The 114,422-nt window shown below is 72.4% G+C and carries 101 protein-coding genes and 4 pseudogenes (2 of these 105 cut by a window edge); 47 read left to right on the plus strand and 58 right to left on the minus strand.

The genetic code is table 11. The features are described 5' to 3' along the window. The 6 genes in view from NOCA_RS26185 to NOCA_RS26195 are tightly spaced (at most 17 nt apart) and all read right to left on the minus strand, a layout consistent with a single transcriptional unit that may run on beyond the window. A protein-coding gene (locus tag NOCA_RS26185; RefSeq protein WP_011758003.1) for a hypothetical protein crosses the window boundary here: on the minus strand, positions 1-1,285 show its 5' portion. It extends 5 nt beyond the left edge of the window; 1,285 of the gene's 1,290 nt are visible here — the first part of the coding sequence; the start codon lies at positions 1,283-1,285; its stop codon lies off the left edge, out of view. A 17-nt stretch (positions 1,286-1,302) separates the two neighbouring features. Further along, complete coding sequence (locus NOCA_RS24650) at positions 1,303-2,232, minus strand: hypothetical protein (RefSeq protein ID WP_011758004.1); 930 nt, start codon at positions 2,230-2,232, stop codon at positions 1,303-1,305. Between the two features lie 4 nt (positions 2,233-2,236). Continuing rightward, positions 2,237-3,325 (minus strand): sulfotransferase family protein, encoded by a 1,089-nt coding sequence (locus NOCA_RS24655; RefSeq protein WP_011758005.1) that lies wholly within the window; start codon positions 3,323-3,325, stop codon positions 2,237-2,239. Positions 3,326-3,335: 10 nt separating this feature from the next. After that, positions 3,336-4,979, minus strand: a complete 1,644-nt coding sequence (locus NOCA_RS24660; RefSeq protein ID WP_011758006.1) for a glycosyltransferase — start codon at positions 4,977-4,979, stop codon at positions 3,336-3,338. Between the two features lie 7 nt (positions 4,980-4,986). Continuing rightward, positions 4,987-6,627 carry a hypothetical protein gene (locus tag NOCA_RS26190; protein ID WP_011758007.1) on the minus strand — a complete coding sequence of 547 codons (1,641 nt, stop codon included), beginning with the start codon at positions 6,625-6,627 and terminating at the stop codon, positions 4,987-4,989. Next, positions 6,627-7,619, minus strand: a complete 993-nt coding sequence (locus tag NOCA_RS26195; protein ID WP_011758008.1) for a class I SAM-dependent methyltransferase — start codon at positions 7,617-7,619, stop codon at positions 6,627-6,629. Before NOCA_RS26195 ends, NOCA_RS26190 begins: the two co-directional genes overlap by 1 nt. A 24-nt stretch (positions 7,620-7,643) precedes the next feature. On the opposite strand from NOCA_RS26195, the gene NOCA_RS24675 reads away from it, so the two are divergent. Next, positions 7,644-8,297, plus strand: a complete 654-nt coding sequence (locus NOCA_RS24675) for a sulfotransferase (protein WP_049774493.1) — start codon at positions 7,644-7,646, stop codon at positions 8,295-8,297. A 27-nt stretch (positions 8,298-8,324) separates the two neighbouring features. Here NOCA_RS24675 and NOCA_RS24680 read toward each other — a convergent pair whose 3' ends face one another. Then, positions 8,325-9,722: a GH1 family beta-glucosidase gene (locus NOCA_RS24680; protein WP_011758010.1), complete on the minus strand. Its 1,398-nt coding sequence runs from the start codon at positions 9,720-9,722 to the stop codon at positions 8,325-8,327. 15 nt (positions 9,723-9,737) lie between these two features. Here NOCA_RS24680 and NOCA_RS24685 point away from each other — a divergent pair, with 15 nt between their 5' ends. Next, entirely contained in the window at positions 9,738-10,400 is a 663-nt protein-coding gene (locus tag NOCA_RS24685) for a pirin family protein (protein ID WP_049774494.1), read from the plus strand. A gap of 108 nt (positions 10,401-10,508) precedes the next feature. On the opposite strand, the gene NOCA_RS24690 is transcribed toward NOCA_RS24685, so the two are convergent. Further along, positions 10,509-11,432: a diacylglycerol/lipid kinase family protein gene (locus NOCA_RS24690; RefSeq protein WP_011758012.1), complete on the minus strand. Its 924-nt coding sequence runs from the start codon at positions 11,430-11,432 to the stop codon at positions 10,509-10,511. Beyond that, the gene (locus NOCA_RS24695; RefSeq protein ID WP_238383396.1) at positions 11,429-13,006 is read right to left on the minus strand and encodes an FAD-binding oxidoreductase; all 1,578 of its coding nucleotides are present in this window, start codon (positions 13,004-13,006) and stop codon (positions 11,429-11,431) included. Before NOCA_RS24695 ends, NOCA_RS24690 begins: the two co-directional genes overlap by 4 nt. A gap of 17 nt (positions 13,007-13,023) precedes the next feature. Here NOCA_RS24695 and NOCA_RS24700 point away from each other — a divergent pair, with 17 nt between their 5' ends. The 5 genes from NOCA_RS24700 to NOCA_RS24720 all read left to right on the plus strand — a co-directional run bounded on the left by NOCA_RS24700 (position 13,024) and on the right by NOCA_RS24720 (position 17,999). Further along, positions 13,024-13,626, plus strand: a complete 603-nt coding sequence (locus tag NOCA_RS24700) for a TetR/AcrR family transcriptional regulator (RefSeq protein WP_011758014.1) — start codon at positions 13,024-13,026, stop codon at positions 13,624-13,626. Continuing rightward, entirely contained in the window at positions 13,623-15,194 is a 1,572-nt protein-coding gene (locus NOCA_RS24705; RefSeq protein ID WP_011758015.1) for a glycerol-3-phosphate dehydrogenase/oxidase, read from the plus strand. The genes NOCA_RS24700 and NOCA_RS24705 overlap by 4 nt, the downstream gene beginning before the upstream one ends. Positions 15,195-15,256: 62 nt before the next feature. Continuing rightward, a complete protein-coding gene (locus NOCA_RS24710; RefSeq protein ID WP_011758016.1) occupies positions 15,257-16,354 on the plus strand; it encodes a sigma-70 family RNA polymerase sigma factor in 1,098 nt (365 codons plus the stop codon). 1 nt (position 16,355) lies between these two features. Beyond that, positions 16,356-16,919 (plus strand): TIGR03086 family metal-binding protein, encoded by a 564-nt coding sequence (locus NOCA_RS24715; RefSeq protein WP_011758017.1) that lies wholly within the window; start codon positions 16,356-16,358, stop codon positions 16,917-16,919. Between the two features lie 69 nt (positions 16,920-16,988). Then, a complete protein-coding gene (locus NOCA_RS24720; RefSeq protein ID WP_011758018.1) occupies positions 16,989-17,999 on the plus strand; it encodes a helix-turn-helix transcriptional regulator in 1,011 nt (336 codons plus the stop codon). 120 nt (positions 18,000-18,119) lie between these two features. On the opposite strand, the gene NOCA_RS24725 is transcribed toward NOCA_RS24720, so the two are convergent. Then, entirely contained in the window at positions 18,120-19,028 is a 909-nt protein-coding gene (locus NOCA_RS24725) for a DUF2332 domain-containing protein (protein ID WP_140403852.1), read from the minus strand. Positions 19,029-19,152: 124 nt separating this feature from the next. Between NOCA_RS24725 and NOCA_RS24730 the strand changes: the two genes are divergently transcribed. Next, entirely contained in the window at positions 19,153-20,145 is a 993-nt protein-coding gene (locus tag NOCA_RS24730; RefSeq protein ID WP_140403851.1) for a hypothetical protein, read from the plus strand. 54 nt (positions 20,146-20,199) lie between these two features. Here NOCA_RS24730 and NOCA_RS24735 read toward each other — a convergent pair whose 3' ends face one another. Next, complete coding sequence (locus NOCA_RS24735) at positions 20,200-21,657, minus strand: NAD-dependent succinate-semialdehyde dehydrogenase (RefSeq protein ID WP_011758021.1); 1,458 nt, start codon at positions 21,655-21,657, stop codon at positions 20,200-20,202. Positions 21,658-22,164: 507 nt separating this feature from the next. Here NOCA_RS24735 and NOCA_RS24740 point away from each other — a divergent pair. Then, the gene (locus NOCA_RS24740; protein WP_011758022.1) at positions 22,165-24,270 is read left to right on the plus strand and encodes an elongation factor G-like protein EF-G2; all 2,106 of its coding nucleotides are present in this window, start codon (positions 22,165-22,167) and stop codon (positions 24,268-24,270) included. Between the two features lie 107 nt (positions 24,271-24,377). Here the strand turns inward: NOCA_RS24740 and NOCA_RS24745 are convergent, their stop codons facing one another. The 4 genes from NOCA_RS24745 to NOCA_RS24760 all read right to left on the minus strand — a co-directional run bounded on the left by NOCA_RS24745 (position 24,378) and on the right by NOCA_RS24760 (position 30,430). Next, entirely contained in the window at positions 24,378-26,273 is a 1,896-nt protein-coding gene (locus NOCA_RS24745) for a penicillin-binding transpeptidase domain-containing protein (protein ID WP_041546952.1), read from the minus strand. A gap of 80 nt (positions 26,274-26,353) precedes the next feature. Beyond that, positions 26,354-28,123, minus strand: a complete 1,770-nt coding sequence (locus NOCA_RS24750; RefSeq protein ID WP_011758024.1) for a DEAD/DEAH box helicase — start codon at positions 28,121-28,123, stop codon at positions 26,354-26,356. A gap of 76 nt (positions 28,124-28,199) precedes the next feature. After that, complete coding sequence (gene glmS / locus NOCA_RS24755; protein ID WP_011758025.1) at positions 28,200-30,032, minus strand: glutamine--fructose-6-phosphate transaminase (isomerizing); 1,833 nt, start codon at positions 30,030-30,032, stop codon at positions 28,200-28,202. Positions 30,033-30,142: 110 nt separating this feature from the next. Next, positions 30,143-30,430: a hypothetical protein gene (locus tag NOCA_RS24760; RefSeq protein ID WP_011758026.1), complete on the minus strand. Its 288-nt coding sequence runs from the start codon at positions 30,428-30,430 to the stop codon at positions 30,143-30,145. 251 nt (positions 30,431-30,681) lie between these two features. Between NOCA_RS24760 and NOCA_RS27705 the strand changes: the two genes are divergently transcribed. The 3 genes from NOCA_RS27705 to NOCA_RS24770 all read left to right on the plus strand — a co-directional run bounded on the left by NOCA_RS27705 (position 30,682) and on the right by NOCA_RS24770 (position 32,622). Continuing rightward, complete coding sequence (locus tag NOCA_RS27705) at positions 30,682-30,819, plus strand: hypothetical protein (protein WP_158305699.1); 138 nt, start codon at positions 30,682-30,684, stop codon at positions 30,817-30,819. A 180-nt stretch (positions 30,820-30,999) separates the two neighbouring features. Next, positions 31,000-31,590, plus strand: coding sequence for a YceI family protein (locus NOCA_RS24765; protein WP_011758028.1), 591 nt, complete (start codon positions 31,000-31,002; stop codon positions 31,588-31,590). A gap of 105 nt (positions 31,591-31,695) precedes the next feature. Next, positions 31,696-32,622: a GNAT family N-acetyltransferase gene (locus NOCA_RS24770; protein WP_011758029.1), complete on the plus strand. Its 927-nt coding sequence runs from the start codon at positions 31,696-31,698 to the stop codon at positions 32,620-32,622. A gap of 12 nt (positions 32,623-32,634) precedes the next feature. Here NOCA_RS24770 and NOCA_RS24775 read toward each other — a convergent pair whose 3' ends face one another. From NOCA_RS24775 to NOCA_RS24810, 8 genes are all read right to left on the minus strand, one after another. Beyond that, entirely contained in the window at positions 32,635-33,852 is a 1,218-nt protein-coding gene (locus NOCA_RS24775; protein WP_041546954.1) for an acyl-CoA dehydrogenase family protein, read from the minus strand. A gap of 79 nt (positions 33,853-33,931) precedes the next feature. Continuing rightward, entirely contained in the window at positions 33,932-35,575 is a 1,644-nt protein-coding gene (gene mctP / locus NOCA_RS24780; RefSeq protein ID WP_011758031.1) for a monocarboxylate uptake permease MctP, read from the minus strand. Then, on the minus strand, positions 35,572-35,883 hold the full coding sequence (locus NOCA_RS24785) for a DUF3311 domain-containing protein (RefSeq protein WP_011758032.1): 312 nt from the start codon (positions 35,881-35,883) through the stop codon (positions 35,572-35,574). Before NOCA_RS24785 ends, mctP begins: the two co-directional genes overlap by 4 nt. 215 nt (positions 35,884-36,098) lie before the next feature. After that, the gene (locus NOCA_RS24790; protein WP_011758033.1) at positions 36,099-37,202 is read right to left on the minus strand and encodes a hypothetical protein; all 1,104 of its coding nucleotides are present in this window, start codon (positions 37,200-37,202) and stop codon (positions 36,099-36,101) included. 158 nt (positions 37,203-37,360) lie between these two features. Then, a complete protein-coding gene (locus NOCA_RS24795; protein WP_011758034.1) occupies positions 37,361-37,819 on the minus strand; it encodes a DUF1707 SHOCT-like domain-containing protein in 459 nt (152 codons plus the stop codon). Continuing rightward, the gene (locus NOCA_RS24800; RefSeq protein ID WP_011758035.1) at positions 37,816-38,520 is read right to left on the minus strand and encodes a PadR family transcriptional regulator; all 705 of its coding nucleotides are present in this window, start codon (positions 38,518-38,520) and stop codon (positions 37,816-37,818) included. The genes NOCA_RS24795 and NOCA_RS24800 overlap by 4 nt, the downstream gene beginning before the upstream one ends. Before the next feature lie 206 nt (positions 38,521-38,726). Beyond that, positions 38,727-40,652, minus strand: a complete 1,926-nt coding sequence (locus tag NOCA_RS24805; RefSeq protein WP_011758036.1) for a M3 family metallopeptidase — start codon at positions 40,650-40,652, stop codon at positions 38,727-38,729. A 62-nt stretch (positions 40,653-40,714) separates the two neighbouring features. Then, positions 40,715-41,956, minus strand: coding sequence for an RNA polymerase sigma factor (locus tag NOCA_RS24810; RefSeq protein WP_011758037.1), 1,242 nt, complete (start codon positions 41,954-41,956; stop codon positions 40,715-40,717). Positions 41,957-42,149: 193 nt separating this feature from the next. Between NOCA_RS24810 and NOCA_RS24815 the strand changes: the two genes are divergently transcribed. Genes NOCA_RS24815 through NOCA_RS24830 form a run of 4 tightly spaced genes read left to right on the plus strand, consistent with a single transcriptional unit; the run spans position 42,150 to position 45,464 of the window. Then, positions 42,150-42,533, plus strand: coding sequence for a VOC family protein (locus NOCA_RS24815; RefSeq protein ID WP_011758038.1), 384 nt, complete (start codon positions 42,150-42,152; stop codon positions 42,531-42,533). 17 nt (positions 42,534-42,550) lie between these two features. Further along, positions 42,551-43,144 carry a maleylpyruvate isomerase N-terminal domain-containing protein gene (locus NOCA_RS24820; protein ID WP_041546956.1) on the plus strand — a complete coding sequence of 198 codons (594 nt, stop codon included), beginning with the start codon at positions 42,551-42,553 and terminating at the stop codon, positions 43,142-43,144. Positions 43,145-43,148: 4 nt separating this feature from the next. Then, positions 43,149-44,174 carry a glycoside hydrolase family 6 protein gene (locus NOCA_RS24825; RefSeq protein ID WP_011758040.1) on the plus strand — a complete coding sequence of 342 codons (1,026 nt, stop codon included), beginning with the start codon at positions 43,149-43,151 and terminating at the stop codon, positions 44,172-44,174. 9 nt (positions 44,175-44,183) lie between these two features. Continuing rightward, complete coding sequence (locus NOCA_RS24830) at positions 44,184-45,464, plus strand: MFS transporter (RefSeq protein ID WP_011758041.1); 1,281 nt, start codon at positions 44,184-44,186, stop codon at positions 45,462-45,464. A gap of 18 nt (positions 45,465-45,482) precedes the next feature. Here NOCA_RS24830 and NOCA_RS24835 read toward each other — a convergent pair whose 3' ends face one another. The 4 genes and pseudogenes from NOCA_RS24835 to NOCA_RS28540 form a co-directional block, all read right to left on the minus strand. Then, entirely contained in the window at positions 45,483-45,989 is a 507-nt protein-coding gene (locus NOCA_RS24835) for a mycothiol transferase (protein WP_011758042.1), read from the minus strand. Positions 45,990-46,086: 97 nt separating this feature from the next. Beyond that, positions 46,087-47,736: a DUF429 domain-containing protein gene (locus NOCA_RS24840; protein WP_041546958.1), complete on the minus strand. Its 1,650-nt coding sequence runs from the start codon at positions 47,734-47,736 to the stop codon at positions 46,087-46,089. Positions 47,737-47,750: 14 nt separating this feature from the next. Beyond that, on the minus strand, positions 47,751-48,293 hold the full coding sequence (locus tag NOCA_RS24845; RefSeq protein WP_041546960.1) for a TetR/AcrR family transcriptional regulator: 543 nt from the start codon (positions 48,291-48,293) through the stop codon (positions 47,751-47,753). A gap of 151 nt (positions 48,294-48,444) precedes the next feature. Beyond that, positions 48,445-48,639 (minus strand): annotated as a pseudogene (locus tag NOCA_RS28540) (cytochrome P450); the annotation flags it as partial. On the opposite strand from NOCA_RS28540, the gene NOCA_RS28545 reads away from it, so the two are divergent. After that, on the plus strand, positions 48,595-49,482 hold the full coding sequence (locus tag NOCA_RS28545; protein WP_274378286.1) for a hypothetical protein: 888 nt from the start codon (positions 48,595-48,597) through the stop codon (positions 49,480-49,482). The pseudogene NOCA_RS28540 and the gene NOCA_RS28545 overlap by 45 nt on opposite strands. Positions 49,483-49,891: 409 nt before the next feature. Here the strand turns inward: NOCA_RS28545 and NOCA_RS24855 are convergent, their stop codons facing one another. From NOCA_RS24855 to NOCA_RS24865, 3 genes are read right to left on the minus strand one after another with little or no spacing between them, the layout of a single operon-like run. Then, positions 49,892-50,815 (minus strand): pseudouridine-5'-phosphate glycosidase, encoded by a 924-nt coding sequence (locus tag NOCA_RS24855; RefSeq protein WP_011758044.1) that lies wholly within the window; start codon positions 50,813-50,815, stop codon positions 49,892-49,894. Beyond that, entirely contained in the window at positions 50,812-51,921 is a 1,110-nt protein-coding gene (locus NOCA_RS24860; protein WP_011758045.1) for a carbohydrate kinase, read from the minus strand. Before NOCA_RS24860 ends, NOCA_RS24855 begins: the two co-directional genes overlap by 4 nt. A gap of 5 nt (positions 51,922-51,926) precedes the next feature. Further along, positions 51,927-53,210 carry a YibE/F family protein gene (locus NOCA_RS24865; protein WP_011758046.1) on the minus strand — a complete coding sequence of 428 codons (1,284 nt, stop codon included), beginning with the start codon at positions 53,208-53,210 and terminating at the stop codon, positions 51,927-51,929. A gap of 92 nt (positions 53,211-53,302) precedes the next feature. Between NOCA_RS24865 and NOCA_RS24870 the strand changes: the two genes are divergently transcribed. Then, complete coding sequence (locus NOCA_RS24870; protein WP_011758047.1) at positions 53,303-53,944, plus strand: LysE family translocator; 642 nt, start codon at positions 53,303-53,305, stop codon at positions 53,942-53,944. Positions 53,945-53,950: 6 nt separating this feature from the next. On the opposite strand, the gene NOCA_RS24875 is transcribed toward NOCA_RS24870, so the two are convergent. Then, positions 53,951-55,486, minus strand: a complete 1,536-nt coding sequence (locus NOCA_RS24875; RefSeq protein ID WP_041546964.1) for a PucR family transcriptional regulator — start codon at positions 55,484-55,486, stop codon at positions 53,951-53,953. Positions 55,487-55,567: 81 nt separating this feature from the next. Between NOCA_RS24875 and NOCA_RS24880 the strand changes: the two genes are divergently transcribed. Genes NOCA_RS24880 through NOCA_RS24890 form a run of 3 tightly spaced genes read left to right on the plus strand, consistent with a single transcriptional unit; the run spans position 55,568 to position 59,807 of the window. Continuing rightward, a complete protein-coding gene (locus NOCA_RS24880) occupies positions 55,568-57,064 on the plus strand; it encodes a CoA-acylating methylmalonate-semialdehyde dehydrogenase (RefSeq protein WP_011758049.1) in 1,497 nt (498 codons plus the stop codon). A gap of 15 nt (positions 57,065-57,079) precedes the next feature. Next, a complete protein-coding gene (locus NOCA_RS24885; protein ID WP_011758050.1) occupies positions 57,080-58,387 on the plus strand; it encodes an aspartate aminotransferase family protein in 1,308 nt (435 codons plus the stop codon). Continuing rightward, the gene (locus tag NOCA_RS24890) at positions 58,374-59,807 is read left to right on the plus strand and encodes an NAD(P)/FAD-dependent oxidoreductase (RefSeq protein ID WP_011758051.1); all 1,434 of its coding nucleotides are present in this window, start codon (positions 58,374-58,376) and stop codon (positions 59,805-59,807) included. The genes NOCA_RS24885 and NOCA_RS24890 overlap by 14 nt, the downstream gene beginning before the upstream one ends. Before the next feature lie 21 nt (positions 59,808-59,828). Here the strand turns inward: NOCA_RS24890 and NOCA_RS24895 are convergent, their stop codons facing one another. From NOCA_RS24895 to NOCA_RS24925, 7 genes are all read right to left on the minus strand, one after another. Then, the gene (locus tag NOCA_RS24895) at positions 59,829-60,596 is read right to left on the minus strand and encodes a hypothetical protein (protein WP_011758052.1); all 768 of its coding nucleotides are present in this window, start codon (positions 60,594-60,596) and stop codon (positions 59,829-59,831) included. Between the two features lie 4 nt (positions 60,597-60,600). Beyond that, positions 60,601-62,835 carry a glycoside hydrolase family 31 protein gene (locus NOCA_RS24900; RefSeq protein ID WP_011758053.1) on the minus strand — a complete coding sequence of 745 codons (2,235 nt, stop codon included), beginning with the start codon at positions 62,833-62,835 and terminating at the stop codon, positions 60,601-60,603. Further along, positions 62,832-63,992 carry a glycoside hydrolase family 15 protein gene (locus NOCA_RS24905; RefSeq protein WP_011758054.1) on the minus strand — a complete coding sequence of 387 codons (1,161 nt, stop codon included), beginning with the start codon at positions 63,990-63,992 and terminating at the stop codon, positions 62,832-62,834. The genes NOCA_RS24900 and NOCA_RS24905 overlap by 4 nt, the downstream gene beginning before the upstream one ends. An 83-nt stretch (positions 63,993-64,075) precedes the next feature. Next, complete coding sequence (locus NOCA_RS24910; protein WP_011758055.1) at positions 64,076-65,335, minus strand: ABC transporter substrate-binding protein; 1,260 nt, start codon at positions 65,333-65,335, stop codon at positions 64,076-64,078. A 64-nt stretch (positions 65,336-65,399) separates the two neighbouring features. Continuing rightward, on the minus strand, positions 65,400-66,227 hold the full coding sequence (locus tag NOCA_RS24915; protein WP_011758056.1) for a carbohydrate ABC transporter permease: 828 nt from the start codon (positions 66,225-66,227) through the stop codon (positions 65,400-65,402). After that, positions 66,220-67,098, minus strand: a complete 879-nt coding sequence (locus NOCA_RS24920; RefSeq protein WP_011758057.1) for a carbohydrate ABC transporter permease — start codon at positions 67,096-67,098, stop codon at positions 66,220-66,222. The genes NOCA_RS24915 and NOCA_RS24920 overlap by 8 nt, the downstream gene beginning before the upstream one ends. Then, positions 67,098-68,303, minus strand: a complete 1,206-nt coding sequence (locus NOCA_RS24925) for an ROK family transcriptional regulator (protein WP_011758058.1) — start codon at positions 68,301-68,303, stop codon at positions 67,098-67,100. Before NOCA_RS24925 ends, NOCA_RS24920 begins: the two co-directional genes overlap by 1 nt. Before the next feature lie 160 nt (positions 68,304-68,463). Between NOCA_RS24925 and NOCA_RS24930 the strand changes: the two genes are divergently transcribed. Both NOCA_RS24930 and NOCA_RS24935 read left to right on the plus strand, forming a co-directional pair. Next, positions 68,464-69,288: a family 16 glycosylhydrolase gene (locus NOCA_RS24930; protein ID WP_041546966.1), complete on the plus strand. Its 825-nt coding sequence runs from the start codon at positions 68,464-68,466 to the stop codon at positions 69,286-69,288. Positions 69,289-69,354: 66 nt separating this feature from the next. Beyond that, entirely contained in the window at positions 69,355-69,936 is a 582-nt protein-coding gene (locus NOCA_RS24935; RefSeq protein ID WP_011758060.1) for a GNAT family N-acetyltransferase, read from the plus strand. A 7-nt stretch (positions 69,937-69,943) separates the two neighbouring features. On the opposite strand, the gene NOCA_RS24940 is transcribed toward NOCA_RS24935, so the two are convergent. Further along, the gene (locus NOCA_RS24940) at positions 69,944-70,612 is read right to left on the minus strand and encodes a GNAT family N-acetyltransferase (RefSeq protein WP_011758061.1); all 669 of its coding nucleotides are present in this window, start codon (positions 70,610-70,612) and stop codon (positions 69,944-69,946) included. 142 nt (positions 70,613-70,754) lie between these two features. Here NOCA_RS24940 and NOCA_RS24945 point away from each other — a divergent pair, with 142 nt between their 5' ends. Then, positions 70,755-72,275: a hypothetical protein gene (locus NOCA_RS24945; RefSeq protein ID WP_011758062.1), complete on the plus strand. Its 1,521-nt coding sequence runs from the start codon at positions 70,755-70,757 to the stop codon at positions 72,273-72,275. 21 nt (positions 72,276-72,296) lie between these two features. On the opposite strand, the gene NOCA_RS24950 is transcribed toward NOCA_RS24945, so the two are convergent. Next, positions 72,297-73,037, minus strand: a complete 741-nt coding sequence (locus NOCA_RS24950) for a hypothetical protein (RefSeq protein WP_011758063.1) — start codon at positions 73,035-73,037, stop codon at positions 72,297-72,299. After that, on the minus strand, positions 73,034-73,456 hold the full coding sequence (locus tag NOCA_RS24955; protein WP_140403850.1) for a hypothetical protein: 423 nt from the start codon (positions 73,454-73,456) through the stop codon (positions 73,034-73,036). The genes NOCA_RS24950 and NOCA_RS24955 overlap by 4 nt, the downstream gene beginning before the upstream one ends. 107 nt (positions 73,457-73,563) lie before the next feature. Between NOCA_RS24955 and NOCA_RS27715 the strand changes: the two genes are divergently transcribed. From NOCA_RS27715 to NOCA_RS24990, 7 genes are all read left to right on the plus strand, one after another. Continuing rightward, complete coding sequence (locus NOCA_RS27715; protein WP_011758065.1) at positions 73,564-73,800, plus strand: hypothetical protein; 237 nt, start codon at positions 73,564-73,566, stop codon at positions 73,798-73,800. 5 nt (positions 73,801-73,805) lie between these two features. Beyond that, positions 73,806-74,450 carry an RNA polymerase sigma factor gene (locus NOCA_RS24965; RefSeq protein WP_238383398.1) on the plus strand — a complete coding sequence of 215 codons (645 nt, stop codon included), beginning with the start codon at positions 73,806-73,808 and terminating at the stop codon, positions 74,448-74,450. Further along, complete coding sequence (locus NOCA_RS24970) at positions 74,447-74,680, plus strand: hypothetical protein (protein WP_011758067.1); 234 nt, start codon at positions 74,447-74,449, stop codon at positions 74,678-74,680. Before NOCA_RS24965 ends, NOCA_RS24970 begins: the two co-directional genes overlap by 4 nt. A gap of 11 nt (positions 74,681-74,691) precedes the next feature. Beyond that, complete coding sequence (locus NOCA_RS24975; protein WP_011758068.1) at positions 74,692-75,624, plus strand: patatin-like phospholipase family protein; 933 nt, start codon at positions 74,692-74,694, stop codon at positions 75,622-75,624. Positions 75,625-75,668: 44 nt separating this feature from the next. Next, complete coding sequence (locus NOCA_RS24980) at positions 75,669-76,019, plus strand: DUF488 domain-containing protein (protein WP_140403849.1); 351 nt, start codon at positions 75,669-75,671, stop codon at positions 76,017-76,019. A 61-nt stretch (positions 76,020-76,080) separates the two neighbouring features. Further along, a complete protein-coding gene (locus NOCA_RS24985) occupies positions 76,081-76,530 on the plus strand; it encodes a lecithin retinol acyltransferase family protein (RefSeq protein WP_011758070.1) in 450 nt (149 codons plus the stop codon). Between the two features lie 45 nt (positions 76,531-76,575). Beyond that, complete coding sequence (locus NOCA_RS24990) at positions 76,576-77,055, plus strand: GtrA family protein (protein ID WP_049774504.1); 480 nt, start codon at positions 76,576-76,578, stop codon at positions 77,053-77,055. A 310-nt stretch (positions 77,056-77,365) separates the two neighbouring features. Here NOCA_RS24990 and NOCA_RS27285 read toward each other — a convergent pair whose 3' ends face one another. Next, positions 77,366-78,385: a hypothetical protein gene (locus NOCA_RS27285; RefSeq protein WP_011758072.1), complete on the minus strand. Its 1,020-nt coding sequence runs from the start codon at positions 78,383-78,385 to the stop codon at positions 77,366-77,368. Between the two features lie 175 nt (positions 78,386-78,560). Here NOCA_RS27285 and NOCA_RS25000 point away from each other — a divergent pair, with 175 nt between their 5' ends. From NOCA_RS25000 to NOCA_RS25015, 4 genes and pseudogenes are all read left to right on the plus strand, one after another. After that, on the plus strand, positions 78,561-78,833 hold the full coding sequence (locus NOCA_RS25000) for a hypothetical protein (RefSeq protein ID WP_140403848.1): 273 nt from the start codon (positions 78,561-78,563) through the stop codon (positions 78,831-78,833). 61 nt (positions 78,834-78,894) lie between these two features. After that, positions 78,895-80,280: pseudogene (locus NOCA_RS25005) on the plus strand (transposase); the annotation flags it as partial. Between the two features lie 220 nt (positions 80,281-80,500). After that, positions 80,501-81,583, plus strand: a pseudogene (locus NOCA_RS25010) (IS110 family transposase); the annotation flags it as partial. 183 nt (positions 81,584-81,766) lie between these two features. Then, positions 81,767-82,003: pseudogene (locus tag NOCA_RS25015) on the plus strand (transposase); the annotation flags it as partial. Positions 82,004-82,740: 737 nt separating this feature from the next. Here NOCA_RS25015 and NOCA_RS27290 read toward each other — a convergent pair. The 3 genes from NOCA_RS27290 to NOCA_RS25025 form a co-directional block, all read right to left on the minus strand. After that, entirely contained in the window at positions 82,741-83,091 is a 351-nt protein-coding gene (locus NOCA_RS27290; RefSeq protein WP_011758076.1) for a hypothetical protein, read from the minus strand. 318 nt (positions 83,092-83,409) lie between these two features. Next, complete coding sequence (locus tag NOCA_RS25020) at positions 83,410-84,039, minus strand: NUDIX domain-containing protein (protein WP_011758077.1); 630 nt, start codon at positions 84,037-84,039, stop codon at positions 83,410-83,412. Beyond that, positions 84,036-84,770, minus strand: a complete 735-nt coding sequence (locus NOCA_RS25025) for a hypothetical protein (protein ID WP_011758078.1) — start codon at positions 84,768-84,770, stop codon at positions 84,036-84,038. Before NOCA_RS25025 ends, NOCA_RS25020 begins: the two co-directional genes overlap by 4 nt. Before the next feature lie 31 nt (positions 84,771-84,801). Here NOCA_RS25025 and NOCA_RS27720 point away from each other — a divergent pair, with 31 nt between their 5' ends. Then, on the plus strand, positions 84,802-85,374 hold the full coding sequence (locus NOCA_RS27720; protein WP_158305701.1) for a hypothetical protein: 573 nt from the start codon (positions 84,802-84,804) through the stop codon (positions 85,372-85,374). Between the two features lie 837 nt (positions 85,375-86,211). Here the strand turns inward: NOCA_RS27720 and dnaB are convergent. Further along, positions 86,212-88,557, minus strand: a complete 2,346-nt coding sequence (gene dnaB, locus NOCA_RS25035; RefSeq protein WP_140403859.1) for a replicative DNA helicase — start codon at positions 88,555-88,557, stop codon at positions 86,212-86,214. A 625-nt stretch (positions 88,558-89,182) separates the two neighbouring features. Here dnaB and NOCA_RS25040 point away from each other — a divergent pair. From NOCA_RS25040 to NOCA_RS25050, 3 genes are all read left to right on the plus strand, one after another. Beyond that, positions 89,183-90,562 carry an MATE family efflux transporter gene (locus tag NOCA_RS25040; RefSeq protein ID WP_011758081.1) on the plus strand — a complete coding sequence of 460 codons (1,380 nt, stop codon included), beginning with the start codon at positions 89,183-89,185 and terminating at the stop codon, positions 90,560-90,562. A gap of 42 nt (positions 90,563-90,604) precedes the next feature. Next, on the plus strand, positions 90,605-91,144 hold the full coding sequence (locus NOCA_RS25045) for a hypothetical protein (protein ID WP_011758082.1): 540 nt from the start codon (positions 90,605-90,607) through the stop codon (positions 91,142-91,144). Between the two features lie 76 nt (positions 91,145-91,220). Further along, positions 91,221-92,423 (plus strand): hypothetical protein, encoded by a 1,203-nt coding sequence (locus tag NOCA_RS25050; RefSeq protein ID WP_011758083.1) that lies wholly within the window; start codon positions 91,221-91,223, stop codon positions 92,421-92,423. A gap of 136 nt (positions 92,424-92,559) precedes the next feature. Here the strand turns inward: NOCA_RS25050 and rplI are convergent, their stop codons facing one another. From rplI to rpsF, 4 genes are all read right to left on the minus strand, one after another. Then, positions 92,560-93,006: a 50S ribosomal protein L9 gene (gene rplI / locus NOCA_RS25055; protein ID WP_011758084.1), complete on the minus strand. Its 447-nt coding sequence runs from the start codon at positions 93,004-93,006 to the stop codon at positions 92,560-92,562. Positions 93,007-93,020: 14 nt separating this feature from the next. Continuing rightward, a complete protein-coding gene (gene rpsR, locus NOCA_RS25060) occupies positions 93,021-93,257 on the minus strand; it encodes a 30S ribosomal protein S18 (RefSeq protein WP_011758085.1) in 237 nt (78 codons plus the stop codon). 80 nt (positions 93,258-93,337) lie between these two features. Next, positions 93,338-93,904 (minus strand): single-stranded DNA-binding protein, encoded by a 567-nt coding sequence (locus tag NOCA_RS25065; protein ID WP_011758086.1) that lies wholly within the window; start codon positions 93,902-93,904, stop codon positions 93,338-93,340. A gap of 124 nt (positions 93,905-94,028) precedes the next feature. Then, a complete protein-coding gene (gene rpsF, locus NOCA_RS25070; RefSeq protein WP_011758087.1) occupies positions 94,029-94,319 on the minus strand; it encodes a 30S ribosomal protein S6 in 291 nt (96 codons plus the stop codon). 361 nt (positions 94,320-94,680) lie between these two features. Here rpsF and NOCA_RS25075 point away from each other — a divergent pair, with 361 nt between their 5' ends. Then, positions 94,681-95,604, plus strand: a complete 924-nt coding sequence (locus NOCA_RS25075; protein WP_011758088.1) for a serine/threonine-protein kinase — start codon at positions 94,681-94,683, stop codon at positions 95,602-95,604. Here NOCA_RS25075 and NOCA_RS28550 read toward each other — a convergent pair. After that, positions 95,586-95,708, minus strand: coding sequence for a hypothetical protein (locus NOCA_RS28550; RefSeq protein ID WP_274378267.1), 123 nt, complete (start codon positions 95,706-95,708; stop codon positions 95,586-95,588). The genes NOCA_RS25075 and NOCA_RS28550 overlap by 19 nt on opposite strands. 205 nt (positions 95,709-95,913) lie before the next feature. Here NOCA_RS28550 and NOCA_RS25080 point away from each other — a divergent pair, with 205 nt between their 5' ends. Continuing rightward, complete coding sequence (locus NOCA_RS25080) at positions 95,914-96,723, plus strand: deoxyribonuclease IV (protein ID WP_011758089.1); 810 nt, start codon at positions 95,914-95,916, stop codon at positions 96,721-96,723. After that, on the plus strand, positions 96,720-97,133 hold the full coding sequence (locus NOCA_RS25085) for a VOC family protein (protein WP_011758090.1): 414 nt from the start codon (positions 96,720-96,722) through the stop codon (positions 97,131-97,133). Before NOCA_RS25080 ends, NOCA_RS25085 begins: the two co-directional genes overlap by 4 nt. 23 nt (positions 97,134-97,156) lie before the next feature. On the opposite strand, the gene NOCA_RS25090 is transcribed toward NOCA_RS25085, so the two are convergent. The 5 genes from NOCA_RS25090 to NOCA_RS25110 all read right to left on the minus strand — a co-directional run bounded on the left by NOCA_RS25090 (position 97,157) and on the right by NOCA_RS25110 (position 102,715). After that, positions 97,157-97,456, minus strand: a complete 300-nt coding sequence (locus NOCA_RS25090; RefSeq protein ID WP_011758091.1) for a hypothetical protein — start codon at positions 97,454-97,456, stop codon at positions 97,157-97,159. A gap of 134 nt (positions 97,457-97,590) precedes the next feature. Further along, complete coding sequence (locus NOCA_RS25095) at positions 97,591-100,026, minus strand: CHAT domain-containing protein (RefSeq protein WP_011758092.1); 2,436 nt, start codon at positions 100,024-100,026, stop codon at positions 97,591-97,593. Between the two features lie 7 nt (positions 100,027-100,033). Further along, positions 100,034-101,629: a S8 family peptidase gene (locus NOCA_RS25100; RefSeq protein ID WP_011758093.1), complete on the minus strand. Its 1,596-nt coding sequence runs from the start codon at positions 101,627-101,629 to the stop codon at positions 100,034-100,036. A 13-nt stretch (positions 101,630-101,642) separates the two neighbouring features. Next, entirely contained in the window at positions 101,643-102,104 is a 462-nt protein-coding gene (locus NOCA_RS25105; RefSeq protein ID WP_011758094.1) for a hypothetical protein, read from the minus strand. Further along, positions 102,104-102,715 carry an RNA polymerase sigma factor gene (locus NOCA_RS25110; RefSeq protein ID WP_011758095.1) on the minus strand — a complete coding sequence of 204 codons (612 nt, stop codon included), beginning with the start codon at positions 102,713-102,715 and terminating at the stop codon, positions 102,104-102,106. Before NOCA_RS25110 ends, NOCA_RS25105 begins: the two co-directional genes overlap by 1 nt. A 205-nt stretch (positions 102,716-102,920) precedes the next feature. Between NOCA_RS25110 and NOCA_RS25115 the strand changes: the two genes are divergently transcribed. Together NOCA_RS25115 and NOCA_RS25120 are read left to right on the plus strand one after the other, a co-directional pair. Continuing rightward, on the plus strand, positions 102,921-104,039 hold the full coding sequence (locus NOCA_RS25115; protein WP_041548359.1) for a peptidoglycan bridge formation glycyltransferase FemA/FemB family protein: 1,119 nt from the start codon (positions 102,921-102,923) through the stop codon (positions 104,037-104,039). A gap of 7 nt (positions 104,040-104,046) precedes the next feature. Then, complete coding sequence (locus tag NOCA_RS25120; protein WP_011758097.1) at positions 104,047-105,102, plus strand: alanine racemase; 1,056 nt, start codon at positions 104,047-104,049, stop codon at positions 105,100-105,102. An 85-nt stretch (positions 105,103-105,187) separates the two neighbouring features. Here the strand turns inward: NOCA_RS25120 and NOCA_RS25125 are convergent, their stop codons facing one another. Continuing rightward, positions 105,188-106,678: a glycosyltransferase family 87 protein gene (locus tag NOCA_RS25125; RefSeq protein ID WP_011758098.1), complete on the minus strand. Its 1,491-nt coding sequence runs from the start codon at positions 106,676-106,678 to the stop codon at positions 105,188-105,190. Positions 106,679-106,688: 10 nt separating this feature from the next. After that, positions 106,689-109,025 carry a transglycosylase domain-containing protein gene (locus NOCA_RS25130; RefSeq protein ID WP_011758099.1) on the minus strand — a complete coding sequence of 779 codons (2,337 nt, stop codon included), beginning with the start codon at positions 109,023-109,025 and terminating at the stop codon, positions 106,689-106,691. Between the two features lie 196 nt (positions 109,026-109,221). On the opposite strand from NOCA_RS25130, the gene NOCA_RS25135 reads away from it, so the two are divergent. The 3 genes from NOCA_RS25135 to NOCA_RS25145 all read left to right on the plus strand — a co-directional run. Then, a complete protein-coding gene (locus NOCA_RS25135) occupies positions 109,222-109,833 on the plus strand; it encodes a PadR family transcriptional regulator (protein ID WP_011758100.1) in 612 nt (203 codons plus the stop codon). Positions 109,834-109,893: 60 nt separating this feature from the next. Next, positions 109,894-110,979, plus strand: coding sequence for an inositol-3-phosphate synthase (locus NOCA_RS25140; protein WP_011758101.1), 1,086 nt, complete (start codon positions 109,894-109,896; stop codon positions 110,977-110,979). A gap of 251 nt (positions 110,980-111,230) precedes the next feature. Next, positions 111,231-114,422, plus strand: the 5' portion of a protein-coding gene (locus NOCA_RS25145) for a PKD domain-containing protein (RefSeq protein ID WP_041546973.1). It continues 867 nt past the right edge of the window; 3,192 of the gene's 4,059 nt are visible here — the first part of the coding sequence; it begins with the start codon at positions 111,231-111,233; the stop codon falls past the right edge of the window.

Genomic DNA, 114,422 nt, shown 5'->3' on the forward strand with positions numbered 1-114,422 from the left:
GCTCCATCAGTCGCGACGGGGTGAGCCCGGTCCAGGAACGCTCGACGCGGCTGGGGTCGAGGAGGTAGTCCAGGTCGACCTCCCAGGTGTGCCCGGACTCGTTGCGGCGCAGCACGTACCCCAGGCCATGGGTGCGGTAGATCGCGCCGCCGGCGGCGGTGACGGCGGTGAGCAGCTGGGCGTCGACGTACCTGCGCACGCTGCGGAACCCGCCGACCTCGCGCAGCACCGGCCGGTCGACCAGCATCGTGCCGCCCGCGACGAACCGCGCGTACAGCTCGGTGGGATGACCGCGCTTCACGGTGAGGTCGCGCGGTGCGACGTAGTGGAACTCCGCGGGCATGCCGACCAGCTGGGCGCCGCTGTAGGCGCGGGCGCGGAGCAGGTCGGTGACCACGTCGGGCGCGTACCAGTCGTCGTCGTCCATCTTCAGCAGCACGTCGCCGTCGGCGACCCCGGCCGCGGCGTGCAGGACGTCGCCGAAGATCGTGTCGGCGCTCGCGGGCGCGAGGCGTACGTCGACCGCGGGACCGACCGCGGCGCGGACCCAGGCCTCGTCGACCGTGAAGCCGTGCGGCGCGAGCACCAGCTGCAACGCGGCGACCCCGCGCTGCCGGGCCACCTGGGCCAGCGCGAAGTCCAGCTGCTCGGGCCGCCGGGTGGCGAGCAGGACCGAGACCGGGCGCTGCCAGTCGATCGAGCCGTGCGCGTCGAGGGCGGCCCGGCGCAGCACCAGGCTGTGCTCCTCGCGGGCCAGCGGGTCGTCGAGGTCCACCTCGTCGAAGCCGGCGCCGGTGAGCGGGACGCCGGCCATCGCCAGCCCCGCGACCGTCCGCGGGTCGGCGTCCGGGCCGACGGCCACGCCCTGGGCGTCGCGCAGCTCGGCCACCAGCGAAGGCGTCAACGGGGCCGACCCCAACGCCACCACCCCGCGCTCCCAGGCCGACCGGAAGCCGATCGGGTTGAACAGCCGCTCGTCGAGCCGCGCCGGGTCCTCCCGGACGGCCACGACCACGGGCCACACCGCCTGGCGACCCAGCTCGGACACCACCTCGGCGACGGCCACCGGGCGCGCGAACCGGGCGACGACCAGCCAGCCGCCCTCCGCCCGCCGCGAGCGCAGCGACGTCAGCGGCGGCCACTCCGGCCGCGGCACCAGCGCCAACGCCCCGGGCGCCGACTCCACCAGCACCCGGACCACCGCGGACCGCTCGTCGGCGGGCCCGTCGTACGAGCGCAGCGCGAGCAGGTCGGCGACCCGCACCTCGGTCCTGCGCTCAGCCATCGGCCTGCGGACCCAACTCAGACGTCCAGCCGGCCGCGGCGCTGCACCAGCGGCCGCGGCACGCGCGGCAGCCAGGTGCGGGTGATGTGGTCGACCACGTGCACACCGGGCGGCGCCTCGATCCGGTGCAGGCCTTCGACCCGCTCGCCGCGGCCCTCGCACAGCGCGCTGTAGACCTCCCACTCGCGGCGCTTGCGCGGCGCCCGCGAGGAGTCGAACTCGGTGTGGCTCCAGTGCGCGAACTCGTCGGCGTCGAGCCACTTGAGCTCCACGCAGAGCCCCTCGGGCAGGATGATCCGCTCGGAGCCCTCGGGGAACTCGCGCACCTCCCACTCGAAGGCCTTCACGAACGTGTACTCCGGGCCCATCGGGTAGATCCACGGCTCCAGGAACCGGAAGCCCAGGTCGATCCAGGCCACCGACTCGCTCTCGATCGAGACCGGGTGCCGCGGCACCGCGACGACCGCGCGCGAGTCCTCGAGCTGCCAGGACAGGTCCGCGAGCGTCGCGACGCCCTCGCGGGTGAGCACCATGTCCCCGTCCCACTTCATCGAGTACGACGTGCGCACCTGCGAGAACGACCAGTTGTAGAAGTGGGTGAGCGAGTGCACCGAGTCCGGCGGGGTCGCGAGGTGCTCGGCGCCGGCGCGGCTGACGCGGAACGGGTACGCCGTCAGCGTGAACCGGTCCGCGGCGCCGACCTGCTCCGCGACCCGCTGCGCGACCTCCGGGGTGCCGTCGTCGGACCCGTTGTCGACGAGCACCACGTGCTGGACCGCCTCGAACATCGGCGGCAGCACCCAGGGCAGGTTCCGGGCCTCGTTGCGGACCCGGAACACGCAGGTCAGCCCGGGGCGCAGCGGCCCCTCGCGCCACGGCCAGGTGACGTCGTACGCCCGCTCGCCCTCGCGGTTGGGGATGTCCGGTCCCGTGGTCGCCCGGCCCATCGCCCTAGCGCTCCTTGCCGAAGGCCTTGCGCAGGCCGCGGCGCGCCCCCGCGGGCACCATCGCCCGGACGCCGTGCGGCACCCGGTCGGCCAGTCGGGCGGGCACCAGGGCGCCGGACGGCGCCTGGGCCTGGCCCTCGCGGCGCGCGGCGAGCGCGGTCGAGTGCGAGAGCGCCTCAGCCTCGTCGTACAGCGCGGCGTAGGCGGTGCGCAGCTCGTCGAGCCGGTCGTGCACGTCGGGGGTGTCGCCGTCCTCGTCGGCCAGCCGGTCGAGGTGCTGCCAGGTCTCCTCGGCGATCTCGCGCAGCCGGCCCGGGACCTCGACGTCGTCCCAGGTGAGCTGCACCCGGCGCAGGCTCGGGTCGATGAACTGGTGCACCCGGCGGATGTCGTTGGCGGTCGCGGACTGCACCGCGTCCAGGTCGAAGGCCTGGCCGATGCCGAACACCGGGATCGTCCAGTCCTTGAGCATGTCGTCGTAGCGGACGAACCGGCGCGCGGAGCCGCGGGTGGACCGCTCGGTGTGCAGCATCATGTTCACCCACGCCGCGGTGCGCTGCACCTCGCCGGCGGCCGCGCCGGCCTTCGCGGCGGCGTAGTACTTCTGCTTGCTGCCGACCACCTCGGTCACCGGGCGGAGCATCGTGACGTACGCCGGGGCCGCGTCGCAGCGCAGCGCCGCGGCGCGCCACAGCCCCAGGAACCACGCCAGCCGCGGGTCCTTGACCACGAGCTCGGGGCCGCCCTCGACGAACTGCTCCTCCAGCCACTCGTGCAGCCGCCCGCGCAGCGGCTCGAAGGCCGAGAGCTTGCCGGCCAGGAACCAGGCGGCGGGTCGCGCGTCCGAGACCTGCACGTTGCAGCGCTTGAGCAGCTCGTCGTGGAAGTCGACCACCCACTGCGGCTCGCCGAAGCCCTTCGGGTTGGTCTCGTCGGCGACCACCTCGGGCTGCGGCACGTGCATCCCCAGCGTCTGCAGCGCACCGGACATGGTGCTGGTGCCGCTGCGCCCGGAGCCGACGACGAACACGACGCGCCGCTTGACCGGGATCGGCTCGGAGAGCGGGATCGGCGTCGACGGGTGCCCAGGCATGCCAGGCAATCTAGCGTCGCCCGCGGCGCAGGAGCGAACCGATCCTCGACCGCCCGGGGCGCGCCGGGGCCTGCCGCCGGGGCTCCGGCTGGGCCGGCTGCCCGGCCTGCTGCGCCGCCTGCTTGCCCTGCTGCGCCCCGGCCCTCCTGCCCTTCTGCTGCGGGGATCCCCCGCCCGTCCCGCCGAGCTCGCGCCAGGACTCGGCCGGGTCCTGGGCCGGCCCGGCGGTGCCGCGCAGCCGCGGCCGCTTGATCGTCACGCTGGGCTCGAACCCGGCGTCCCCGCCCTCGACCCACCACGACCCGAACAGCTCGTCGACCAGGTCGTCCAGGCGCTCGGGGTCGGCGGGATTCCCCTCGGGGCCGGCCACCTTGGCGGCCCGGGCGTACGCCGCGGTCCGCTCGACCCGCGCCACCGAGCCGTCGGCCATCAGCACCTGGCGCAGGCCGTGGTGGGTGCGCTCCAGGTGCAGCACCAGCGTGCCGAGCGTCTCGGGCGTCGGCGCCCAGTCGGCGTTGGCGAGCACCAGCCGGAACTGGCCGCGGCGCCGGCCCGACGACTCGGCGAGCAGCACCCGGGGCTCGCCGGCGTACGCCGCCCGCACCAGCCGCGGCGCCCGCTGCTCGTCGTCGAGCGGGTGGGTGCGCTCCTCGGTGATCCGCGACCAGTCACCGAGCAGCGTCACCGAGAGGTCGGTGAGCGAGGAGCCGAGCACCGAGTCGACGGTGGCGATCACCGCCGTGTGGTCCAGGCCGCGGGTGTCCAGCACCACCTCGAGGTAGGGCACGGAGTAGAGCCGGCCGCGGCGGCGCTGCGGCTGCAGGTCGGGGACCCGGTCGGCGAGGAAGTGGGTGTTGTAGTCGTTGACCTCCTCCTGGCGGCTCTGCTGGTGCGAACGGCCCAGGTGCCAGCTGCGCGCCTCCCGGTCGGCGACGAAGACCGCACCGCACTCGGCCAGCCGGTAGCCGAGGTCGATGTCCTCGCCGAGCCGCAGGCCGGTGTCCATGCCGCCGGCCTCGTCGTACAGCGTCCGGCGCAGGGACGCCGTCGCGCCCACGTGGGTGCGCAGGGCGCGCGGGCCGGCGGTGCGCAGGTCGTCGGTCCGGTCCCACACGTCCTCGACCCAGTGCCGCTCCTTCTCGGCAGTGGCGAACACCTCGTGCATCCGCCCGCTCGCGTCGGGATCCCTTGCCAGCAAGGAATCCGGGTCCACGAACCACTTGTGCCCGAGCACGACCGCGTGGTCGATCAGGTGGTGCCAGCGCAGCTGGGCCTCGACCTCCTCGGGCTCGACCAGCATGTCGGCGTCGAGCCAGTGCAGCACCTCGCCGTCGGCGGCGAGGGCGCCGGTGTGGCAGGCGTTGGCCCGGCCCCAGCCGGTCTCGACGCGCACGATCCGGGTGCGCTCGGGCCGCGGCCCGGTCAGCTCGGACAGCTCGAGGGGGCGCGCCGGGTCGTCGTCGGCGACCACCACCTCGAGCAGGTGCGCCGGGTAGGTCTGGGCGGCGAGGCCGGCGAGCACGTAGGGGAGCAGCCGCTGCGCGCCGTACGCCGGGATCACCACGGACACCGACCGGGTCGGCTCCCACCGGCCGAGGGCGGGCGCGTCGAGGGTGCCCCAGTCGTTGCGGCGCACCCGGGGCTGGTCGCTCACTGGTCGATCACCCTGCCTCCAGGAGTCTGCTGGGCCGGAAGCCGCGCCACTGCGCGGCGACGCTCTGCCGGGTCAGGAAGTAGCCGAGTCCGGTGTCCCAGGTGTGGCCGTGCGTCGTACGCCGCAGGACGTACCCGAGGCCCTGGGTCCGGTACACGCTGCCCCCCGCGGCGCGGACGTCCTCGAGGAGCCGGGCGTCGACGTGCCGCGGGACGCTGCGGAACCCGCCCACCGCGCGCAGCAGCGCCCGGTCGAGGGTCATCGTGCCGCCGGCGACCACGGCGCCGAAGCTCTCGCTCGGGCCGCGGCGGCGCACGGTGGTGCGGATCGGCTCCAGGTAGACCAGCTCCGCGGGCGTGCCGACCAGGTCCGCGCCGGAGTAGTGCTTGGCGAGCAGCAGGTCGGCGAGGAGGTCCGGCCCGTACCAGTCGTCGTCGTCCATCTTCACGACCACGTCGCCCGTGGCGGCGTCGGTCGCGGCGCGGAGCACGTCACCGAAGACCGTGTCGGCCGGCAGCGGCAGCAGCGTGACCGGCCGCTCGCCCAGCCGCTCGCGCACCAGCCCGGGGTCGGCCTCGAACCCGTGGGTGGCCAGCACCAGCTCGAGCTCGGCGACGCCGCGCTGGCGGGCGACCTGGTCGAGCGCGAAGGCGAGCTGCTCGGGTCGGCGGGTCGGCAACAGCACGCTGACCGAGGGGTACGCCGCTGCCCGCAGCCCGGCGCGCCGGGCGACCCGGTGCCGCCAGGCCAGGTGCGAGTGCTCGCGCAGGGCGGCCCGGCGCAGCCGGACCGAGTGCTCCTCGCGGCGCAGCGGGTCGTCCAGGTCGGCCGGGTCGACCGGGTCGATGCCCGGGTAGCCAGCGCCGAGCAGCGGCACACCGGCCATCGCCAGCCCGGCCACCGTGCGGGGATCTGCGTCGTCGGGCACCACGACGGCCTGGGCGTCGCGGACGGCGGCGACCAGCTCCGGGGTCGGGTCGCCCGCGGGCAGCGGGACCGGCCCGCGGTCCCAGTCGCGGCGGAAGCCGACCGGGTTGAGCAGGGCCTCATCGAGGGGGGCTTCGTCGAGCGGGCCGGCCGGCTCGCCGCGCAGGTGCAGCGCGACCGGCGCCCGGCCCAGGACCGGGTGCTCGGGCAGGTCGGCGCGGCCGCCGACGACCACCGCGGCCGGGACCTCGTCGGTGACGGCGGTCGGGTCCACCGGCACCGGGGCACCGGTGACGACCAGCCCGTGGTTGCCGGTCACGACCCGGGTGCCGGTGTGCCGTGCGAGCTCGACGAGCACCGGCCCGGCCGGGGCGGGTCGCCGGAAGGTCAGCCGGGTGTGCGCGCCGCCGTCCGCGGTCTCCGCGACCAGGTTGGCCAGCGGCGGCCACTCCGGACGGAGCACCGTGGTCACCGGGCCGGTCGCCGACGCCAGGTGGCACCCGACGTGCTTGGTCCGGCCGAGGCGGGGCAGCCGGGAGACGGCCACCCGCAGCGCGGCCTCGTCAGCGACCGCCAGGAGCACGCTGGCCCAGACCCCGTCCGGGACCTCGTCCCCGAGCGCCACGCGGGTCACGCCCTCGGGCACCGGGCCGGAGCCGGTCGCCAGGTCGACCCCGGGGCCGACGAGCACCAGGGCCGGTGCGGCGAGGTCGGCGAGCATCAGGTCCGGGTCAGGACGGCCGCGCCCTTGTCCAGGCGCAGCGTCTCGAACTCGAAGTCCGGCAGCAGCGGCCGCCAGCGGTCCACCACGTCGGCGTCACCCGGGCGGGACGTGTCGTCGACGACGATCGTGCAGGTCCGGGCCAGCCGGTCGCGCAGCAGCGGGACCATCGGGTAGCGGGCCCGCGGCCCGGTGCCCTCCGGCGGGCCGTCGACCAGGACCAGCCCGACCTCGGAGAGGTCGGCGAGCGCGGACTCGTCGTACCACGGCGTGTGGTGGTCGGGCAGCGACGTCGGCCCGAGCGGCGCGACCCGCACCTCGGCGTACTCCGCGACGCCGTGCCGGGCGAGCAGTCGCCGCGTGGAGTCCGCCCAGTCGGGGTCGTGCTCGAGCGCCACGATCCGGGTCGCGATGCCGTGCTCGCGAGCGGCCAGGGCGAGGACCACGGTCGAGACGCCGCTGCCGCCCTCGACCACGGTGGCCGGCCGGGTCTCGACGAACCGGTCCACCAGCGCGACCAGCAGGTCGGCCGAGGCGGTCCACAGGCCGAGCGGCGGGATGCCGGCGCGGATCGGGACCATGTCGAACAGGTTGGTGATGTCCTGCACCCGCTTGGCGACCTGGTCGCGCTCCTTCTTCAGGTGCGCCTGGGTGACCAGGCCCTTGGGCAGCTGCGGCCGCGCGGCGCCCCGACCGCGCCGGCCCTGGTTGCCCTGCTTGCCCTGCTTGCCGGGCTGGCCCGGCCGGCCCGGCCGGCCCGGTTGCCGGTCGGGCCGCTGGGCCCGCGCGATCCCGCGCTCCAGGCCGCGCAACCGCTCCTCCACCCGCCGCAGGACGACGTACCCGCACACGCCGGTGGCCGCCACCGCGCCGGAGAGCGCGAGCCCGACGAGCACGCCGGTGCGCCCGTCGACGAGGCCGAAGACGACGGGTGCGGCCACGAGCAGGAGGGCGACCACGAGAGCAGCGAGCCGGAGGCGGGCGGCAGACATGGCGGTCACTCTAGACTCCACAGCATGCCGCGATCGGACCTGAGGTACCTGTTCGTGGTCACCTACGGGCGCTCCGGCTCCACCCTGCTGATGGGCGTGCTCAACACGCTGCCGGGCTACCTGATCCGCGGCGAGAACCGCGACGCCCTGCACCACCTGTTCCTCTTCGACAAGACGATGCGCACCGAGAGCGGCCGCGGACCGAGGAAGAAGCTGCGCCAGCCGACGCATCCGTTCTTCGGGATCGCCGGGTACCCGCCCGAGCGCGCCGTGCGTCAGCTGCGCCGGCTGGCGACCGACACCGTGCTGCGGCCCAAGGAGGACACCCGGGTCACCGGCTTCAAGGAGATCCGCTGGTACCACGCCGACCTCGAGGAGTACGTCGCGTGGCTGCGCGAGGTCTTCCCGGGCGCCCGGTTCCTGGTCAACACCCGCAACCACGCGGACGTGCTGAAGAGCAAGTGGTGGGCCGAGGGCGAGGACAAGTCCGCCCACCTCGCCGACATCGAGCGGCAGATCCTCGCCCTGGCCGACTCCCTCGGCGACGCGGCGTACCGGGTCCACTACGACGAGTACGTCGCCGACCCGGCGGCCCTGCGCGGGCTGTTCGACTGGCTCGGCGAGGACTTCGACGAGGACGCCGTGCGCGCCACGATGGCCGTGCGCCACTCGATCTGACGCCGACCGCCCGGCATGTGACGCGCGTCAGCCCACGGAGCGGGTCTGCCGGGCGATCACGTCGGCGTACCACTGGAAGGAGCGCTTGGGGGTGCGCACCTGGGTGTCGAAGTCGACGTGCACGAGGCCGAAGCGCTGGGTGTAGCCCTCGGACCACTCGAAGTTGTCCATCAGCGACCACGTGTAGTAGCCGCGTACGTCGACGCCGCGCTGGCAGGCGGTCGCGACCGCCCGCAGGTGGGCGTCGAGGTAGTCGATGCGCGGCTGGTCGTCGACGACGCCGAACTCGTCGGGGCCCATGTTGTAGGAACAGCCGGACTCGGTGATGTAGATCGGCGGTAGCGCGGCCCGGTAGCGGGCCCGCAGCGTGATCAGCCACTCGCGCAACGCGTCGGGCACCACCGGCCAGCCGAAGTCCGTGGTCGGGTAGCCGACCAGCTCGCGGAACTCGAAGGGCATCTCGGCGTCCTCGCGGGCGGCGCCGATCTTGAACGGGTGGTAGTAGTTGACGCCGTAGAAGTCGAGCGGCTGGCGGATCACCGACAGGTCGCCGTCGCAGACCACGTCGGCCATCAGCGGCTGCAGGTCGGCGGGGTAGCGGCCGAGCAGCATCGGCTCGGTGAACATGCCGTTCCACAACGCGTCGAAGAGCTTGGTCGCACCGACGTCCGCCTCGTCGTCGCTGGCCGGCCACATCGGCGAGTGGTTGTTGGCGCAGCCGATGCTGGTGGCGCCGGCGGCGCGCAGCTCGACTGCGGCGCGGCCGTGCGCGAGCAGCAGGTGGTGGGCGACCGGCATCGAGTCGAACATCAGCGTCCGGCCGGGCGCCTGGAAGCCGACCGCGTAGCCCATCATCATCACGACGTTGGGCTCGTTGACGGGGATCCAGTGCTCGACCCGGTCGGCGAACCGCTCCCCGACGATCGCGGCGTACTCCGCGAAGCGGTCGACGGTGGCGCGGTTCAGCCAGCCGCCGTCGTCCTCGAGCGCCTGGGGCAGGTCCCAGTGGTAGAGGGTGGCCATCGGCTGCACGCCGTTGGCGAGCAGCTCGTCGATCAAGCGGTCGTAGAAGTCCAGGCCCTTCGGGTTCGCCGGACCCGAGCCGGTGGGCTGGATCCGCGGCCAGGACAGCGAGAAGCGGTAGCCGCCGGCGCCCAGGCGCTTCATCAGCGCCACGTCCTCGCCGTAGCGGTGGTAGTGGTCGCACGCGACCGCTCCGCTCGAGCCGTCGACGATCCGGCCCTCCTCGGCGGTGAAGGTGTCCCACACGCTGGGGCCCTTGCCGTCCTCCGTCGCCGCGCCCTCGATCTGGTACGACGCCGTGCTGGTGCCGAACCGGAAGCCGGGAGGGAGCTGCGGGAGGGAGCTGCCCGCAGGGCTGCCGGAGCGGCTGCCGGGGGAGCTGTCGGGGGACGCGGGGGGCACGGCACAATGATGCCGGTGAGCGTCGAGATCCGCCGGGGAACTGATCGGTACCTCACCCGCGGGGCCGGATTCTTCACCCGGCACTCGTTCGCCTTCGGCGAGCACTACGACCCCGACAACGTCTCGTTCGGCCCGCTGGTCTGCCACGACGACCACCGGCTCGGTGCCGGCGCCGGCTTCGAGAGCCACCCGCACCGCGACCTCGAGATCGTCACCTGGGTGCTCTCCGGGGCTCTCCGGCACGAGGACTCCGCGGGCCACTCGGCGGTGGTGACGCCCGGGGTCGTGCAGGTGCTGTCGGCCGGGACCGGGGTGACCCACTCCGAGCTCGCCGGCCCCGACGGGCCGGTCCGCTTCGTCCAGGCCTGGCTCACTCCGGAGGAGCCGGGTACGCCGCCGGCGTACTCCGCCCGCGCCGTCGAGCTCGAGCCGGGCCGGCTGGTCGACGTGGTCCGGGTCGGCGCGGCGACGCTGCGGGTGGCACGGCTCGGCGCGGGCGACACGGTCATCCTTCCCGAGGAGCCGCGCCAGCACGTGTTCGTCGCGGGCGGCGCGCTCACCCGGTCCTCGCTGGCCGAGCCACTGGCCGACGGCGACGCGTTCCGGATCGTCGACCAGCCCGGGCTGGCGGTGACCGCGGCGGTGCCGACCGAGCTGATGGTGTGGTCGTTCGGGTGAGCCCGTCCCCGCCCTCCCTTCCGCTGTAACGCCCGTTTACCCCTTCTTCCCCCGTGTTGCAGCATGGTCGGAAGAGTGGGTAACAGGGCGTTACAGCTGAGCGGCGAGTCAGGCCAGGACGGCGAGCGCACCGGGGAGGATCTCGACGGCGGCGGGGGCGGCGTCGAGGGTGGGGAGCGGGCCGAGCGGCTCGCCGTCGCCGCCGACGGGGATGGCGGAGCGCGACGTGCCGCGCAGCTCGACCCGGGTGCCGGTGAGCACGGTGACCTCGGGCAGGGCCACGTGGGAGCCGTCGTACACCTTGGGCAGCGAGCGCATCAGCGCGACCCGCGAGGCGGCCTCGATCACGACGACGTCGAGCCGGCCGTCCTCGACCGACGCGGCCGGCGCGATCTTCATCCCGCTGCCGTAATAGCCGGAGTTCGCGACCACGACCGTGGCCGCGGTGTAGGTGTGCTCGATGCCGTCGACGGCGACGACGTAGCGCCCGGCCTGGTAGGTCGCCAGCGAGCGGAGCGCGGCATAGGGATACTGCAACCGGCGCGGCAGCCAGGTCGCCCGGTCGACGATCTCGGTCGCGCGGGCGTCGACGCCGGCGTAGACCGACCCGGCGACCACCCGGCGCGCCCGCCCGAGGCCGGTGACGGCGATCAGGTCGACGTGGCGTACGGCGCCCTCCAGCAGCAGCCGCGCCTGGCCCTCGGCGTCCTCGGGGAGGCCGAGCATCCGGGCGAAGTCGTTGCCGCGGCCGGCGGGCAGCACGCCGAGGACGCCGCCGCGCTCCGACACGAGACCGGCGAGCGAGGAGAGCATCCCGTCGCCGCCCACCGAGACGACCACGTCGCCGCGGCCGACGGCCTGGTCGACCAGCTCGACCATCGCGTGCGGCCCCGGCGAGTAGGTGACGTCGACGGTCGCGCCGCCCTCGCGCAGCAGCCGGGCCACCGGCACCACGGCCTCCGGCGCGGCGCCGCCGCCCGAGGACGGGTTGACCAGGAACGTGAACGCCCTGCGGCTCTCCGGCGCGCTCACGGGATCAGCACCCCCGGGTTGAGCACCCCGGTCGGGTCCAGGTCGGCCTTGACCGCCCGCAGGATCGAGACGCCGACGGGGCCGATCTCGCGCTCGAACCACGGCAAGTGGTCGGTGCCGACCGCGTGGTGGTGGGTGATCGTCGCACCGGCCGCGAGCATCGCGTCGCTGGCGGCCGCCTTGGCCACCCGCCACTGGCCCAGCGGGTCGTCGGTCTCCTTCGCGGCCACGGTGAAGTAGAGCGAGGCGCCGGTCTCGTAGACGTGCGAGATGTGGCAGAGCACCAGCGACGGCTGGCCGAGGGAGGTCTCGAGCGCGGTCTTCACGCCGGTGTAGAGGCGGTCGAGGTTCGACCAGAACGTCGCGGTCTCCAACGTCTCCACGAGCACCCCGGCGTCGAGCAGCGAGTCACGCAGGTACGGCGCGTCGTAGCGCCCGTGTGCCCACTTCTCCCCCGGGCCGGTGCCGACGCCGGTGCCGCCGAGGCCCTCGAAGACCGCCGTGACGGCGGACCGCTTCGCCTCGACCGCGGCCGGCTCGCCCTCGAAACCGACGACCATCAGGCAGCCTCCCGCAGACTCCCCGCCGATCGCGGCCGGGTCGGCGAGGTTGATCGCCGACTCCGACTCGTCGGAGAGCCGCAGCACCGTGGGCAGCAGCCCGGCCTGGGCCAGGGTCCGCATGGCGGTGGCACCGTCGGCGAACGACGGCCAGCGCCAGGCCTCGTACACCTGCACCGCCGGCACGGGCCGGACCCGCAGGGTCAGGGAGGTGATCACCCCGAGGGTGCCCTCCGAGCCGAGGAAGAGCTGGCGCAGGTCCGGGCCCGCGGCGTTGGCCGGTGCCGTGCCGAGGACGATCCGGCCCTGGGGGGTGGCCACGGTCAGCCCGACGACCAGCGCGTCGAAGCGGCCGAACCCGGCGCTGGACTGGCCGCTGGAGCGGGTGGCGGCGAAGCCACCGAGGCTGGCGTACTCGAAGGACTGCGGGAAGTGCCCGATCGTCATCCCCTCGGCGGCCAGCAGCGCCTCGGCCTCCGGGCCGCGCAGGCCGGGCTCGAGGGTCGCCGTCATCGAGACGTGGTCGACCGCGAGCAGCCGCTTCATCCGCACCAGGTCCAGGCTGAGCACGGCCGCGAAGCCCTCGCGGCGGGCGACCAGCCCCCCGGTGACCGACGTACCGCCGCCGAACGGCACCACCGCCAGGTGGTGCTCGACCGCGAAGGCGAGCACTGCGGCGACCTCGTCGTGGCTGCCGGGGCGGACCACGGCGTCCGGGGCGTCGGCGAGGTCGCCGGCGCGGGCGCGGAGCAGGTCCGGGGTGGACTTGCCGCGGGTGCGCAGCCGCCGGGTCGCGTCGTCGATCAGCACGTGGCCCACGCCGACGACCTCTTCGAGCCCAGCGACCAGGTCGGGCGCGAGCGCGGACGGCGCGAGGGCCGGGTGCGCGACGGTGGGGCGGTCGTCGACACCGAACACCATCTCGACCAGGCCGCGCGCCTCGTCGGGGAGCGCGCGGGCGCGGGTCGGATCGCCCCAGCGGGACGGATGCATCTCGGTCTGGTTCACGGTCACGTGTTACAGTGTGACACATGACGTCACTCCGTCACAACGCTCCCGATCGAGCAGAGCCCCGGGACGGCTATCTCGACGCGGCGCGCGCCTGCATCCTCGACGTCGGCTGGCGGCGTACGACGCTCACCGAGGTCGCCCGCCGGGCCGGAGTCTCCCGGATGACGATCTACCGCACCTGGGCGGACATGCCCCGGCTGCTGGCCGACCTGATGACCCGCGAGTGGGGCAGCGTGGTCGCCGACTCCCTCGCCGACGAGGACCCCGCGGCGCCGACCGTGGACCGGCTGGTCGGCGACATCGTCCAGACCGTGCAGCGGCTGCGCGAGAACGAGCTGTTCGTGCGCATCGTCGAGCTGGACCCCGAGCTGATCCTGCCCTACCTCTTCTCCCGGCGCGGCCGCTCCCAGGACAGCATCCTCGAGCGCACGGTCGCCGCCCTCCGCGACGCCCAGGCCGAGGGCGCGGCCCGAGCCGGCGACCCGGTGGCGATGGCGCGCGCGATGCTGCTCGCCGCGCACGGCTTCGTGCTGTCCGCGCACACGATGGTCGACGACGACGTGTCCGTCGAGGACCTCGACGCCGAGCTCGTCCTCGCCCTGACCCGGGGGCTGCGGCCATGACCGGCCCGACGACGACCAGCCGGATCACGCCCGGCCTCGCCGGCGTCCCGACCGAGGTCGACCTGGTCGTGATCGGCCTGGGCATCACCGGAGCAGGGGTCGCGTTGGACGCCGCCAGCCGCGGGCTCTCGGTGCTCGCGGTCGACGCCCACGACCTGGCCTTCGGCACCTCCCGCTGGTCCTCGAAGATGGTCCACGGTGGGCTGCGCTACCTCGCCAAGGGACAGGTCGGCGTCGCCCACGAGAGCGCCGTCGAGCGCGGCATCCTGATGGAGGTCACGGCGCCGCACCTGACCCACCCGATGCCGATGCTGGTGCCGCTGAGCTCCAGCGTCACCCGGCTGCAGACCTGGCTGACCCGCAGCGGCATGTGGGCCGGCGACCTGCTGCGCCGCGGCGCCCGCACCGACGCCGAGACGCTCCCGAAGCCACGGCACCTGACCGTCACCGAGGCGCGCAGCCTGGTGCCCGCGCTGCGCCCGGCCGGCCTGCGGGGCGCGGTGCTCGGCTGGGACGGCCAGCTCGAGGACGACGCCCGCCTGGTGATCACGATCGCCCGCACGGCCGCGTCGTACGGCGCCCAGGTCCGCACGCACGCCCGCGTCCTGGAGGCCACCGGCACGTCGGTCCGGCTCCGCGACGAGACCCGGTCCGCGGAGGGCGACGAGACGACGACCGTCACCGCGCGCAGCGTCGTCAACGCCGCGGGGGTGTGGGCCGGCGGCCTGGTCGACGGCATCACCTTGCGGCCCAGCCGCGGCACCCACCTGGTGCTGCGCGAGGAGACCCTGCCCGGCCTGACGGTCTCGGTGTTCTGCCCGGTGCCCGGGGAGACCAACCGGTTCGTGATGGTGCTCCCGCAGCCCGACGGGACGGTGTACGTCGGCCTCACCGACGAGCCGGTCGACGGGGAGATCCCGGACGTGCCGGAGGCCTCGGAGACCGAGGTCGGCTTCCTGCTCGACGTCGTCTCGGCGGCGTTCTCCCACCAGCTGCACCGCACCGACGTGGTCGGCACGTTCGCCGGGCTGCGCCCGCTGCTGGACCTGGGCGGTGACGGAGACGGCGCGCGGACCGCGGACCTGTCCCGGCGGCACGCCGTGCTGACCAGCAGCACCGGCGTCATCACCGTCGTGGGCGGCAAGCTGACCACGTACCGCCGGATGGCCGAGGACGCCGTGGACGCCGCGGTCGCCCAGGCCGGCCTCGCGGCGAGTCCGTGCCGCACCCGCGAGCTGCCGCTGCTCGGCGCCGCACCACGCGCGGAGCTGGCGTCGTTGGAGCTGCCCAGCCGGCTGGTGCGCCGCTACGGCACCGACGCGGCCCTGGTCCTCGAGAGCGCCCGGGAGGTCAGCGGCCTGGCCGACGAGGAGCTGCTGGCCGCGGTGGCCCCGCACGTCCCGGTCACGCTGGCCGAGCTGCTCTTCGGCGTGACCCACGAGGGTGCCGCCGACGTCGACGACCTCCTCGACCGGCGCACCCGGGTCGGACTGGTGCCCGCCGACCGCGAGCTCGCCGTACCCGCCGCCCGACGCGCCCTCGAGATCGCCGCGCCCGCCGTCCGATGAGTTTCCGCGTCGACGCCGGTCGGTAGGCAGAGGCAGACTGGACGACGCGAGGAGCTGGACCCATGACGGCGATCGAGGCGGCACCGATGACGACCCATCCGCAGACCGACACCCCGACCGAGGGCCGGACCGCGGCCGCGCGCAGCGAGCTCGGTGACTTCCCGACGCTGACCCAGCGCTACCAGCGCGAGCTGCTCGCGCACTGCTACCGGATGTCCGGATCGGTGCAGGAGGCCGAGGACCTGGTCCAGGAGACCTTCCTGCGCGCCTGGAAGGCATCGGCCGACTTCCAGGGCCGCTCCTCGGTGCGCACCTGGCTCTACCGGATCGCCACCAACGTCTGCCTGACCAACCTCGAGGGCCGGCCCCGGCGGCCGCTGCCGGCCGGGCTCGGCACCCCCGACGCGATGGCCGGCGACGCGCTCGAGGAGAACCACGAGATCGCCTGGCTCGAGCCGGTCCCCGACGCGGCCGTCGTCGTCGCCGAGCGCGACTCGATCCGGCTCGCGTTCGTCGCCGCCCTGCAGCACCTGCCCGCCCGCCAGCGCGCCGTGCTGATCCTGCGCGACGTGCTGCGCTGGTCGGCTGCGGAGGTCGCGGAGGCCCTCGACACCACCTCGGCCGCGGTCAACTCCGCGCTCCAGCGCGCGCACGCGCAGCTCGCCGGCCGCGGCCTCACCGAGGAGACCGTCGAGCCCGACCTGACACCGGCCCAGCAGCAGCTGCTCGAGAGGTACGTCGACGCGTTCTGGCGCAAGGACGTCGACGCGATCGTCAGCCTGCTCACGAGCGAGGCCGTCTGGGAGATGCCGCCGTTCACGAACTGGTTCGTCGGGCCGGACAACATCGGCGAGCTGATCGACAAGCACTGCCCCGGGGGCTGGAACGACATGCCGATGCTGCGTACGTCGGCCAACGGCCAGCCCGCGTTCGGGCTGTACATGCGGATGGCCGACGGCGGCTTCACGCCGTTCCAGCTGCAGGTGCTCGAGCTGGACGGCTCCCGCGTCGCCCACGTGCACGCGTTCTTCGACACCGCGCTGTTCGCGAAGTTCGGCCTGCCCGACCGGCTCGACGACGACTACCGCCCCGGCGACCACCCGATGAGCCTGGTCCCGACGAGTCCCGCCCCCTCCGCCCCGTCCCCGGCCGGCGAGTGAGTTGACCCAGACCCTCCCCGGGTCCGTCGAGCTGCTCGACCGGGCCCTGGGCTACACCCGCGCCCGACTGGCCGTCGTGCACTCCGAGCTGCTCTGCCGGCCGACGCCGTGCGAGGGCTGGACGCTGGCCGACCTGCTCGCCCACCTGGAGGACGGCCTCGACACGTTCACCGAGGCCGCCGGCGGGGCGGTCGAGGTGCGCGGTGGCAGCACGGCCGCCGGCCGGCTGGACTCGTTGCGGGACAAGGCCTGCGCCCTGCTCGCGGCCTGGAGCGAGCCGACGCCCGGCGACGTCGTCATCGAGACGGCCGGCGCGCACGTCGATCTCGCCGCGCCGACCCTGGTCGCCACCGCGGCACTCGAGGTGACCGTGCACGGCTGGGACGTGGGGCAGAGCACCGGCGAGCGCGCCGCGATCCCGGCGAACCTGGCCCAGCACCTGCTGCCGATCGCGCACCGGCTGGTCGGGGCGGGCGACCGCGGGGCCCGGTTCAAGCGGGCCCGACCGGTGCCGGCGATGGCGCCGTACGACCAACGGCTGCTGGGCTTCCTGGGCCGCACCTGACTGGTCCACCGTCATCGAACTCCGCCGTTCCGACCCCCCACAGGGGCGGGTCTTCCTAGGCTGCGGGTCGTGCTGCCGACCCGAGTCGATCTCGCTGCCCGTGGCTACGCGATGGCCCGTGCGGGCCGGATCGGTGAGGCACTCGCAGACCTCGAGCAGCTGCGCGCGACCGGCTGGGACGACCTCGACGACCTCGACCGGGCATCCGTGCTGACGACGGCGGTCGACTGCCGGCTGGCCCGCGGCGACCTGTCGGCGGCGATGGCCCTCGGCGAGACCCTCGGCGGGTTCCTGGACCGGCCCGGCCTGACCGGGGCGGTCGCGCACCACGGTCGGGGCGAGCTGTCGGCGGCGGCCGGGGACTCCGACCTCGCCGCCGGGCACTTCACGCGCGCCGGCCGGCTGCTGGCCGGTGGGACGGGCGACATCGGACCGGGCGACATCGGACCGGGCGACATCGGGCTGGTGCCGTGGCGGGTGGGCGCGGCGCTGGCCGCCGTCCGGCTGGGCCGCCGCCGCGAGGGAGCGGCACTCGCCCGCGAGCACCTCGGCGCGGCGCGGTCGTCGTGCTCGCCGTACGCCGTCGCGGTCGCCCTGCGCACCATGGCCACGGTGGACGCCGGCAGCGACCGGACCGCGCTGCTGCGCGAGGCGCGGGACGTCCTGGCCGGCGTGCCCGCAGCGCGGCTCGCCGCGCAGATCGACACCGACCTCGCCGGGCTGCTCCTGCTCTCGGGACGGCCGGACGCCGCGGCCGCGCTGGGACTGCTGCGTGCGGCCGAGGCGTACGCCGGGCGCGAGGAGCTCTGGCCGCTGCAGAGCCGGGTGCGCCGGCTGCTGGACCGGATGGGCGAGCCGGCCCGGCCGGTGCACGGCGAGGCGCTCGCGGCGCTCACCGCCGCGGAGCGCCGGGTCGCCCGGCTCGCGGCCGACGGGTTGACGAACCGGCAGATCGCCGACCGACTGGTCGTGACGGTCAAGGCGGTCGAGTGGCACCTCTCGCACATCTACCGCAAGCTCGGCATCCGCTCACGCACCGGCCTGCCCGCGAGCCTCGGCCTGGAGGCCGCGGCGCTGTAGCTCTCGGGCCGGGCCGCGGTCGGTTTCCCCGGTGAACCGGGGAAACCGGAACTGTTGGGCCGAAACTTCGGTCGAGAAGTTCCAGTATTGGCCGAGAGGTCGGGACCGTGATGGCGCGGGCTAGAACCAGCGGAGGCTGCGGCCGTGGCCGTGGGTGCGGGCGACCGCGCGCCCGTCGACGCCGAACACGAAGCCGTGCTCGTCCTCCGGCACGGCCGGACCGGTCGCGGTGACGGCGGGGAGCACCCGCGGCCCCTCGTTGCTCACCCAGTGGCACCGACCGGCCGCGACCAGCCCGGTCATCAGGTCGTGGAACGCGGTCCGGCGCTCCTCGGGCAGGTAGGCGACCACCGCGCTGTGGAACACCAGCACCGGGGCGTGCTCGCGCGCCCGGTCGACCAGCGCGGGGAGCTCTTCGAGCAGGTCACCGCGGACCAGGTACGGCGGATCGGCCCGAGCGACCTCGACGGCACGCTCGAGCCGGGCCCGGCGGTCGTCGTGCTCGGGCCAGACCAGCGCGGCCAGCCAGCGCACCTGGTCGTCGTCGGTGACGTCGACCGGCGCCAGGTCGATGCCCGCTCGCCAGACCACCTCGGGCGGGCCGTCGGGAAGCGGTCCGTCGCCCAGCACCGCGCAGGCGAGCTCCGGGGCGGCGGGGTCGCCGACCCGGTGTACACCGGAGGCGGTGCGCCACGCATAGCGGTAGCGGTCCGGGAAGAGGCAGAGCCCGGCACTGGCGCCGACCTCGACCAGCGCCACGGGGCCGGCGCCGGCGGCGAGCGCGAAGGCGGGCACCAGAGTGGCCAGCCGGCCCGCCTCGTTGGTCTGGGTCGCCCGGTCGAGGATGGTGCGCCGGATGGTGCCGTCGTCGCGAAGCAGGGCCTCGCGCAGCGCGGCGTACGGGCCGGGCGCCGGCACCCCGTGCCAGCGCGCCGCGGCGAGCACCAGGTTGGGCTGGCGCTTGGTCAGCGGCAGGGTCGCCAGCCAGGCCAGCAGCTCCTCGTCGGCCGCGACCAGTCCGCGAAGCAGGGCGACGTCGGGGCGGCGTCGGCCGCGAACTCGGCGTACTGCGTCGCGGTGTCAGCGAAGAGGTCCACCCCGCCATTGTCGAATCCGGCCCGGGAGAGGGGCCGGATGGGCCACCATTCTCGGCATGGGGACCTTCGGGGGGCGAAGGGCGGTGGCGCATGCCTCCGCCCTGCTCGTGCTCCCCGTGCTGCTTGTGGCGTCCCTGCTGGCGGGCTGCACCGCGGCCCTGGACCAGGCGCACAGCGTGCAGACGAAGCTGGGGCGGATCGACCAGATCGCCGACGCGACCGTGAGCACGCCCTCCCACGAACGTGCCGCGGCCATCACCATCAGCTACACCGGGGTCACCACCGCGCGTGAGCTCGCCCGGCTGCTCGACGACGTCGCGCGGGTCGCGGACGACGAGCAGTACCCGGCGTACCGCCTCGACCTGGCCCCGGCCGACTCCCCGGGCGACACCCTGGTCGTGGACTCCACGTTCATCGACAGCGACGTCGTCTCCGCCGTGCTCACGACCTGGTTCCGGGTCACCGCGTCCCTCCTCGGCGACGTGACCTACTCCTACCAGCCGGGCAACGAGTCGATCGCCGTCGACGCCGGTGCGGCCGTCGCGCACGACGTCAGCGAGGCGAGCCGGATCGGCTACGGGTTCCGCGACACCACCTGGACGTTCACCAACGCCGGCACCGTCTTCGTCGCGTCGGGCCGGGTCTCACCGACCGACGTGCTGCTCTTCTCGGGCGTGCAGCGCTCGGTGTCCTCCGCGGCGCTGCCGGCGCCCGCACCGACCTGGCGGTTGGAACGGCGCACCGACCACCTGCTTCTCGACCTGGACGTGACCTTCGCGTCCGAGCCGGTCGCGGCTGCGCGCCTGACGATCGAGCGGTACGGCGACGACGTCCAGCGGTTGGTCGTGGCCGCCCTCGGCGCCGTCCGGGTCGCCGGCCTGCCGGTCTGGCTGCGACTGCACCACCGCGCGGACACCGCCGGTGGGGGCACCCCGCAGGACGACGTGTTCGGGTACTGGGTCGCCGGCCACAACCCGGTCCGCGGCCGGGACCCGATGCTCCGCGGCTGGGACCGGTGGCTCGCCGCCCTGGCCCGCGCGACCCGCTGACCGGTCCAGCCGCGAGCGCGGCCGGACCCCGCCGGGCCGGACGGCCCGGGGAGATCAGCCGGCGGGCAGGGCCACGTACGTGGTCTCGAGGTACTCCTCGATGCCCTCGAAGCCGCCCTCGCGGCCGAACCCGCTGGACTTCACGCCCCCGAACGGCGCGGCCGGGTTGGAGATCAGGCCGGTGTTGACCCCGACCATGCCGAACTCCAGTGCCTCGGCCAGCCGGATGGTGCGGGCCAGGTCGCGGGTGTAGACGTAGGAGGCCAGGCCGTACTCGGTGTCGTTGGCCATCCGGATCGCGTCGGCCTCGGAGTCGAAGGTGGTGATCGGCGCGACCGGGCCGAAGATCTCCTGGACGTTGATCTCGGAGTCGGCCGGTACGCCGAGCAGCACGGTCGGCGGATAGAAGTAGCCGGGCCCGTCCACGGGCCGGCCGCCGGTGACGACCGTGGCGCCGTCGTGGACCGCGTCCGTGACCAGCTGGCTGACGCTCTCGACCGCCCGCTCGTCGATGAGCGGCCCGACGTCGACGCCGTCGTCCTGCCCGCGCCCCAGGCTGAGCGCGCCCATCCGCTTGCCGAGCTTCTCGGCGAAATCGTCGGCGACCGAGGCGTGCACCAGGAACCGGTTGGCGGCCGTGCAGGCCTCCCCCATGTTCCGCATCTTCGCGACCATCGCCCCGTCGACCGCCGCATCGACGTCGGCGTCCTCGAAGACGAGGAACGGGGCGTTGCCGCCGAGCTCCATGCTGACCCGCTGCAGCCGGTCGGCCGACTGGCGGACCAGCACCCGGCCCACCCCGGTCGAGCCGGTGAAGCTGACCTTGCGCAGCCGGTCGTCGGCCTGCAGGGTTTCGCTGAACTCGCCGGTATGGCTGGTGGTGACGACGTTGAGGACGCCGGCCGGCAGCCCGGCCTCCTCGAGCACCGCCGCGAGCGCCAGCATCGACAGCGGGGTCTGGCTGGCGGGCTTGACCACCATCGTGCAGCCGGCTGCGACGGCGGGCCCGATCTTGCGGGTGCCCATCGCGAGCGGGAAGTTCCAGGGGGTGATGAACAGGCACGGGCCGACCGGCTTCTTGATGGTCAGCAGCCGGCTCCCGCCACCCGGGGCCTGCATCCAGCGGCCGTGGATCCGGACCGCCTCCTCGGCGTACCACCGGAAGAACTCCGCGCCGTACGTCACCTCACCGGCGGCCTCGGCGACGGTCTTGCCCATCTCCAGGCTCATCAGGTGCGCGAACTGCTCGGAGCGCTCGATGATCAGCTCGAAGGCGGTGCGCAACAGCTCACCGCGCTGGCGCGGGGGCGTCGCAGCCCAGTCGGCCTGCGCGGCCACGGCCGCGTCGAGCGCGTCGACCGCATCCGCCACGGACCCGTCCGCGACGTCGGTGAGCACCGACCCGTCCGCCGGGTCGATCACGTCGAGCCGCTTGCCGCCCTCCGCGTCGCGCCAGGTGCCGCCGATGAGGAGGCCCCGCTGGGTGGGGCCGAGGAGGTCCAGTCCGTTCATGCTGCCCAGCCTGGCACCTCGCGACCTTGGATGAAATCGCTGACAGGCCGACGGCAGCGTGTCACCCTGGATGCGTCGACTTCGGAGGGAGCACCTAGTTGTCGGCAAGAACCCCTTGCTGACCCCATGCAGCGAGGGGTTCACCCTTTGCCGGGGCGGTCCGGAGCACCCCCTCGCACCGTGACGGCCAGGCGGAGGGGCGGGGGCCCCGGCGTGCCGAGGCCCCCGCGTCCGTCCCTGCAGATGCGCAGTGCTGCGCGCCGGCGCCGGCCAGGGCACGTCGTACTTCAGCGTGGACCAGGCGGAGCCCGAGTACGGGTGACGGCGAGCCTTGACCGAGGGGGTTCCGGACCTCCGAGAGCAGGGTGAGACGACCCACCACCCGAGACATGGAGCGACCAGCGTAAGCGACGCAAACCGTGACCAACAGCCCTTGTTTCCGGGACCGATGAGGAGTTGTGTCGGACCGAGGTCCCAACAGCGAGACCCGTGGCACGAGGAGCGGTCATGGCAGAAAAGGGCGGCGGAAACCGGAGAGCATCGGGTCAGGATCTGGCGGCGAGCAGCCCGGACCGGATCCGCAACGTGGTGCTCGTGGGCCCGGCAGGATCGGGCAAGACCACACTCGCGGAGACTCTGCTCGCCGCCTCGGGCGCGATACCTCGCGCCGGCTCCGTCCGCGACGGGACCACCGTCTCCGACCACGAGGAGTCCGAGCACGCCCACGGGCGCAGCAACTCCCTCAGCGTCGCCCCCCTCGTCCACGAGGGCGTGAAGGTCAACCTGATCGACACCCCCGGGTACGCCGACTTCGTCGGTGAGCTGCGCGCCGGGCTGCGGGCCGCCGACTGCGCGCTGTTCGTGATCGCCGCCAACGACGGCGTGGACGACGCCACCCGCGCGCTGTGGCGCGAGTGTGCCGCGGTCGGCATGCCGCGCGCGGTCGTCGTCACCAAGCTCGACCAGGCGCGCGCCGACTACGACGGCGTGCTGCGCCAGGCCCAGGACGCCTTCGGCGACCGGGTGCTGCCGCTCTACGTCCCCGTCCGCGACGGGGCCGACGTCACCGGGCTCACCGGGCTGCTCACGCCGGGCGCCGAGGCCGAGGCGACCGGCCTGCGCGGCGACCTGATCGAGGCCGTCATCGAGGAGTCCGAGGACGAGACCCTGATGGAGCGCTACGTCGGCGGCGAGGAGATCGACGAGAAGGTGCTCGTCCAGGACCTCGAGCGCGCGGTCGCGCGGGCGACGTTCTACCCCGTCGTACCCGTCTGCTCGATGACCGGCGTCGGCTGCCAGGAGCTGCTCGACCTCGCGGTGCGGGCGTTCCCCTCACCTGCCGAGCACATCTCGCCCGACGTGTTCCTGCCGTCCGGGGCGGCGGCCGACCCGATCTCCTGCGACCCGGACGGCCCGCTGGTGGCCGAGGTCGTGAAGACGGCGAGCGACCCGTACGTCGGCCGGCTGAGCCTGGTGCGCGTCTTCTCCGGCACCCTCGAGCCCGACCAGACCGTGCACGTCTCCGGGCACTTCTCGTCGTTCTTCGGCGAGGGCGGCGGACACCCGGACCACGACGAGGACGAGCGGATCGGCAACCTGGGCCACGCGTTCGGCAAGCTGCAGGTCCCCACCGACCGGGTCGTCGCCGGCGACCTGTGCGCCGTCGGGCGGCTGTCCCGCGCGGAGACCGGCGACACCCTGTCCGCGGTCGACCAGCCGCGGGTGCTGCGCCCGTGGTCGATGCCCGAGCCGCTGCTGCCGATCGCGATCGTCGCGCGCAGCAAGGCCGACGAGGACAAGCTCTCCCAGGCCCTGGGCCGGCTCGCCGCGGAGGACCCGTCCCTGCGGATCGAGAACAACGCCGAAACCCACCAGCTGGTGCTCTGGTGCATGGGCGAGTCGCACGCCGAGGTCACCCTCGAGCGGCTCACCGAGCGGTACGCCGTCCACGTGGACCAGGTGCCGTTCGTGGTGTCGCTGCGCGAGACGTTCGCCGGGAAGGGCGCCGGCCTGGGCCGGCACGTCAAGCAGTCCGGCGGGCACGGTCAGTACGCCGTGTGCCAGATCGAGGTCGAACCGCTGCCCGAGGGCGGCGGGTTCGAGTTCGTCGACAAGGTGGTCGGCGGCGCCGTACCCCGCCAGTTCATCCCGAGCGTCGAGAAGGGCGTGCGCGCCCAGATGGAGCGCGGGGTGCGTCACGGCTACCCGGTCGTGGACCTGCGGGTCACGTTGCTGGACGGCAAGGCACACGCGGTCGACTCCTCGGACATGGCCTTCCAGATGGCCGGCGGACTGGCCCTCCGCGAGGCGGCCGCAGCGACCACGGTGACCATGCTCGAGCCCTACGACACCGTCACCGTCGTCATCCCCGACGACCTGGTCGGCACGGTGATGAGCGACCTGTCCGCCCGCCGGGCCCGGCTGCTCGGCACCGACAAGGTCGGCGACGACCGCACCCAGGTGCTGGCCGAGGTGCCGCAGACCGAGCTGGTCCGCTACGCCGTCGACCTGCGCTCCGCGACCCACGGCGCCGGCGTCTTCACCCGATCCTTCGCCCACTACGAGCCGATGCCCGAGGAGGTCGCCCGCAACGTGGAGACCCGCACCACCTGACGCGGCCGGCGGTTTCCCCGGTTAACCGGGGAAACCGGAACTGTTGGGCCGAAACTTCGGGCCAGAAGTTCCAACATCCCCGGTTCACCGGGGAAACCGATCCCCGGTCAGCGCGCCGCGCGGAGGAACGCCTCGAGGATCGGGCCGGCGGTGCCGGAGCCGGAGGAGCCGAGGTCGACGAACACGGCCACCGCGAGGTCGCCCTGAGCGGCGATCATCCACGCGTGGGTCAGCAGCTTGCCGCCGCGCTCGAACTCCGCCGTCCCGGTCTTGGCGATCACCGGCGGGCCGGGCACGTCGAGCAGGCCGGCGCCGCTGCCCGAGGTGACCACGGCGCGGAGCATCGAGCGCAGGGCGGCGGCCTCGGACCCGCTCAGCGGCTTCGCCCGGTCGGGCACCGACACGTCGACGGACTCGACCAGCCGGGGCACCACGGTGTGGCCGGCCTGCACGGATGCGATCACCGTGGCCATCGCCATCGGTGAGGCGAGCACCCGGCCCTGGCCGATCAGGTCCGCGGCGGCCTCGGTCTCCGAGGCCGGCGGCTCGACGCTGCCGAAGTACGCCGGGAAGCCCAGGTCGTGGTCGATGCCGAGCCCGAGCGACGCCGCGGCGGCGGCGAGGTCGCCGGCACCGAGCTTGTCGCGCTGGGAGATCACCGCCGTGTTGCACGAGTTCGCGATCGCGGTGCGCAGCGCGATGTCGCCCAGGGCGCCGCTGGGGTAGTCGTCGTAGTTCTCGAACCGCTTGCCGTCCACGACGATCGACGGCGTGCAGGGCACCACACTCTGCGGCGTGAGCCCGGCGCGCAGCAGCGCCAGGCTGCTCACGCTCTTGAACGTCGACCCGGGGGCGAGCTGGCCGTAGGTCGCCAGGTTGTAGCCGTCGTTGCCGGGCCCGTTGGCCGCGGCCAGGATCGCGCCGGTCGAGGTCCGCAGCGCCACCAGGGCGCTGGCGGGTCCGACGCCGGCGAGCGCGCGCTCGGCGGCGAGCTGGAGCCGCTCGTCGAGGGTGAGCTCGAGCGGCTCCCCCTGCTTCGCATCGACCCGGAACAGCTGTCGCTCGCGCCCGTCGGAGGCGACGGCGTCGACCACGACGCCGTCGGTGCCCTGGAGCTGGTCGTCGTAGCGCGCTTGCAGCCCGGAAAGGCCGGCCTGGTCCCCGACCCTGTACTTGTCCGGCTCCTTCTCGATCATCTCCGCGGTCACCGCGCCGACCGTGCCGAGGAGTGGCGCCGCGAAGTCGCGGGTCGGCGCCAGCGGGATGTCGTCGGGGACGGCGAGCGCGCCGGGGATGGCCTGGTAGCCGCGCGCGACCTCCAGGGGCACGTCGTCCTTGCGGAACACGATCGCCTCGACGTAGGCCTGCTCGCCTGCCGCCTCGACCTGCTTGGCGTACGGCGCCGGGTCGACGCCCACCAGCCGGGCCAGCCGCCGGGCGGCGTCCGCGGCGCGGGCGGCGGGCACCTGCGACCGGTCGATGCCGAAGCGGACCACGGGACGGTCGGTCACGAGCGCGACGCCGCCGGCCCCGAGCACCGGGCCGCGGCCGCCGCCGATCGGGGTCACGTCGAGGACCGTCCCCGGGCCCAGGCTCGGCTCGACGACCTTCCGCGACCAGGTCACCTGCCACTCGTCGGCAGCCTCGGTCAGCGGCGCCTGGGTGGTGTAGCTCCACTCCTCGCCGGCCAGCGACCAGGTCCACGACAGCGTCGCCGTCGCGGCGCCGGCGTCGCTCTCGTCGGTGCCGGTGGCCGTCACCGCCGGCGTCACCTCGCCCATGCCCTCGACGACCTTCGCGTACTCCGCGCCGACGTCCGCGGCGGCGCCCTCGGTGAACGCGACCGCTCCGAAGTCCCCGGAGACCAGGGCCTCGGCCAGCGCGGCCGCCGCCTCGTCGGGGTCGGGCCCGGTCACCTTCTCGGCGGCGTCGCAGCCGACCAGTGCGCTGCCCACGAGCAGCAGGGCCAAGGTGGCGAGCGGGAGTCGGCGGCTCGGGCGCATGCCGTCGGTTCTACCAGCCCGCACCGACCCACCCCCGATGTCGAGTCGGGACTTCCGACTCGAGGCGCGGAACTCCCGATTCAACGGGTCTTGTGGCGGGGCTTCTTGTGTCGGGTGTCGGCCGCGGGGCCGCCGCCGTCGCGGGTGAGCTCGATCAGCTTCCCGGAGATCCGGGTCGAGCGCAGGCTGTCCCACGCGCCGGCCGGGAGGTCGGCGGGCAGCTCGACCAGCGAGTGGTCGCCGCGGATGTCGATGTGCCCGAAGTCCTGGCGCGACAGGCCGCCCTCGTTGGCGATCGCCCCGACGATCTGGCGAGGCTCGACCTTGTGTCGCTTGCCCACCGCGATCCGGTACGTCGCCATCGGGACGTCGCTGCGCCCGCGGGGCCGGCGCTCGCGAGGCGGGCCGCCGTGGCCGCCGGGGCCGCCGTGGTCGTGGCGGTCCCGGCGGGTGCCCTGGCCGGCGCGCTCCTCGCGGGGCGCCCGGAGCTCGTTCGCGCGGTCGGCCGGATCGAGCAGCAGCGGGGTCTCCCCCTGGGCCACCACCGCGAGGGCCGCGGCGACGTCGGCCTCGGGCACGTCGTGCTCGCGGACGTAGTGGGCGACGATGTCGCGGAACGCGTCGATCCGCTGGGTCTGCGAGAGCGCCTCGGTGATCGCGTCGTCGAAGCGGGACAGACGGGTGCTGTTGACGTCCTCGACGGTGGGCAGCTGCATCTGGGTCAGCGGCTGCCGGGTCGCCTTCTCGATGTGCTTGAGCAGGTAGCGCTCGCGGGGGGTGACGAACGAGATCGCGTCGCCGCTGCGCCCGGCCCGCCCGGTGCGCCCGATCCGGTGCACGTAGGACTCGGTGTCGGTGGGGATGTCGTAGTTCACGACGTGGCTGATCCGTTCGACGTCCAGGCCGCGGGCGGCGACGTCGGTGGCGACCAGGATGTCGAGCTTGCCCGACTTCAGCTGGTTGACCGTGCGTTCGCGCTGCGCCTGGGCGACGTCGCCGTTGATCGCCATCGCGGACAGGCCGCGGGCTCGGAGCTTCTCGGCCAGCGTCTCGGTCTCGTTCTTGGTGCGGACGAAGACGATCATGCCCTCGAAGTTCTCGACCTCGAGGATCCGGGTGAGGGCGTCGACCTTCTGCGGGTAGGACACCGTCAGGTAGCGCTGGGTGATGTTCGAGGCGGTGGCCGTCTTGCCCTTGACGGTGATCTCGGCGGGGTCGTCGAGGTACTTCTTCGAGATCCGGCGGATCTGCGCGGGCATCGTGGCCGAGAACAGCGCGACGTTCTTGTCGTCGGGGGTGTCGGCCAGGATCGTCTCGACGTCCTCGGCGAAGCCCATGTTCAGCATCTCGTCGGCCTCGTCGAGGACCAGGAAGCGCAGCTCGGACAGGTCGAGCGTGCCCTTCTCCAGGTGGTCCATGATCCGGCCGGGGGTGCCGACGACGACGTGCACGCCGCGACGCAGCGCGCTGAGCTGGACGCCGTAGCCCTGCCCGCCGTACACCGGCAGCACGTGCACGCCCTTGACGTGCGCGGCGTACCGCTCGAACGCCTCGCAGACCTGGAGCGCGAGCTCGCGGGTCGGCGCCAGCACCAGCGCCTGCGGCGTCGTCTGCGTGAGGTCCAGCCGAGAGAGGATCGGCAGCGCGAACGCCGCGGTCTTGCCGGTGCCGGTCTGCGCGAGGCCGACGACGTCACGGCCGGCCAGGAGCGGTGGGATCGTGGCGGCCTGGATCGCGGAGGGCTTCTCGTACCCGACGTCGGCCAGCGCCTTCAGCACCTGGTCGCTGAGCCCGAGGTCGGCGAACGTCACCTCGGGGGTGGTCGTGTCGTCCTGCTCGTCGCTGCTCACCCGTCAACGGTAGTGGGTGCGGCGGCCACCGGCGGATTCGTCGTCGCGGTGCGCTGCGTCACCTCTCGGGGGCCACCTACTCGACCGTCACGCTCTTCGCCAGGTTGCGCGGCTTGTCGATGTCGTGGCCGAGGCGCAGCGCCGCGTGGTAGGCGAGCAGCTGGAGCGGGACCGTGAGCAGGATCGGGTCGAGCTCGCGCTCGTTGCGGGGTACGACGACCCGCTGCACCTCGGGTCGGTCCGCGAGGTCGCCGAGGTCGACGTCGTCGTGGGTCACGACGACCAGCGGGCCGCGGCGGGCCGCGATCTCGTGCAGGGCGCCCACGTTGCGGTCGGTGAGCTCGTCGGCCGGGACGATCGCGACGGTGGGCACCGTCTCGCAGATCAGCGCCAGCGGTCCGTGCTTGAGCTCGGAGGTCTGGTAGGCCTCCGCGTGCCGGTAGGAGATCTCCTTGAACTTCTGCGCGCCCTCGCGGGCGACCGGGTAGCCGCGCACCCGGCCCACGAAGAACAGGCTCTCCGCCTCGGCCAGCCGGCCGGCGAGCTCGGCGAGCGCGCCCTCCTGGGCCAACACCTCCTCGATCTGCCCGGGGAGCCGGGCAAGGCCGGCGATCAGCCGCCGCCCGTCGGCGATCGAGAGGTCGCGCACCCGGCCGAGCTGGAGGGCGAGCAGCGCGAAGCCGAGGAACATGTTCGTCAGTGCCTTCGTCGAGGCGACCGCGACCTCCGGTCCGGCGTGGAGGTAGATGCCCCCGTCGCACTCCCGCGCGATCGCGCTGCCGACCACGTTGACCAGGCCGACCACCCGGCCGCCCTTGCGCCGGATCTCCTGCACCGCGAGCAGGGTGTCGATGGTCTCCCCCGACTGGCTCACCGCGACGTAGAGCGTGTCCGGCTCGATGATCGGGTTGCGGTAGCGGAACTCGCTGGCCGCCTCCGCGTCCGCCGGGATCCGCGCCAGCTCCTCGACGAGCTCGGCCCCCATCTGGCCCACGTAGTAGGCCGAGCCGCAGCCGAGGATCTTGACCCGCCGGATCGCGCGGTTCTCCCGGGGGTCCAGGTTCAGCCCGCCGAGGTGGGCGGTCCCGAACCGCTCGTCGAGCCGGCCGCGCAGCACCCGCTCGGCGGCCGAGGGCTGCTCGAACATCTCCTTGCGCATGAACGAGTCGTGCTCGCCCGCGTCGTACGACGAGGGGTCGACGTCCAGCACCGTGGCGGACTTCGCGGTCGCCGTGAGGTCCTGCCGGTAGGTCGTGAAGCCGGTCGCGGTCACGGTGGCCAGCTCGCCGTCGTCGAGGTGGGCGACCGTCGTGGTGTGCCGCACGATCGCGGCGAGGTCCGAGGCCACGAACATCTCGCGCTCCCCGACGCCCACGATCAGCGGACTGCCGTTGCGGGCGACGACGACCCGGTCGGGGAAGTCGACGTGCAGCACCGCGATCCCGTAGGTGCCCTCGATCGCGGCGAGCGCCTGGCTCACCTTGCCCTCGAGCGTGTCGGCGCTCGACCGTGCGACCAGGTGCGCGAGCACCTCGGTGTCGGTGTCGCTGACCAGGTCGACGCCCTCGTCGGCAAGACGGTGCCGGAGCGCCGCGGCGTTGTCGATGATCCCGTTGTGCACCACCGACACCAGGCCCTTGGCGTCGCTGTGGGGATGCGCGTTGACGTCGTTGGCCGGGCCGTGGGTGGCCCAGCGGGTGTGCCCGATGCCGACCTTGCCGGCGAAGCGCTTGGGCAGGCTGTCGGCGAGGTCGCGCACGCGCCCGGCCCGCTTCGCGACCTTGATGCCGCTCCCCGCGAGCACCGCCAGGCCGGCCGAGTCGTAGCCCCGGTGCTCGAGGCGGGTCAGTCCCTCGACCAGGATCGGGGCGGCCTGCTGGGCACCGACGTATCCGACGATTCCGCACATGGTGGGCGTGTCCTCTCACTACTGGGTCTCGACACGCCGGTCGCGACCTCGGTTCCTCGGTCGCGCGGCTCGCTCGACCACCATCAGCGGGTCCGCTGACGCGTCCCCGCTCACCCGTAGACGAGTCGGCGCAGCTGGCGCGCCGTGAGCGCGGGAGCGGCGACCACCCGGTGGGCGAGCTCCTCGGCGATCAGCGCGAAGATCTCGTCGTTCTTCGCGCCGTAGGTCTTCAGGTGGGCGTGCCGGCGCTGCACGTAGTGCGCCACGGTCTCGGCGTGGAACGCGACCACGTCCTCGACGACGCGGGCCGCCTCCCCCACCGAGAGCCCGGTGCTGGCCGCGATCCGGCCGACCAGCTCCGGGTCCGGAGACCGTGGCGAGGCAGTCGATCCGGACACGGCAAGAATCCTGCGTGCGCACGACCGCAATTGGCAAGTTCCTGCCCGACATCGGGCAGGAACTTCCAGTACGCCGGGTTCCCGGTTGGTCCACGGGACCACCGTGAAGGGCTCGGGTGGAGCGTGCGGCTCGAGCCACGCCGGGAGAACATCCCTCGAGTGGGGGACAGGGGCCCGAATTCGCCGGTTTGGTGACACCCGGGTGGAACTGGGCTACCCTAGGTGAACAGAAGATGAACGAAAGGCGTCCGATGACCAACACCACGATGACCAACAGCCTGGTGCAGACCTGGGTGCCGGTGACCGACGCGGACGGACGCACCCATCTCGAGGCCCGGTGGACCCCGGCGCATGCCGGCGCACCTGTTCAGGCGCCGCACGCCGCCTGACCACGCCCAGCCCGCTTCGGTCGGCCCGCCAGCACGCCTGGCGGGCCGACCGGCATTTTCGGCCCCCCTCGCCGAGACGTACCGACGAAAGCGTCGGGTACCGGGAATGAATCGGACCACGGTCCGGTTCATAGTGGTCAAAGGTTCAACCAATCGACCCGTCCCGCGAGGAGTCAGCACATGTCGTTCTTCAACCGCTCGTCCGCCGAGGCCTTCGACGCCCCGACCGCCGCCGTCGAGGACATCTCCGGCGACTACACGATCGACCCGACCCACACCCGGATCGGCTTCAGCACCCGGCACGCGATGGTGACCACGGTCCGCGGCCAGTTCAGCGAGTTCAACGGCACCGCCCACGTCGACACCGCCAACCCGGAGAACTCCCGCGTCGAGCTGGTCATCCAGACCGCGAGCATCGACACCGGCGTGGCCGACCGCGACGCCCACCTGCGCTCGGCGGACTTCTTCGACGCCGACCAGAACAAGGAGATCACCTTCGTCTCCACGAAGGTCGAGCGCGGCGGCGACGACTGGGTCATCACCGGCGACCTGACCATCAAGGGCGTCACCAAGCCGGTCACCGTGGCGTTCGAGCCCACCGGCTCCGCACGCGACCCGTTCGGCAACCTGCGCATCGGCTTCGAGGGCGGCTCCGCCATCAACCGCAAGGACTGGGGCCTGACCTGGAACGCCGCCCTCGAGACCGGCGGCGTCCTGGTCTCGGAGAAGGTCAAGCTCGAGTTCGACGTCTCCGCGATCCGGAACGCCTGAGCCCACCAGCACCACCCCGCGCCACCGGACTGGTCTCGACCGGTCCGCCGCGCCACGACGGGGCCGCCGGAAACTCGGCGGCCCCGTCTCGCATCTCCTGCTTCGATGTCCCCCGTGCCCGCACCCCTCGAGCTCCCCGCAGACCTGTCCGCCCGGCCGCTCGTCATGTCCGACGCACGCGCCGTCTTCGAGGTGATGGCCGCCCAGGAGGCCCATGACACCGGGGAGGTGGCCATCGAGGAGGCCGACATCCTGGGTGACTGGGGACGCCCGTCGTACGACGTGAGCGCGGGCACTGTCGGCGTCCTGGACGGCGAGCGCCTCGTCGCCTACGCCGAGCTGATGGGCGCCGACCGCGGCGACGCAGCCGTCCACCCGGACTACCGGGGCCGCGGGATCGGCACCGCGCTCGCCGGCTGGATGCAGGCCAAGGCGCGTGCGGCCGGCTCGGAGGTGATCGGCATGCCGGTGCCCCGGGGCTCGGCCGGCGACCGCCTGCTCAGCGCGCTCGGCTACCACGTGCGCTGGGAGAGCTGGGCGCTGCGGCTGCCCGCCGACGCACAGATCCCGCCGCGCGACCTGCCGTCCGGATACACCCTCCGCGAAGCAACGCCCGCCGACCACGAGGCGTGCTGGACCGTGATCGAGGACGCCTTCCTGGAGTGGTCGGAGCGGGACCGGATGCCGCTGGCCGACTGGCTGGCGACGGTGGTCGGGCGCCCCGGCTTCGAGCCGTGGAACCTGCGCGTCGTCACCGACCCGACGGGCGAGGTCGTGGGTGCCACCCAGGTCTTCCTCTCCGGCGAGGAGCGCGCCCGGGAGGGCTACGTGAACAAGGTCGCGACCCGCCGCGACCAGCGCGGCCGGGGCATCGCCCAGGCGATGCTGGTCGACGCGTTCGCGACGGCCCGGGCCCACGGCGCCGTGGGCGCCGGCCTCGACACCGACTCCCGCACCGGGGCGCTGAGCCTCTACGAGAAGGTGGGGATGGTCGTCTCGTCGACCTGGGTCAACCGCGCCATCCGCGTCTGACCGCTCGCCGCGTCAGCGGATCGGCGCCCCGGAGATGGACCGGGCGATGACCAGGCGCTGGATCTCCGAGGTCCCCTCGAAGATCGTGTAGATCTTGGCGTCGCGGGCCATCCGCTCGACGGGGTACTCGCGGGTGAAGCCGTTGCCGCCGAGGATCTGCATCGCCTGGCCGGTGACCCGCACGGCGGTCTCACCGGCGAACAGCTTGGACATCGACCCCTCGGCCTGCTCGAAGCGCTTGCCCTGCCGGGCCATCCAGGCCGCGCGCCACACCAGCAGCCGCGACGCCTCGATCGAGGTGGCCATGTCGGCGAGGGTGAAGGCGATCGCCTGGTTCTCGATGATCGCCCTTCCGAACTGCTCGCGGGTCTTCGCGTAGTCCAAGGCCACCTCGTACGCCGCGCGGGCGATGCCGATCGCCTGCGCACCCACCGCCGGCCGGGTGCGCTCGAAGGTCGCCATCGAGGCGTTCGAGGACCCGGCGCTGCGGGCACCCTCACGGGCCCGGGCCAGCCGGGCGTCCAGCTTCTCCTTGCCGCCGAGCAGGCAGCGGCCGGGCACCCGCACCTGGTCGAGCACCACCTCGGCGGTGTGCGAGGCGCGGATCCCGTGCTTGTGGAACTTCTGGCCCTGGCTGAGCCCCTTGGTGCCGGGCGGGACGACGAAGCTGGCCTGGCCGCGGGTGCGCAGCTCGGGATCGACCACGGCGGTCACCACGTGGACGTCCGCGATGCCGCCGTTGGTCGCCCAGGTCTTGGTGCCGTTGAGGACCCACTCGTCGCCTGCTTCGTCGTACGTCGCGCGGGTGCGCATCGCGCCCACGTCGGAGCCGGCATCGGGCTCGGAGGAGCAGAACGCGCCGAGCTTGAGGTCACCGGGAGCGCCGTACATGGCGGGGATCCACTCCGCGACCTGCTCGTCGGTGCCGTTGGCGCGTACGCCGGCGGCCGCCAGGGACGTGCCGACGATCGAGAGCCCGATCCCGGCGTCGCCCCAGAACAGCTCCTCCATCGTGATCGGGAAGCCGAGCCCGGTCTCGTCGAGCGCCTGGGTGACGATGAAGTCGACCGAGTAGAGGCCGACCTTCGCGGCCTCCTCGACCACCGGCCACGGGAACTCCTCCCGCTCGTCCCACTCGGCAGCGGCCGGGCGCACCACCTCCTCGGCGAAGTCGTGCACCCAGGTGCGCAGGTCGAGGTGGTCCTGGTCGAGCTCGAAGGACGGCGTCACGCGCGGCACGTTACCGACCCGTGCAGGGTCGTGTGCCCGAGAACGCGCCATGGCGCGTGCTCAGGCACACGACCCGCCCTCAGGCGCGGACGCTCTCGTGCGGCTCGAGCTCCGACTCCACGCCGGGGTCGCCGACGTCGGCGTGGTAGTCCTGCGCACGGGTCTGGTCCACGCCCTCGGCCACATCGAGCGCACGGAAGACCACCGTGAGCACGATCGCGACCAGCAGATTGGCGAGGAACGCGATCAGCGCAATGTAGAACTTCGTCTCGGTGCCCGGGAAGTTCACGAGCGGCCCGCCGAAGTGTTCCTGGACAGGCGAGGAGACGCCGTACGCGAGCCAGGTGCCCCACGCCATGCCGACCGCCCAGCCCGCGAACAGCGCCCACCGGTGCATCCAGCGGGTGTACAGCCCGATCACGATGGCCGGCAGGGTCTGCAGGATCCACACGCCGCCGAGGAGCTGGAGGTTGATCGCGAACGAGTTGGAGAGCGCGAGCACGAACACCAGCGCGCCGAACTTCACCAGCAGCGAGGCGACCTTGCTCTGCTTGGCCTCCTGGGCGTGCGTGGCGTCACGGTTGATGAACGCCTTGTAGATGTTGCGGGTCCACAGGTTGGCGGCGGCGATCGACATGATCGCGGCCGGCACCAGCGCGCCGATCACGATCGCGGCGAAGGCGACCCCGGCGAACCAGGGGCTGAACTCGTTCTCGAACAGCTGCGGCACCGACTGCTGCGGGTTCTCGACCTTCACCCCGGCGGCGATGGCCACGAAGCCGAGCAGGGCCAGCAGCCCCAGCAGGAACGAGTACGCCGGCAGCAGGGCCGCGTTGCGCCGGATCACCGACCGGCTGCGGGTCGAGAGCACGCCGGTCACCGAGTGCGGGTACATGAACAGCGCCAGCGCCGAGCCGAGGGCCAGCGAGGCGTAGGCCCACTGCGCCGGACCGGGCGGCATCGTCCCCTTGGGCGCGGCGTCGCCGGCCGCGATGGCGTCGGCGTTGTCGGCGTTGAACGAGCTGAAGCTGTCGTTGACGGTCGAGAAGATGTGCTCCCAGCCGCCGAGCTGCGAGGGCAGGTAGACGACCGCCACGATGATCACCAGGTAGATCAGGGTGTCCTTGACGAACGCGATCAGCGCGGGCGCGCGCAGCCCGCTGGAGTAGGTGTAGGCGGCCAGGACCACGAAGGCGAGCAGCAGCGGGAAGTCCTTGACCAGCCAGTTGTCGCTGTCGGTGCCGAGGCCCATCACCTCGAGCACCACCTGCATGCCGACGAGCTGCAGCGCGATGTACGGCATCGTCGCGAGGATCCCGGTCAGCGCGACGGCCAGCGCCAGCGGCCGGCTGTCGTAGCGGCCCTGGACGAAGTCGGCCGGGGTGACGTACCCGTGCCGGTGGCTCACCGACCACAGCCGGGGCAGGAACACGAAGATCAGCGGGTAGACGACGATCGTGTACGGGACCGCGAAGAACCCGACCGCGCTGCCGGCGTACAGCGTCGCGGGCACGGCGATGAAGGTGTACGCCGTGTAGATGTCGCCGCCGATGAGGAACCAGGCGATGAAGGTGCCGAAGCCGCGGCCGCCGAGACCCCATTCGTCCAGGCTGTCGAGCGACTGCGCGCGGCGCCAGCGGGCGGCGGCGAACCCGAGGACCGTGACCAGGAGGAACAAGAAGACGAAGACGCCGAGGACGACGCCGTTGACGTCCGCGATCACCGCGGCTCACCGTCCCGGCTCGCGGCGGTGCCGTCCGGCTCCGGCGGGAGGCCGTGCGCCAGGCGATGGGCGCGGTCGGCGCCGGTGGCGACGAGGTACGCCGGCACGGTCAGCGTGACCGCGCCCACGATCAGCAGGAACTGGAACCAGTAGTAGAACGGGAAGCCCAGGAAGCTCGGGTCCTCGCGGTCGTAGAGCGGCACCCACAACGGCAGCACCACCGCCGGCGCGAGCAGCGCGGCGACGATCAGCCACCGGCCGCGGGGGACGCTGCGGCGATCGGCCGGACGGCGGGGGACGTCGGACATGAGGCACCTCCGAGATAGGTGACGGTTGTGACCGCGGTCACCCTATTCCCTACCCACTTGTCGGCGTGCTGACGCACGCGAGCACCCGGACCTCACCGGGCGGGCTGCACTCCTGTCGTGTACAGGTCCGCCCGGTGGGGGGCTCCGGGTATGCCCGAGCCCGCCCCGTTCACGGGACGGGCTCGGGTCAGGTGTTCACCTCTGTGCAGGAACTGCTAGAGGATCGGGTTGGCCGTCCGGCTGTTGATGCACAGGGTCCCGAGGGTGACCTGGGCACTGCTCGCGCCGCCGTTCCAGAAGGAGTAGGCCCGGGTCTTGGGCCGCGGCTCCATGCCGAGGAACCAGGTGTCCTCCCAGTAGTTGCCCATCCAGAACCAGCCGACCGCCGCCTTGTAGCCGGAGTAGCTGGGCTCGTCCTGATCACAGGAGTACCGCACCTCGTACGGGTCACCGACGGGAATGCTGGTCAGGTGGCCGGCGGTCGGGTCCGCGCTCGGCATGTGCTTCATCGCCAGCGCGTGCTGGTGCGAGGCGCCGGTGAGCACCTTGCGGCTGATGCACTTGCCGTAGAACGTCGCGGACGTCAGACCGGTGCCACCGAACTCCCAGGTCCAGGCCAAGCCGGCACTGCCGAACTTCGGGTAGCTGCCGACCAACCGGTGGTCGGTCGCCGGGTTGTCGAGCTTGAAGCCCGGGGCCACGAAGTACCTCCCAGCAGCGCACGGCGCGCCACCCCACTCGTAGTAGCTCCGGACGCCGGACCACGAAGGATGGTCGGAGGTCGAGGCCGCGACGCTCGTGAGGTTCTGGACCTCGATCTGGTGCCGGTGCGAGTTGGTGTACTCCGTGTAGCCGCGGACGCAGGTCACGTAGAGCTTGAGCTGGGCGTCGCCGTACGCGCGGTTCTCGAACTGGTAGTTCCACCTGCGGGCGTCGAGCTGGTCGGGGTACGACGCGACCACGTGCACGTCGCGCACGTCGTTGTACACACCACCGGCCGTGCTGGTGCTCGGGAAGTCGGGGTCTTCGTCCGGGTCGGGCGGCGGCGGCTGGTACTGGTCGACGCTCTTGACCCTCCACATGCCGTCGAGGACGGTGTCACCGGGGTCGCAGCTGAGCGTGGGTGCCGTCGAGTCGCCGACGGTGTCCGTGCCGACGCCTGCGAGCTTCAGGTTCTTCTCTACCTTGTAGATGTAGACCTCGTGCTTGTGCTTCGCGGGTAGTGCATTGGCCGGAGCGGAGGTCGCGGCCACGACCGCGAGCGGAGCGAGCAACGCTCCGATGGCGACCGCGACGCGGAACCGGGTATGAGCGGTCATGACGACGCTCTCCTTGCATTGACAGGAAATAGGGCGTGAGCACGTCTCCCGAGAGCGTTCCTCCGGCCCCCCCAGCCCGGTATTCGACAGGCTAAGTCGCCGTGCCGATGCGGTGAAACTGGTCTAGGACCGTGGTCTATGGCGGTGGTCTACGCCGCTCATCTGGACCACTGCCGGGCGCGCGCGAACCTCCGGTGGCGGCTCATCACGAACCACGCGACGAGCAGTCCGGCCAGGATCAGCGGCAGGTGCGTGAGCACGGTCAGCACCAGCAGCACGGCCAGGACGACGATGATCGGCGTCGGCAGGCCGTGCCGGGACAGTGCCATACCGCCGCACCGGTACGCCGGGCGGCGCGCCGGTCCGGCGCTGGCCCGGCCTCTGGTCCGGCCCACGGTCTGGCCCATGGCGCCCGGGATCTGCCCCGCCGGGCCATACCGGCCGGGGAGGTCGCGGAAGATCGGCCCCAGGTCGGCGCGGGTGCGCGCGGCCCAGATCCGGTCGAGCCGCTCGGCGTACTCCTCGGAGGTCAGTCGGCCCTGGGCGTAGTGCTCGCCCAGGGCCGCTGCGGCCTGCTCGCGCTCGGCGTCGCCGATCCGCAGGTGCTCGTCGGTCACGACGCGTCCCCGCCCTCGTCATCACCCTCGGGGTCGCCCTCGGCGAGGATGCCGTACAGCTTGCGGCGGGTCTCGACGAGCACGTCGATGGCGGCCCGGCGCTGCTGCTCGCTGCCGGTGGTGACGATCTGCCACACCGCACCCATCACCTGGCCGATCTCCGGCTTGAGGTCGGCGTACCTGCCCTGCGTCTCGTCGCGCTCGGGCTCCTCGAACGGCGCCCACACCGAGCTGAGCTCGTCGGCGTGGTCCGCGACGTACGCCTCGCCCTCGGCGGTGAGCCGCAGGCTCCGGCGACCGCCGGTGTCCTCGGTCGCCAGCAGCCCCTCGTCCTCGAGCTGCTGGATGGTCGGGTACACCGAGCCGGGGCTCGGCCGCCACGCACCGTTGCTGCGCTCGGCGATCTGCTGGATCACCTGGTAGCCGTTGACCGGCTCGCCGTTCCACTGCGCGGTGCGCACCACGTCCAGGATCGCCGTCCGCACGTCACCGCGCCGGACCCGCGGCCCGCGCTGGCGATCACCCTGGGCGAGACCGAACAGGCCCGCGACCCACGGCGGGGGACCCGGGTGCCCCGGCCGGCCGAAGCCGCCCGGGCCGCCCCACGGCCCGCCCCAGGGGCCGCCGTGCCGCCCGCCGTGCTGGTGCCACTCCTGCTCGCCATGACCGGCCCACTGCCGGCTGAATCCCTGGTGTCCCATGACCGGACTCCCCTCTGATCGGTAGCGCGAGGTGGCGTACTGTCGCCGACTGCTCACGATATATCGCGAGCGTACGTCGATGGGTCGGCTGGGGCAAGGCGGTTTCCCCGGTGAACCGGGGAAACCGGAACTTATCGGCCGAAGTTTCGGCCCAACAGTGGCAACTTCCCCGGCTAACCGGGGAAACCGTCACGAACCGGCTGGACCTAGCGAGCGAGCCAGGCGGCGTACGCGTCGAAGGTGTAGGGGCGGCCGAGGAAGTCGGTGACCAGGTCGGCGGCGTCCCGGGAGCCGCCGAGGGCGAGCACGCGGTCGCGGTAGCGACCGGCGACGACCGGGTCGAAGAGATCGGCGGGGTCGAAGGCGGAGAACAGGTCCTTCGCGATCACCAGCGACCACATGTAGGTGTAGTACGCCGAGGAGTAGCCGCCGAGGTGGCCGAAGCTCGCGAACATGTGGGTGCCGTCGATGTAGGGGAACGGCGAGTAGCGCTCCTGCAGCTCGCGCATCGCCGCGGTCAGGTCGTCGGGACGCGACGTGTGGAACCAGTACGACATCGCCGCGTAGAACATCTGGGTGCGCGCGTGGTAGCCCTTGCCGAACTCGTCGGCGGCCCGCATCCGCTCCACCAGGTCCTCCGGGATCGGCTCGCCGTCGGCGTCGGCGGCGAAGGTGCGCAGCACCTCGGGGTCCCACGCCCACTCCTCGAGCAGCTGGCTGGGCGCCTCGACGAAGTCCCACTCGGTCGCGACCCCGGAGAAGCGGGTCCACCCGCCGTGGCCGCCGAGCACGTGGTGGACCAGATGCCCGAACTCGTGGAACAGCGTGACCACATGGTCGTGCTCCATCAGGCCGCGCGAGAAGTTGCACACCAGCACGCCCTCGGGCAGCTGCCGCCCGGCGAGCCCGTCGACGAGGGTGAACTGCGCCGCGTGCTTGTACTTGCCCTCGCGCGGGTGCAGGTCCAGGTAGATCCGCCCGACGGGGACCGGGCCGTCGGGGGCGTCGCGAAGCACGTCGTACGCCGCGACGTCCTCGTGCCAGACCGTCGCGTCGGGGACCGGCTCGTAGCGCAGCCCGAACAGCCGGCCGGTGACCTCGAGCAGGCCACGGCGGACCTTGGTGAAGTCGAAGTACGCCCGGACCCGCTGCGCGTCGACGTCGTGCCGCTCCTGGCGGACCAGCTCCTCGTAGTACAGCGAGTCCGCGGTGTCGATCGCGGTCGCGTCCGGGACATCGCGCCGGTAGCGCTCGAGCAGCTGGTCGAGGTCGCGCCGCATGGGCGCGTCCGCGGCGGCCGCGATCCGGTCGATGAACGCCGGGATCGCCGGTCCGTCGCCGATCATCTTCACGCCGGCGTCGTACGACGCCCAGTCGGCGTAGCCGACCAGGGTGGCGAGCTCGTGCCGCAGTGCGAACATCTCGCGCAGCAGCGGCTCGTTCTGCGGCCAGCCACGCTCCAGGAACGCGACCGTGACCTGGCGCCGGACGCCCGCGTCGTGGACGAACATCCGGACCGGCACCGCGTCCGGGTAGTCGGTGGTGACCGTGACCAGCCCGTCGGCATCGACGGGATGGGCGTCGAGCCAGTCCTGCGGCAGGCCGGCGAGGCGCTCGGCCGGGACCCGGACGGTGCGCACGTCGTCGCGGATGGTGCGACTGAACTCCTGACCGACCTGGGTCAGCCGCTCGTTGATCTCGGCGAGCCGGGCCCGGGTCGCGTCGTCGAGGTCGACGCCGGCGCGCCGGAAGTCCTCGAGGGTCTTGTCGAGCAGGCGTGCTGCCGCGGGGTCCAGGCCGGCCGGGTCGGCGGCCGCGAAGACGTCGTACAGCCCGCGGTCCTGGCGCAGCTCGGTGAGCAGCCGGTCCACCTCCCGGTCGGCCGCCTCGCACGCGGTCCGCACCGGCTCCAGCGGGTGCACGTTCGCGAGCAGCGAGGCGGCCGCCGCGACGCCGGACAGCGCGCGGGCCACCTCGTCCCACTCGCGGAGCAGGTCCAGCGGGTCGGCCGGCGGGGACGTGCGCAGCCGCTCGGCGCGCTCGCGGGCGGTCGCGAGTCCGTCGCGGGTCAGGGACTCGACCCACTCCTGGGCGTCGTCGGGCAACGGGAGCGCGAGAGGGGCGAGGCTCATGTCGCCCAGAGTAGGGATGCAGAGGAGGGACGCAGACCAGGGACGCCGACCAGGAACGCGGGCTAGGGACGAGGGCCGGGGGCCAGGCTGCCGCGACGACGGGACAGGTACGCGCGCTCGGCCGGGTTGTCGGTGGCCGCGATCGCGGCGTCGTACGCCGCCCGTGCCTCCGCGCTGCGCCCGAGCCGGCGCAGCAGGTCGGCGCGGGTCGCGTGCCAGGCGTGGTACGTCGTCAGCGGCAGCCGGTCCACCTCGGCGAGCGCGACCTCGGGACCGTCGAGCTCGGCCACGGCGACCGCCCGGTTGAGCGCGACGACGGGGCTCGGCACGAGCGCGTGGAGCTGCTCGTAGAGCGCGGCGATCTGCGACCAGTCGGTGTCGGCCGCGGTCGGGGCGTCGGTGTGCACGGCGTTGATCGCCGCGAGCAGCTGGTACTGCCCCGGCGCCCTGCCGGTCTCCCGGGCGTGCGCGAGGCACGCGCGGACCAGCCCGTGTCCCTCCGCGATCAGCTCCCGGTCCCAGCCGCCGCGGTCCTGCTCGTGCAGCGGCACCAGCTCCCCGCCCGCCACCCGCGTGGTGCGCCGGGCGTCGGTGAGCAGCATGAGGGCGAGCAGCCCGGCGACCTCGGGCTGGTCCGGGAGCAGGCCGCGCAGGATCCGGCCCAGCCGGATCGCCTCGGCGGTCAGGTCCTCGCGGATCGGCGCGTCCCCCGAGCTCGCGAGATAGCCCTCGTTGAACACCAGGTAGACCACCGCGAGCACCGCGGAGAGCCGGCCGGCCAGGTCTTCGGCGGCGGGCACGCGGAAGGGGATGTGGGCGGCCTTGATCTTCCGCTTCGCGCGGGTGATCCGCTGCGCCATCGTGGTCTCGGGCACGAGGAAGGCCCGCGCGATCTCGGGGACCGTCAGTCCGCCGAGCAGCCGTAGCGTCAGGGCCACCCGGGCCTCGGGCGCGAGCGCGGGGTGGCAGCAGGTGAAGATCAGCCGCAGCCGGTCGTCGGCAACCGGTCCCGTGGGCTCGTGAGGTGTGTCGTCATGCATCATCAGTGCCGCCTGGTGCTTGGCGTCGCGGTGCGACTCGCGGCGGATCCGGTCGATGGCGCGGTTGCCGGCCGTCGTGGTCAGCCACCCGCCGGGGTTGGGCGGTACGCCGTCTCGTGGCCACCGTTCCAGGGCGACCAGGAGCGCCTCGCCGGCGGCCTCCTCGGCGACGTCGATGTCGCCGAAGCGGCGGACCAGGGAGGCGACGACCCGGCCGTACTCCTCGCGATAGATCCGCTCGACCGCCGCGTGCGCATCGCTCACGCGCCCCGCTCCTCCCGGAGCGGGCGGGCCGGGACCCGGTCGGCCTCGTCGGGGACGATCGAGAGCACGTGCTGCGACATGGTGGAACCTCCTGGTCGGGGGCCTCGACGGCCCCGTCACCCTCTCCACGAACGCGGGACCGTCAACACGACACCCTTTCGCAGAAGCATCATTCCTGCCTACGGTGAGGCCCATGTCCGCGCCGGCGTTCCGCCTGTCCGCCACCGTGCTCGGCAGCCCGGACCCGCGCGGCCTCGCCGCGTTCTACCGCGAGCTGCTGACCTGGTCGACCCTCGTCGAGCGCCCCGACTGGGTGGTGATCGGGCCACGGGACGGTGCGACACCGGGACTGGCCTTCCAGCTCGAGGACGGGCACGTGCCGCCCGCCTGGCCGGCGGGACCGGGTGAGCAGCAGATGCAGGCCCACCTCGACGTGGCGGTCGACGACCTGCACGCCGGCGTGACGCACGCGACCGCCCTGGGCGCGAGCCTGGCGCCGCACCAGCCGCAGGACGACGTACGGGTCCTGCTGGATCCGGCGGGACATCCGTTCTGTCTCTTCGCCGCGGCGGGATGAGCGTCTACGGTCGGGCCATGACCGACTGGGGCGACCTCTACCGCGAGCACGTGTCGGCCGTGACGGCGCTGGCCGGCGACCTGACCGACGAGCAGCTCGAGACCACCGTGCCGGGAACGCCGGCCTGGACCGTGCACGACCTGCTGGCCCACCTCGCGGGCGGCTCCTCGGACGCCGTGACCGGGCGGATGGAGGGCGCACCGGGTCCGGAGTGGACCGCACGTCACGTCGCGGAGCGGCGTGGCCTCCCGGTGGGTGACCTGCTCGAGGAGCTGCGCTCGCACCAGGACGCGGTCGCGGCCGCGGCGGCCCAGGACCCCCGGCCCGCGATCGTCTGGGACATCGCCGTCCACCACGCGGACGTGCACGAGGCGCTCGGGCTCGGGCTGATGCCGGACCGGCTCTGGGAGCCGGTGCTCGCCGGTGTCGCCGCGATGAAGCTCGGCTCCGCCGGGATCCCCGAGGACGTGGACCACTACGAGCTGTTCCGGGCGCTGTTCTCCCGGCGCTCCCGCGCCCAGATGCAGGCCTGGGGGCTTCCACTGTCGCCGGAGCAGCTCGACGAGCTGTGCCTCTTCGGTCCACGCGAGGACGATCAGCCCGTACCCTGATCGGGTGCTCCCACGGCCCCGCCTGCTGCGCGCCGCGGCGCTGTTGACGGCCCTGGCGCTCGGCGCCGGCCTCGCCGCGCCGGCCGGTGCCGACCCCGTCGCACCGGACGGGTCGCTCGCCGCGAAGGGCCAGGACCCGCGCAAGACCCGCGGGCTGTTCGTCGACCCGTACATGCCCGCCGCCACCCAGCAGGAGCAGGTGTACCGCGAGCAGATCGGCTCGAAGGCGCAGACACTGTGGATCATCCCCGAGGCCTACCCGACCTCCGAGGTCCGCAGCGTCGTCCGCGCCTACACCAGGCGTGCACTGGCCGCGCGGAAGACGCCGATGCTCACCGTCTACGGCATCCCGGGCCGCGACTGCGGGCAGTACTCCTCGGGCAACCCGCTGACCACGGCCGCGCAGTACCGCACCTGGATCCGGCGGATCTCCGGCGGCCTGGAGGACCAGCACGCGCTCGTCGTGCTCGAGCCGGATGCGCTACCCCTGTTCAGCAGCTCGCACGACGCCTGCCCTACCAAGCCGGACGGCTGGCAGGGCATGCTGCGCTTCGCGAGCCGGCGCCTGAGCGGCTCCGGGGCGTGGGTCTACCTCGATGCGGGGCACTCGAACTGGACGCCGTACGACACCCGGCCGAGATTCCTGAGGAACAGCGGCATCGGGTACGCGCGTGGCTTCAGCACCAACGTGTCGAACTTCCGCCCGACTGTCGACGAGAAGCAGTACGCGGCCTTCCTGTTGCGCGGACTGCGCAAGCTCGGAGTCCGCGGAAAGCACTACGTCATCGACACCTCGCGCAACGGCGCCACCCCGAGCGCGGACGGGTACGACGTGATCAACCCGACCTGGGCGCGCATCGGCCGCCCGCCACGGCTGGTCTTCGACGGCGCCTTCGACGGCACGCTGTGGGTCAAGCACCCCGGCGAGTCCGACGGCACGAAGAACGGCGGGCCCCCGTCGGGTCAGTGGTGCGACTTCCTCGCCGACCGGCTGCTTGGTGAGCCGGAGTCGAGCAGCTGCGAACCCTGACCCTGCACCGTGCTGAGACTCCGGGGCCTGGTGGCCGACACCCGCCCGCTGCGCAACGACCACTTCCGGCGGCTGTGGGTCGCGAACATCATCACGGTGATCGGCGCGCAGCTGACGGTCGTCGCGGTGCCAGCGCAGATCTACCAGATCACGGGCTCCTCGGCGTACGTCGGCCTCACCGGCCTGTTCGGGCTGGTCCCGCTGATCGTCTTCGGGCTGTGGGGCGGGGCGCTGGCCGACGTCTTCGACCGGCGCACGCTGCTCGTGGTCACCACCCTGGGACTGATCGGGACCAGCGCCCTGTTCTGGCTGCAGGCCGCGCTCGGCAACGGCGACGTGTGGATCCTGCTCGGGCTGTTCGCGGTGCAGCAGGCGTTCTTCGCGGTCAACCAGCCCACCCGCAGCGCCGTGCTCCCGAAGCTGCTCGCGCCCGAGCTGCTGCCGGCCGCGAACTCCCTCTCGATGACGGTCTTCCAGGCCGGCGCGATCGCCGGGCCGCTGGTCGGCGGCCTGCTGATCCCGGTGCTCGGCTTCTCGTGGCTCTACCTGGTCGACACGATCACGCTGTTCGCCACCCTCGGCGCGGTCGCCCGGCTGCCGCGGCTGCCGGTCGAGGGCGGGCTGGCGACGACGCCCGGGCTGCGGTCGGTCGTCGAGGGCTTCGGCTACCTGCGCGGCCACCCGGTGCTGCTGATGTCGTTCGTGGTCGACCTGGTCGCGATGGCCTTCGGGATGCCGCGCGCGCTGTTCCCCGAGATCGCGCACATCTCGTTCGGCGGCCCGACCGAGGGCGGGATGGTGTTCGCGGCGCTGTTCGCGGCGATCCCGGCGGGCGCGGTCGCCGGCGGGGTGCTCTCGGGGTGGGTCTCGCGGATCGACCGGCAGGGGTACGCCGTGGTCGTGTGCATCCTGGTGTGGGGCGCGGCGATGACCGGCTTCGGCGTCGCGGTCGCGCTCGCCGACCGGTGGCAGGGGCCGATGCTCGTCACGGCGATCCTGATGCTGGTCGTCGGCGGCGGCGCCGACATGGCGTCCGCGGCCTTCCGCACCAGCATGCTGCAGACCGCGGCCGCGGATTCGGTGCGCGGCCGGCTCCAAGGCGTGTTCATCGTGGTCGTCGCCGGTGGCCCCCGGATCGCCGACGTCACCCACGGCACCACCGCGGCGGTCGTCGGCACCGCCGCAGCGGCCGCGGGTGGTGGTGTCCTCGTCGTGCTCGGCACCGTGGTCGCGGCGCTCGCCGTGCCGTCCTTCGTCCGGTACCGGTTGAGCCGCTCCTCAGCGGGCTAGACGGATAGGTCCAAGGGCTTAGACAGCTAGGAGCAGACCGCGGAGGTACGCCGCCTGGCCGACGTGCTGGGCGTCGTCGTCGACGATGCTGACCAGCCGCACGCCGCGGGTGACCGGCGGATCCCAGCGCGTGTCGATCACGTCGTCGAGGTCGTCGTCGGTGAGACCGCGCAGGTAGGCCACGGTCGCCTCGTGCACCGCCCGCAGGTAGCCGGCCAGCAGGTCGCCGGTCGCGCGGACCTTGCCGACCTGGTCGCTGGAGTGGCCGTAGCCGTGGTCGGCCGGGTCGAGCGGCAGGCCGAAGCGCTCCACCCAGCCCTGGGTGGACCACACCTGCTCGGTGCCGGCGAGGTGCGCGACCTGGGCGTCCTGCACACGCGCGGTGTGCCAGACCAGCCACGCGATGGAGTTGGTGTCCGGCGCCGGGCGGTGGGCGAGCTGGTCCTTGTCGAGGCCCTCGACGGCGGCGATGCCGTTCTCGAGGATCCGCTCGAAGAGGTCGATGAAGACGGCTGCGGTGTTCATGGCGCAGACGTTACGACGCCGGGGCTTCCGGGTCGTGTGCCTGAGCACGCGCCATGGCGCGTCCTCGGGCACACGACCCGTACTGGCGCCCCGCGCCTCAGCCGCGCATCTTCTCCAGGCGGGTGCGCAGCGCGGCCTGGCGGTGGGCGTTGCCGGGCAGGACGACGTACCGCTCGCCGTACGCGGCGAGGAGGGCATCGTCGAGGCGGCGGACGGCGCCGGGCGGGTAGCGGTAGTCCATGCGCGCGGCGATCCGGTCGTCGTCGACGTCGGCGAGGACGTGGCCGAGCTCGGCGAGCGTGGTGACGCCGAGCTCGGGGAGCAGCCCGGCGATCCAGCCGTAGTGGTCGGTGCGCGACCACTCGGCGTCGGCGTACTGCCCGGCGAGGAACGCGGCGAGCTCGCGCGAGGTGATCCCCTCCGCCTGGGTGTCCGGCTCCTCCGGGGTGACGCCGCGGAGCCGGTCGCGGATCGTGGTGAACTCCTGGTCGGCGAGCTCGAGCAGCCCGGCCGCGAGGGTGAACCGGCGGTCGAAGTCGCGGGCGTGCTCCTCGGGCACGGTGCCCTTGTAGCGGATGTCGTGCTCGAACTCCGCCCACGCGTGCTGCAGCACGGTGCGCACCTGCACCTGGGCGGTGCGACCGTCGGCGCGGGCGACCTGCAGGTGCCGGCTGGCGTAGCCGAACCGGCCCTCGCTGGCGGTCTCCTGGCCGAGGTCGCGGTCGTCGAGGATCCGCAGCTGGCTGCCGAGCACCTCGGCGACCGCGGCCACGTCGCTGCGCACGTAGGTGATCACCCGCAGCCCCACCTGGTCGCCGATGTCGCGCAACGGGTCGGTGTAGAGCGGCACCCCGTCGACGGTGCGCCCGGCCTTCGCGGCGAACGAGTCGACGCTCTTGGCCCGGCCGGTCACGGTCAGGTAGTTGATGCCGGCCTCGTCGAGGATCGAGGTCACCAGGGCGACGTACTCCCGCGCGACGGCGACCAGCTCCGGCTGCCGTTCGGCGTACTCCTCGACCGCGGCGCGGATCGTGGCGTGGGCGTCGGGCAGCGTGGGCGTGACGATGTAGCCCTGCTCGAAGTCGCCGTACGTCGTGGTCCGCTCGGGCCAGCGGTGCGCGAACAGGGCGACGTACGCGCAGATCACGGCGTCGACCTGGTCCTCGACCTCGCGCAGGTGGCTCTTGCGGGTCGCCTCCTCCACCTGGGTGCGCAGTGCCTGCCAGGCGCGGTCGGTCGCCACGATCCGCTCGACGTGGGCCATCAGGACCAGCAGCTCCGAGCGCAGCAGGTCGAGGTCGCGGCCGCGCTTGTCCTTGTACTTCAAGGTGCGACCGAGGCCGAACAGCACGATCGTCGCCGGGTGCGGGTAGACCTCGATCGCGCGGCGCGGCCGTCCGGACCGCGGGTCCATGTCGAGCCGCAGCCGCTTGCACAGCCGGGCGCCGCGGGACCCCGCGACGAACTCGGGCTTGCTGGTGTTCGCGGGGTGCGGGGCCGCCTCGAAGCGGCGGAAGTCCCTGCCCAGCGCCTGCTCGGCGGGTCGCGAGCCGGTCGCGTTCGTGACGATCAGCGGCGCGTCGAAGGCGACCAGGCACGAGCCCCCGACGTACGGCGCGAGGTGGGCCTCGATCTCGTCGTCGGAGTGCACGGTGGCGATATGGAGCAGCCGCGCCTCGGCGTCGAGCACCGCCAGGCCGCTCGGACGGCGCTCGCCCCAGGCGAGGTCGACCCCGACGTAGTGCATGGGGAAAGACTGCCCTACCACGGGGTGGTTGCGACGGCGGGAACGACGAACCGCTCGACGAGCGCGCGTTCGTCGTGGTCGTCGCGGCCGGGGACGGTCAGCAGGGAGACGATCACGCGCACCAACCAGCGCGCGGCGTCCTCGTCGTCGACCAGGCCTCGGCCGAGCGCCTCGACCACCGCGCTGGACTGGGCGAGCTCGGCGGTCGTGGCGGCGTCGGCCGCGCCGAACCAGGCGAGCAGGGCCGGGGCCTCGCGCACCAGCCGCACCGACGCGAGCACGGCGGCCGCGAGTCGCTCGGGGGGATCGGCCAGACCCGCGGTCTCGGCGGCCACGGTGGCGCCGACCCGGCGTGCCTCGCGGTGCACGAAGGCCAGGTGCAGCGCGTGCCGGTCGGGGAAGTAGCGGTAGAGCGTGGCCCGCGAGCACCGGGCCGCCCGGGCGATCTCGCCCATGCCGACGCCGCCGACGCCCCGGCCGGCGAAGAGCTCGGCGGCCGCGTCGAGGATCCGCTCGGGACTCCCCCGACCGTCGCCCGGCGGGCGCTGCCCGCTCACGCCGCGACCCGGAACGGCACCCGGGTGGGGCGGCGCACGTAGGGGCCCGGCGCCACTCGACGCCGTCGAGGTCCACGGCGAAGTCCGGGCACCGGGCCAGCAGCTCCTCGAGCGCCACCCGTGCCTGGAGCCGGGCCGCGGCCGCGCCCAGGCAGTGGTGGCTGCCCTGGCTGAACGTGAGGATCTGGGTGGGGCGGCGGCGGACGTCGAGCTCGTCGGCGTCCGGGCCGTAGCGGCGCGGGTCGCGGTTGGCGGCGCCGTACAGCAGGAGCACCCGGCGGCCCTCCGGGACCTTCGTGCCGTGCAGCTCGACGTCGCGGGTGGTGGTGCGTGCCAGGCCCTGCACGGGCGAGGTGAGCCGGAGGAGCTCCTCGACCGCGTCGGGGACCAGCCCCGGGTCGTCGAGCAGCAGCCGGCGCTGGTCGCGCGCGGCCTCGAGCAGCTGCACGGTCCCCCCGAGCATGCCGGTGGTGGTGTCGTTGCCGCCGGTCACGACGGTGAAGATGTAGGCGAGGATCGAGAGCAGGCCGCGGGTGTCGTCGCCGACGCCCGCCGCGACCAGGTGCGAGACCGTGTCGTCGCCCGGCTCGCCGCGGCGCCGGTCGATCAGCTCGGTGAAGTACGCCATCAGCTCGCCGAGCGCCTCGGCGGCACCGAGCACCTCACCGGCCGAGCTCGCCGAGACGATCGCGTGGGTCCAGGCGGCGAACCGCTCGCGCCCGTCCTCGGGCACCCCCAGGTAGTGCGCGACCACCATCGTCGGCAGCGGTTTGAACAGCGTCTCGACCACGTCGCCCCCGCCCTCTGCACGCAGCCGCTCGAGGCGCTCGACGACGAACGCGCGCACCATCGGCTCGAGCGTCGCGACCTGGCGAGGCGTGAAGCCGCGCGCGACCAGCTTGCGGAACGCGGTGTGCTCCGGCGGGTCCAGCATCACCAGCGGGCGGTGGTCGGCCAGGTCAGGCGCGGGTCAGAGGCCAACGAGCTCCAAAGCGTGACGCGCGGTCCGCGCCGCCCGGATCGCCCGATCCATCCGGCCCGAGCACCGCCGCGAGTCCTCGTCGCGGACGTCATCGTGGATCTCCACGAGGGCGACGACGGGATGGACGGTGATGGGGTTCATGCGGGCACACTCCGGAGCTTCATCGGGGTCGGACGTCGCACCAGGAGTCGGCATGTGCGCGGCTGATACGCCGGTCTGGACCAGGGGCGCCGCCGGGTCGTCGAGGCGCGAGCCGCCTCCGGTGGTCGAGCCCGTCGAGACCCCGCCGGCAAGGCAGGGCGCTGCCATGCCGGTGGTTGAGGCGCGAGCGCAGCGAGCCTCGAAGCCACCGCGCCGGCCCCGACCCTGCTGCGGCTCACCGTCGGCGGTGGTTGCGGTCCCTCGGTCAAAGACGGCCGGTTGCTGTGCCCCAAGCACCACACCCGAGCCCACGACCCCACCTACCAGACCACGACACTGCCCGGCGGGAAGGTCGCCTTCACCAGACGCACGTAGACCGACCACCGACCTTCGGCCCGCCGCCACCACCCGACGACCACCGCGACCCGTACCGACCCTCGCACGCCCTGCGCTGCTCTGCGCACGGGTGCGACGGTCACCTGAGGCCGGCGTACTCCCGCGCGATCGATGCGCCGAGTCGCGCGTTGGCCCGCACCAGCGCGATGTTCGCGGTCAGCGAGGCGCCGCCGGTGATCTCGACGATCCGGCCGAGGAGGTACGGCGTCGCCTCGTTGCCGTGGATGCCCCGGGCCGCCATGTCGGCGAGCGCCTGCTCGATGATCCCGCCGATCTCGTCGGCGGGGATCTCGTCGGCCTCGGGGATCGGGTTCGCGACGACGACACCGCCGGCGATGCCGAGGTCCCACTTGGCGGCCATCACCGCGGCGACCTCCGCGGCGGAGTCGACCCGCATCGGGGCGGCGTGGCCGCTGGAGCGGGAGTAGAAGGAGGGGAACTCGTCCGAGCCGTAGGCGAGGACCGGGACTCCGAGGGTCTCGAGGCGCTCCAGGGTGAGGCCGATGTCGAGGATGCTCTTGACCCCGGCGGAGATGACGGCGACGTCGGTGCTGCCGAGCTCGGTCAGGTCGGCGGACTCGTCGAAGGACTGCTGGGCACCGCGGTGGACGCCGCCGAGGCCGCCGGTGACGAAGACGCGGATGCCGGCGAGGGCGGCCAGGCGCATCGTCGCGGCGACCGTCGTCGCGCCGTGGCTGCGGCGGGCGACGACGAACGGCAGGTCCCGCACGCTGACCTTCGCCACGTCCTCGTCGCTCGCGAGCAGCTCGAGGTCGTCGGCGGTGAGCCCGATCCGCGGCCGGCCCTCGAGGACGGCGATGGTCGCCGGCACTGCCCCGGCCGCGCGGATGATCCCCTCGACCTCGGTCGCCATCGCGACGTTCTGCGGGTAGGGCATCCCGTGGCTGATGATCGTGCTCTCCAGCGCGACCACCGGGGCGCCGTCGCGCAGCGCGTCGGCGACCTCGTCGGTGAGGGTGAGCAGGGGGTGAGGTGCGGTCATGACAGCAGGCTCCTGACGAGTCGGTCGGTGAGGTCGGTTCGGACGGTGTCGGTGCTGGCGACGGTGAGGGCGGCGGCGGCGTGGCCGTACGCCGCGGCCTCGGCCGGGTCGGAGCCGGTCAGCAGGGCGTGGCAGAAGGCCGCTGTCATCGCATCGCCCGCGCCGGTCACGTCGGTGACCTCCCCGGCCACCCCCGCCGGGACGGCCTCCAGGGCGACGACGCCGGTCGGTGAGCTGAGCAGCGAGCCGGCCGGGCCGAGCCGCACCCAGACCAGCTGGACGCCGCGGTCGTGCAGGGCCCGCGCCGCCGCCTCCTGCTGGCGCCGGGTCCGGGTCGGGAGATCGGTCAGGGCCGCGAGCTCGTCGCGGTTGGGGGTCACCGTGAACACCGGCCGGTCGACGGTGACGAGCGGCGCGAGCGCGGCAGCCTTCGGGACGCTGACCGGGTCCAGCAGCACCCGGGTGCCGACCTCCGCGGCCAGGTCGAGGGCGTAGCGCAGCGTGCCGGTCGAGAGGTTCCCGTCGAGGACGACCAGCGACGCGGCGGACACCAGGTCGCGCGCCGCCGCGACCTGGTCAGGCAGGAGCTCGTCGGTGGCGGCCATGTCGGCGACCGCGACGACCAGCTCGCCGTCGGCGTCGAGGACCGCGGTGTAGGTGCCGGTCGACCGGGCGCTGCGGCGTACGTGCTCCACCACCACCCCTGCGTTCGAGGTCGCGGCGAGCACCTGGTCCCCGAGCGCGTCGCTGCCGATCGCGGCGACCAGGTGGGTCCGGGTGCCGAGTCGGGCCAGGTTCTCGGCGATGTTGCGACCGACCCCGCCGGCGGCCATCGCGGCCGTGCCGGGGTTGCTGGTGGCGACCACGGCGGCGCGGGTGCTGCGGGCCTTGACGTCCATGTTGGCGCCGCCGACGACCACCACCGAGGGGCCCTCGTTCAGCACGTAGCCCCGGCCGAGGACGATGCCCTTGCGGGTGAGGTTCGAGACATGCACGTTGACGGCGGCGCGGGTGGTCCCGAGCGCTTCGGCGATCGCCGCCGAGCTGACGAGCGGATCGCGCCGCAGCAGGGTCACGATCTCCTGCTCGCGCTCGGTGAGGTTCATGCTTACTACTCTAAAGCATCCTTATCCGAATAAGCAAGAGGCCCGGGGATGACGAGCGCCGCGATCCCGGTGGTGAGGGGTACGGCGAGCACCAGCCCGATGCTGCTGGCCAGGGTGCGCACGATCTCCTCGGTGATGTCCTCTGTGGTCAGCAGGTCCTCGAACGGCAGGCCGTAGAGCTGGAGGATGAGCAGCACGGCCAGCGCCGTGCCGGCGTAGGCGAACACGATCGTGTAGATCGTCGAGGCGATGTGGTCGCGCCCGATCCGCATCCCGCTCGCGAACACCCCGGCCCGGCTCATCGTCGGTGCCGCGGCGCGGATCTCCCACACCGAGGAGGACTGCGCGATCGTGACGTCGTTGAGGACGCCCAGCCCGGCGATCACGGTCGCGCAGGCGAACAGCCCGTGGAAGTCCAGCCCGCCGACCAGGCTCGAGAGGATCCCGGCGGTCTCGTCGGTCATGCCGGTGAGGCGGGTCGCGCGGGTCGCGAAGACCCCCAGGCCCGCGGTCACCCCGACCCCGACCAGCGTGCCGGCCAACGCCGTACTGGTGCGCAGCGAGAACCCGTGGGTCGTGTAGAGGACCACGAACATGATCGCGGCGGCCGCGGTCAGGCCGACCAGCAGTCCGGACTCGCCGGTGAGCAGCGCCGGGAGCACGAACTCCCACAGCACGAGCCCGCTGAACGCCAGGCCCACGAGCGCGAAGAGCCCGCGCCACCGCGCGACCACCAGCACCAGGCCGACGAACACCAGCAGCAGCACGAAGAGCGGGGTGCTCCGGTCGGTGCCGAAGTAGGCGTACGCCGTGTCCCCGCCGTCCTGCCCGGGCGTGCGCTGCAGCTTCACCTCGTCACCGCGCTGCAGGCCGGAGTCCGCCACGTGCGGGGCGACCCGGACCGACGCGTGGTCGCCCTTCCCGGGGCCTTCCACCACGGTGACGTCCAGCAGGCCGCAGTCCTCCGACCGGTCTCCGGGGCCGGCGCAGGGCGGGTGCACCCGATCGACCTCGGCGTTCGGGAAGGTGACGCCGGGAGCGGCGAACGGCACGCTCTCGGTGATCTTGTCGACCTCGGACCCGTTCGGCCAGAGCAGCACCAGCCCGGCGATCGCCACGGCGGCCGCCAGCACGAGCGCCGAGAGCAGGACCGTGCGCGGGCCGCGGGAGATCTCGACCTCCGCGCCCGCGCCGCCATGACCGTGGCCAGGACCGTGACCGGGTACCGGTCCGGGAGCCTGGCTGTGCCGGTGCCCGCGGTGGGCGCGATGCGCATGCCCAGCCGCCATGACCGCCGTCCTTCCTCGTCCGAGGGCGCCGCCGACCTCGCTCGCCCGCGAACAGTCTGCACGCACGCCCGTGGAGGCAGCAGAATGGCCCGGTGCCGACGTCGAACCAGTGGATCGCCTTCGTGGTGGCCAGCGCCCTGTTCATCCAGGTCCCGGGCCCCAGCCTGCTGTTCACGATCGGCCGGGCGCTGACGGTCGGGCGCCGCGACGCCCTGCTGTCGGTGGTCGGCAACGCGATCGGCGTGACCACCCAGGTGATGTTCGTCGCCGCCGGTCTGGGCGCCGTGGTCGCGGCGAGCACCGAGGCCTACGTCGTGCTGAAGATCTGCGGCGCGGCGTACGTCGTCTGGCTCGGCATCCAGGCGATCCGGCACCGCGCGGACGCCCGGGCGGCGCTGGTCGCCGTCGACCACCTGACGGTCGCGCGCGCGTCCGCCCTGCGCTCGCTGCGGATCGGCTTCACCGTCGGGCTGACCAACCCCAAGACGATCGTGTTCTTCGTGGCCTTCCTGCCGCAGTTCGTCAACGAGCCGGCCGGGCACGCGGGGCTCCAGCTCGCCCTCCTCGGCCTGGTCTTCGGCGTGATGGCGGCAGGGTCCGACTCGGTCTGGGCGCTGGCCGCCAGCAAGGCGCGCGACTGGTTCGCGCGGCGCCCGACGCGGCTGGACAAGCTCGGTGTCGCCGGCGGCGTGATGATGATCGGCCTCGGCGCGACCCTGGCCGCCACCGAGTAGCCGCCGCTACAGGAGGCGGTGCTGGTCGTGGGCGAGCAGCGCGACCCCGAGCGAGAGCCGGGAGGCGGGGTCGTCGAGCGGGTGGCCGACCAGGTCCTCGAGCCGGCGGAGCGCGGGGTAGAGCGAGGTCCGGTTGCGGTGGGCGACCCGGGCGAGCTCGGTCTTGTTGCCGCCGACGGCGAGGAACTGGCGCAGCAGCTCGACCAGGCCACCGCCGTGGCGGGCCTCGTGCTCGAGCAGGGTGCCGAGCTCCACCTCGGTGAACTCCTGCAGCCGGGCGTCGCCGCGCAACGACATCAGCAGGCCGGGCAGCCGGATGTCCGACTGCCGGAAGCAGCCGCCGGCCCGCGGGGGCATCGTCACCGCGACGTCCGAGACCGCCCGCGCCGACCGCATCGACGTGGCCACGAGGAGCACGCTCGGGACGGGGTGACCGACCGCTAGCACTGCGCCGGGCTCGGCGTCGGCCAGGGCACGGGCGAGCCGGTCGAGCTCCGTGTCGGCCGGGACGAGCAGCCCGACGTGCACCGCGTCGAGCACGCCGACCAGCCCCGGGACGTCGCCGAGCACGCCGACCAGGCGGTCCACCGGAGCAGCGGACCGCAGCCGGGCGACGGCACCCACGTACGCATCCGCCCCGGGCACCCCGAGCGCGCGCAGCCGCGCCGCCGCCACCGGCTCGGCGCCGAGCCGGCCATCGAGCAGGTCGAGGAGGAAGCCGCCGTGGACCCGGAGCTGGAGGGAGGTCTCGTCCCGCTCGATCATCCGGCCGAGCTCGAGCGCCTGTGCGGTGCGCTCCGCCACGAGCCGCGCCCGGTCGCCGTCGCGCGGCGCGGTCACCACGATCCGGCCCCATGCGCCGCCCTGGATGCCGACCGGCGTGGTCAGCCAGCCTTCCGGGCCACCCCGGCCGCTCGCGCGAAGGAACGGCGTAAGCCGTGACCGGCGTTCCCAGTCGGTCAGCAGCCGGTCGACCGGCTCGTCGCGGGCGGCCGCGACGAGCACCCGGCGCGCGAGGTCCTCGAGCACCACCGACCCGTCCGCGAGATCGGCCGCCGCCTCGACCAGCCGGGACATCGGCGCTCGGGCCAGGCCCAGCTCGGTGAACGTCTCGTGCACCCGCCCGGCGAAGGCCACCTCGTCGAAGTGCTCCGCGACGATCGTGCGGTGCACCGCCTCGGTGACGTCGACGAACCGCACCGGTCGGTTCAGCGCGACGACCGGGAAGCCGGCGGCGCGCGCTCGGCGCAGCGCCGGCTCGGGCACCGACGGGTACGCCGCGCTGAGCTCGATCACCAGCCCCGCGGCGCCCACCTCGACCAGCTGTCGGACGAAGTCGTCCGCGGCAGCGGCCGACGCCGCCATCCCGAGACCGGTCGACAACACCAGCTCGGCGCCGGACAGGACCGTGCCGATGTCGCTCACCTCGGAGATGTGCACCCACCGCAGCGGCCGGTCCAGGACCGCGTCGCCGCTGAGCACGACCGGATCACCGTCGGCCAGAGCCGGCAGCGACAGCGCTTCCCTGATGGTGACCGGCATGCGACACAGTGTCGCATACAGACGTCGATACCCGACGGATCGTCCCTCGCCGCAGCCGGGCGGTTGGGGCACGATCGGCGCATGACGACGACAATCCCGCACTGGATCGACGGCCTCCCGCAGCCGGGCGCGGCCACCCGCCTCGGCGACGTCACCAACCCCGCCACCGGACAGGTGACCGGCCAGGTGGTCCTCGCGGACGGCGCCGACGTCGACGCCGCGGTCGCCTCGGCGAAGACGGCGTCGACCGCCTGGGCGCGGACCTCGATCAGCGCCCGCACCCAGGTGGTGTTCCGGTTCCGCGAGCTGCTCAACGAGCGGAAGGCCGAGCTGGCCGCGATCATCACCGCCGAGCACGGCAAGGTGCTCTCGGACGCACTGGGCGAGGTGTCCCGCGGCCAGGAGGTGGTCGAGTTCGCCTGCGGCATCCCGCACCTGCTCAAGGGCGGCAACAGCCCCCAGGTCTCGACCGGCGTCGACGTGCACAGCATCCGCCAGCCCCTCGGCGTGGTCGGCATCATCAGCCCGTTCAACTTCCCCGCGATGGTCCCGATGTGGTTCTTCCCGATCGCGATCGCGGCCGGCAACGCGGTCGTGCTCAAGCCCAGCGAGAAGGACCCCTCCGCCGCGATCTGGATGGCCCGGCTCTGGCAGGAGGCCGGCCTGCCCGACGGCGTCTTCACGGTGCTGCAGGGCGACAAGGTCGCCGTGGACGGGCTGCTCGACCACCCGGACGTCGCGGCGATCAGCTTCGTCGGCTCCACCCCGATCGCGGAGTACGTCTACGAGCGGGCGAGCCGCACCGGCAAGCGGGTGCAGGCCCTGGGCGGGGCGAAGAACCACATGGTGGTGCTGCCCGACGCCGACCTCGACCTGGCCGCCGATGCCGCGGTCAGCGCCGGCTACGGATCGGCCGGCGAGCGGTGCATGGCGATCAGCGTGGTCGTCGCGGTCGGCGGCACCGGCGACGACCTGGTCGAGCGGATCGCTGCACGCACCACCGGGCTCCGCGTCGGCGACGGCACCCGCGAGTCGGACATGGGGCCGCTGGTGACCGCGGCGCACCGCGACAAGGTGGCGTCGTACGTCGACGCCGGCGAGGCCGAGGGCGCCGCCCTCGTCGTCGACGGGCGCAAGGTCGACGCGGACGGCGAGCAGGACGGGCACTGGCTCGGACCGACGCTGTTCGACCACGTCACCCCGCAGATGAGCATCTACACCGACGAGATCTTCGGCCCGGTGCTGAGCGTGGTCCGCGCCGAGACCTACGCGGAGGCGATCGAGCTGGTCAACGCGAACCGCTACGGCAACGGCACCGCGATCTTCACCGGCAACGGCGGCGCCGCCCGCGCCTTCGAGCAGGACGTCGAGGTCGGCATGATCGGCGTGAACGTCCCGATCCCGGTCCCGATGGCGTACTACTCCTTCGGCGGCTGGAAGGCCTCGCTGTTCGGCGACACCCACGCCCACGGCATCGAGGGCGTGCACTTCTTCACCCGGGGCAAGGTCGTCACCACCCGCTGGCCCGACCCCGGCAGCGCCGGCGGCCTCGAGCTGGCCTTCCCGAAGAACCACTGAACGAGGGGCACGCAGATGAGCACGGCGTACGACCTGGACCGCAAGCACGTCTTCCACTCCTGGTCCGCCCAGGCCGAGATCACGCCGATGGTGATCAGCGCGGCCCGCGGGTCCTACGTGTGGGACGAGGACGACCGGCGCTACCTGGACTTCTCCAGCCAGCTGGTCTTCACCAACATCGGCCACCAGCACCCGCGGGTGGTCGCGGCGATCAAGGAGCAGGCCGACCGGCTCTGCACGATCGCCCCGCAGCACGCCAACGAGCAGCGCTCGCAGGCCGCCGCGCTGATCGCGGACCTCGCGCCGGCCGGCTTCGAGAAGGTGTTCTTCACCAACGGCGGCGCCGACGCCAACGAGCACGCCGTCCGGATGGCCCGGCTGCACACCGGACGGTTCAAGGTGCTGACGGCGTACCGCTCCTACCACGGCGGCACCCAGACGGCGATCAACCTGACCGGCGACCCGCGGCGCTGGCCCAGTGACACCGCGACCGCCGGAACGGTGCACTTCTTCGGTCCGTTCCTCTACCGCTCGGAGTTCCACGCGACCACGGTCGAGGAGGAGTGCGAGCGGGCGCTGCACCACCTGGCCCGCACCCTCGAGGCCGAGGGACCGCACACGGTCGCGGCGATCCTGCTGGAGACCATCCCGGGCACCGCCGGGATCTTCGAGCCGCCGCCGGGCTACCTCGCCGGCGTCCGCGAGCTGTGCGACCGGTACGGCATCGTGCTGATCCTCGACGAGGTGATGGCCGGCTTCGGCCGCGCCGGGACCTGGCTGGCGCTGGACCGGTACGGCGTCACCCCGGACCTGATCACCTTCGCCAAGGGCGTGAACTCCGGCTACGTCCCCCTGGGCGGGGTGATCATCAGCGACCCGATCGCGGACACCTTCGCCCACCGCCCCTACCCGGGCGGGCTCACGTACTCCGGCCACCCGCTGGCCACCGCGGCGGCGGTCGCCACCATCCACACGATGCGCGAGGAAGGGATCGTGGCGAACGCCGAGCGGCTCGGCCGCGAGGTCTTCGGCCCGGGCCTCGCCGACCTGGCCGAGCGGCACCCGTGCATCGGGGACGTCCGCGGCGTGGGCGTGTTCTGGGCCCTGGACCTCGTCACCGACCGGGCCACCCGGGCGATGCTCGAGCCGGCCGCGTTGGGCGAGGTGGTCGCCGCCTGCAAGACGGCTGGGATGCTTCCGTTCTCCAACACCAACCGGATCCACCTGGTGCCGCCGTGCACGATGAGCGAGGAGGAGGCCCGCGAGGGCCTCGCGATCCTGGACGACGCCCTCAAGGCCGGCGACGTCCATGCGCAGGCCTAGGGGTGCCCAGCCCACCGTCTACGAGCGACTCGCGCCCCCGGAGGCCGCGGTCCGGGCAGCGCTCGCGCCGTCCCGGCCCGCGGTCTTCTGGCTCGAGGACGCCGGCCCGGCCGCGACGTACCCACCGCTGCGCGGTGCGACCCACGCCGACCTGACCGTCGTCGGCGGCGGCTACTGCGGGCTGTGGACCGCGGTGCTCGCCAAGCGCCGGGACCCGGCGGCCCGGGTGGTGCTGCTCGAGGCCGAGACCGTGGGCTGGGCGGCGTCGGGCCGCAACGGCGGGTTCTGCGAGGCGAGCCTGACGCACGGTGAGGAGAACGGCCGGGCCCGCTGGCCCGAGGAGTACGACGTGCTCGAGCGGCTCGGCCGGGAGAACCTGGACGCGCTCGAGGACGACGTCCGCACCCTCGGCCTGGACTGTCAGTTCGAGCGCACCGGGATGCTGAGCGTCGCGGTGGAGGAGCACCAGGTCGGGTGGCTGCGCGCACCCGACGGTTCCCCCGGGCCGGGCTTCCTCGACGGCGACGCCGTACGCCGCGAGATCGACAGCCCGGTCTTCCTGGCCGGCGACTGGGACCGGGCGGACTGCGCCCTGGTGCACCCGGCACGGCTGGCCCGCGAGCTGGCGCGGGTCGCGGCGGAGCTCGGCGTGGAGGTGCACGAGCGCACCCGCGTGGTCGGCCTCGACACCCCGGGCTCCGGACCGGTCACGGTGCGTACCGCCGCCGGGACCGTGGCCGGCGAGCGGGTCGCCCTGGCGACGAACGCGTTCCCGGCGCTGGTGCGGCGGGCCCGGTCGCTGACGGTCCCGGTCTACGACTACGTGCTGATGACCGAGCCGCTGAGCGCGGCGCAGCGCACCGCGATCGGGTGGTCGAACCGGCAGGGGCTCGCGGATCTGGCCAACCAGTTCCACTACTCCCGGCTGACCAGCGACGGCCGGATCCTGTGGGGCGGGTACGACGCCATCCACCGACGGCGCGTCGACCCCGCTCACGAGGAGCGCCCCGAGACGTTCCGGCGCCTGGCGTCCCACTTCCTCACCGTGTTCCCGCAGCTCGAGGGCATCACCTTCACCCACCGGTGGGCCGGCGCGATCGACACCTCGACCCGGTTCGCCGCGTTCCACGGCCTGGCGGCCGGGGGCCGGGTGGCGTACGCCGCCGGCTTCACCGGCCTCGGCGTGGGTGCGACCCGGTTCGCCGCCGAGGTGATGCTCGACCGGCTCGCCGGCCTGGAGACCGAGCGCACCGAGCTGGAGATGGTCCGGCGTCGGCCGGTGCCGTTCCCGCCCGGTCCGGTCGCCAGCGCCGGCATCGCCCTGGCCCGCTGGTCGCTGGACCGCGCCGACCACCGCCAGGGCCGACGCAACCTGTTCCTGCGGACCCTCGACGCGCTGGGGCTCGGTTTCGACTCGTGACGGGGGGCGGCCGCGACCGCGCTACCCGAGCGCGGCGACCCGCCGGCGCGCGGCCGCCACCGCCGCGTGCGGGAACTCGGCCCACGCGGGCGAGAGCTCCTCGACAGCGAGGTCGAGGAGTTGAGATCCGGCCACGTCCAGCGGCTGACGACAGATGTGCTCGATCCGGTCGGCGAGCCGCGGGTGCACGAGCTCGAAGCGACGGCGCGGGTCCAGCGGATCCAGCGACTCGAGGTCGCCGGGGAGGCGCAGCGTGACGGTCCGGAGGAGGTGCTCGACCGCCTCGCCACGGATCAGGCCGGAGGCGCTGAGCAGCTCGCCCCGGTGGTAGCGCTCCATCCCGGACAGCAGCTGGGTGACGAAGAGCCGCGCGGAGCGCGCGGCGTCCGGGGCGCCCTCCGGCCGGCGGGCGACCACCTGCCGCACAGCAGCCTCGACCGCGTCGCCGCCGACGAGGGCCCGGGCCGGAGCGCCGGCCCAGGTGGCGAAGTCGTGCAGCTCCGCGACACCGAACTCCAGCCGATGCCCGTCCTCGTAGATGACCTTCACGCCACCGTGGTGCTCGATCACGTGGAGGACGATCCGATCGGAGTCGGGGAGCCACCGGGGGTCCCGGCGCCACCTCGGCGCCGCGCCGGAAACCGTGATCCAGGCGAAGTCGTGGTCGGATCCGGCGTCGGTCCTGCTGCGATCCGCCGTCGACCCGAACGCCACCAGACCGACCACGTCGTCGCTCGCCTGCGCGGTCGCCACCAGCGCGTCGAGGAGCGCGTCGAAGCCGGCGTTCATGAGGTCATTCGGAGAACACCGCGGCGAGGCCGGGCGCGGCGTCGGCGGCGAGGTAGACGGGGACCCGGTCGAGGGGCAGCTCCTCGGCGGTGACGACCTGCTCGCCGGCGTACGCCGTCCCGGTCCACGCGTCGACCCACTGGCCTGCGGGCAGGTACGTCGACCACGCGGTCGCGCCGGGCTCGGTGACCGGGTTGACCAGCATGCCGTCGCCCAGCTTCCACTGGAGGGGGTGCGCCCAGAGCGCCGGGTCGGCAGGGTGGTCGAAGAACAGCGGCCGCATCAGCGGCCGGTCCGTGGCGACCGTCGCTCGTGCCTGCTCGGCGAGGTAGGGGACCAGCCGCTCACGCATCCGCGCGAAGTGCCGGAACACCGGCACCACCCGCTCGTCGCCGCTCGCCTCTTGCACGTTCCACGGCGTCCGGTCGCGCAACGGCGGGCGGTGGTGGTTGAACTCGGAGTGGTACTGCATGACCGGCATGAACACCGAGGCGCCGGCGGCCCGCAGGTAGAGCTCGGCGTCCGGCACCGGGCCCGAGAAGCCCGCCAGGTCCCAGCCCCAGTAGATGATGCCGCAGGCTGCGGCCGTCAGACCGGCGGTCACCGAGCTCCGGAAGGCCTCCCAGGTCGAGTCCTCGTCACCCGCCCAGAAGACCCCGTGCGCCTGCGACCCCGTGAAGCCGGCGCGCGAGAACGTCACCGGCGCCTTGCCCTCGGACCGCAGCAGGTCACCGAAGGCGCGCGCGTAGTGGACGGGGAAGAGGTTGTTGCCCTCGTCGCCACGTCGTCCGTCGGCGTAGCGCAGGTCGTGCCCCCAGGCGTGCTCGCCGCCGTCGGTCTTGAAGCCGTCGACGTCGAGGTCGGAGAGCAGGTAGCGGCGCTTGGCCGTCCACCAGTCGCGGGTGCGTTGCACCGAGAGGTCAGGCATCAGCGCCCGCGGGAACCACCATCCGCGGTTGTGGTACGCCGATCCGTCGGCCTCGAGCACTGCGTGCCCCTCGCGCACCATCGCCTCGGCGTCCATCCGCACCTGGCCGGTCAGCTCGGGGTCGGTCTTCTGGAGTGGGATCTGCCAGAGCACCACCTTGATGCCCCGGGAGTGCAGGTCGTCGACCATGCCGTGCGGGTCCGGCCAGGCGCCGTCCGGCGGGTAGGCGAAGTCGGCTGCGTCATGGGCCCGGCCGTCGGGGTTCGGCTCGTAGCGGGCGTCCCGGAAGATCGTGATGCCCTCCTCGTCGCTCCACGCCTCGATCACGACGACCCCGACGGGGATGTCGAGCTCGCGGTGGCGGTCCATCCGATCCATCACCAGGCGCTGGGTGTTCCACTCGTTGCCGGACGCCCACAGCCGCAGCACCCACTCCGGGAGCTCCTCGGCGCGCCCGACCTCGTCGAGGAACTCTGTCAGCACCTCGGTGGGCGTGCCGTCGTAGATGCCGACGTCCACGATGTCCCCGCCCGTACCCAGATCGACCTCCACCACCAGCGCTTCCGGGGTGCTGGCGCCGACGTCGTACCAGGTGCGCCGCGAGGTGCGGACATGGAAGCCCCACGATTCGCCGTCGGCACCGACCACGTGGGCGAACGGCATCGGGAGGTACGTCCGCCCGTGCCGACCCTGCGACTTGTACTGCTCGAACACCACGGCGTCGAGGCGCTGGCCGGCCTGGTCCAGCCGGTCGAAGCGCTCCCCGAACCCGACGACGTGGTCGCCGGGCCGCAGGGCCAGCGCGAACCGCACCCGGTGGACGCCGTCGGGGCTGACGAGCCACGACGTGCTCCCGGGCACGAGCCGGTCGGCCGCCCCCTGGAGACGACCCGGGTGGCTCGCCGACCAGACCGCCGGTGCGACGTGGTACGCCGGCGTCGCGACCTCCACGCCGTCGGCGGTCACGGCCACGAACCGATAGGTGAGGCGACAGCCCTCCACCAGCACGGGGGTCTCCAGGGTCCACGCCCCGTCGGCCTCGAGCATGTTCGCTTGGGCCTCGGCCAGGTGGCCCTCGCCGCCGGCGAGGGCGGCCGCGTCGGCGGCATCGACGGTGCGTGGGGTCATCGCCAGCACCTGGTCCCCCCACTCGCAGCGGACCGCGACCACGGCCGGGTCGGCGGTGACTCCGATCCGGCAGGTGCTGCCGGCCAGGGGCAGCACCGGGCACCGCTGGTCGGCGGACTGCACATAGGGGTGCTCGATGCCGTGTGGACGGTGGGTAACCGGAGGGCGGTCCGCCGGGTTCACCGGTCGCCCTCCTCGCGCAGCAGGCCGAGGGTGTCGGCGAGGATCAGGTACATGCCGTGCGACCACAGCAGCGGGGTCGCTACCGGCCCCCAGCGGTCGATCCACTCCTGACGGTGCCCGGGGTGCAGGAGGTGGCCGGACACCTGCTCGGGGAGCTCGCCGGCCGCGGTTGCCTGGCCGGCGACCCAGCGCAGGTAGCGGAGCGCGGCATCGGTCTCGCCGCGCTCGGCGAGGTTCCAGCCGAGCAGGGCCGAGAGGAGCAGCCACTGGCCACCGCCGTAGAAGACGTCGTCGCGGAACCGGTGGACCCCGCCACCGTTGTCGAGCTGTTCAGCGACCGCCCGAAGCGTTCCGGCCGCGAGCGGGTCGTGGTCGGAGACCAGACCGAACGGCACGACCGCGGACGCCAGCGAGGCATCGACCGCGTCGGTTCCCAGCCACTTGGTGAGATGGCCGTCCGCAACACCCCGCCGGCGGACCAGCTCGCGGATCTCGGCGATCGCGGACGCCGCGGCGTCGGCCCGCGCAGGGTCCAACGCATCGGCCCCGAGAACCGACCGGAGGCCGCCGTGGATGGCGGCGAGGGTCGAGACATGCCGGTGCTCGGCGTGCTCCTCCCACCAGTCGTAACACGGTGAGGACCAGAAGCCGGTCAGGTAGTCGACGGCGACCTCGACGCCGCTGCGCCACCGGTCCAGGCCCTGGCCGTGCCGGCGGGCGAACGCGACCACCGCCCACAGCCAGGTGCCGTAGCCGTCGGTCTGGAAGTCCCACCAGTCGTCGGTTCCGTCTTCGCCGGCGAACGTGAACCGCGTGGGCAGCATCGCCACGCGCGCCGGGCTCCGGCCCTCAGCCAGGATCGCCAGGAGGCCGTCCACCTGCTCGCGCCGCCGCGCCAGGGTGCGCGCGGCCCAGTCGTGGAACCGGCCGGCCGAGTCGGCGTCGCCGTACCGGGAGATGCCCTCGGCAGTGAACGCGCCGTCGCGCAGCCAGGCGTAGCCGGCGTACGCCGAGAAGCCCGGGCTGGCGGGGTAGGCGCCACCGGGGTCCTGGTGGCCGGTGATGATCCGGTGGCTCGCCGTCGCGAGGTCGGCGAATCGGCGGCGCTCCTCGGTACTCAGGTCGAGCGTGGTCGGGTCGGGGTGCAGGGAGGACATGCGAGCGAGGCTCTCTTCGTCGGGTCGTCGTCGGGGGCGGCGGGTGGGCCGCGGGGCGGCCCACCCGTCACGGGGATCGGCGCTCAGCCGAGCAGGGCGTCCACGGCCTTCTTGGCGTCCGCAAGCGCGTCCTTCACGCTCTTGCGGCCTGCGGCCGCCTCGCCGAGCTCCTGGGTGATCGCGTCCTGCATCTCGGCCTGCCGAGCGATGACCGGCGGCAGCGCCACGGACTCCAGGGACTCCATCACAGCGGCCCGGTTGGCGGGCTTGTCCTGGTCGAGGTACGGCGCCAGCAGGGACTCGTCCGCCACCGGCGGCAGCTCCCACGAGGTGCTCAGGCGGGTGTCCGCCGTGACCTCGGACGAGGTCAGGTAGGACAGCCATTCCTCGGCAGCCGCCTTGTTCTCGCTCGCCGCGTTGACGGCGACCCCGTTGGCGAACATGGCCGACGCCTGCTGGGTGTTGCCCGGCTCGACGGCGATGTCCCACTCGAACGGCACGTCGGCCAGGCCGGCGAACATCCAGATGCCGCTGTGCCACATCGCGAGCTTGCCGTCCTTGAACAGGTTCGTGTCGAAGTCCGGTGTGCCGGCGCCCTCGGCCTCGGTCGGCATGGTCCTGCCCGGCTTGCTCACCAGCCACTCGGCCGCCTCGATGCCCTCGGGGGAGTCGAACGTCGCCTCCGAGCCGTCCTCGCTGAAGAACGACCCACCGGACTGGGCGAGCGCCTTGTAGAACTCGAAGAACTGCACCGGCTGGTAGTCGCCCCAGATCCCGGCGTCCTTGTCGGTCAGCTTCTCGGCGGCGGCGCGCTCGTCCGCCCAGGTCCAGTCCGAGGTGGGCGTCTCCAGGCCGGCCTTGTCGAAGAGCTCCTTGTTGTAGAAGAGCACCACGTCGGAGAAGGACTCGGGCAACGCGTACTGGGCGCCGTCCTGCGCGAACGCGTCGAGCAGCGACGGCTTGTAGGCCGCCTCGTCGAAGGACCCGAGCTGGGCGAGCGAGCCGTTCTCGGCGTACGTCACGAAGTTCTCGTAGTTGAGCTCGAAGGCGTCCCCGGCGGTGCCGCCGGCGAGTGCTGTCTGGAGCTTGGTGAAGTACGCGTCGTACGGCGTGGTCTCCACCTCGACCTTGATGTCGGGGTGGTCGGCCTCGAACGCGTCCACGATCGCGGCCAGGTCCTTCTCGTGCCCCCCGTTGGAGGAGAACTCCATGTAGGTGATCGTGGTCTGGCCGTCGGCCCCGTCGTCCTTCGAAGTCGCCGAGCCCTGGGAGCAGGCGCCCAGGGCCAGGGAGGCGACGCCGGCGACGGCGATCGCCGTCAGACGCCTGCGGTTGTTCTTCATCGGTGTTCCTTTCGTCGTCCGCGGTCGTCGGCGACCGGGGAAGTCAGGGGTGAGCAGTCGGCGATCACTTGATGCCGGTGTGCGCGATGCCGGCCACGACGTGGCGTTGGGCGAGCAGGTAGACGACCGCGATCGGGACGACCGAGACCACCGACCCGGCCATCACCACGTCCCACCGGGTGGTGAACTGCCCCTGGAGGGTCGCCAGGCCGAGCGGCAGGGTCATCAGCTCGGGCGAGCGGATCACCACCAGGGGCCACAGGAAGCTGTTCCACGAGGCCATGAACGCGAAGACCGCGACCGTCGCCAGTGCCGGCCGGATCAGGGGGAGCACGATCGTGGCGAAGATCCGCAGGTGCCCGGCGCCGTCGATGGTGGCCGCCTCGTCCAGCTCGAGGGGCACGGTCTCGACCGCCTGCTTGAGCAGGAAGACGCCGAAGGCCGACGCGATCGACGGGGCGAGCAGGCCCAGGTAGGTGTCCTGCAGGTTCAGCGTCTTCATCTCGATGAAGAGCGGGACGACGAGGACCTGCAGCGGCACCATCATCGTCGCGAGATAGAGCGCGAACACCACGTTGCGGCCCGGGAAGCGCAGGCGGGCGAAGCCGTAGGCCGCCATCGAGCCGGTGACCAGCTGCAGGACCGTGGAGGCGACGGCGATCGCGAACGAGTTCACCAGGATCCGCCAGATCGGCATCGCGTCCAGCAGCGCCCGGTAGGCCGCCAGCGTGGGGTTGTCGACGAACAGCGTCGGACCGTCGGCCAGGCTGCCGCCGGGCGTGATCGAGGTGATCACCGTCCAGAGGAACGGGAACAGCATGACCACAGCGCCCAGGACCACCAGGGCGAGGACGGCCGCGGAGCGGAACCGGCTGCGGGCGGGCTCAGACATGGTGCACCCACCGGCGCTGGCCCCGGATCTGGACCGCGGTGATCGCGAGGATCACGACGAACAGGAGCCACGAGAGGGCGGAGGCCTCGCCGGCACGGCCGTAGCGGAAGGTGAGGTCGTAGATCTGGCCGACCACGACCTGGCTGGACCCCGCGGGCCCGCCGCCGGTCATCACGAAGACCTGGTCGAAGACCTGGAACCCGTTGATCAGCGAGATCACGACCACGAAGAACGTGGACGGCGACAGCAGCGGCAGGGTCACGTGCAAGAACCGCCTCCAGCCGGTGGCACCGTCGACGTCGGCGGCCTCGAGCACGTCACCGGGGATCGACTGCAGACCCGCGAGCAGGATCACCATCACGAAGCCGAGGTCCTTCCACGCCGAGGCGACGATCACCGACGGCAGCGCCCACGCGGGGTCGGTCCACCACCCGGGCTGGCCGAGGCCGGCGGCGCCCAGCAGCGCGTTGACGAGACCGCCGCCGGGGTTGAGCAGCCACTTCCACACCAGCGCGACCACGACCCAGCTGGTGACGACCGGCAGGAAGTAGGCGGCCCGGAAGAACGCGTTGGCCGGCATCCGGCGGTTGAGGGCCGTCGCCAGTCCCAGCCCTCCGACGTACACCAGCGGCAGGTAGCCCGCCACGTACAGCAGCGTGTGCCAGAAGACCTCTCGGGTCGCGGGGTCGGTCAGCAGCTCCCGGTAGTTGTCGAGCCCCACCCACCGCATCGGCGAGATCAGGTTCCACTCGTGGAGGCTCACCCAGGCGGAGGAGACCATGGGCACAGCGGTGAACAGCACGAGTGGCACCGCGCTGGGAGCGAGGAACACGACGACCCACCCGAGGGTGCGCCAGCGCCCACCGTGCATCAGGCACCGCCCTCGGGGTCCTGCAGACGGGCCCGCACCAGGCGGCCCTGCTCGCCGGTCGTGTCGGTCGAGTCGAACGGGGCGGCGAGCACCAGACTGGCGGCCCCCAGGGTCCACTGCTGCTCCGACCAGGCGTGCACCTGGTAGCGCAGAGATCGGCGGCTCGGCATCAGATGCCGGCGAAACGACGTCTCGAAGGGCGACTGCCAGTGCCGCCAGGCCGTCACGCCCTCGCCCTGGATGACCAGCACCCCCGGGTCGATGGTGTGGACCACGCCGGCGAGCGCCCGGCCGAGCAGGCGTCCGGCGAGCGCGAACAGCTCGAGCGCGCCCGCGATGCCGTCGTCGGCGGCGCCGGCCAGCTCGGCGATGCCCTGCGCGGGACCGATCAGACCCTCCTCGCGCCCGCGCCGGACCAGCGCGTCCTCGCCGATCAGCGCCTCCAGGCAGCCGACGCCCCCACAGGCGCAGTCGGGTCCGTCGGCGACCGGGATGTGTCCGATCTCCCCAGCCCCGCCGCGGGCACCGCGGTAGATGGACCCGTCGACGACCACGCCACAGCCGATGCCCCGCCCGATCGTGACGACGACGTACGACGCGGCGTCCTGACCGACGCCGTACAGCCGCTCGGCAGCCGCGAGGGTGTTGACGTCGTTGTCCAGCAGCACGGGGACGCCAAGCTCGGCGCGCAGGTGGGCACCGACGGGCAGCTCGGCCCAGCCCAGGGTCGGAGCGGTCACGACCCCCGAGGCCTGTGCGTCCACGGAGCCGGGTACGCCGACCCCGACGCCGAGAAGGGCACCCTCGTGGGCCGCGACGGCGTCGGCCAGCAGCCGGCCGAGGCGGTCGAGGGCGTCGGGCGCCCAGGGGTCGAAGGGGCGGGTGCTGTAGGCCTCGACCAGGCCGTCGAGCGTGACCCGCACCGTGGCCACGTGGTCGGCGGTCACCTTGACCCCGATAGCACTGGCCGCCTCCCGGACCAGGCCCAGGAGCCGGGCCGGCCGGCCGCCGCGCGACGGCTCGGCCGCGAGCTCGGCGACCAGCCCGCGAGCGATCAGCCCCTTGGTGGCCTGGGTGACGGCCGCCGGGCTGACCCGCAGGAGGCGGGCGATGTCGGCCCGGGACGAGGATCCGCGGCTGCCGAGCAGACCCAGGATCGCGGCGGGCAGCAGGTCGCCGCCGCGGGTGGTCGACGGAGCAGGCATCGGCGTCCTCGGTTCCGAAGGGACTTACTTCGGCACTTTGTTTAGTCCAAAATTAAGTGCCTGTCAACGTTCCCGGACGGGTGATCTCCGTCCGGTGCGGACCACCGGCCGGTCCCCGGAATTGACGGACCCCGGGCTGGTCGACCTACGTTGGTCGACCATGAGCACGAGCACCGCCCCCCGTCGACTCCTCGCCGCGGCGTCAGCCATCCTCGCCGCCGCCCTCAGCCTGACCCTCGGTCTCACGCTCGGCCCGGCCGCGTCGCCCGCCGACGCCGACCACGCCGGCGTCCCCGGGCCGGTGCACGCCGGCAACACCTACGGCTGGGGGAAGGCGCCGGTCGACTACCGCTTCGTCGGACCGCTGAAGAAGTCGCAGTGGCGGGTCAAGGGCCCGGGTGTGGTGCGCAACCAGCACGGCATGCTCACGCTCAACACCGCCAAGCGCGGGACGGTCAGCGCCACGCAGATCACCAAGGGCCACGCCACCGGTCGCTGGGAGATCCGCCTGCGGTCGCGGCAGTACGGCCATGGCGGGCACAACTACCGGGTGCTCACCGAGCTGGTCCCGGCCGGCAAGCGCCCGCAGTACTGCGGCGCGAAGAACATCGCGCTCGAGGCCTACACACCCAACAAGACGATGGTCAGCCACTACATCCGCAGCCGCCCCGACAACCGCTACTTCGCCCGCAAGGGCCTGGGCCTGCGCAACGACCAGTGGCACACGTTCGCCGTCGAGGTCACGCCGCGGCGGATCTCGTGGTTCGTCGATGCCCACGTGGTCAGCAGCGAGCGCCGCAAGGACGCCCTGACCGGCGTCCCCTTCGCCGTGCGCTTCACGATGCAGGGCGTCGACGGCAAGCGGATGAACCAGAGCCGGATGCAGATGGACTGGCTGCGCTACTGGACGCTGCGCAAGCCCAACACCCGCTCCACCGATGCGCCCCGCACCACCCTCGGCACGTACAAGGAGGGCTGCGCCTAGCAGCCCCGACGCCGGCCGCCCCAAAACCCGTGGGTAGGCGGGCGTGCCGACGGCCAGACTGGGTCCGTGACCCAGGACCTCGGCGCCGTCGCGTGGCCGGTGCGCACCGATCGGCTGCGGATCCGGCGGGCGACCCCGGACGACCTCGACCCGACCTGGTCGTTCCGGCGACTGCCCGAGGTGGGCGAGTGGGTCACCTGGACCGCCGAGGACCGCGAGCGGTACGCCGAGCAGTTCCTCGACCCCGGCCGGCTCGCCAGCACACTGGTCGTCGAGCGTGACGGCCGCGTGATCGGCGACCTGATGCTGCGCATCGAGGACGCCTGGGCCCAGGGCGAGGTCGCCCCGCTCGCGGCCGGCGTGCAGGCGGAGCTGGGCTGGACGCTCGACCCGGCGCACACCGGGCGGGGCTACGCGACCGAGGCCGTCGCCGAGGTGCTGCGCATCTGCTTCGAGGAGCTCGGCCTGCGCCGGGTCGTCGCGCTCTGCTTCACCGACAACACCGCGTCCTGGCGGCTGATGGAGCGGGTCGGGATGCGCCGCGAGGCGCACCATGTCCGCGACTCCCTGCACCGCTCGGGCGAGTGGCTCGACGGGTACGCCTACGCCCTGCTCGCCGACGAGTGGCGCGGCCGGCGCGGGCGGTAGCCGCTCCTCAGCCCGCCGGCCCGGGGCGGACCATCGTCTGCTGGTGCAGCCGGCGCCCGCCGTACCGGAGCCCGGGCACCACCGGGTTCGGGCCGTGCCGGACGAACCCCATCCGCTCGAAGAACGCCACGGCGCCGGCATTCTCGGCGGTCGTCTGGAGGTAGCAGCCGGTCACCCCGACCTCCTCGAGCCGCCCGAACCACGCCGCCATCAACGCCCGTCCCGCACCGCTCCCCCGCGCCTGCGGCACCAGGTCGATGTGCAGGTGCGCCGGCCAGCGCGGGTCGGCAAGCTCGTCGGCGACCGGCTCCCGGAACAGCGCGCTGCGCAGGACGTCGTACCGCTCCCGCGCGAAGAACCACACCGGCCGCGGACGGAGGTAGAGCCGGTGCCGGCGGATCGCCGCCCGGGTCCGGTCGGCCTCGCTGGGGAAGCGCGCCTCGTCGACGCAGCCCGCGAGATAGCCGGCCGGACGGCCCTCGACGAGGGCCACGAACACCGACGCCGGCTCCAGGTCGAGGTACGGCGTCAGGTACACGTCGGCGAGCGCGGCCTCGTGCCCCCAGAGCTCGGAGGACGGGGCGCCCGCGCCCGCTGCGCCGAACAGCGCGACCAGCGCGGATCGGTCCTCGGTCGCGTACGGACGGACCTCGATCGCGGGGCGGGACTGGGTCATGGGACCAGCCTGCCGGGTCACCCGCCGAGCCGCATCACGTGGGTGCGCGGGACCACGACTTCTCTCCGGCTCCTCAATCCAGGCCCGATCCGGCCGATCTGAACGGCGTCCGAAACGGATTTCGACGACAAAGGGGACATGGATGTCCGCGATGCGTTCGAGCGCACCCGCATGCCCTCCGGCAGCCGCTCGCACCCCGGCCCGCAGGCCCGCCCACCACCGGCGCGTACTCGCGGCGACCGTCGCCCTCACCGCGGCGACCGTGGTCCTCTCCGCGGCCTCCGCGGAGCTCGGGGTCGCGCCGGCCGACGCCGGGCTGGCCCTGCCGCCCGCCGCGGCGCCGCCTCCCGGACCCGCCGTGGGCCCGGTCGACGGACACCTGCCCGGTCAGCTCCTGACCGATGGCGACGCGCAGGGCAGCACCCGGCTGCAGGTGAACTGGGGCAACCAGACGCCGCTTCAGGGCCAGCCCGTCACGATCCGGGGGTCGGCGCCGGTGCCCAGCAACCGGGCGTCGCGCTGGGTCTACCTGGAGGAGCAGGCGACCGACAGCAAGGTGTGGGGCTACCTGAAGGACACCCGCACCGATGCCACCGGCCAGTTCAGCCTCGAGCTCACCTTGGAGCGGGTCAACGAGCCGAGGCGGTTCCGGATCCGGTTGGACAAGGCGCCTGGCGCACCGTCGGTCGCCTCGGCGCCGGCCACCTTCAGCGCCGTCTGGAAGCCGGCCGGTCCGAGGACCGTCACGTATCCCGGCCTGACCCTCGTCTGGCCCGGCGCGGAGGTCCTGGTCGGCTCAACGCAGGTGGTGGTCGGCACCCTTGCGACCGGCCTCACCCGGGCGAGCGCCACCTTGCAGCGGCAGGTCGCCGGCCAGTGGGCCGACGTCGCCAGCAGCCCGGTCACGGGTCTCGGCGCCTTCACGCTCGACCTGCCGACGACGTACCTCTCCCACGGTGAGTTCCGGGTGCGGGTCGCGGCGAACGGGACCGCAGCGGTCGAGACGCCGGCCCAGTCGGTCGTCGCCGTGCCGGACTACACGCCCGCCGGCCGGGCGGGCAGCTACGCGTTGGTCAGCCCGTCCCCGGTGGGGCGATGGAACCCGTGCGCCCCGATCAGCTACCGGGTGAACACGGCGAAGGCGCCGCCCGGGGCGCTCCCCGACGTGCGGACCGCGTTGGAGCAGATCACCCAGGCGACCGGTCTGCGCTTCGACTACCGAGGCCCGACCGACGTCGTGCCGTTCGCGGCCGGCAACACGTTCGACCCGGCCGTGGCCGACCTGGTGATCGCCTGGGCGGACCCCGCACAGATGCGCGGCCTGTTCCCCGCGGGCACCCTCGGTGTCGGTGGTCCGGAGTTCCGCGCCGGCGCGGCCGTCGATCCGGCCGGGCGCCCGGTTCGCCAGATCTACCAGGGCGGCGTCACGATCAACACCACGTTCAACAAGGACCTCAAGCCTGGTGCGGGCGAGGGCCTGACCCGGGTGGCGGCGCTGATGCACGAGATCGGGCACGCCGTGGGACTGATGCACGTCACCGGCGACGAGGCGCAGCTGATGTCCCCGTCGATCGGCTACGGCCTGGACCGGTGGGGGGCCGGCGACCTCGCCGGGTTGGAGCTGGTCGGCTCGGGCGGCGGGTGCGTGACACCCGCCGCCTGAGCCTGGTCGCGGTGCCGTCCCTCAGTGGAAGCGCTTCGGGAAGGTGCGGACGATGCCGCGGGTGAGCGTGTCGGACATCATCAGGATGTGCTGGTGGATCTCGTCGTAGTCCGCCACGCTCGCCGCGTAGTCGCCGGTGAGCTCGTGGCTCGCCTCGGCGAGGGTCTGGTCGAGGTGCGTCCTCATCGCCGCGCGCATCGCGTCCTGCGGCCAGTAGCGCGGGTTCGCCTGGGCGAGGAAGTCGGCGATGTCGTCGGAGTTGGCATACCAGTCGGCGTGCGCCTGCTGGAAGGCGGCGTCATCCCCGTCCTTGGCGGCCTGGAGGAGACGGACGGCGATCGTGATGTGGTCCTTCAGCAGTGACGTCAGCTGGTTGCCGGCCGCCTTGCCGTAGTAGGGCTTGATCGCGTCGCCGATGTCCTCCTGGTTCTTCAGCAGCCGACCGGCGGTGGCATCGAAGGATGCGGAGCCGTCGGCGAACGTGACGATCGCCAACCGGGTCCAGGTGACGTGGTCCTCCCAGAGCTTGCGCATCCGGTCCTGGAAACGCGCTTTCGAGATCGACCGGGCCCGCGCCTCGTGGCCGGTGGTCCCGTGGCTGGCGGCGTCGTGGCTGGCCGTGGCGTGGCCGTGCGCCTCGTGCGCCGCCGACGCCGAGTTCTCGGTGCCCACGACTCCGGTCGCGACCGCCGTGGCCAGGGCGAGCCCCGCCAGCAGCGCGACGAAGCCGCCGCGGCGGCGGGCCGGCATGGATGGGTTCATCGGATTCTCCTTGGGTTGAGATGCAGGACAGCCAGGACGGCCCCCACCACCTCGAGCGCGGACGTCACCAGGCCGAGGGCGTCGAAGGGCTCGGGGTGGGTGCTGAGGACCGGGATGCCGGTGGTGCGCGCCAGCAGGTACGCCGCTGCGGTGCCGGCGAGCACCGTCGCGGTGGTGACCGACACCCACGGGGTGGGCGCCAGCGCCTCACCCACAGCGGCGACCGCGAGAGCGACGGTGCAGACGACGAACGCGGCCGCCATCGCCTCCGACTCCTCCAGGTGCGGGCCGACCAGGGCCCCGTGCACGCCGGCGGAGACGGCGCACACCAGCGCCGTCAGGTCGGCGAGCGGCGCGCCGGCCCGGCGCGGGCCGAGCACCGCGGAGCGGTTCGCCCGGATCGTGGTGGTGAGTGCCATGACCGTGTTGGTGTCGGCGTCGGACGACGTCTTACCCCGCACCTCGGCTGGTCCGACACCCGGTCCGGTGGAGGTAAGAACGCCCACCGGACCGATACCAACATCACATGACCATCCACCAGTCGCATGAGGCGGCCCGGTGCAGCAGCGGGCCGCCGACCGATGTCCGGAGCTGGCGACGCTGCCGGCTCCTCGAGGCCGGCTTCTCCGTGGCGCTCGCCGACACCGTGGCGGCCGACTCCCGCTTCGACCTGCACGCGATCCTCGAGCTGGTCGACCGGGGCTGCCCACCTGACCTGGCGGTCCGGATCCTGGCGCCGCTCCCCCGGGGCGTGGCACCGTGACCACCGTGAACCCCACCACCCCCGAGGTGGTCCCCCCGCCCGCGGACGATGCCTGGCTCACGGACCTCAACGACGACGGCCCGGCCGGTCAGCTCGCGCTGCAGCACCTCCGCGGGCTGTTGGTGCGGGCCGCGCGGCACCAGGTCTGGCGGTTGCGCGACCTGCTGCCGGGTGCCGGCTCCGGCGAGCTCGAGGACCTGGCCCAGCAGGCGGCCGACGACGCCCTGGTCGCCGTCCTGCGCCAGCTGGGCACCTTCGCGGGTCGCAGTCGGTTCACCACGTGGGCCTACAAGTTCGGGGTGCTCCACGCCGGCGTCGCCGTACGCCGCCAGGCCTGGCGCCACCGCGAGGTCCCGCTGCCGGACACGTTCACGCTGGTGGACACCTCGCCGTCGCCTGCCGCGGTCACCGAGGCCAGCCACCTCGCGCACGCTGTCGCGGCCGCGATCTCCTCGGAGTTGACCCCCCACCAACGCCGCGTGCTGCTGGCGCTGGTCGTGGAGGAGGTCCCGATCGACGTGCTCGCCGACCGCCTCGGCAGCACCCGCAACGCCCTCTACAAGACCCTCCACGATGCGCGCCGCCGCCTGCGCACCGCCCTCATCGCCAGCGGCGACCTCGACCATCGCCCCGACCGGAGCAACCCATGACCCGCCCGAACCACGGTCTCGGACCCGAGACGATCGCCCGCCTGCTGGCGGACACCAGCCCCTACCTGTCCTGCGACGACTGCTTCGCGCAGCTCGACGAGTACGTCGAGCGCCGGTTCGCGGACCCGCAGCACCACGACCCAGCCCTCGAGGCGCACCTGCGCGGTTGCGGCGCCTGCGCCGAGGAGGCTGAGGCGCTGCTCGACCTGCTCGCCGCCGACGCGGGCTGAGGGGAGTCCCGATGACCACCGCGTTCGTCCTCTCCGGCGGCGGCAGCCTGGGCGCCGTCCAGGTCGGGATGCTGCAGGCCCTGAACGCTCGCGGGATCGAGCCGGACCTCCTGGTCGGCACGTCCGCCGGCGCGATGAACGCCGCCTGGCTGGCGGTGCACGGGACCTCCGCGGACTCGTTGGCCGAGCTGGAAGGGGTCTGGACCCGACTGCGGCGCGGCGACGTGTTCCCGCTCGCGGTCCGCACCGCGGTGCGCGGCCTCCTCGGGCGCGCCCCGGCGGTGACCTCCCCCGACCGGTTGCGCACCCTGGTCGCCGGCCACGCCGGCGCGGTCCGCCTCGAGGACGCGCTGGTGCCCACCCACCTGGTCACCGCCGACCTGATCACCGGGCAGAACGTCACCCTCTCCGCGGGCCCGCTGGTCGACGCGGTGCTCGCCAGCTCCTCGATCCCGGGTGTCTTCCCGCCGGTCACCTGGTCCGACCCCGACCTCGGCGACCGGTACCTCGTCGACGGAGGCGTGGCCCACCGGACCGGGCTCGCCGAGGCAGTCGACCTGGGCGCCACGCTGGTCTACGTGCTCCCGGCCGGGAGCGCGTGCGCGCTGCCCGCGCCCCCCTCGTCCGCCCTCGGCACGGCCCTGCACGCGCTGACCCTGCTGATCGAGCAGCGGCAGGCCCGCGACGTCGCCGCCCTGACCGGGGCGGTGACCCTCAAGGTGCTGCCACCGCTGTGCCCACTGCGCATCTCGGCCGCCGACTTCACCCATGGCGCCGAGCTCGTCCGGCGGGCCCGTCACGCCTCACTGCGCTGGATCGACAGCGGGGACATCGACCTGCCGGCACCCGAGCGGTTCCTCGCCGCCCACCGGCATGCGGGCCTCGCCGACCAGCCCTGCCCGCACCCGGCCGAGCAGCCGGCGGGCGGCCCGCGCGCCGCCTGACCCGCGGCGCCGGGTGGTGCCGACCTCCGGCGTAGCCTCGAGGTGTGGCACGAGGGTCGGTGCGGATCAAGCGGGTCTACGAGGACCCGGCGAAGGCCGACGGTCACCGGATCCTCGTCGACCGGATCTGGCCGCGCGGCCTGACCAAGGCGGACGCGGCGGTCGACGAGTGGCTCAAGGACGTCGGGCCGTCGACCGAGCTGCGGCGCTGGTTCGGGCACGACCCCGCGCGCTTCGGCGAGTTCGCCCGACGCTACCGTGCCGAGCTCGACGGGTCGGACGCGTTCGCCCGGCTGCGTGCCGTCCGCGACGAGCACCGGGTCGTCACGTTGGTCTACAGCGCCCGGGACACCGAGCACAACCAGGCGGTCGTGCTGCGCGACCTGCTGGGCTGACGACCCTGGGTAGGCTGTCCAGTGGGCCGGCCGGGCCGGTGGCTGAGACGAGGTGACGGTGGTGGCGCGCGGGGATCACGTCTACGTGTGCCGAGGGCGCCGCTACACCCACCACGGGATCGACTGCGGCGACGGGTCGGTGATCCACTACGCCGGCCCGCGGGGCAGCGTCCGCCGGGTCACCCGGAGTCCGATCGACTCGTTCGCGGCCGGATCGCCGGTGCTGGTCCGGGCCTACGAGCAGCGGCTGAGCCCCGAGGAGACGGTCCGGCAGGCCGAGTCGCGGCTGGGATCGATGGGATACCACCTGGTCCGGAACAACTGCGAGCACTTCGCCGCCTGGTGCTGCACGGGCCGGGCAGTCAGCAGCCAGGTGCGCCGGTGGCTGCTCGCGTCCCAGGGCACGCTCGCCTCGCTGCTGGCGGCACAGTCCTTCGGCGCGCACCTCGCGGTCGTCGGCACCCTCGGCGCCGGGCTGTACGCCATGTCCGGGCCGCTGCGCCGGCGGTGACGCACCGAGCCGAGGCGGACCGGGGCCGTGGGTAGCCTCGGGGGCGTGCTCACCTCCCACCACCCGCGCGTCAGGGGCCTGCTGACCGAGGTCGTGCGCTTCCTCGCGGTGGGTGGGGTCGCGACCGTTGTCTCGGTCCTCGGCTTCAACGCCCTCGTGCACGGCATCGGCTGGACCGACAGCGCGCCGATGCGCCACCAGCCGATCGCGGCGTACGTCCTGGCCAACGCCGTCGCCGGCGCGGTGGCGTACGCCGGCATGCGGCTGTGGGCGTTCCGCCATCGCGAGGTCGAGGACCCGGTCCAGGGCGTCCTGCGGTTCTTCGGCCTCGGCGCGGTGACGATGGCGATCCCGGTGCTGTGCCTGGCGACCAGCAGGTACCTGCTGGGCCTCTCCGACGTGTGGGCGGACAACCTCTCGGCGAACGTGATCGGTCTCGGCCTGAGCACCGCCGCCCGCTTCTGGGTGTTCCGGCGCTGGGTCTTCCTCGAGGCCGGCGCCGCGGCCGAACCCGGCGGCGCCTGACCCGCCCGGGGGATCAGCCGCCCCCACCCGGTCCGGATTAGCGGCTCCCGGGATCGGGTACGGCGAAGCTCGTGCGAACCGATACCAGCCGGCGGCGAGCCAGGTGGGTGCTGCCGGCGGCGGCACATGCCCCCCTCGGCCGTGCTGTTCCGAGGCGACCCGGGCCGGGTGGAGGTCGTGACGAAGAAGCTGCGGCAGCGGTCGGGTGCGAATCTCGGGTACAGATGTAACGAAACAACGCAGGGCGGGTGCCCTCCGGCGTCACCCGTGTTTCAAGTGTGCGCGGGCACCTTGGCGGCTGACTTCCTCACTACGGAGTCGCCATCTTCAGCCGCTTCTCGATCGCACCGCGTACGGTCGTAGGCGCGTCGGCCTCGAAGCCGTCCTTCTTCATGGCCAAGCGATGAAGCATCGCTCCCTCCTCTGCGAAGTTCTCCGCGGTACCATCTGAATTTCGCCCAACCTCGAACACGTCGATGAGTCCGAAGCGCTCCAGCCACCGGTGCGCTTCGAAGGCATCGGGGCCGATGCCGTAATGCTGAAGGCGAACTCGCGCGGGTATGGCTACATGCGCCGGGTCGATGCTGCCAACTCCAGATGCCGTCATCAGCAGGACCGCAATCTCAGAGTCCTCCAGGACGTGGACCCAACCGCGAGTCACGAACTCCACGGGCAGGGAGAAGACCGACTCAGAGCGCTTGGGAACGGTGTACGGAAGCGGTTCCTCAGGAGGCTTGCGTGACGTGGTCTCGTCGAGCAGTTCGAACTCTTCGTACTTGCCCTTGGCCCGCGTCTTGCGCGGAAGCCTGACGAGGCCGGACGCTTCGAGGAGGTCAAGGGAGGAGGTGACCTGTCGCAACCTCTTGTCCTGTGCGCTCATGACAACTCGCCCGGACCCGGCCCATTGCGCGCTGGATGCCAGCAGGTCTGTCCAGCCGACCTTGTTGTCGTAATCGGGTCGAAGGGGTCGACGGTTGGATGGCGTGGCACCGGCCCGGGTTCGGATCTGCCCCTCGGCCAACGCCAAGATGTGAAAGCGAAGGGCAGCGCCACGAGGCGTGAGCAGTCGCGTGGCCGGTGGGCGTTCATCTCTTGGTGGTGCCGCGCGATCCGATGCTGTCGACGCGGCCGTGCTGCGGTAGGCGTACCCGGTCCGGAACTGGATGCGATCCACACGCTTCCGCGCAGCGTCGACCATGTCGACGTATTTGGACACCGAGGTTGCGACGGAGTCCTGGGCTTGTTCGAGACGCGTGCGTCGTCGCTCCAGCGAATCGCGCTCGCGCTGATTCGGCGGGCCCGACACGTCGAACCCGAGAAACTTGGGCATGAGTTCCACCTCATTGAACCGAACGTATTGACCCGTCTGACGGCCACGATCGTGTCTTCGACAGTCTTGCAAGGCTGACGGGTTAAGGCGTTGGTCCAAGCGTACTACTGCGCCGCAATGCGGTGTGCTCACATTGGTTCCACAGCCAAAAGGTCTCATGAGGAAGGAGGTCGAGATGACCGCACCGCGGCCCGCCGCGTCACCCGCCGCGTCACCCGCTCCGAGCGTCCGCTCGACCTCCGCGGGCCTGGTTGACTTGCGTGCCTTCGTGATCCTTATGTTCAGCCTGTTCGCCGGCTTCCTGGCTGCACTCCCAGCGGGCCTGGCGGCGAGCGAGCACTCTTCAAAGAGTCCGTTGACCGTGGGTCTCCTCGCTGGTGGCGCGGCATTCATAGCGGTAGGTCTGAGCACTGCGGCCACGCTCAACAGCCTGATCGACACGCCCTAGGAGACTGCTGAACAATGGTGCGCCTCCCCGCGGTGGGTCGTGCCCCTGAAATCCTGTGTTCATGCAGGGTGAGTCGGGTCGGCAGCGGGAGTTGGTGGATGTGGAGTCGGTGGCCGGGCACCTGCTCGAGCCGGGCAGCGTGTTCGCGTTGCTGGCCGCGCACCGTGGCCGGTTGTTCCCGGGCGAGTTGTTCGCCGATTTGTTTCCCTCGGGTCGGGGCCGGCCCTCGATCCCGGGCGAGGTGATCGCCTCGGTGATCGTGCTGCAGTCGCTGTACGGACACTCCGATCGCGAAGCGGTCGACGCGCTCACTTTCGACCTGCGCTGGAAGGCAGCGTGCGGGTACGCGATCGACGCGAAGGGCTTCGACCCCTCCACGCTGACCTACTGGCGGCGCCGCCTGGCGGCCAGCGACCGGCCGCAGCGGATCTTCGAGGTCGTCCGCGACGTCATCGCCGAAACCGGCGCTGTCAACGGCAAGACGCGTCGCGCGCTGGACTCCACGATCCTCGACGACGCGGTCGCCCGCCAAGACACCATCACCCAGCTGATCGCCCAGATCCGTCGGGTCGGCCGCGAGGTGGGTGGCGCCAAGGACCTGATCACCACAGAGTGCACCCGGCTGGCCGCGTTGACCGGACATGGATACGACCAGCCGGGCAAGCCACGCATCGCGTGGGATGACCAGGCCGCCCGCGAGGAGCTTGTGTCCGCGTTGGTCGGTGACGCGCTCGCGCTGCTCGCGGCCCTCGACATCGACGCGATCACCAAGGTCGGCGGCAAGCCCGCCGAAGCGATCGCGCTGCTGGCCTTGGTCGCCGGCCAAGACGTCGAGCCGGCCGAGGACTCCGACGGCACCGACGGACACTGGCGCATCGCCCCCAAGACCGCTCCGGATCGGGTGATCTCGACCGTCGATCCCGACAACCGTCACGCCCACAAGACCCGCGAACGCCGCCAGGACGGGTTCAAGGCCCACCTCGTGGTCGAACCCGACACCGGCCTGACCACCGAGTGCGAGCTGACCAAGACCAACGGACCTGAGAACTCCGACGCCGCGGTCGGTGCCGGACTCGTGACCACCGACCCCACCATCGACGCCGAGGACGACATCGAGGTCCTCGGCGACTCTGCCTACGCCAGCGGCGACATGCTGGACACTCTGGCCGGCAAGCAGTGGACGCCGCTGCTCAAGCCCTGGCCGATCAAGCCGGCCGTCGAGGGCGGCTTCACCATCGACGACTTCATCCCCGACGCTGCTGCGGGCACGCTGACCTGCCCGGCCGGGATCACCCGCAACGTGACCTCAAAGCGGACGGTCACCTTCGGCGCCGCCTGCCGCGGCTGCCCCTTCGCCGAGCGATGCACCACCTCAGCACGCGGCCGCAAGGTGACCCTTCACGAGCACGACCAGCTCACTGGACTACCTTCCTCGCGTCGGCAGGCACGGATGGCCTGCTGATGCACCCCTGGTCCCCACCGGACCACCGCCACGGCGGCTCGACCTTCGATGAGGTCCTGCATGAGTTCTGCGGGGTCCGGTGGCCCAGGACCCCCAGACCGGCTACAGGGCTGTGCGCCAGCGAGCGCCGATCAGTGAGCGACCGGCTGCGGGGTCCCGGGACCACCGGGTGGCTCCCCACTGCTGCAACAGCGAGGACCCGAGTATGAGTGTCACCCCGATCCAGCCGGCCACGCGAGTTTGCGCGGGCCTCGACTGGGCCAAGGACGACCACGTCGCGTGCATCGTCGACGCCGACGGCGAGGTCCTGGACCGGTTCAGTGTGGCCCACACCGCGGCCGGACTGCGGCGCCTGGTCATCCGGCTGCTCAAGGCCGGCGTGGACGAGGTCGGCATCGAACGCCCCGACGGGCCGGTCGTCGACGCCCTGCTGGCCGCCGAGCTCACCGTGCTGGTCATCGCGCCGGCCCAGGTCAAGAACCTGCGCTCGCGCTACGGCTCGGCGGGCAACAAGGACGACCGGTTCGACGCCTACGTGCTGGCCGACGTGGTCCGCACCGACCGACGTCGCCTCACCCCACTGACCCGCTCGACCCCAGCCGCGCAGGCGATGCGTTCCTCCGTGCGTGCCCGTCGGGATCTGGTCGAGCACCGTGTCGCAGCTGCGAACCCGCTCCGCGCCCACCTGCAGGTCGTGTTCCCCGGCATCGTGGACCTGTTCGCCGCCCTGGACTCGGCGGTCAGCCTGAGTTTCCTCGAGCGATTCCCCACCCAGGCCAAGGCCGACTGGCTCACCGTCGACCGGCTCGCAGCCTGGCTCGCCAAGGTCGCCTACTCCGGCCGCACCGACCCCGCCGTGCTGCACGCCCGGCTCCTGGCCGCGCCCCGCGGCACCACCGGCCCCGAAGCCGGGTTCCACGCCGCCACCACGCTGGCGTTCGTCGCACTCCTTCGGACCCTGAACACCCAGATCGCCGCGCAGGCCGACTCGATTGCCGAGCAGCTCGACATCCACCCCGACGCGCACATCGTGAAGTCGCTGCCCCGATCCGGGACCGTGCGCGCTGCTCGCCTGCTCGCCGAGATCGGCGACGCCCGCGGCAGGTTCCCCACCGCGGACTCGCTGGCCTGCCTGGCCGGCGTCGCGCCCTCGACCCGCCAGTCCGGCAAGGTCAAAGCGGTCACCTTCCGCTGGGGAGCCGATAAGGAACTCCGCGACGCCCTGTGCGACTTCGCCGCCGACTCCCGACACGACAACGCCTGGGCCGCCGACCTCTACAACCGCGCCCGGGCCCGCCACCAGACCACCCCCACGCCGTGCGGATCCTGGCCCGCGCCTGGGTCGACGTCATCTGGCGCTGCTGGCAAGACCACGTCGCCTACGACCCCGACCAACACCGAGCGCTCCAACGCACCCTCAACCAACACACCACGAACGCCGCCTGACACAGCGGACGTTGACACAGGGCAACTCATGCGGGCGCACCGCAAGCGGGCCGCCGACGAGGGCTTCCAGGTGACCTACCGCCAGCATCGGCCGATGGTCGAACGCTCCATCGCCTGGCTCACCCGCGGTGCCAGACGCGTCCCCTACCGAGGTGTGGAGAAGAACAACAACTGGCTCCACCACCGCGTCGCCGGCCTCAACCTGCGTCGACTCCTCGCACTGGGCCTCACCATCGAGGACGGGGCCTGGGTCCTGGCCTGAACAGCCACCGTGCGGCCTTGCCTGCCACCCGCAAGCCGCGCACCATGGGCGCAGGCGGGCGGAACGACCCCGTTGTCGCACCCAGAGTGCTGACCTGAAATGCCGCTCGACGGCCCATTGGTGGTGTTCCGCCCGCCGCCCACGCCACCACCACCCTCGAGATGACGCCTTCTTCAGCAGTCTCCTAGGACGCGACCCCAACCGGGCTTGCGCCGTAGCGGCCATCGAGCCATCGCCGGAGCCGTGCCGAGTTGTCCGGTCGCCATCGCCGACGCTGGGAAGTCGGCAGCCGTCCTCAATACCGCCTTCCGGCACCACAACGAGGTGTTGGCGCGCTTTGGACAGGCGGGGATTGCTGATCCCATCCTCAAGGTGGAGGGATGGGCACACGACCTCATCCCAGGACCTGCTCGGCATACCTGGAGTCCAACCAACCCGCCCCTGACGGACGGGTCCCGCGCCTCCGCAAGGCCAGGCAGGTCCATGTTGAGCCCTCGATGATGCGACCGATGTCTTGATGGCTGTTGGTGAGACTCGTTCAGGTCATCGCCGAGGTGACTGACTGCCCGGGGTGGCGAAGATGTCCTTGCACAGCGTTAGCGTCTTCCCAGGTGGCCGCAACTGGACCACCCTGAGTCCAGATTTGACGTCACGTCCAGAAGCGACCGGGGCCTCGATGCTATTCACACGCCGGATCAATCGCGTCTCCCAGAGACCCGTGAAGGGTCGTGCGGGGCTCAAGCCGAAGAGCGGGTGCTCTCGCTCGGCTCTTCGGTCTCGGCAGACCCGTTGGCAAGAGCGCGACACAGGTGCACGAGCCGGTTCCAGGTCTCTCGATCAGGTTCGCCCGGTAGGTCGTAGTACAAGGCGCTCCGCCGTCCGGTTCGAGGCAGCGCCAAAATGACTCCAGCCTCGTGCAACTTCAGCAGAACTGCCCGGACCAGGTTGTGGGCAACGCCCAACTTTGCAGCGAGCGCTTGGGCATGGGTTGGCGCGAGGTCGTTCAGTTGCAGAACCACCTCGACAACCTTCTCGTTGCCGAAGATTGCCGCTGATGCGCGGCGAGCCTCGGACAGTGCCTCGCTCATCGTGTCTAGCGTACTTCGTGTAGCGCATCGCTATACCGCCCACGCGGTTCGGACTAGCCAAGGTGGGGGATGGAATATGAAGAGCCGACTCCGTAGGCTGAAGTACCGAAGCCGTACGAAAGTTGAGGCCGTCAACGTGACGATGACCGGTGCTGGTCAGGATCAGTGGGTAGCGCTGAAGGACGGCAAGGTGCTTGCGGTCGGCGCCACGACCGCTGACCTCATTCGAGGGGTCCGACAACTCGGTGAGTCCGGACGAGGAGCGACTATCGAGCACCGCGGAGGACGTTCCATGCATCCGAGCGGATCTTCGCGCGACTAGCCAGACCCAAGCAGGGCTCCACTTCTGACCAGGATCGCTGACCAAGGATCAAGGCTCGGTAGCAAGCGGCGTAGTTGGCGACCTGGCCACATCCGTGTGGAGAAGGCGGAGTCCACGGCGAACTCCTCGAACGCCGTGACGTCCACATCCATCGAACGTCCCAGCGTGGCCCGGTACACGAACGCCACGTGCCGCGACGCGTCGAGTCCGCGCGGGTCAACGACCATTCCGACTGATTCGAGCGCTCCTGGATCGAGTTGGAGGCTTAGTTCCTCCCGCAGTTCGCGCAACAACGTAGTCCGTAGGAGCGTCTCGAAGTTCACCTCGGGCGGGAGATCCGCGCCAGCAGGTGGTTCAACATGACCCCCGATAACCAACGACAACCGCGATCTGAGTGACTTGCGCGCTTCATCCACCCGTTGAAGCAAGAGATAGTTGCCTGCCGAGTCGCACAGCACAGCGGCGGGGATGGCCTGTACTGCATTCGTCGATCGCTCTGCGGCGGTCCGTGCCTCCCACCAGCAGTCGTCTCCGATCGCGCCGAGGTCCATCTCTCCGAGAGCCGGCGTGAACGGCTCGAACCCGGTTATCAGGCGGCGAGAGAAGACCAGCACCTTCCCAGTCATGGCATCTGCGCCTCCATCAGGCCCAGCATGACCTCGACGACAAGCCTGGCTGAGTTCTCAAGCGATGCTTCGGTCGTGCTCGTATCGAGGCCCAGGAAGAACGGGAACAGGTGCTTATGCTGGTCTTGCACACTGTCGTAGACCACGTTCAGTTCCGCGAGTGACTCGGGGTTCATCGCTCGCCCCGTCTTCTCTACCAACTTGTTCTCGTTCTCGCGCTGCATGGCATCAGCGGGGTCGGCCTGCATCAGGACCACGATGTCGATAGACGCACGCCAGTTTTCCAGCATGATGAACTCAACAACAACATCCGCGGTTGCCCGGTCTACTTCGCCGGTCTTGGCTAACCACTCGAACCAGGCAACAGTGTCAAACAACCCACGATCGAGGATGCCGATGTCGAACCGCTCGGGTTGATGGACGATCTCGATCACCTGCCGAATGGCGTAACTGGCGTTCCACGCGTTGTACGCGGTGAGATCGCTCTTGAAGTGACTCGGCGTCCGGCGGGAAGCCCCCTCGCTTGGTGTCGCTACCTTGAAGCCAGTGCGATGGAAGAAGTGGCGGACGGCTTCGATGCACGTCGACTTGCCGCTCTTCGGCGTGCCTGCAAACTCGATGAGGATCGGTCGCGGCTGATCGTTCAGTCCACGAGCGGGCGAGTTGCCGTCTTCCCGGAGCCAGCGCAGCACCTCCTGCGCACGCTTCACAAGATCGCTATGGTCCTGCATTCTCGCTCCCAGCGGTCATCGTTTCGACAGCATGTATGCGCCGAGCAACGTCGACAGGATAGAGGTGCACATGAGTGCTACAGCGCTTGTAGTGGAGTTACTGGTTGTCGGTAGCGGCGCCTCTCTGTGGCTAACGCTGCTTGCCCTGACCGTCTTCGACTACACCTGGCTACCAGCGACCTTCTCGGTTGACCCGATTCTGGCGATCATCGCCCTACCTTTCCTGTACGTCCTGGGGATACTCATGGACCGATTGGCGGACGCAGCGTTCTCGAAGTGGGCGAAGCGTCTTCGCGATACGGCCTTCCCGACGAAGACCGAATTTCAGGCCGCTAGGGTCAAGGCGGCCCAGAAGGAAGCCGTTTGGGCCATGTTCGAATACGGCCGAACCCGGATGCGCATCGCGCGGGGCTGGGCCGTAAACGCCGCTCTCCTGACCATCGCCGGGAACGTCTTCATCTGGACGAGGCTCCCAACCGACGTTCCACGAACCCAGATCACCGCCTTTGGCTCCGTTTGTGCCATCGCAGTGCTCCTCGGATGTTGCCTGTCGTGGAAGGACCTGATCGAGTCCGAAACCCTCGCCCTGAAAGGGCAGACGTAGCACCATCCAAGGTCTCCGGGAAGCGAAACCCGCCCTCCCTCAGACCGCCAGACGGACTTCTGGAGCCAGTCGGTCTGCGAGGACCCGACGTTGTACGACGCCCAGGTGCCACTCATCTGCGTGACGAGGAGCGAGTCGTTGTCGTCGATCACGGCCTTGAGACGGTCGCGCACCTGGACAGCCGTCAGGTCCGTGCTGGCGATCCACAGCGATTCCAGGGCGTGGCACCAGCCGCCAAGACTCTTGGTCGCGGCGTACAGATCGTCGTAGTTGTGTCCAGGCTTGGACAGGTCATAACTCACGGTGTGAAGCATCTGACGTCTTCCTCACCTGTTCGGCAATTGATTCTGGTTGGGTGAGGGCCATACAGTTCGGGGTGTTCACCGGGTTACGTATGGGCCCTCCTGAGGCCGAGCATTGGCGTGCTCGGCCCCAGATGCTCCTAAGCGTTCCGATTGGTCTCCTCCTCTCCGTCGGCTCGGTTCGCCGGAACAAGATCTTCGTCGACCTGCGCACGTGGCGTGGTGTCATCGGGGAGCGGTTCGTTCGGCTTCAACCCGAGGATCACGGTCGTGGGGTCCGACTCGCTGTCCCCGTTGTTGCGCGCCAGCGTGATGCGAGTGCGCGCGTACCAGCGCTGCGCGGCGTCTCGTCGGCGGCGGCGCCACCCCGCGTCTGTACGGCGAGCGATTGCGAAGCCCAGCGTCGTCGGTTGCTTGGGTTCCGGTAGCGCGCTACCGGTCGGGCCGCCGCGTTTGCGGCACGTCGGGGCCTCAATGACGAGTGACCTGAAACGAAACGGGCCTTGTCTCATCTGTATCCGAGATTCGCATCCGGTCAGTGGGCCATGTCGACGAAGCGGGAGTAGTGGCCCTGGAAGGCCACGGTGATGTCGCGGGTCGGGCCGTTGCGGTGCTTGGCCACGATCAGGTCGGCCTCGCCGGGGCGGGTCGACTCCTTCTCGTAGACGTCGTCGCGGTGCAAGAGGATGACCATGTCCGCATCTTGTTCCAAAGACCCAGACTCGCGTAAGTCACTCATCATAGGTCTCTTATCGCCGCGCTGCTCCGGGCCACGGTTGAGCTGGGAGAGCGCGATGATCGGGACCTCGAGCTCCTTGGCCAGCAGCTTGATCTGCCGGGAGAACTCCGAGACCTCCAGCTGGCGGGACTCCACCTTGCGCCCCGACGTCATCAGCTGCATGTAGTCGATGACGACCAACCGCAGGTCGTGGCGCTGCTTGAGCCGTCGCGCCTTCGCGCGGATCTCCATCATCGTCATGTTCGGCGAGTCGTCGATGAACATCGGCGCCGAGGACACCTCGCCCATCTTGCGGGCCAGCTTGGCCCAGTCGTCGTCATTCATGTTGCCGTTGCGGATGTGGTTGAGCGGCACCTTCGCCTCGGCCGAGAGCAGCCGCATGGTGATCTCCGAGCGGGTCATCTCCAGGCTGAAGAACACGCTCGTGAGGTTGTTGTGGATCGACGCCGCACGGCACAGGTCGAGCGCGAGCGTCGAGTTGTGCGTCGGAATCATCGACTCGCCGGCGAGGTAGAGGTGCTCGGTGTTGTCCACCTCGACGCACCGGACCGGGACGCTCTCGATCGGACGCACGGCGGTGATGTAGCGGCGTGCGATCCGCGCCCTGGTCACCGGCCGCTCTTCCTTGTGGAGGAGGTGCTTGCGCTCCAGCCGGAAGACGTCGTCGACGGTCGAGAAGTTGAGGATGTGGCAGGTCGAGGTCTCCGGGGATCGGCCCTGCACCCGCCGTGTCGTGCGTCCACACTTGTAGCCGAGACTGACGACCAGCTCGTAGACGTCGTCGGCGAGGCGCTTGTTGGTCACGGCGAACTGGCACGAGCCGACGCCCCTCACGACGGTGCCATCGGTGTCCATCAGCCCGGCCAGGAGGTCGCGGCGCTGCCCCTCGGACGCGCGCAGGTAGTCAGCGGGGATGTGCTTGTCGTTCAGCACGCCGATGGTCCGCAGCACACCCTGAACGCTGCCGCGCGGATCTCCGTCGGGGAACTTGAGGCTGTAGAGCATCGCTCCTTGGTGGTCGACCCTCAGTCCACACGCCTCGAGGTACATCGGGATCTCCGGCGTCTCGCATGTGATCCGTGCGGAGGCACTGTGACCGTCGCCGAGCCACGCGCCGAGCACGTACGGCGGAATCGGTAGGTCGACGTCGCTGCCCGACAACGGATCCGCCGTCAGCACGGCATGGTTCGCACGTTGATCCGCACCGACTCGAAGCGTGCCCGCGATCGCCTCGGTGGTGACCACGGACGCGACGATGTTCTGGTTTCGGGCGCGGTTGTACTGCTTGTCCGCCGCCCACCTCGACTTCCGTGCAGCACGGCTCTCGGTGAGCCACTGGTGCTGGGCGTCGGCGACGATCCGCGAGCCGTCGGAGAACTCGACCTCGTAGCAAGGGCGACCGGTCAGCACCTCCGTGGCCGCCACGACGGTGGTCGGCCTGCCGTGGGCGTCGTACAGCTGGTCGCCGACCTGGACGTCGCCCATCGTCGTCCAGCCGGAGGGGGTGGGCAGCGCGGTGTCCAGGGCGAGCGCCTTGCCCATGGCGGGGCGCGCCGCGACGATGATCATCTGTCCGGAGTGCAGGCCGTTGGTCAGGTCGTCGAGGTCGGCGAAGCCGGTCGGGACGCCGTACAGGCCGGCCTCGCGGTTGCCGATCGCCTCGATCTCGTCGAGGACGCCGTCCATGATGTCGCTCAGCGGCGCGTAGTCCTCCGCGGCGCGGCGGTCGGTGATCTTGTAGACCTCCGCCTGCGCGGTGTCGACGATGTCGTCGACCTGGCCCTCGCCGGCGTAGCCGATCTGGACGATCTTGGTGCCGGCGTCGACCAGGCGGCGCAGGATCGCCTTCTCGCGGACGATCTCGGCGTAGTAGCCGGCGTTGGCGGCGATCGGCACGTTCGCGGACAGCGTGTGGAGGTACGGCGCGCCGCCGATCCGCTGGAGCTCGCCGCGGCGCTGCAGCTCGGCCGCGACGGTGACCATGTCGACCGGCTCGCCGCGCCCGTAGAGGTCGATGATCGCGTCGTGGATGGTCTCGTGCGAGGGCCGGTAGAAGTCGACCCCGCGCAGCACCTCCGCGACGTCGGCGATGGCGTCCTTGGAGATCAGCATCGAGCCGAGCACCGACTGCTCGGCGGCCATGTCCTGCGGGGGCGTCCGGTCGCCCGGCGACGTGGGCCGTTCGCCCGGGGCGTACGCCGCCGGACCATCGCCCCAGTCGTCGATCGGCGGCTCCGGCAGCCCTCGCGGGCCCTGCTCGGTGACGCTCAACGTGCCCCTCCTGATCGCACCCGTCCGACCCCTGCTGACGACGCCGACGCTACGAGCAGCCACCGACAACGCCGTTGCGACCTGGCGGTGTTCGGTGCGGGAGACGACCCGACGACCTTGGGAACGTACGCGCCCCGGGCCACTCCGCGACAGTGGCCTATCCACAGGCTCGGGGGACGCTTGGGGATAACCCCCCGATGAGGCGTGGACGACACGCGGTGAGGTGTGCACAGCTTGGGGAGCGCGCTGTGGACGGAAGGCGTCGGTAGGGTCCGGACACGCCTCTGACCTGCGCAGACAGTTGCCCACAGGTGTGCATGGGAAAATTCTCGAGACATATTTCTCGTTCACCGGGTGGCCACCGGCCGGCGACCCGGGGCGGTTTGTCGACATAGCGCCCGGAGCAGGTTATCCAGAGGTCATCCACAGGTGTTGATAACTAGTCCGGTTGGGAGAGCGATGGCCTGGTGGCCCTTACCATGACTAGGCCGGCGCCATGACCGGTTCCCTTTGCTCGCGGCGGCGCGTCCGAGACCGCGGCCGGGACCGCGGCCCGGCCCGGGAGCGGGACCGGGAGATCCTGCGGCTCGCGGTCCCGGCGTTCCTCGCGCTCGTCTCCGAGCCGCTGTTCCTGCTCGCCGACGCGGCCATCGTGGGCCACCTCGGCACCGCGCCGCTGGCCGGTCTCGGCATCGCGGCCGCCGTGCTGCAGACCGCGATCGGCCTGTGCGTCTTCCTCGCCTACGGCACCACGGCCGGGGTGGCGCGGCGTCTGGGCGCCGGGGACCTGCGGGGCGCGCTCACCCAGGGCGTCGACGGCCTGTGGCTGGCCGTCGGGATCGGCGCGGTCGTCACCGTCCTCGGGGTGCTGCTCGCCGACCCGCTCGTCCACCTGTTCGGCGCCTCGGAGTCGGTCACCGAGCCCGCGGCGACGTACCTGCGGATCGCGTTCCTCGGCACCACCCCCCTGCTGCTGATGCTCGCCGCCACCGGCGTGCTCCGGGGCCTGCAGGACACCCGCACCCCGCTCGTGGTCGCGGTCGGCGGCAACGTCCTCAATGTGGTGCTCAACCTGCTGCTCGTCTACCCCGCCGGGATGGGCATCGCCGGCTCGGCGCTCGGCTCGGTGATCGCCCAGGTGGCGAGCGCGGCCGCCTTCCTCGTCGTGGTCGCCCGGGCCGCCCGCGCCCAGGGCGCCTCGCTGCGTCCCGACCTGCCCGGGATCCGCGCGGCGGGGCGTGCCGGCGTCCCGCTCGTCGTGCGCACCCTCACGCTGCGCGCTGCGCTGCTGCTCACGACGTACGTCGTGACCCTGGCCGCGACCGGCGCCCGGGAGCAGGAGGTGGACCTGGCCACCCACCAGCTGGCGATGACCCTCTGGACGTTCCTGGCGTTCGTGCTCGACGCCATCGCCATCGCCGCGCAGGCGCTCACCGGCCGGGCCCTCGGCGCGGGGGACGTGGCCGCGGTGCGCGAGACCACCGCCCGGATGGTCCGCTGGGGCGCGCTCAGCGGGGTGGCCACCGGGCTGCTGCTCGCGGCCGCGAGCCCGGTACTCGGCGCCCTGTTCACCGGCGACGGTGAGGTGCGCGACCTGCTGGTGCCCGTCCTCCTGGTCGCCGCGCTCGGTCAGCCGGTCGCCGGCGTGGTGTTCGTCCTCGACGGGGTGCTCATCGGCGCCGGGGACGGCGTCTACCTGGCCCGCGCCGGGCTCGTCACCCTGGTCGTCTACGCGCCGGTCGCCCTGCTGCTCGCGGCCGCCTCGGCCGGGCTGGTCGCCGTCTGGGTCTGCTTCGCCGCGGTGTTCATGGGCGCCCGGCTGGTGGTGCTCGGGCACCGCGCCCGCGGCGACGCCTGGCTGGTCACCGGGCGCTGACCGGACCACCCGCCGACCGGCCCCGACCGTAGGGTGTGCGGCGTGAAGCCGCTCCAGTCGATCGCCATGGGCCTGGTGATCATCGCGATCGCGGCGCGGATCGGCGGCGGGTACGACGTCCTGCCCGATCCGGTCGGCTGGCTGCTGGTGCTCCAGGGCCTGGGCCAGCTGCCCGCGAGCCTCCCGCACCGCCCGGCGCTGAGCACCCTCGGCTTCCTCGCCCTGCTGATGAGCATCGTGCTCTGGTTCCCCGACCTCGCCGACGGCCTCGAGCGCACCGACGAGTCGCTGCTCTGGGCGGCGAACCTGCCGCAGCTCGGCTTCGTCGCCGTGCTCTGCCGGGCGCTCGCCCAGGCCGCGGTCACCGAGCCCGGGCGGGCGCGCTGGCTGCGCACCGCCGCCGCGCTGACGATCGCAGCCGCGCTCGCGCCCACCGTGGTCCTCGGCGCCCAGCAGGCCGGGCTGCTGGCCGCGATGGCCGCCGGCGCGTCCGTGGTCCTGCTGCTGGTGATCGTGCTGCTGTTCCGCTACTCCTTCCGACCGTGGGCGCTGCCCGAGGTGGACCAGACCGCTCCGACGTGAGGCGTGTCTCCTCGTAGCCCGCGGGTGCCGCGGGCGTTGGGTGGGACGGGAGCACCGAGCACGTACGGAGGGATCCATGCGCCACCTCTCGACGCGACGCGTCGCCGCCGCCTTCGCGGCCGTCCTCGCCGCGGCCACGCTGCCGCTCGTCGCGCCACCCGCGCAGGCGGACGCCGCCGACCCGTGCACCAGCGAGGTCCAGCCCACCGACCCCGTCTTCGGCCTGCCGACCGGCGCTGCGTGCGACGACACCGTCCCGCCCGCAACCACGCTCGGCGCAGCCACGCCGGCCGTGACCCGCGGCTGGGTCGCGTCGACCGCGGTGACGATCGCCTTCACCGGCGCGCACACCGATGCGGGCCCGGGTGGCGACACGGACCCGATCGACTACCAGTGCCAGTTCTTCAACAGCGCGATCGCACCGACGCGGTGGGACGCGTGCACCTCGCCGGTGAGCTACGACAAGCTCGAGGAGCGCTCGGCCACGCCGTACACCTTCCGGGTGCGCGCGGTCGACCGACCCGACAACGCCCACGACATCACCACCGACCCGTTCTTCGCTGCGCCGGCCGACCTGCCCGACGTCGACCAGACGCCGGCCGAGCTGGTCTTCCGCGCCGATGCGACCGCGCCCAGCACGTTCGGGTTCCTGCGCACGAACTACTACGACCAGGACCGCCAGGACGCACCGATGGTGACCACGCCCAAGGTGCAGATCCGGCTGCAGAGCAACGAGGGTGGGCCCGACGAGGTGCCGACGTACCGGTGCCGCCTCGACGACCGGACGGTCGCCTGCACCGACGGGCTCACCACGCTGCGCCGGCTCGCTGCGGGGATGCACCGCTTCACGGCCGCGTCGGTGGACCCGGCCGGCAACGTCGACCCGACGCCGTTCGCCCAGCAGTTCTTCGTGCCGCGCAACCTCACCACCGACGACGCCACCCCGTCCTCGAGCGGTGACTGGCGCCGGGTGCGCAGCGCGGGCGCGTTCGCGGGCGACTACCTCCAGGCCACGGCGTACGGCGCGACGCTCAGCCTGCCGGTCCGCAACATCCGGGCGATCCGGCTGCTGGCGCCCGCCGGCCCCAAGCTCGGCAAGGTCGACATCCGGGTCGGCCAGGGGGCGTGGACGCGGGTCGACCTCGCCTCGCAGGACGCCCAGCGGCTGAAGATCTACCAGGTCCGCGACGAGCTCTCCGGCCTGCTGGCCGGGCCGCTGCAGATCCGGGTCGCCTCGCGCGACCGGCTGGTGCGCGTCGACGCCGTGATGGCCCGCTGACCCTCGCCGGCGATCGGACACCCGGACACGACAGGGCCCGCACCCCCGGGGGAGGTGCGGGCCCTGTCGGTGGAACTTGCCGCTGCGCTGGTTCAGCCTTGGTTCAGCGCTGCTGTGGCGACCGATCGGCGACCGGTCAGGCCGGGATCACGTTGAGGGCCACCACGGCGGACACCTCGTCGTGCAGCTTGACCGACACCTCGTGGGCGCCGAGCGACTTGATCGGGTTGGTGACCACGATCGTGCGCTTGTCGACCTGCTCGCCCGAGGCGTCGGCGAGGGCGCCGGCGATCTCGGTGACCGTGACGGCGCCGAACAGGCGACCGCCGGCACCGGCGCGCACCTTGACGGCGACCGGCTGGGCCTCGAGCTTGGTCTTGATCTGCTCCGCGTGGTCGTGGTCACGCACCGCGCGCGAGGCGCGGGCGGCCTTGATCGAGTCGACCGTCTTCTCGCCGCCGCGGGTCCAGCGCATGGCCAGGCCACGGGGCACGAGGTAGTTGCGGCCGTAGCCGTCCTTCACCTCGACGACGTCGCCGGGGGCACCGAGGCCGGTGACCTCCTGGGTCAGGATGAGCTTCATGTTCTCGGCTCCTCTCAGCGACCGGTGGAGGTGTAGGGCAGCAGGGCGACCTCGCGGGCGTTCTTGACCGCGATGGCCACGTCGCGCTGGTGCTGGACGCAGTTGCCGGTCACCCGACGGGCGCGGATCTTGCCGCGGTCGGAGATGAACTTGCGGAGCAGGGCGGTGTCCTTGTAGTCGACACCGGTCGCCTTCTCCTTGCAGAACTGGCAAACCTTCTTCTTGGGCTTGCGAATCACTGCCTTGGCCATTGTGGTGCTTCCTTTCTAGAAGCCCGGCCCAGAGTGGGTACTGCGCCGGAATGGTTGAGGGTGTTCGGTTGGGTTGGTGATCAGAACGGCGGCTCGTCCGAGCCGACCCCGGGAGCGCCCCACGGGTCGTTGGCCGGGGCGGACTGGCCGCCCCCGCCGGCGTACCCGCCGCCCTGGGACTGCCCGCCCTGCTGAGGCGCAGGCGTGGCCCACGGGTCGTCCCCGCTCGGGGCCTGACCGCCGCCACCGCCACCGCCGGAGTAGCCGCCCCCACCGCCCTGACGGGTGGTGCGGGTGACCTTGGCGGTGGCGTACTTCAGCGACGGGCCGACCTCCTCGACCTCGATCTCGAAGACGGTGCGCTTCTCGCCCTCGCGGGTCTCGTAGGTGCGGGACTTCAGGCGGCCCTGCACGACGACACGCATGCCGCGCTGCAGGGACTCGGCGACGTTCTCCGCGGCCTGGCGCCAGACCGAGCAGGAGAGGAACAGCGCGTCGCCGTCCTTCCACTCGTTGGTCTGGCGGTCGAAGGTGCGCGGCGTCGACGCGATCCGGAAGTTGGCCACGGCCGCCCCCGAGGGGGTGAAGCGCAGCTCCGGGTCGTCGACGAGGTTGCCGACCACCGTGATGACGGTCTCGCCTGCCATGCGGTTCTCCCTAGCGTTCGGTTCTGATCAGAGTCGGTCCGCGGTCGGCCGACCACGTGGGCCCATCGTGGCGGCAGCCGCCGACAGGGGGAAGTGGTCGTCCACAGGACGCCGTCTCGAGCCCTCAGTGGGCGTCGGGACGCATGACCTTCGTGCGGATGATCGACTCGTTGAGGGTGAGCTGCCGGTCGAACTCCTTGACCGTGGCGGGCTCGGCGTTCAGCTTGATGACGGCGTAGATGCCCTCGGCGTTCTTCTTGACCTCGTAGGCCAGGCGACGCCGGCCCCACACGTCGACGGACTCGACGGTGCCGCCATCCTTCCGGATGACGTTCAGGTACTTGTCGAGCGACGGCTCGACGGTTCGCTCTTCGAGGCTGGGGTCGAGGATGACCATCACTTCATAGGCACGCACAGCGGTCTCCACCTCCTCTGGACTCATGCGGCCACGGACTCTCCGTGGCAGGAGGGCTTTGCGTTGGTGTTGCTCTGTTGCTCGTCTCGGCGCCGCTCCCGTCGGTGGGTGCGCACAGAGAACGCCCCAGGCTAGCAGCGGTCGGCCCGCTCGCCCCAACCGGCGACGGCTCGCCTGGGCAGGCCGGCTCCCCGGGGGTGACGGTTTCCCCGGTTCACCGGGGAAACCGGAACTGTTGGGCCGAAACTTCGGGCCAGAAGTGGCAACTTCCCCGGGTACCCGGGGAAACCGACGGCCAGCGGGAGGCAGCCCCTGGGGACGGTAGGTCTGAGAATGCGCCGGGGCGGGTAGGAGCACGCCGATGCCCCGTGCGACGACGCCTCCGCTCGCCGGCCCACTGGCCGGCCGCTACCTGCTGCTCGACCAGGTCGGGGCCGGCGGCATGGGCTCGGTGTGGCGAGCCCGAGACCTGCGCACCGGCGAGGTCGTGGCCGCCAAGGTGCTCGGCGCCCACGACAGCACCGCGCTGCTGCGGTTCGTGCGCGAGCTGTCGGTGCGGATCAGCCACCCGCACGTGGTCGCGCCCACCGGGTGGGCGGCCGAGGACCACCAGGTCGTGTTCACGATGGACCTGGTCCGCGGGGGCTCGCTGGAGACGCTGCTGGCCGAGCACGGCCCGCTGCCCGCGTCGTACGTCGCGCTCCTGCTGGACCAGACCCTCCAGGCGCTGGCCGCCGTGCACGCGGCCGGGGTCGTGCACCGCGACGTCAAGCCGGCCAACCTGCTGCTCGAGCCGACCGGGTCCGGCCGTCCGTTCGTGCGGCTCGGCGACTTCGGTGTGGCGGTCCCGCTCGAGGACGTCCGGCTCACCCGCGCGCCGGGCGCGGTCGGCACCGACGGCTACATGGCCCCGGAGCAGGCCGCGGGCGCGGCGCCCGACCCTCGCCAGGACGTGTACGCCGCCGGCGTGGTCGCCGCGGAGCTGCTCACCGGTCGGCCCGCCGGCCGCGGGGCGCCGGCGCAGCTGCTCGGTGCGCTCGGACCGCTGGTCGACGCGATGACCGACCCCGACCCGGACCTGCGGCCACCGACCGCGGCGGCGGCGCTGGAGCGGCTGCGGCGGATCGCGGTGCCGCCCGACCGGCCGTGGCCGCACGTGCCCGACCGGCTGGCCGACCCGCCCGCGTCCTTCGCCCCGGCCGGCCGCTCGACCGACGTCGCGATCGCCTGCTTCGCCGCCGTGATCGGGCTGTGCGCGGTGGCGGTCTACCTGCTCCTGTCCTGACGCCAGCGCCGACGACCCTCCTGGCGGGCCCGCCACAGCGAGGCCAGGCCCACGACCAGCAGCACCGCCGCGATCGCGAGCAGCACCAGGGGTGCGGTGGTCACGAGGACGGCGTACCCCCGCCGACCCGGTGCAGCCGGCCGTCGGCGGCGACCTCACGCACGGGGGCCAGGAACAGCAGCACGGCGCCACCCTACTCGGCAGTCCCGAGCGTCCCTGGGCCCGCGCTCTCCCGGGCACTCCTCGCCGCTGCGGCCGGGCCTGCGCCGACGCCCCGGCCCGTCGGACCAGCGCCCTAGGGTGGGGCGCATGAGCGCCACGGGAAGCATCGCCATCGGAGCCCACGTCGACCAGGCCGACCCGATCGCCGAGGCCCGGGCGCGGGAGATGCCCCACGTGCAGTTCTTCCTGGGCGACCCGCAGGGATACCAGGGCCCCGAGTTCCGGTACGCCGGCGGGGCCGAGGCGCTCAAGGCCGACGCCGAGGCCGCGGGGGTCGGGCTCTACGTGCACGCGCCGTACATCGTGAACGTCGCGACCACCAACAACCGGATCCGGATCCCGAGCCGCAAGCTGCTCCAGCAGCACGTCGACGCGGCCGCCTCGATCGGCGCCCGCGGGCTGATCGTGCACGGCGGACACGTGAACAAGGACGACGACCCCGAGAAGGGATTCGACAACTGGCGCAAGGCGATCGAGGCGGTCGACCTCAAGCTGCCCCTGCTCATCGAGAACACCGCCGGCGGCGACAACGCGATGACCCGCTACCTCGAGCGGATCGGCCGGGTGTGGGACGCGATCAGCTCGGCCGAGCAGGCCGACCTGGTCGGGTTCTGCCTCGACACCTGCCACGCCCACGCGGGCGGCAACTCCCTGGAGACGGTGGTCGACGACGTACGCCGGATCACCGGCCGGATCGACCTGGTGCACTGCAACGACAGCCGCGACGCGTTCGACTCCGGCGCCGACCGGCACGCGAGCCTCGGCGCCGGCCAGGTCGACCCCGACCTGCTCGCCGCGGTCGTCCGTGACGCCGGTGCCCCGGTGGTCCTGGAGACCCCCGGCGGCCCGGCCGAGCACCGCGCCGACGCCGCCTGGCTCGCGGAGCGGATCGGATGACCTCCCGGATCACCGAGCTCAGCGTCGACTGCGCCGACCCGGCCGCGCTGGCGCGGTTCTGGGCGGCCGCGCTCGACTACGTGGTGCTCGACGAGGAGCCCGACCTCGTGGAGATCGGCCCGGCGAGGCGCGCCGACGAAGAGCTGCTCGCCGAGGTCCGCTCCGGCCCGGTCGCCCCGACGATCTTCTTCGCGCGGGTGCCCGAGGAGAAGGTGGTCAAGAACCGCCTCCACCTCGACCTCTCGCCGGTCGACACCGACCGCGACACCGAGGTGGCCCGGCTCGAGGCACTCGGTGCCGGGCGCACCGAGCTCGCGCCGGCGGACTCGACCTGGGTCGTGATGCTCGACCCGGAGGGCAACGAGTTCTGCGTGTTGCGCAGCCTCGCCCCGGCCCACTTCTCGCTGTAGCCGCTCCGGTCCGGCGCGATCCCTCAGCCGACCATCACGAACAGGTCGCGCACCTCGCCGGGCCCGGTGCGGTCCGCACGCTCACGCACCAGGCGGAGCGGTCGCGCGACGGGATCCGGCGTACCGAACACGAGGAACTCGAACCCGTGGGCGCCCTCCTCGAGCGACACGAGGTGACCGGGCCGCTCCTCGACCCGCCAGCTGCTGAGCGTGCGGCGGAACCGGACGTGCAAGCGGGACCCGGCCGGGACCCGCAGCACGTCTCCCGCGCGGGGGTCCTCGACGACGTGCCGATCGATGCGCTCCGTGGTGCGACTCGCCATGATGCCCTCCTCGTCGGCTGGTGCCGTTGAGGAGCGGACCGCAACCGTCCTGATACGGGCGCGGCCGGCTTGGCAGGGTTGTGTGCCTCAGCACGCGCTATGGCGCGGTCTGGGGCACACGACCCGCGAGGCGGTCAGCCGAAGCAGACCAGCGGCACCGGGGCGGTGTCGGCCGTGACGGCCGGCACCGCCGCGGCCAGGGCGGCAGCGGGGTCCACGCCGGCGGCCAGCTGCTGGTGGACGGCGACGAGCACGTCGTACGCCGCCCGGTCGTTGACCGCGGCCGCCGACGCGATCACACATCGGGAGCCGGCGTGCAGCCACGCGGTCGCCATGCCGATCAGCTCGTCGCCCCAGCGGACCGTCGAGCGGCCGACCTCGCAGGCGGACAGCAGCACCACGTCGGGCACCTGCCGCAGCTGGTCGATGTCGTAGCCGAACCACGGCCCGTCCGCGAGCTGGAGACCCGAGAACATGGCGTTCTCCGCGGCGTGTCGGCCGTGGGCCGCGACGTGCAGCACGTCGACGCCGGCGGCCAGCTCGGACACCGCGGCGGCGGTCGCGTCCGCGCCGGTGAGCACGCGGGCGTCCTTCCACTCCTTGGCCGTCGCGATCACCTCCTCCTCGGCCCGGGCCACGCGCGGACCAGCGACGAAGCCGGCCGACCCGAGCCGCAGCGGCGTCGCCCGGCGCCCCAGCCACGACGTCGCCGACTGCGCGACCGTGACCGGGCGGCCGACGAACCCCGGCAGCAGCGTCCACGGCACACCGGCGAGGACGCCCGACGGCGTCAGCACGACGGCGCGGTCGCCGACTGCCTCGAGGACAGGTGTCACGAGCATGGCGGCGAGCGAGTCCAGCCGCCCGGCGAGGGCGGTGCGGACGAACCCTGCCATCGCGTCGGGCAGCTCCGAGGCCGCGACGTCCAGGTCGGGCAGCAGCCCGCCGAGGAGCGCGTCGATCCGCGTCCGCTCGCCGAGGTCGACCCAGGTAGCTGCATCGGTGGTCACGACCAGCGCGACCACGCGGTCGGCCGCGACGACGTACGCCACCAACGCGCTGTCGATCGACAACGCGGCCTGCAGATCGGGCAGCGTGACGGGGTCGGCCACCGCACCCGACCCACGGTGCTGCCAGGCCCGCTCACGGATCCGCTGGCGCAGCTCCGCCTCCCGCTCGGGGTCGCGCCGGCCGCCCTCGGCCGCCATCTCGCGCAGCTCGGTCAGGTCCGCGACGATCTGCTGGTCCTCGGGCGCGCGCACCGGCTGCACGCGGCTGGCCAGCATCCGCGCCCGTTCGGACCACTCGAGGAGCACCTCGGGCTTCCCGGACTCGACGGCGAGCGCGAGCCCGCGGGCCGCGAGCCGCAGCCCGAGCCCGGCCACCCCGGTCTGCAGGTCCAGGGACCCGAACGAGCTCTGCCACGCGTGCAGGTCGACCAGTCCGGCGCGCAGGTGCCGGAAGGCATCGACCTGACGGCCGCGCGCGACCGCGAGCTCGGCACGGACGTCGAGGTCGAGCAGCCGTGTCTCGAGCGGTCCGCGCCTGGCACGCCGGCTCTGTGGCATCGCCGCGCGCGCCCGTTCCGGATCGTCCCTGAGGAGCGCCCGCACGCCGTGGAGGCGGACCTCGAGGCTCGCCCAGCTGAAGCCCTGCGCGTCCAGCTCGGCCGCCAGGGAGCCGATGCGCTCAGGCGGGGGCGTCCTGTCCGGCCGGGCCACCGCTGCCGCGACCGCGTCGGCCCGCGCGCGCCAGGAGTGCGCTCCCAGGCGGTCGAACCGTCCCGCCGCGGCGCGAGCCCAGGAGTCGGCCCGCACGGAGTCGCGCCACTGCATCCTGCGGGCGAGGGCGAGCTCGGCCTCGGCCTGACGGCGGCGCAGGCGGCGGGCACCGTAGGTGCGCGCCGCCGACTCGAGGAGCTCGACACCCTCGTCGACCAGTCCCGCCGCCAGGAGGACCTCCGCTCGGTCCTGCTCGCAGATCGCCCGAAGCACCGGGCTCACGGGGGCGATGACCGAGTAGGCGTCGGACATGGCCGACAGCGCCCCGACGAGATCACCGGAGAGGAGGCTCGCGTAGCCCAGGTTGTGCTTGGCCTTCGCGGCGTTGAGCTCGTCGCCCGCCAGGCCGAACTGCTCGACCGCGAGCTCGAAGTCACCGGCCGCTGCCTGGGAGTCTCCCACCTGCAGGTGGACCCCGCCGCGGTTGATGAAGACCTTGGCGAGCTCGTCGGGCACCGCGCGGAGACACTCCACGGCGGAGGCGAAGGCCCCCAGCGCACCGGCGACCTCGCCCTGGCGCATCAGCAGGAGCGCGTGCTGCGCCTCGACCACCCCACGAGTCTCCGCAGTGAGGCCACGACGCCCGAGCGCGCGCCGGCACAGCTCCAGCGCGGCGTCGGGCGCCCCCTGGTCGGCGGTGACGTAGGCCAGACTCGCCTCGGTCCGGGCGAGGACGTCGTCCTCGGCCGTGCGCTCGAGCGCACGCTCCAGCAGTGTGCGGGCGCGGACGATCCGGCCGTCGTTGATCGCGGCGACGCCCCTGCGGCGGAGCTCGTCGGCAGTCAGCACCCGCCCATCATGGCGTGACTCCCGTCAGTGACTCCACCGCGCGCCAGCCACGCTCGACGGCGGTGGTCACGTCGTCGCCGTCGCCGATCTCGCGGGCCAGCGCCACGGCGAAGCAGCCCGCGAGCAGCGGCGCCGCGAAGGACGTGCCGCTCCACACCCCGAACCCACCACGGAAGTCGTCGGGGTCGATCGACTCCCGCCGCCGCCCGAAGGCGACGGTCCGGGCGACCGGCTGCAGACCTCCCTCGAACGCCGGGAAGGTGCTCATCACGGCCGCTCCCGGGGCAAACGCGCGGACCCATGGGCCGGCGTTGCTGAACAGCGCGTCGGTGACGCCGTTCGGGTTCAAGGCACCCACCGAGACGATGGGGAGGCAGCCAGGAGTGGTCGGGACCGGACCGGAGCCGTCCACCCATGGGGCGAACGCCGCGGGGAACGAGGGCCGGCTCGTGGCGTCGTTGCCCGCCGAGCACACGACGACCGTGCCGTTGCGAGCCAGGTCCTCCAGGATCGCGTACAGGGTGGGGTCGAACAGCTCGTCCTCCGGCGTCTCGTGGTAGTAGCCCATCGAGAGGCTGAGCACGTCGATGGGCACCCCGCCGTCCTCGCCGGCACGGAAGCGCCGCGCCAGCTCGGCGACCTGGGCGAGCGCAGTGATCCAGTCCGACTCGACCAGGGGCCCGACCGACGGCACGACGCGCCACGACAGGATCTCCGCGTCCGGGCACGCCTGGTGCACCAGCCCAGCGATGAACGTGCCGTGCCCGGAGAGGGGGTCGATCATCCCGTCGAGCTGACCGGCGAGGTCGCCGTGCAGCTCGGGATCGTCCGCGGGGTCGGTGTAGCCGATGTCCACGCCGTCGAGCTGCACGCCCTTCCGGACCACCGGGTCGAGCCAGTCGTGGGCCCCGCACCCGGTGTCGAGGATCGCGACGACCGGCCGGCGCCCGCTCAGCTGGTCCTCAGGCGTGCGCCGTGGCGCCGGCCCCACGTAGGCCACGGGCTGGCGCCCGCCGCTGCCCGGCACGGCGTACGTCGCCACGGGACCCGACGCGCCGCCCGCGGGGTGGCTGACGTCGAACGGGTGGCTCACGTCGAAGGGGTGGCTCACGTCGAACGGGTGGCTCACGTCGAAGGGATGGCTCACGTCGAACGGCGAGGTGTAGACGACGTGGTCGAGACCGACGCCCTTGACCGCGGCGACCCCGAACTGGGCGCGGGTCTGCTGGAGCAGCGTCCAGCCGTCGGGGGCGATCGTGGCGTGCCGGGAGCCGATCTCGATCCGCACGGGGCGCACGCCGAACTTCAGGTTCGCCGTGCGCGGGTCCTCGCGCTCGGGGACGACGTCCCAGCCCAGCGGCTCGGCGACGGCGCGCAGCACCGCGAGCGCGCCCTCGAAGTCCACGGACTTCGAGATCACCAGGCGCGGGCCGACGTACACCGTCGGCCGCGGGGTCACGCCCTTGACGGTGATCGCCGTGGCCGGGTCGAGCACCCGACCCTCGACCGCCGCGATCGAGGACGGATGCGGCGGAGCCGGGTCGCGGTCGAGCGGCTTGGGCCGCGGACGGGTGGGGGGCTTCTGCTCGGGCTGTTGCTCCATGACGGAGGGGCTCCTAGATCTCGAACGTCGGCGTGGCGAACGCCGGGCGGGTGGTGTCGTGGGGCTCGAGCCTCAGCCGGAGCAGCCCGAGCGGCAGATCGGTGAGCTCGAAGCGTCCCGATTCGGTGACGACCGCGGCGTAGGGGGCCGGCAGCTCGCCCGGCAGCGCCCGCACCGTCATCGGCTCCGGTGGGACCACCCAGCCGTCGACGCGGGAGCGATCACCGTCGACCGCGACGCGAAGCAGCAGGTCGGTGTCGTCGTGGACGAACCGCAGCGTGTACGCCGTCGACCCGCGCGCCCCGGCCAGCTCGGTGGACCGCTCGACGAGCTCCATCAGCTCGACGTCCAGGTCGGTCGCGGCCATCGCGGCCGCCGCCTGCATCGCGGGGACCAGGTGCTCGGGCACCGGGTCGCGCTGCTCCCACACGTCCCGCACGATCCCCAGCAGGTCCTCGCGGCTCAGCTCGCTCATCAGTACTCCCCCGTTCCAGTGGCGCCGTTCTGCACCAATGCCACCCGCAGCTTCGCCAGGCACCGGCCCCGGGTGGGGCCGATGCTCCCCACCGGCATGTCCAGGTCGGCCGCCAGCTCGCGGTAGTCGGGCCGGTTCTCGAACGCGACGATCCGCAGCAGCCGGCGGCACCGCTCGGGCAGCCGGTCGACGGCGGCCCACAGCCGGTCGCCCTCGTCGCGCTGAACCACGGCGTCCTCGGCCGAGCGCTGCCGCGGCAGCAGCGGCGCCAGGTCCTCGTCGTCCGCGGGCATCGCCGCGGACGCCGCCTGCGCGACCCGCCAGGCCTCGCGGCGCGCGGTGGTGGTCAGCCAGCCGCCGACCGCCTTCGCGTCGAGGATCGCCGCCCGGCGGCGTACCAGCGCCAGCCAGGCCGTCTGGATGACGTCCTCGGCGGCGGACTCCGAGAGGCGGTAGGAGCGGACCACGTGCCACAGCACCGGTGTCATCACCGCCACCAGGTCGTCCAGACCGCCCGGCTCCCCCGCGACCCAGCGGTTGAACCCGTCGGTCGCGCGCTCCCACACCTCATCGGCCGGGCCCACCGGCCGCACGGCCCCGATGCCGGTCATCGCTCGTGTCGCTCCCCTGTGTCGTCCGCCCGGTCGCCCGGCCAGTCGCTCGGTGATGATCACGCCTCCCAGGAGTCGGGGAGACGCGCGCAGATACCTGGTCTGTACCTGTTCCGGGACATGGTGGCGCGTGCGGGCCACCGGGCGCCATGGCCCGGACGGGTACCTGGCTGTGGGGGGTGCGGCGTTCGGTAGCGTGGCCCGGGTGCTGAGCGTCCGCGAGATCCCCGAGAGCGACCACCTCGCGCTCCTCCGCAGCCGGCGCTCCGCGAGCTTCCTGCAGACCCCCGCCTGGGGCCGGGTCAAGGCGGAGTGGCGACGCGAGTCGATCGGCTGGTTCCGTGGCGACGAGCTGGTCGGCGCCGCGCTGGTGCTCTACCGGCAGCTGCCGAAGGTCAAGCGGTACCTCGCCTACCTCCCCGAGGGCCCGGTCATCGACTGGGAGGCCGACGACCTGCGCGAGTGGCTCGAGCCGATGGCCGCCCACCTCGGCGCGCGCGGCGTGTTCGGCGTGCGGATGGGCCCGCCCGTGGTGACCCGCCGGTGGGACGCCGCCACGATCAAGGACGGCATCGCCGACGACGCCGTACGCCGGCTCGGCGACCTGCCGCCAACCGAGCGCACCCACTCCGGGGCGCGGGTCACCTCCCAGCTGACCGAGCTGGGCTGGCGTCCGCAGGCCGTCGAGGGGGGGTTCGCCGCCGGCCAGCCGCAGTACGTCTTCCAGGTCCCGCTGGCCGGCCGCACCGAGGAGGACGTGCTCGCCGGGATGAACCAGCTGTGGCGGCGCAACATCAAGAAGGCCGCGAAGGAGGGGGTCGAGGTCACCTCCACCGACGTTCCCGGCGAGGAGCTCGCGGCGTTCCACGACCTCTACGTGCACACCGCCGAGCGCGACCACTTCACGCCGCGGCCGCTGTCCTACTTCCGCACCATGCTCGACGCGCTCGGCGGCGAGGACCCCGACCGGATCCGGATCTACAGCGCCCACCACGAGGGCACGCTGGTCGCCGCCACCATCGGCATCCGGGTCGGCGCCCACGCCTGGTACTCCTACGGCGCCTCCTCGACGGAGAAGCGCGAGGTGCGCGGCTCCAACGCGATCCAGTGGCAGATGATCCGCCACGCGATCGCGGCCGGGGCGGACGTCTACGACCTGCGCGGCATCACCGACACCCTCGCCGCCGACGACCCGCACCTCGGGCTGATCCAGTTCAAGGTCGGCACCGGCGGTGAGGCCGTCGAGTACGTCGGCGAGTGGGACCTGCCGCTCAACCGCGCGCTCTACGCGGCGTTCGCGCTCTACCTGAAGCGCCGGGGGTGACCGCGACGTGAGCCTCACGCTGAGCGTCGACGGCGAGCGCTGGCGCGCCCACCTGCGCACCGTCGCCGACGCGACTCCGGGGCTGGTCCCGGTCGCGAAGGGCAACGGCTACGGCTTCACGCTCGGTCGGCTGGCCCGCAAGGCCCAGTGGCTGGGTGTCGACGTCTTGGCGGTGGGGACGTACGACGAGCTGCCCGAGGTCGCGAGCCGGTACGCCGGCGACCTGCTGGTGCTCACCCCGTGGCGGCCGTTCGGCCCGGCGGTCGAGCTGGACGCTGCCCTCGCCGCCCGGGTGGTCCACACCGTCAGCCGGCCCGGGGACCTCGGCGACCTGCTCGCCCGCCAGCCCGACGCCCGGGTCGTGCTCGAGCGGGCCACCAGCATGCTGCGCCACGGCATGACCGCCCGCGAGCTGTGGAGCACACCGCGGATCCTGGCCGACCACCCGAAGGCCCGGGTGCGCGGCGTCGCGCTGCACCTGCCGCTCGCCCACGGCGCGCACCTCTCGGAGGTGCAGCGGCTGATGAACGACGTGGTCGCGACCGAGCTGCCGCTGGACACGGTGTGGGTCAGCCACCTCTCCGCCGACGACCTCGCCGCGCTGCGCGCGTCGTACCCCGACTTCACCTTCCGGCCGCGGGTCGGCACCGACCTCTGGCTCGGCGACCGGGGAGCGCTGCGGGTGACCGCGACGGTCCTGGACGTGCACCCGGTCGAGCGCGGCGACGCCTTCGGCTACCGGCACCGGACCGCACCGAAGGCCGGCCACATCCTCGTGGTCAGCGGCGGCACCGCCCACGGCATCGGCCTCGAGGCGCCGACGGGTGACGCCGGCCTGCGCGCCCGCGCCGCCACCCTGGCGCGGGGCGGCCTCGACGCGGCCGGGTTCGTGCGCTCGCCGTTCTCGATCGACGGCAAGCTGCGGCTGTTCGCCGAGCCGCCGCACATGCAGGCGTCGATGCTGTTCCTGCCCCACGGCGCCCGGGTCCCCTCGGTCGGCGACCAGGTCGACGTGCGGGTGCGCTACACCGCCACCGCGTTCGACCGCGTCGTCGTCAGCTGAGCCCGCCGAGCGAGCCGCGCGTTTCGTCGGCCGGCCGACAAAGGTCGTGCCTGGACGATGCAGTTGCGTCGTCCAGGCTCGAGTTTCATCGGCCGGCCGATGAAACTGGCAGCCCGGCCGAACCGGTCACCGGCGGACCGACCACCGGCCGGTACGACGTCGCCCGGACCGGGTCGTGCCGCGGCACCCAGATGTCGCGGACCACGACGGCCACGAGGTACAGCTCGACGGCCAGGCGCAGCAGGATCGCAGCCCAGTAGAAGCCCGCGTCGCCGCCGGCGGCGGGGGCCAGGAACCCACCGAGGTACCACCACACGGCCGCAAAGTAGAGGACCTCGCCGGCCTGCCAGATCAGCAGGTCGCGCCAGCGGGGCCGGGCCAGCACCGCCAGCGGCAGCAGCCACAGGACGTACTGCGGTGAGTAGACCTTGTTGACCAGCAGGAAGCCCGCCACCACGAGGAAGCCCAGCTGCGCCAGCCGGGGCGTCGACGGCGCGGCCAGCCCGAGCAGCAGCACGCCCGTGCACCACAGCCCGAAGAACAGCCACGACCCGACGTTGATCGTGTGCGGGTCGAACGCGAACGGGTCGCCGGCCTTGTCCAGCGCCTGCTGGACGACCAGCCAGATCGAGCCCAGATCGGCCCCGCGCTCGGAGTTGAAGGACCAGAAGACCTTCCACTCCTCCGGGCCGGAGAGGTACGCCGGCAGGTTGGCCAGCACCCACGACCCTGCCGCGGCGAGCGTGGCGTGGACGAGCGTGCGTGGCCGTCGCCGGCGCACGCAGATCACCAACAGCCCGCCGAGCAGGAAGAGCGGGTACAGCTTGACCGCCGTACCCAGCCCGATCAGCACGCCGGTGAGCACCGGCCGGTCCCGGGCCCAGGCCCACAGGGCACCCGCCACCAGCACCACGGCGAGCAGGTCCCAGTTCACGAGTCCGGTCAGCAGCAGCGCGGGCGAGAGCGCGAAGGCCGCCGCATCCCATGGCCGCCGCGGGTTCACCCCGGCCAGCAACCACGCAGCGAGCAGGGTCAGCACCGCGAAGCCGAGGGCGTTGACGATCACGAAGATCCGCATCTCCCGGTGCTCCTCGGGCCGCGCCGACATGTCGCCGACCGACTGGCCGTAGCGGGGTGAGAGGTCCGGCGAGCCGTTGAGCCAGTGCGTGACGTGGGCGGCGCCCCAGGCCCAGTACGAGATGCCGACGGGGTACTCCATCACCTCGTAGCGGGCGCGCACCTGGGCGTCGTCGCTGTAGGGCCAGTTCAGCTCCGCGAACCCGCGCCCGGTGTAGAGGTAGGGCAGGTCGGAGTAGCACATGTGGGTGTAGCGGGCCTGCCCGTCCTGCCAGGTGTCCTGGTAGCAGTTGCTCTTCTGCACCATGCCGAGCGCCAGCACGATCGCGGTGAGGGCGAGCACGACCCGCACCGGGGTCCACCACGGATGGCGTCCGGCGCGGGTGCCGACCGGCCCGCCGATCCGCTCGCTCAGCGCGGCGGCCACCGGGTCGTCGGTCGTGGGATGGGCCCGGTCGGCGTCCGACCCGACGCCCTGCCCGGGCCCGGCCTGCCGCATCGACCTCGCCTCAGCCGCGCCGCGGTCGACGGCCGCGGCCCCCGCCGCTCGGCGAGGCGCCCCCGCTCGGCGGCGTGCTCGGGCTGTCCGAGGACGACGGCGAGCCCGACGGCGAGCCGCACCCGAGCAGGCCGCAGCTGTCGCTCGGCGACTCGGTCGGGGTGGGCGTCTCGGTCGGGGTCGGGGTCGAGGACTCCGACGGCGTCTCGCTCGGCGTCTCGCTCGGCTTCGGGGTCTTGGTCGGCTTCGGCGGCGGCGTGTACGGCTCGTGCCCGTCGGCCGGCGCCTCGCCGTCGACGTTCGCCGGCTCGGGGAAGCTCTCCACCTCGGTGCCCTCGAGGGCGCGGCTCATCACGGCGGTCCAGGTGCGGGTCGGATACTCCGCACCGAAGTACGACGGCAGCCAGTCGTTGAGCGCGTTGTCGCCGTCGCCGCGGACGTACATGACGGCCGTCGCGAGCTGCGGGGTGTACCCGACGAACCACGACGAGGAGACGTCGCCGTCGTCGTTGGTGGCCGTGCCGGTCTTGCCGGCCGCCGGACGACCCAGGGCCAGCGCGTTGCGGCCGGTGCCGTTCGCGACCACCTGCTGCAGGGCGTAGGAGGTGTCGGCGGCGATGTCCTCGCTGGTCGCCTTCTGCCCGGACGCGGTCGTCACGTCGACGCCGTCGGCGAAGTCGTCGAACGCCGGGGTGGTGTGCTGCTTGAAGGAGTAGAGCACCTCGCCCTTGCGGCTCACGATCTTGTCGATCACGTGCACGTCGGCGCGCTCGCCGCCGTTCGCGATCGTCGCGTAGGCGTTGGCCATGTTGATCGGGCTGATCCGCGCCTTGCCGAGGGTGACCAGCGCGTCCGGTTCGAGGTCGATGCTCTTGTCGGGGATCCCGGGGTACTTCTTCGTCGGGTCCGCCGGCGGGATCCCGACCTTGTTCGCGGTCTCGACGATCTTCGCCGGCCCGTCGGGGATCGAGTTCGACATGTCGACGAAGGCGGTGTTGATCGACTGCTCGGTCGCGAGGGTCAGGCTGACCTTGGCGCCGTAGTCGTTGCCGTCGCCGGGACCCTCGTTGACCACGTCGAGGCCGTCGGGGAAGACGTACGGCGAGTTGCCCTCGAAGGTGTCCTTGAGCGAGTAGCCGTTCTCCAGGGCCGTGGCGACCGTGATCGGCTTGATCGTCGAGCCGACCATCCCGCCGGTGGCCGCCCAGTTGATCTGGGAGTCCAGGTAGTCCTGACCGCCGTAGAACCCGCGCAGCGCACCGGTGCCGGGCTCGACGCTCGCGACCCCGATGTGCAGCTCCTTGTCCTTGAAGCCCTCGGGCCGCTGCTCCAGCACGCCGGCCTTCGCGGCGTCCATGGCCTTCTGCGTGAACGTAGTGGTGATCCGGTAGCCCTGGCTGTCGATCTGCTCGTCGGTGTAGCCGAGCTCGTGCATCTCGTCGCGCACCAGCTTGAGCATGTGGCCGCGCTGCTCGCCGTACTTGCTCTCCGCCTTGATCTCCGGGAACTTCGGCAGCGACTTCTCGGCCTTGTCGGCCTGCTCGGCGGTGATGTTGCCGGCGTCGGCCATCCCGTCGAGGACGTAGGCGTAGCGCTCCTTGAGCGCCCGCTTGTTGTCCTTGCCGTTGGCCGGGTCGAAGCGCGAGGGGTTGTTCAGCACGCTCGCGAGGACGGCCGACTCCTTCAGGGAGAGGTCCTTGGCGTCCTTGTCGAAGAACGCCCGGGAGGCCGCCTGCACGCCGTACGCCCCGCGCCCGAAGTAGATCGTGTTGAGGTAGCCCTCGAGGATCTCCGACTTGCTCTTCGTGCGCTGGATCTTCAGCGACAGGATCGCCTCCTTCACCTTGCGGGTGTAGGAACGCTCCTGATTGAGGTAGAGGATCTTGACGTACTGCTGGGTGATCGTCGACGCACCCTGGGTCGAGTTGCCCTGCGCGTTGCTGAAGGCGGCGCGCAGGATCCCCTTCGGGTCGATGCCGTTGTCGGTCCGGAAGGACCGGTTCTCCGCGGCGACCACCGCGTCCTGGAGCGTCTGGGGCATCTGCTTGAGCGTGATCGACTCACGGTTCTGGGTGGCGAAGTTGCCGACCTGGGCCTTGCCGTCGGCGTAGTAGACGAACGACGTCTCGGCCTCGAAGTCGGCGTTCGGGTCCGGGATGTCGATCGTCTTGTAGAGGAAGACGAACCCGCCGACGGCGATCAGCAGGAGCGCCAGGCCCACGATCGAGCCCCACTTCGCGACCCGCAGCGCCTGCTGCTTGCGGGTGCGGGGACGCTTGGGCTTGCTGCCCGGCTTGGAGGCGGTCGTCTTGCTGGCGGGGCCTGCGGCCCTGCGCTTACCACTCACAGTCGTTGGCTCCGCTGGTCGGGGTGCTGGTCGGGGTGCTGGTCGGCGTGAAGATCCTGGTCAGGGTACGGCGGCCGGGTGGGCCCGCCCAAGACGTCGGCCCGGACGGTACCGCCGGGGCGTGAGCGAGGTCTCAGGGACGGGTCATACCGATTGCGGATTCGCAACGGACGGATATATCGCTACGATAGGTCGTATGGCACGTCGGGCGGAGACCATCGAGCTGGCAGTCCTCGGGCTGCTGCACGAGGGTCCGATGCACGGCTACGAGCTCCGCAAGCGGCTCAACCTCATGCTCGGCTGGGGTCGGGTCCTCTCCTACGGATCGCTCTACCCCACCTTGAAGAAGATGCTCCGCGGCGCCCTCATCGAGGAGGCCGCCACGACGGTCACGCCGGTCACCCGCCGGCCCCGGATCGTCTACCAGCTCACCGAGTCCGGGCAGCGTGAGTTCGAGCGACTGATGACCGAGGTCGGTCCCACCGCATGGGAGGACGACAACTTCGACATCCGGTTCGCGTTCTTCAGCCGCACCGACATGGAGATCCGGCTGCGGGTCCTGGAAGGCCGGCGGACCCGGCTCCAGGAGCGCCTCGACCGGGTGCAGAGCCAGCTGTCGATGACGCAGAAGGAGGTCGACCGGTATGCCATCGAGCTCCAACGCCACGGCGTCGAGTCGGTCGAGCGCGAGGTCCGCTGGCTCTCCGACCTGATCAACGCCGAGCGCAGCGGCGAGCACGACACCAGCACCACCTCCGCGGCAGCACCAGCCGCGGTGCAGCCCCCCGAGGTCAGCGGCCAGAAGTAGCGCCTCGCCTCAGACGAGCAGTCCGGCCACCGTGGCCGGATGACGGAAAGGAACAACCCGATGGGTTCGGTTCGAGTAGCAATCGTGGGAGTCGGCAACTGCGCCTCCTCCCTGGTCCAGGGTGTGCACTACTACCGGGACGCCGACCCGACGGGAACGGTGCCCGGGCTGATGCACGTGACCTTCGGCGAGTACCACGTCAAGGACGTGGAGTTCGTCGCGGCGTTCGACGTCGACGACAAGAAGGTCGGCAAGGACCTCTCCGAGGCGATCAACGCCTCCGAGAACAACACCATCAAGATCGCCGAGGTCCCCACGCTCGGCATCGACGTCCAGCGCGGTCACACCCTCGACGGCCTCGGCAAGTACTACCGCCAGACCATCGAGGAGTCGGCCGCCGAGCCGGTCGACGTGGTCCGGGTCCTCAAGGACACCCAGGCCGACGTGCTCGTCTCCTACCTCCCGGTGGGCTCCGAGGAGGCCGACAAGTTCTACGCCCAGTGCGCGATCGACGCCGGCGTGGCCTTCGTCAACGCCCTCCCCGTCTTCATCGCCTCCGACCCGGTCTGGGCCAAGAAGTTCGAGGACGCCGGCGTCCCGATCGTCGGTGACGACATCAAGTCGCAGGTGGGCGCCACCATCACCCACCGCGTGATCGCGAAGCTCTTCGAGGACCGCGGCGTCGCGCTGGACCGCACCTACCAGCTCAACGTCGGCGGCAACATGGACTTCAAGAACATGCTCGAGCGCGAGCGCCTGGAGTCCAAGAAGGTCTCCAAGACCCAGTCCGTGACGTCCAACCTCAAGGGCGAGCTGGCCGGCAAGGTCGCCGACCGCAACGTGCACATCGGCCCGTCGGACTACGTCCAGTGGCTCGACGACCGCAAGTGGGCCTACGTCCGCCTCGAGGGTCGCGCGTTCGGTGACGTGCCGCTGAACATGGAGTACAAGCTCGAGGTCTGGGACTCCCCGAACTCGGCCGGCATCATCATCGACGCGATCCGCGCCGCGAAGATCGCCAAGGACCGTGGCCTCGGCGGCCCGATCATCTCGGCGTCGTCGTACCTGATGAAGTCCCCGCCGGTGCAGCTCCCCGACGACGAGGGTCGCCGCCGCGTCGAGGCCTTCATCAAGGGCGAAGAGTGAGCGTGAGGAACGAACGCGCACTCGTCTCGCCCGCAGGCTGAGCAAGCCGCACGGCCGAGCCGTTGACCCGCCCGAGAGCCTCGGGCGGGTCAACGCCATTTCGGGGCCATCACGGGCCACCGGTCCAGACCGCTCGGCCCGGTCCGGCGGCACCGGGCGGGGATGCGCCGGCCCGCCATAACCAGCCGGACGGACGGGTCGTTGGGGTGGCACCGCGTCGCCTCCGGCGACCCCTCGAGATTGCGTCCTCCATGACCAACCCTCCATCGAGCACCTCGTCGAGCATCCCGGCGCGCACGCTGCGCCCCTGGCGGACCGCAGCGGTCACCACCGCGCTGGCGGTCGCCCTCACCACCGGCCTGTCGGCTGTCCTCGCCCCGGTCGGGGCCGCCGCACCCGCCAGCACCCAGCCCCGGCCGATCGGCGCCCACGGCCTGTCCGTCTCCTTCGACCGCCAGTCGGCCACCATCGAGCGCGGCGAGCGGTTCCGGGTGTCCGGCACCGTCTCGACGCTGAGCCAGACCTCGCTCACCGCGGTGCCCCGGACCGGTGAAGGGGTGCCGGCGAGCTTCACCCTGACCGTCACCGACCCCGCCGGCAGGGTGCTCGGCACCCAGGCCGTGACCGCCGCCGACGACGGCAGCTTCGCCACCATGGTGCCCGGCGCCATCACCGACGGCCTCGCCGACGCGGACCTGCTGCGACTGGGCCTGCGCGCCGTGGACGCGACGTACGACGACCACCAGGCCGCCGACGCCGGCGCCGGATCGGTGGCGGTCCGCGCGGCCGCGACCGGGCTCCAGGTCGAGAACAGCTTCGTCTCGGCCGTCGGCTGGGTGAAGCCGGGCGAGGCCTACCCCTCGCGGATCATCGTCCAGAACCCCACCGCCACCCCGGTGGCCGGCGCCTCGGTCACGATCACGGCACCCGCAGGCACGAGCTTCACGAACGCCAGCGGCCCCGGCACCCACCCGTTCAGCAGCGACACGGTGGCCTGGACGATCCCGTCGGTGCCGGCGGCGACCGGCACGGTGCCCGGCACCGTCACCCTGGTCCTGGAGAGCAAGGCCGACACCGTCGCCCAGGACCCGACGGTGGTCTGGCGCGACCTGTCCACCACCGCTCGCCTCACCGCGAGCACCGGGGCCCAGACCGTGGTCAGCCACGGCCCCAAGGTGATCCCGCCGAGCGACGCCTTCGACACCGCCCGGTACGGCGACCGCCCGTTCCCGGTCATCCCGGTGGAGTACCGCGACCGCGCGTACACCGCCGCGCACACCGGTGAGCAGCTCGAGGAGGTCATCAACTCCCCCGCCAAGCCCGGCTCCACCTTCAACCTGTACCAGGAGATGTCCCTGGGCCAGCTCTTCCCCAACGGCAGCGTCCCCTCCGCGGGGATCGCGACGGCCGACTTCACCAGCTACGCCCCCGGCTTCCCGTTCACCCAGATCGACCCGACGGCCGTCAACACCTGCGCCGGCGTCACGCAGACCGACACCCCGGCCGGCGCGATCCCCGCGCCCGGCACGGTCGGCGGCCCGGCGTACACGGAGCGGATCACCAACGGCGTCTACAACCTGCCCGGCACCACCGGCTACTACGGCTCCGACGGCGCGGGCTCCGCGGTGATCGGCTCCCTCACCGGCATCTCGGCGCTCGCCCAGATCGACAGCGGCTGCGGGCCGACCAGCAAGCTCGTCGTGGACGCGGCCGCGCTCGCCGACCCCGAGATCGACTACTCGGACTACGACACCGACAAGGACGGCGTGGTCGACTTCTTCATGGCCGTGTTCGCCGGCTGCGGCGGCAACGGCGCCTCCCAGCTCGGGCTGTGCAGCGACGACCCCCAGGACGCGCTGCCCTACGACAACGTCTGGCCGCACAGCTCGTCGCTGGAGTACTACTACAACGACGCGAAGACGGGCCTGCCCGGCTTCACCACCGACGACCAGCTCAAGGACCTCGAGGGCCGGCCGCTCTGGTACACCGACAAGACCTACAAGGACATGACCACGACCGACAAGGGCGACGCCCTCAAGGTCTTCGTCCGGGTCGGCCCCTACAACCTCAACCCCGAGACGGCCATCGACAAGGCGAGCGTGATCTCGCACGAGTACGGCCACTCGCTCGGGCTGCCGGACTTCTACTCCGTCGGCGGCCGCGAGACCTACGGCGACTGGAACCTGATGGCGACCGACAAGTCGCAGAACATGGACGCCTTCTCCCGCCAGGAGCTCGGCTGGGTCGTCCCGCAGGTGCTCCGGGCAGGCGAGACCCGGACCGTCGACGGCTGGACCGACTCCAAGCAGGACACCGGCACGATCACGTGGCAGCGCCCCGACGGGACGCCGTACACGCTCACCAACGGGCCGGACGGCGTGGTCCACAACTCGCTGATGTACGTCGCGCGGCTGCCCGGTCGTCAGCTGATCGACCCGGCCAAGTTCGACACGGGTGACAAGGCGACCAAGACCCACGCGTGGTTCTCCGGCGCCGGCAACGACTTCGGCTGCGCCAACAACGGCGGCGGCCACAACCTCGACATCGCGATCCCGGGGATCAAGGACCTGCCCGCCGGCTCGACGGTCCGGCTGGACCTCAAGTCGCTGTTCGACATCGAGTGGGACTTCGACTACGGCTTCGTGCTGACCTCCAAGGACGGCGGGAAGAGCTTCACCTCCCACGAGTCGCTGCGCGACACCCCGACCACGACGCCGATGACCTCGAACCCGAACCAGAGCTCCTGCCAGTCGGCGTACGGCAACGGCATCACCGGATCGAGCGGGTCCTACTCCGACCCGGTCACGGTCCAGCTCGACCGCACCACCGGCAACTACCCCGACTCGCAGTTCGTGGCCGACAGCTTCGACATCTCCGACCTCGTCGGGGCGGCCACCCCGGTGCTGCGGTTCAGCTACGCGACCGACCCGGGGCTGGCCCGACCCGGCTGGTTCATCGACGACCTCAAGGTCACCGCGACCACCCCGAGCGGCGAGAAGGTGCTGCTGCAGACCGACCTGGAGAAGGACGGTGGTCCGAGCGACCCGCGGATCTTCAACGGCGGCTGCCAGGCCGACAACCCGGGCAGCGACTGCACCAAGGGCTGGCAGTTCGTGACCGCCGGTGACGAGGCGGCCTTCGACCACGGCTACTACCTGGAGATGCGGGACCGCTCCGGCTTCGACCTCGACGGGCACGGACAGATCGACCGCGACCCGATCGGCTTCGAGCCCGGGCTCTACCTCGCCTACACCGACGAGGCACACGGGTACGGCAACGCGGGGACCGACTCCCCGCCGGCCCAGTCGCCCCTGGACTCGACCCCCGAGCCCGGCAACGACACGCCGAACCTGAACGACGCGGCGTTCACGGCGGCCGCGACCCGCTCGACGTACACCGACTCGGGCCCCGGGCACACCGACAACTACACCGACCCGTCGAAC

The organism is Nocardioides sp. JS614 (assembly GCF_000015265.1).
Lineage (GTDB): Bacteria > Actinomycetota > Actinomycetes > Propionibacteriales > Nocardioidaceae > Nocardioides.

Coding starts and splice junctions, on each gene's coding strand:
- NOCA_RS24650 (WP_011758004.1), bottom strand. CDS start 2,232: ATGGGCCGGGCGACCACGGGACCGGACATCCCCAACCGCGAGGGCGAG.
- NOCA_RS24655 (WP_011758005.1), bottom strand. CDS start 3,325: ATGCCTGGGCACCCGTCGACGCCGATCCCGCTCTCCGAGCCGATCCCG.
- NOCA_RS26190 (WP_011758007.1), bottom strand. CDS start 6,627: ATGCTCGCCGACCTCGCCGCACCGGCCCTGGTGCTCGTCGGCCCCGGG.
- NOCA_RS26195 (WP_011758008.1), bottom strand. CDS start 7,619: ATGTCTGCCGCCCGCCTCCGGCTCGCTGCTCTCGTGGTCGCCCTCCTG.
- NOCA_RS24675 (WP_049774493.1), top strand. CDS start 7,644: ATGCCGCGATCGGACCTGAGGTACCTGTTCGTGGTCACCTACGGGCGC.
- NOCA_RS24700 (WP_011758014.1), top strand. CDS start 13,024: ATGACGTCACTCCGTCACAACGCTCCCGATCGAGCAGAGCCCCGGGAC.
- NOCA_RS24705 (WP_011758015.1), top strand. CDS start 13,623: ATGACCGGCCCGACGACGACCAGCCGGATCACGCCCGGCCTCGCCGGC.
- NOCA_RS24710 (WP_011758016.1), top strand. CDS start 15,257: ATGACGGCGATCGAGGCGGCACCGATGACGACCCATCCGCAGACCGAC.
- NOCA_RS24730 (WP_140403851.1), top strand. CDS start 19,153: ATGGGGACCTTCGGGGGGCGAAGGGCGGTGGCGCATGCCTCCGCCCTG.
- NOCA_RS24735 (WP_011758021.1), bottom strand. CDS start 21,657: ATGAACGGACTGGACCTCCTCGGCCCCACCCAGCGGGGCCTCCTCATC.
- NOCA_RS24740 (WP_011758022.1), top strand. CDS start 22,165: ATGGCAGAAAAGGGCGGCGGAAACCGGAGAGCATCGGGTCAGGATCTG.
- NOCA_RS24745 (WP_041546952.1), bottom strand. CDS start 26,273: ATGCGCCCGAGCCGCCGACTCCCGCTCGCCACCTTGGCCCTGCTGCTC.
- glmS (WP_011758025.1), bottom strand. CDS start 30,032: ATGTGCGGAATCGTCGGATACGTCGGTGCCCAGCAGGCCGCCCCGATC.
- NOCA_RS27705 (WP_158305699.1), top strand. CDS start 30,682: ATGACCAACACCACGATGACCAACAGCCTGGTGCAGACCTGGGTGCCG.
- NOCA_RS24765 (WP_011758028.1), top strand. CDS start 31,000: ATGTCGTTCTTCAACCGCTCGTCCGCCGAGGCCTTCGACGCCCCGACC.
- NOCA_RS24770 (WP_011758029.1), top strand. CDS start 31,696: ATGTCCCCCGTGCCCGCACCCCTCGAGCTCCCCGCAGACCTGTCCGCC.
- NOCA_RS24785 (WP_011758032.1), bottom strand. CDS start 35,883: ATGTCCGACGTCCCCCGCCGTCCGGCCGATCGCCGCAGCGTCCCCCGC.
- NOCA_RS24790 (WP_011758033.1), bottom strand. CDS start 37,202: ATGACCGCTCATACCCGGTTCCGCGTCGCGGTCGCCATCGGAGCGTTG.
- NOCA_RS24800 (WP_011758035.1), bottom strand. CDS start 38,520: ATGGGACACCAGGGATTCAGCCGGCAGTGGGCCGGTCATGGCGAGCAG.
- NOCA_RS24805 (WP_011758036.1), bottom strand. CDS start 40,652: ATGAGCCTCGCCCCTCTCGCGCTCCCGTTGCCCGACGACGCCCAGGAG.
- NOCA_RS24815 (WP_011758038.1), top strand. CDS start 42,150: ATGTCCGCGCCGGCGTTCCGCCTGTCCGCCACCGTGCTCGGCAGCCCG.
- NOCA_RS24820 (WP_041546956.1), top strand. CDS start 42,551: ATGACCGACTGGGGCGACCTCTACCGCGAGCACGTGTCGGCCGTGACG.
- NOCA_RS24835 (WP_011758042.1), bottom strand. CDS start 45,989: ATGAACACCGCAGCCGTCTTCATCGACCTCTTCGAGCGGATCCTCGAG.
- NOCA_RS24840 (WP_041546958.1), bottom strand. CDS start 47,736: ATGCACTACGTCGGGGTCGACCTCGCCTGGGGCGAGCGCCGTCCGAGC.
- NOCA_RS24855 (WP_011758044.1), bottom strand. CDS start 50,815: ATGACCGCACCTCACCCCCTGCTCACCCTCACCGACGAGGTCGCCGAC.
- NOCA_RS24860 (WP_011758045.1), bottom strand. CDS start 51,921: ATGAACCTCACCGAGCGCGAGCAGGAGATCGTGACCCTGCTGCGGCGC.
- NOCA_RS24865 (WP_011758046.1), bottom strand. CDS start 53,210: ATGGCGGCTGGGCATGCGCATCGCGCCCACCGCGGGCACCGGCACAGC.
- NOCA_RS24875 (WP_041546964.1), bottom strand. CDS start 55,486: ATGCCGGTCACCATCAGGGAAGCGCTGTCGCTGCCGGCTCTGGCCGAC.
- NOCA_RS24880 (WP_011758049.1), top strand. CDS start 55,568: ATGACGACGACAATCCCGCACTGGATCGACGGCCTCCCGCAGCCGGGC.
- NOCA_RS24885 (WP_011758050.1), top strand. CDS start 57,080: ATGAGCACGGCGTACGACCTGGACCGCAAGCACGTCTTCCACTCCTGG.
- NOCA_RS24890 (WP_011758051.1), top strand. CDS start 58,374: ATGCGCAGGCCTAGGGGTGCCCAGCCCACCGTCTACGAGCGACTCGCG.
- NOCA_RS24895 (WP_011758052.1), bottom strand. CDS start 60,596: ATGAACGCCGGCTTCGACGCGCTCCTCGACGCGCTGGTGGCGACCGCG.
- NOCA_RS24905 (WP_011758054.1), bottom strand. CDS start 63,992: ATGTCCTCCCTGCACCCCGACCCGACCACGCTCGACCTGAGTACCGAG.
- NOCA_RS24910 (WP_011758055.1), bottom strand. CDS start 65,335: ATGAAGAACAACCGCAGGCGTCTGACGGCGATCGCCGTCGCCGGCGTC.
- NOCA_RS24915 (WP_011758056.1), bottom strand. CDS start 66,227: ATGTCTGAGCCCGCCCGCAGCCGGTTCCGCTCCGCGGCCGTCCTCGCC.
- NOCA_RS24920 (WP_011758057.1), bottom strand. CDS start 67,098: ATGCACGGTGGGCGCTGGCGCACCCTCGGGTGGGTCGTCGTGTTCCTC.
- NOCA_RS24925 (WP_011758058.1), bottom strand. CDS start 68,303: ATGCCTGCTCCGTCGACCACCCGCGGCGGCGACCTGCTGCCCGCCGCG.
- NOCA_RS24930 (WP_041546966.1), top strand. CDS start 68,464: ATGAGCACGAGCACCGCCCCCCGTCGACTCCTCGCCGCGGCGTCAGCC.
- NOCA_RS24940 (WP_011758061.1), bottom strand. CDS start 70,612: ATGACCCAGTCCCGCCCCGCGATCGAGGTCCGTCCGTACGCGACCGAG.
- NOCA_RS24945 (WP_011758062.1), top strand. CDS start 70,755: ATGTCCGCGATGCGTTCGAGCGCACCCGCATGCCCTCCGGCAGCCGCT.
- NOCA_RS24950 (WP_011758063.1), bottom strand. CDS start 73,037: ATGAACCCATCCATGCCGGCCCGCCGCCGCGGCGGCTTCGTCGCGCTG.
- NOCA_RS24955 (WP_140403850.1), bottom strand. CDS start 73,456: ATGGCACTCACCACCACGATCCGGGCGAACCGCTCCGCGGTGCTCGGC.
- NOCA_RS27715 (WP_011758065.1), top strand. CDS start 73,564: ATGACCATCCACCAGTCGCATGAGGCGGCCCGGTGCAGCAGCGGGCCG.
- NOCA_RS24970 (WP_011758067.1), top strand. CDS start 74,447: ATGACCCGCCCGAACCACGGTCTCGGACCCGAGACGATCGCCCGCCTG.
- NOCA_RS24975 (WP_011758068.1), top strand. CDS start 74,692: ATGACCACCGCGTTCGTCCTCTCCGGCGGCGGCAGCCTGGGCGCCGTC.
- NOCA_RS27285 (WP_011758072.1), bottom strand. CDS start 78,385: ATGCCCAAGTTTCTCGGGTTCGACGTGTCGGGCCCGCCGAATCAGCGC.
- NOCA_RS25000 (WP_140403848.1), top strand. CDS start 78,561: ATGACCGCACCGCGGCCCGCCGCGTCACCCGCCGCGTCACCCGCTCCG.
- NOCA_RS27290 (WP_011758076.1), bottom strand. CDS start 83,091: ATGAGCGAGGCACTGTCCGAGGCTCGCCGCGCATCAGCGGCAATCTTC.
- NOCA_RS25020 (WP_011758077.1), bottom strand. CDS start 84,039: ATGACTGGGAAGGTGCTGGTCTTCTCTCGCCGCCTGATAACCGGGTTC.
- NOCA_RS25025 (WP_011758078.1), bottom strand. CDS start 84,770: ATGCAGGACCATAGCGATCTTGTGAAGCGTGCGCAGGAGGTGCTGCGC.
- NOCA_RS27720 (WP_158305701.1), top strand. CDS start 84,802: ATGTATGCGCCGAGCAACGTCGACAGGATAGAGGTGCACATGAGTGCT.
- dnaB (WP_140403859.1), bottom strand. CDS start 88,557: ATGGCCGCCGAGCAGTCGGTGCTCGGCTCGATGCTGATCTCCAAGGAC.
- NOCA_RS25040 (WP_011758081.1), top strand. CDS start 89,183: ATGACCGGTTCCCTTTGCTCGCGGCGGCGCGTCCGAGACCGCGGCCGG.
- NOCA_RS25050 (WP_011758083.1), top strand. CDS start 91,221: ATGCGCCACCTCTCGACGCGACGCGTCGCCGCCGCCTTCGCGGCCGTC.
- rplI (WP_011758084.1), bottom strand. CDS start 93,006: ATGAAGCTCATCCTGACCCAGGAGGTCACCGGCCTCGGTGCCCCCGGC.
- rpsR (WP_011758085.1), bottom strand. CDS start 93,257: ATGGCCAAGGCAGTGATTCGCAAGCCCAAGAAGAAGGTTTGCCAGTTC.
- NOCA_RS25065 (WP_011758086.1), bottom strand. CDS start 93,904: ATGGCAGGCGAGACCGTCATCACGGTGGTCGGCAACCTCGTCGACGAC.
- NOCA_RS25075 (WP_011758088.1), top strand. CDS start 94,681: ATGCCCCGTGCGACGACGCCTCCGCTCGCCGGCCCACTGGCCGGCCGC.
- NOCA_RS25080 (WP_011758089.1), top strand. CDS start 95,914: ATGAGCGCCACGGGAAGCATCGCCATCGGAGCCCACGTCGACCAGGCC.
- NOCA_RS25085 (WP_011758090.1), top strand. CDS start 96,720: ATGACCTCCCGGATCACCGAGCTCAGCGTCGACTGCGCCGACCCGGCC.
- NOCA_RS25090 (WP_011758091.1), bottom strand. CDS start 97,456: ATGGCGAGTCGCACCACGGAGCGCATCGATCGGCACGTCGTCGAGGAC.
- NOCA_RS25100 (WP_011758093.1), bottom strand. CDS start 101,629: ATGGAGCAACAGCCCGAGCAGAAGCCCCCCACCCGTCCGCGGCCCAAG.
- NOCA_RS25105 (WP_011758094.1), bottom strand. CDS start 102,104: ATGAGCGAGCTGAGCCGCGAGGACCTGCTGGGGATCGTGCGGGACGTG.
- NOCA_RS25110 (WP_011758095.1), bottom strand. CDS start 102,715: ATGACCGGCATCGGGGCCGTGCGGCCGGTGGGCCCGGCCGATGAGGTG.
- NOCA_RS25125 (WP_011758098.1), bottom strand. CDS start 106,678: ATGCGGCAGGCCGGGCCCGGGCAGGGCGTCGGGTCGGACGCCGACCGG.
- NOCA_RS25135 (WP_011758100.1), top strand. CDS start 109,222: ATGGCACGTCGGGCGGAGACCATCGAGCTGGCAGTCCTCGGGCTGCTG.
- NOCA_RS25140 (WP_011758101.1), top strand. CDS start 109,894: ATGGGTTCGGTTCGAGTAGCAATCGTGGGAGTCGGCAACTGCGCCTCC.